Origin of the sequence: Mycobacterium sp. 050134 (assembly GCF_036409085.1) — a bacterium.
Classification (GTDB): domain Bacteria; phylum Actinomycetota; class Actinomycetes; order Mycobacteriales; family Mycobacteriaceae; genus Mycobacterium.
Genome location: NZ_JAZGLV010000022.1, coordinates 1 through 90,730, shown reverse-complemented (window position 1 = coordinate 90,730; position 90,730 = coordinate 1). Strand labels below are relative to the sequence as shown.

Genomic DNA, 90,730 nt, shown 5'->3' with positions numbered 1-90,730 from the left:
GTTCGGTGTTGGCATCGGGTCAGCCGGTGCAGCCGGCGAGCTTGTCGCCGGAGATCCCGGCGCAGCCTGCCCAGCCGGTGCAGCCTGGGGTGCCGACGGGTTCGGTGTTGGCGTCGGGTCAGCCGGTGCAGCCGGCGAGCTTTACGCCCGGGGTGCCATCACAGCCCGGGGTGTCGTCGCAGCCGGCGCAAATGGATACCGGCGCGCTCCCCGCCACCCCGACGACGGCCGCACCCCTAACGCCCGGTGGCGTCGGCAACCTCCTGGCCGGCGCCGCGTCGGCGGCCGCGCCGGGCGCGTCTTCGATGAATATCGACTCTCTCGTCCAGTTGGCCGAAGGCCTGACCGAACCGGTGGGTGAGGGCGTCAGCGCCGCCATGCAAGCGATCCAGTCCGGTTCGAAGCCGAGCAACCCGACCGACCCGGGGCATCCGGTCGATCCGGCGAAATAGCTTCTGAACGTTCGTATTCGGGGGGACAGCGGACGTGAGGATGCCGGATGGGCATTGAGATCCCTCCCGGCCTGCAGTGGGTTGCGTATCTGGCCGGCGAGGCGTGGCCCAAGGGTGACGAGACCGCGATGTTCCAGCTTGGCAACGACTGGATCGCCTCGTCCCAACAGATGTCGGCGCTGGTCCCGAAGTTGCAGCAGGTCCAGACTCAGGTGCTGTCGACGATCTCCGGGCAGACGGCGAGCGCCGTTGCGGCGCAATTTCAATCGCTGCTGTCCGGCGATTCGTCCGTTCAGAATCTGGCCGACCAGATGTCGTCACTGGGCAGTCTCGGTCGACAGACCGGCACCGAAATCCAATACACCAAGCTGCAGATCCTGAGCACCCTGGCGATCGCCGCCGCGGAGATCGCCTACGCCCTCGCGTCGATCGACTGGACGTTCGGGGCGTCGCTGGCGTGGATTCCGCCCATCGAGGCCATCACCATAGCGGCGGTGCGCGCGCTGGTGACGCAGCTGCTGCGCCGCATTGCGACCTCCGTGGCCGAGGCGTTGACCAAGAAGGGTTTGCAAGAGCTTGCCAAGAAGGCGGCGGTTCAGGTGATCAAGCTGGCCCCCGAGATGCTCAAGGGTGCGGCGGTCGGGGCGGCCATCGGCGTGGTGCAGGACGTCGCCATCCAGGAGTGGCAGATCCAGCACGGGTTCCGCGACGGCGGACTCGATCTGGGCCAGGTCTTTGAAATCGCCGTCGGTGCCGTGGTCGGTGGCGCCCTGAGTCCCATTGCGCACGGCGCGATCGCGAAAGTGCTTGGCGAGTCTAATGATATCGCCTCGAAGCTCGTCGAAGGGGCGATCAACCACTTCGGCACAGGAGTGGTGGGAAATGTGGGCGGCGCGGTGGCCACGGGCGGTGGGCTCGACGCCGCGGACGTCTTCGGCGGCGCCGGTGGGGGCGCCATCTCCGGAGGGATTCGTGGCGGTACCGAACACCCGCACGACGAGCCACACCCGGGCGACGGCGAATCGAGCGGTGGCAAGGGCGGATCCCCGGACACGAACGGCGGACCGCACAGCGACGACGTCAAACTCGCGCCGATCAACACCGGACCGCTTGGGCTGTCGGGTGACTCGCTTTTCAACTCGACGGCCGACCCAACCGACGCGAGAAGCGATCCGCCGCCTCCCGGCGGGCCCCCGCAGCCAGGCACCGACGGCCGCTCGTTGCCCAACGACGGGAATGGCTCGTTCGCGAGGGCACCTGACTCCGGTGCGCAGGAATCGGCGCGGCAAGACTCCACCAGTCAGGGGGAGCCGGTATCCAGGGCGACCGCTTCTCCGCCGAGCGGTGCAGCATCTTCCGGCGGGGGAGCTCTGGCATCGCCTGACGGCAGTCGGTCTGGCGGCTCGGAAACCGATAACGGGTCGGGGCAGGCCGCGCCGTCAACCCGCGTCGCGTCCGGCGATTCCCGAGACACCGTCCAGCTGCCGTCGACCTCGACCGGCGGAACCTCTTCCGCACTCCACCAGAGCGGTGTGTCGGGCGGAGGACACCCGGATCCGACGAGAACACCCGGACCGGCGACGACCGCGCCGACTACGGGTGCGGCCGACACCAGATCCGGTCAACGTCCTCCTGCCACGGACGGTTCCGGCGGCGCCTCCCGCGCGACAGCCGTCGGGCCGTCGTCGCCATCGAAGCCGTCGGTGGTCGCCCGGACCACGGAAAACGTTGCGCCGCAACCGTCCAGGCAATCCGCAGCAAGCACCGGTTCGTCCCCGAGCCAACCGGGTCGGGACAACGAATCGCTCGGCGCGGGCGACGAGTCGGGCGCGGGGGTGGCGTCGACGTCGGTCCCCGGAAACTCGGCGGCGCCGCATGACGCACCAGCCGATCTAGGCGCTAAATCCCTGTCGGACAACTCTTCTGTGGGCGCCGACGCTCCATCACCAGCCCGTGCCAATGACGGCCGCGAACGGGGTGCGCATGAAGCGGTCGAGAGCCCTCCCTCATCGGAGTCGGTGGTGTTCGGGGGTTCGCCGGCGGGTGGCGACGTCGTAGAGCCGGGCGGCGACGCCGTCGTTCGGAATGTCGAGCCTGCCGCGGATACGGCCGCGCCGGCGCTGGCGCCGGCCCGTGATACCTCGGCTGCCTCGACCAGCGCCTCCGCCGGTCCGGCGGAAAGCTCTGGGCCGAAATCGGAGGCCCTCGCGCGGAACCGCGACGAGCCCGGGGCGCAGCAGACGAAGGATGACGGCGCCGGAGTGGCCGATCGCCCGACTGCTAAGCCGCAGGACGGCGGGGTCGGCAATCAGAGGCCGTCGACACAGCCATCACCATCGCGTAGCCGGCTGCGGGGGATTCCCGACGAGACAGCGCCACCCGGACGCCCCCGCTCGGGCGCGGGCGCCGACGAACGACGCACTTCTCTGTTCCCGGCCACTGCGGCGCGCAATGGCGAGTCGGTCGATTCCGCACCGGAAGCAGGGAGACCCGAGCGGTCGGCGTCGGGGCGACCGTTGCCGGAGCCGCCTGATGACCGGCCGCTGCTGGCGGCGATTCCCCACTCAACGAGCACGATCGACGAGGTCCGGGACTGGATCGGCGACGTCATCGACAGAAGCAAAGGACGGGTGCCGCCGACGGGCGATCGGCTGACCAACTGCGGCCCCGCGACCATGGTGGTGTTCGACAGGCTCTCGGGGACGGCGGGTTTCGCGCGGGCGCACAACGCGGTGTTGACACCGGACGATCTGGGCGCGGCGACGGGTCTGCCGTTGGTTCCGGGTCCACCGGACGGCATCGGTGAGCGACTGATCAAGGCGGGCAAGGGCGCCCACACCGTGGTGGCCGTCAGGTTCGCCAACGGCGAGCAGCACAGCTTCAACGCGTTCTTCGACGGTGAGAACGTTTACGCCCTGGACGGCCAGGACGGAACCGTCAGGTCATGGCCGCCGAATTTGAATCGTGCTCGCAACCCGGTGACGCACTGGTTCGTGGGGACACCGTTTCACGGCGACCGGTCGATCTTCGATCTTCCCGGCGAGACACCGCATTCCACCCACACGGATGTTCCCTCGCCGCACCGAAACGGCGGCCGCTCCGGCGTCACCCGGTCGGTCCTGCACGCCGAAAACTTTGCCCCGGGCCCCTCCCGTCACGGCGCCGACGATGGTGAGTACGGTGCCGACCATCCGCAGCCCCAGCCCGCCTCCGCCGGACCTAGGACCCTACGTCACTCGCGTCCCCGCCCGGCATCCGCTCACTCGTCAGACTCTTCGATCTCGAGCTTCGGGGGCGAGCCGGTCTCAAGGTTCGGGGCCGACCATGTCAACGAGCTCGATCGCAATCCGCTCGACGATGCCGGCGAGAACGGACCCCGACCGCTTCTTCACCTCTCACCCGACCAGCGTGACGCATGGAACGCCGAACTCGACCGACACGGTACCCAACTCAGCGCCAGGGCGCGGGCGAGGTTCCGGCCCGGCGCCCCCACGACCATGGCGGAGGCGTGGGAGAGGTTCGCCGCGGCGTACAACGCCCACGAGGCGGCCGCGTCGGACCCCTCCGGCGCGCGGGGCCTAACTCGCGCCCACCTGGCGGTGGCACAGCATGACCTGCGGCGCTGGGGGCTTGATCCCGACGAGTTGGTCACGCGGTTCCGCGACCATGCCGACGGGTCACCGGCCGAGCCGACTTCGGCGCCCGGAGGGCCACGCGACACCCCAGGCGGGGACGCGACCGACGAACCGCACGACGTGCTGAGGAGCGGTGACGGCCACGTGATGGGCGCCGACGGCGAAATCTATTGGGGCCTGTATGGCGGCGCGGGGCTGCTGCTGCGGGCGAGACGCCCCGACGGTTCGGTGGCGGTACTGCTGCAGCATCGAGCGGAGTGGACCGACCACGGCGGCACGTGGGCGCTGCCCGGTGGCGCTCGAGACCTCGGGGAGACGGCCCAGCAGGCGGCGCTCAGGGAGGCGCACGAGGAAGCCGGTTTGGCCGCCGACCTCGTTAACGTCCGCGCACCGATCGTGACCGCACGGGCCCCGGGCATCGACTGGACCTTCACGACCGTATTGGCCGACGCCCCTTACGCATTGGAGACGACATCGAGCGACGAAGGCTCGCTCCGATGGGTGCCCGAGGACGAGGTGAGCGGCCTACCGCTGCATCCGGGGTTCGCCGCCAGCTGGGACGGGTTGCGTACCCAGATGGCCGACAACCCGCTACCAGCGCCCCGACCCAGCGCCCAGCTTGACCCCCACGTCGACCCACTCGACGCTGTCGGCGTGTTCAGCAACTTGCGAAGCGGCGCCACGTTCTTCCGCACTGACGACGACCTGCTGTTCCGCTACGACACCCGACCGCCCGACGTCATCTTCGATCAGGGGTTCGCTTCGCGTGGATCGGTCGTGCCGGGCCTCGTCGAGCCCCCGAATTTGGTCTCGACCGCCCGGCATCCGAACATCGTCGTCAATTTCCTGAGGCGCGATGGGACCCAGGTTTTTCTCTACCTCATCGACGCGCCCGGCGGCCTTGACCTGAACAGAACCGAGGGCCTTAACCCCGGCGCCTACCAGCAGGAGATCGCGTTCCTCGGGGGCATCAGGCGCGAGAACATTGTCGGAGTTCAGCCGGTTCTGCGGTTGCCGGCCGAGTCCGGGGACCCGGACGTTCCCATCCCCGCCGAGCTCGGAGAATTCGAGGCCAATCCCCACTTTCATCCGGAGCTGCCGAGCGCGGCGCCCCACGCCCCGTTGGGTGCCGTGCACGACTCCAGCGTGCCGCCGTCACCGGACAGCGGTGGGTCCGTTTCGTTTGTGCCGTACTCAAGCGAGGTCTACGCGCGGCGATTCGATGATTTCGATGACTTTGTCTCCGGCTCGGACTCACCGCCCCACCCATCGCGAAGTGCGTTGGGCGCGTTGCCCACTGATGGCTCGGCGGGGTTGTCGCCCGTCGGAGAAAGCGCCCGCATCTTCGACGAGCGCGGCGAACCCATCGTCCCGACCGGCCCGCTGCCGGGAACGACCAGCACGGAGCCCCCCGTCTTCTCCGCCCACCGGCCGAGCGCCCAATTCCACCCTGACGTGCGGGTATCGGACATCACGGGCGGATCCGCGACGCAATCGAACTCATCGCACAGCGCGCCGAGTGGCTTGCGGCCCGACACGGAGCCGCACGATGCGCCGGCGCAAGCGGAATCGTCCGTGGACGCCCCGCCACCACCGCCGCTCGACGAACGTGAGGATCTGACGAATAGTGACGTCGCCGCGTACAACCGCGTCGTTCGAGATTGGCTGGACCGTATCGGCGGCCAGCAATGGCCTGATGTTTCACGCGGGAGAGCGGTCACGTTGAACGAAGTGGTTCCGACGGGTCAGCGGTGGAGGTTGTACATCGACCCTATGGACCACGCGGCGGCGGCTGAGCGTGCCGACCCGGGCTCTCTGTACGACCACCAGCAATCCCCCGGGTATCAGCAAGCCATGGCCAGGTCCTACGAGATTTTCCTTGACGATCCGAACGTGCTGCAGCGACGGGTCGACTGGACCGAGTACTCCGAGATGCACTGGCGGGCAACCCGAAGCGTGGCCGGCGACTTCGAGCTCGCCGATGTCGAGGAAAGGCATAATTTCCATCCGATAGTCGCGGACGGACCGGCCGACGACCTGCTTGCCGAGCGGGTCGCCGGGCGTCCGTTGGTGACGATGGCCCCACCGGAGCTGGGTAAGTACGACCCCCTGCCGGAGAACCTGCGCGACCACGCGATAGTCACGGTGTCTTCATCGTGGGGTGATATCCCAGCAATCCGAACGGAACTCGCCGAGCATCGCGTGCCGCGCATGGTAGATGCGGCCTTGGCTCAGTACTACGACGAGATGGCTGGGGCGCACACCGAACGCGATCAGTTGCGTGCCATCGGGCGGGTGGTGCGCACCCTGCACGTGATGCATCCGCACAATGACGGGAACGGCCGCCTCAACATCAACCTGCTGCTGCCAAGGCTGCTGCTGGCCAACGGATTCTCGCCCGTGATCACCCACTCGATGTCCGACTTGTTCTCGGGAGGGTTCTCGCTCGACCAGATCGCCACCGCGCTGCGGTGGGGCCAGGACCGCGACCTGACCCGTGGGTTGGACGACTTGCGGCCCCCGCCCGAACGGAGCGCGTCGGATGCGACCGCACCGGATACCGGGACTGATTCCGCCGCGGAAGGTGTTGTTTCGTTCCGGGATACGCTTCCCGACGGGGTCGACCTCGATCACGAGTACGGGCCCTTGGTCGGGGCAAAGAAGGTCAAACCGGAGGAGACCGCGGCGGACGGGACTCCGCGCGTCAACCCGGCGTTCTATCAACTTCCGGACCTCCCGCCACTGGTCCTCCTGTCGCATACAAAGGCAAAGTGGCACTACACCGTGGACGCCGAGGGTGGCATCCGGATCGGCAGCGAAGAGCTGGGTGAGCTGTTATCGGAAAAGGAGCTCACCGAGCACTACCGCGCCTATCACGGCCAGCCGCCGGAGTCCGGCGGGCAGCTGGAAGAGTTCCGGAATCTCATCAAAGGCCAGGGCCATCCAACGATCGCCGTGGAGTTCGACGACACCGGTGCGGTTGCGAACCCGATCCCACGGTCGCGAGTCAGTGGTGAGATCAGGTGGAACGACGAGGCGCAGCAGTGGGAGGTCAACGACAAGTCCGGTCGCTACATGAGTGAGAAGGTTCGCATTCCTCTGCCGGACCCGACGGACATGCAGCGGTGGGTCGATAACGTGGCGGCCCGGCTTTCGTCGCATCTCGGTGAGCCGGTGCAGGGCAGGCTGGACAAGCATGCCGACGCCCAGGGGCCGACGACGCAGCAGCCCCCTGCCAGGCCCGAGGCGCCGCCGCCCGCACCCGAAGATCACCGCGCCGCCGATATCCCGACGGTCCAGGTCGACCGGCCGCCGGTCGACGCGCGCCCGGAACCCGCTGTTGCCGATGGCGTCCCGACCGGCGCGCACCCCGTACTCCCAGAACCGGATGCCGGTGTGGCCGACGCACCGCAGTTCTCGTCGCATCCGCCGCAAAGTCTCCTACAGGGCTTTCCCGCGGATCCTCCTGTTGGTGCTGTGGCCGACGACCGCGCCGACGTCACAGCCCCGACGGACGATGCCGGCGACCAAGTGCACCAGCCTGATTCGCCACGGACCCCTGCCGCCGGGGGCGACGGCACAACTGAGTCGACATCGCGGAGTCGGCAGTCATCGGTCGCATCCGGTGACGCTGTCGGTGATGTTGCCTCGCAAGGCGATTCAGAGTCCTCTCGAGAATCGAGCGAGGACGATTACGGCGCCAACCCGGTGTCATGGTTCGACCACGACCTCGACGATGCATCGGTCGACTCGTTCGTCGAGACGGCCTTCGCGAACGAGGGCGTGCGCGTCTGGCTGCAGAGCATCGGGCGAACCGACTGGCCCGACGTGGCACAGGCGGGGCCCGTCTTGCTCAGGGATGTGCTACCGCCGCAAGACCGGTTTCGGATGTACCTGAGCGCCGATGATCACGCCACCGCGCTGGAAGAGCGTCCGGACAATCCGGGGAGCCTCTACGACACCGACGAATCGCCCGGCTTCCAAGCGGATATGGAGTCCGCCTACCGATCCGTGCTCGACGACCCGGACGTCCTGGCACGGCCGATGGACTGGTCGGAATACCACCGCATGCACACGCTGGTAACCGGGCACGCCCGCGACGCCGATCCCGGCCAGGATTTCCGAATCACCGGAACCGATTTCGACCGCGGCATGGACCATTACGTCGCTACCCTGCAGATAGCTCCGGATCTCCTGGCCGAGCGGCTCGGCGGGCAGCCGCTGATCACCGAAGGCCGGCTGCGCGACGTCCCCCTGCTCAGGCGCATGGATGTGATCGTCACCCTGACCCGAGACGACGAGCACCACCTGGAGCTGACGACCGCATACCGGGCCAATCGGGTGCCCGCGCTGGTTAACGCGGCATTCGATCAGTATCACCAGGATCTCGCGGCGGCTCGTTCGGAGCATGAGCGGTTGCGCGCGATCGGACGGGTGGTGCGCACGCTACACGTGATGCACCCGTTCAACGAGGGCAACGGTAGGGTAAACATCTATCTGTTGTTGCCAAGGTTGCTGCAGGCCAACGGGTTTCGTCCGGTAATCGCGCCATCCATGGGGCACCTGTTCTCGGGCGGGTTCTCGTTGGACGACATCGCCACCGCCTTGCGGTGGGGCCAGGACCGTGACCTGTCGATCGGTTTGGACGACATGCGTGGGTCGGCGCCGTGGCAGCTTGCCGGCGATGACACCGGCTTGTTTCCCGCGCTGCCGGACTCCGAGCCGAGCTCGGAGTCGACATCTGAGTCCGGGGCGAGCCGACCGTCCCCACCAAGGCCATATCCTGCCCGCAGCGTGCTGGGTGGCTTGCCCCCCGAGGACCCGGTCCCCACAGATGACGCCCCGGTTCAAGCGGGTTCGGACAAGCCTGCCAGCGCAACGCATCCCAGCCACGAAACGCAGACGGCGGAGCCGTCCCGGGATGCCGCCACGCCGGTCGACGTGGACAATGCCCCAGCTTCGCAGTCGCCGCCGCGCGAACCGGCACCCGCCTTCCCCGGCGAGCAGCCTCCCCGCCCCTCGCTGCGGCTCGACACCCGGCTTGGCGAACCGGAAGCGGCGCGGCCGCACGAAACACTAACCGCGGCGCCGGTCGAGGTCACCACGGCAACCGATTTGGCGGCCAGGCCGCCGAAGGACGACACCCGTCAGCCGGATGACGCGCCACCCCCCATCGACCCTGATCCCGGACCGCGGCCGCCCACGCGGTTCGGGGACAGGCTCGTTCTCGGCGGCACGGACGTGCTCGAGCGGTTCAGCTCGGACGACGAAGGGCTCCGTCACATCGAGCGAGAGGTTCGTCGCCTGGGCGGTGACGGGGCGTGGGAGGCGAACCGCGAGCAGATCACGGCGGTGTTCTCCGACGACGGGCTGCGCCCCGAGGCGCCCGGCATTCTGCGCGGCGGTCGCCCGCCCCGACTCGTCATCAAACTCGGGCTCGGGCGCACCTTGACGATCGAGCTCCGGTTGGACGGCGCATCGCCGCACTCGGAACTGCACTTCGAAGAAGAGATCGACAAGTACGAGTTCGAGCACACCTCCGACGCCACCAGCACCTCGGGCTCCAGCGACGAGCGCCGAACCGTCGTTTACGGGGCGGTCCAGGGAAACATCACCCACCCCGAGGTCAGCGAAACGGCCGCCCTGATCGGCTCCCGGGAGCACGTCCGGTCGTTGACCGAGCAACGGGCGGACCGCCAGATCAGCGGCGGGCAGACGGCCGAGGCCGCCACCCGTTTCGGCGGCAACGTCCGGGCCGTCATCACGCACATGCTCAGCAGCGCACCCGACGAGGTCCACGCCCATGATCTTGACTACCGCATCCGGGTGGTGGTCCCCACCCGTGACGTGGACGACCGCGGCGGGGACGACGACGCCGAGGCGCGCGACACGCTGGGTCCGCTGCCCGGGGAGTCTGCGCGACACGCGCAGACAGACCCGCCGCGGGTCCGTTCCACCCGTGCGCTCAGCGGCTCCGACATCGTCACCAACCTGTGGCTGATGCCCGACGACGCGCCGTCCGCTGATGGCGGCGCAGACCGGGTTCCCGCCGGGCCCCGGCCGCAGGACATCGCCGCGTTCCTCGAGGGCGATCCCATGCGGGAAGCGTTCACCAAGGCCTACGGCGCGCTGGCCGATCAGGCGATCGCCGAGACCCAAAACTGGCTCACCCTCGAGCAATTGCAGGCGACCATCCACGGCGCCACCAACAAGCAGCCCCTCTTCCTGAATTTCGAAGGGATCCCCGGCGCGTACCTGGCGGTGCACGCGTTCCTGGAGCCCCTGGGCACGCCGTCGGCGGTCCGCTCGGGCGAGGACGCCGCACACCACGATCTGCCGCCGATGATGCGGCAAACCGGGAAGACCAAGGAGACCGAATTCCACTTCGGCACGGAGACCGACACCTCGCGGGTGCACCAGGATGCGGTGACGTGGTCGGCTCAGTTCCCGCTGCCGGGCCGGTTGCGCGGTCAGGGCGGCAACGACCACGGCGAGGTCGAGGGCGGCCTGGACGGCACGGCCACCCGCGGAACGACGCGGAATGAAACCGAAAGCCGCCAGTTCCGCGTCCGCAACACCCTGAAAAATCCAGCCCCCGGCCAGGGCTGGCACGGGCAGGCCCGGCTTCGGTTCGAGATGCACGCCCCCGGCGCCATCTCACCGGCCCACCTCGGCGCGCCGTTCAAGGGAGCAGTCCACGAGACACGCGCCCGCTTCGACGTCCTCATGGAGCAGTACGAGACGCAACCCACAGAGGACTACGCGGGCAAGGAGGTGTGGGCGCCTCCACTGCGGATCTGGGGCGATGGCCCGCCCATGGAGCGCAATTCAGTCGCGCGCTCATCCTGGTGGCGATTGGGCCGCGGGCATCGCAGCGTCACCGATTCGCGGGCCGGCGGCCAATCGCGGCCCGCATTTGAACCGGCGCGGGCGAGGGTTCCGCGCGGCGCAGGCACCACCGCCCCGCTGCGTGGCCTGGGCAGCATGGACCGCGTCACCAACCTCGACCTGAGTGGTTTTCACGGCATGCTCGACTCAATGGGGCACCGTGCGTTCGGTGGCGATTGGGCGAAGGTGCGCGCTGGCGTCTCATCGCGATATCCCCTCAACCGCATCCGCGCCGCGGTGCCCGCGATGACCCAGCACAGCCCATTGACCGAGACCCACCTGTCGGGACCCGGTTCGAAGGACAAGTTCGCGCTGACCGCCGACATCGAGCGGCTCACGTTCCGCCGGGTGATCAACACGTTGTCCAGCCCGAGCGCCGAGGTGACGCACGGATCGGCCGTCACGACCGACCGCAGCCAGCAGATATCGGTGCAGGGCGCGTTCGGAGGACGCTTCGGACACCTTGCGGGCAGCACGGCGCTGGGCGAGGTCATCGGCGGCGGCACGCGCAACATTCGCGACGGTGAGCGCGTACGTAACCAGCAACGCGTCGCCGTGGCAACCAAATTCGACCAGCCCATGGCCGTCTTCGACGGCTGGCTGCGGCTCGACGGCACGATGACGGGCCCCAAGGCGACCGTGCACGAGTCCGGCCTCTTCCCGGTGGAGATCGCCATCCCGCTCAGCGATCTGCACGGCAGCATCGAGGCTTCCCGCTGGCAATCCGCCCTGCCGCCGACCTTCACCCGGGACGTGCCGACCGGGTTCGTCGACCAGCCGCGGCCCAAGCCGGGGCCTGACCCGGTCGACCGGGCTCCCCAGCCCCGAAATCCCTTCGCGCCGAAGTCGATCGAGCACCGGGGCGAACCGCCGGGGCCCGGCCGGCACACCGCGCCCGCGCCGGAGGCCCCGCCGTCGTCGTCCGGTCCCGAGCGCCGCGCCCGCAACACCAGTTTCGTCGTCGACCAGGAAGTCCGCGACAACCCCGACGCGTACCCGCTGATCGACAGCCCGAAGTCGGAGACCGCACAGCATCAGTGGCCGCCCGTGCGCCGCGGGACGGCCGACAGCGGCCCCTCGCGCGAACAGACGATGGACAGCGGGCCTTCCCGGCAGGAGACGACGGACAGCACCACGCCGTTGATCCGGAATCGTCAGGGGACGGTGGACAGCGCTCCCGGCCGTCGCGACACCGTCGACGCCGGGCTCACCGATGCCGCCGACGGCACAGCACCGCCGCGCCCGGCCGAGCCGAGGCCCGAGGAACTGCAGTGGACACCGCCGCGTGCCGCCGAGGAGCCGCGCCCGCCGGACCACGCATTCCGCGAGGCCTGGCACCCGTCCGACATGCTGCTCGGCGTCGACCCGGCCTCTGGCCTGATCGAAGCCATCGCCGACGATTTGGGCCCGGTCCTCGGCAGCTCCCTGGACGACGCGAAGGCCGGCATGGCGGGCCAGTTCGGCCCGCAGGTCTTGGTCGCGCGGCTCACCCACGAATCCGGCCAGCAGTGGAGTCACGACATACCCGTTCCGGGCGGCAAGATCACGGTCAAGGTCCGGCCCGTTCGCGGGCAGAACCCCGAGGAGGTCCGCTACGTCGGCTCGTCGAAGAAGTTCGAGACCGACCTGTCCGTCGAATCGCAGTCCTCGACGGGACGCATCTACGGCGACGCGGTGCGGCGGGTGGCGGGCGGCCGCATCCAGATCCCCGTGCCGCACGGCTCCGTCAGCGCGCAGGTCACCCACACCGCGTCATTGCACGCCAGGCAAGACATCACGGGCCGGGCCGACCAGGGCGTCGGACCGCTGAGCAACGTCGATTTCCCGAACCTGACCGGTGAGGTCGAGCACCGGATCCCGACCCGGGTGCGGACCGTCGAGGAGCACGACTTGTTCCGCCAGCCGATCCGTTTCGACATCAGCTACGAGCAGCACGTCAAGGGGCGGGTCATAACGGGCCTTCCGAAGGCCCCGGAGCCGGTGCGGCTCAACGGTGTCTTCTCCTACCCCAAGCGCACCCTCACCCCTGGCGAGCGCGTAAACCCACGGATCGAGGCCGACCAGACCGTCGTCAAGATCCGGCCGCGCATCGCCCTGGACGTGGTCCCGTCCGACGCCGACCAGCGCACGCCGCGCGAGGACCTGGTGGCGACACACATCCTCGATTCGATGGCCGCCCAGGGCGTCACGGTGTTCGGCGCCAAGTGGCCCGCGGTGCGCGCCGAGTTGGCGGGCCACGTCAGGACCATGGCGATCCAGCGGAGCCTCGGCGATTACAGCCGCGGCCACGCGGACACAATCCGCCTCAAGTCGGTGCGCGGCGCCACGGTGTTACTCACCGGCTACGTCGACTCCATGAACCGGGCCGACGCGAAATCCACCACCGAGTTCTACAGCGGCGGCCAGCAATCCATGAGCGCAGGGGTCTCCACCCCCAGGACCCGCAACTGGCAAGGCTACGTCCAGGCGCAGGTCGACGCCTTGCCCACCGGCGACGCCGTGAACCTCTCGGTGTTGGGTCGCATCTCGGGCGGGGCCGGCAGCGAGACGATCGACACGCGCACCAGGAGCTCGGCCACCGGCACGCTGTTCCGCAAGAAGATCGACACGTTGACGCACGTCGGCACCGCAACCATCAGGGCCGACATGCATTCGCCGGGCGGCTTGTTCGGCATCGGCGGCACCCCCGTGCACCGCTACGGCACCGCGCACGTCGACTTCATCACCCACGAGTCCCCGACGGACAAACAGGAGCACCCCCTCTACGTCCCGCGGGACGGCATCATCCCCGGCGCCGAAGGGACCGCGCCGCAGCGCGATCCGGAGCTGCCCGCGCGCGGGCTGAGCCGTGACACCATCATCCGCCGGATCACCGACGGCGCCGATTTCCGGACGCGGACGCTTCAGAGCCTGCACGCGTTGGGCATTCGCAATATCGACCAGCACGTGCACAGCTACCTCAACGACACCCGCCTGGCCAGCAGGATCGGCGCCATGTCCCGCGTCGCGCGCGGGGGTGAGGGCGTGGAGCTGCTCCGGCAGGGCGCCCTGCGGATCACCGGACGCGCCGAATTCCGCGACCTGAACTTCAAAGAGATCGAACACAAGGGTGGCAACGCCTACGTGCTCAACGACGTCAACCGGAGCCGGCTGCATCACCCGATCAAGACGCGGGAGAGCGGCATCCGAGCGCTGCTCGGACCGCACGGACGCTTCGCCGGCATCCAGGGCAGCCTTCTCGGCGGCGGCGGCCGCAATGTGCGCCAACGGTCCGGGGTCATCTCCAGCCAGGCCGCCAGGCTGGCCGCCAACGCCAAATTCGCGCGTTCTCATGCCGTCTTCGACGGAACCACCAGCATCATCCTGACCGTGCACCGCGGCGGCGTCGACCACGAACTGCCCCCCGTCGACGTCCACGGGCCGATCCTGATCCCCGAATCCGAGACCCGACCGGTCGACCCGCCACCCCCCGTGCGGGCACCCTCCGAGGAGGGCCCCGTAGCTGGGCCCTCGATGCTACCGAAAACTACTGGCGGACGGCATGAGTCCGGAGAGGCGGCTCCCCCCGTAGAGTCGGATGCCGCCGGCCCGTCGGGCGCGCGTATCGACGAAACCCCGGACCCGGCCGAGCGGCCGCAATCGGCGCCGGTCGCGCCGGTGCGTTCCGACGCCCCGCCCGTCGAGGTAGCCGCGAACACCTCCACCACGCCACATGTCGACGCCGCTGTCGAGGGTGCGCCCAGCCCCGGGCCGAAAGTTGACGCTCCGCCCGGTCGGAAGCCAAGTACGACGCGGCCTTCCGACGCCGCACAGCCGCCGCGTAGCACGCAACACGGGTTGCCGTCGGCCGACGAGCCACCGGCACGTACGGTCGCGGAGCGCTCCGCGAACGAGCGACGTCCGATATCGGCCGACAGCGATCCCGCACCGTCGCGGCTCGACTCGCGTCGCGTACCCGAAGGTGTCGAACCGGCTCACGGCGGCCACGTAGTCGATTCGGAAGTGGCCGTTACCGTTCCACACGATTCGGACGCGTCGCGTCACGAGAGCCGCGCCGGGTCGATCGGGGCGCTGAAGGGGTCGCCAACCGGCAAGGTGTCCTCATCGGCGCGACGCTCCGCCGAGGCGGACCGTCGCGCCGATGTGGATCGTCTGGCAGCGCAGGATGCCTCCGGGGGAGATCCGCGGGCTGGGCGCGCCGGGTCGGCTTCAAGGAGCGACGGGCGCCAGAGCCTGCCGCGCGACGCGGTGGCCGACCGGACGGCGGAGACGGCCGGTCCTCGCGCGGAAGACCCAGACGACAACAGCGATCCTTCAGAACCCGAGAACCTGGCCGAAGATCCCGCAGCGGTGCCCCAGAGCGGTCCGGTATCTGCCGACGTGCAAGGGATTGTCGGTTCGCGTACGCCCGGCGAATTCGACCCCGACGACCGAAATGAGCGGGACCGTCGAACAGGCGAAACGGGCATGGAGGCGCCGAGAGGGACGCCACGATTGTCCGGGGACGACCGGACGACTCACCAGACGTTGCCGGGCGGGACCACACCCTTCGACGACTGGCGCCGGTTCGAGGCCGCCGAACCGCAGCGCGCCGCCGACGTCTTGGCCGACGCGTCTGCGAAATTGGATCGAGCCGGAATAAGCGATGCCGGGGAATGGGCGCAACGCGCCTACCGGGAGATTCCGGACTACCAGCGCCGTCTCGATTCCCGGGCGCTCGCTCAGGTTCTCTTCCACCGGGTGACGACCGGCCAGTCGTATCCGGGAGGTAAGGGCGGGGCGCGCGGCGGCTACAGCGCCCAGTTGGAAGAGGCCTTGCGGTATGTGGAGAGCCAGGCCGACGAGCGAACCGGGCTATCCGCGGATCAAGCTGCCGTGCTCAGCGTGAGCTTGCAAGACGTTCACTCGATCAGCGAAGGGCAATCCCGTCGCCTGACGGCTCTGGGTTTCCCGCTGCCACGGGACGTCGAGGTCGGCGGCAGGCGAGGCGGCCCTTCTCGGCTCCCTGAGCAGCCGGGTCCGGCGACCGCGCGGGCTGGCGACGCCCAGTCGGAAGCCGAGTCCGAGCTATCTGACTTGACCGGCAGCGACGACCACGGCGACACATCGGAAGAGGAACCGCCTCAACCGAAGCGGCCGACTACGGGCAACCAACCGGTGAGTCATTCGAAGCGCCGGCGGGTAATCATTTCGGACAGCGAGTCGTCCGAGGACGAGTCGTCCCACGACGAGCAACCCGGCAAGGGTAAGCAGCCCGCGGGACGCGCGAGGAAGCGTCAGCGAGTCGTTCTATCGGAGAGCGACGAGTCGGCAGACGGCGAAGGCCACCCCGAAGCGACGCATCCCGATGCGCTGCCACCGAGACAACCCGACAGGGGTACGCAGCGGGGAAGCGTCCGCCTGCGTGGGCGAGTGATTCTGTCGGATGACGAGTCTGCGGGTGGCGATGGTCGACGTGACGAACCGGACGCTGACGCACCGCCGCCAAACCCGCAGGACAAGGGTAAGCAGCGGGCTGAACGTCGCTCGGCGCCCGTCGCGACCGCTCCATCGGCCCCCGGTCGAGGGATGGTGATGACGGCTGAGCAGGTGGAGAAGATGCTCAGACGGTTAAAGGACGAGGAGACCAAACCGACCGGCAAGAATGGCAAACCTCTGTCGGCGCATCAGATCTCCCACCAATTCCCCGGCTCCGCCGAGGCGAACAGGCGTTATCTGAGCGCGACCGGCTGGCGGGACAGAGGGCTGGCTGATCGGTTGAGCCGCATGGCGGACTACCCGCAATACCGCTCGGCCATTCAGGAATTGGTCAAACATCTGGGGATTCATGAGGAGCTGCCGGAGCCGCAGCAGGGCAACTATCGCCGCTTCACCGCCGAAGACCTGCTTGCTGTGTTGCAGGCGCTGGAACGGCGGAACGCTTCTGCGGCAGATAGAAAGCACAGCGCATTCAAGTTTGTCGAGAGGGAAACGGGAATCCGCGTCGATGCGTTGAAACAGCACATTCTGGGCGACGGTAGGCTCAGGGCGCCAGGGAATCTCAATAATCTGCCCGAATACCCGCATTTCCGTAAGCAGCTCATCGAAGCTCTGAAGCGGCTCGGCCATACCGATATGTCGGAACAATTGCCGATGGCCGAACCGGTCAAGCGTTCGGGTGGCAAAGCGTCTTTGTCGGTGCGCGCGCCGATCGGGGATGCTGCCGGTTTGCCCGTCGCGCGCTCGCTGGATCGAGCAGAGGCGCCTTCGGTCCGGCCGGACCCCTCGGGTGCGTCCTCTGGCAGCCGGCCCGCGGACCATGCGTCTTCATCCGGCCAACAGACGCAACATCACGACCGGGGCCCTGCCGCCCCCGACCAGACGTCCGTGGCGGCCGGGGGTCACAGGCATGTCATGACCGCTCGGCAGGTCGAGGCGATGCTCCGCGCGCTCGCGCGGGATAACGCGAGGCCTTCGGAAGAGCGGCGCAATCATGCAGACATCGTCGAGGACTTCCCCGGGGATCGGACGAGCAACGCGCGATGGCTGAGCGCCTCGACTTGGCGGCTAAACGATCAGCTGGCCCAAGGGTTGAGCCGCATGCCGGACTACCCGGAGCACAGCGACGCCATCCAAGGTCTGGTTCGCCAGCTGGACATTTACGGAGACCTTCCGGAACCGCAGAAATCGCGTCAAGTCCTAACCGCTAGCCGATTGGCTTCCGCATTGGAAGCGCTCAAGGAGTTCAACGACCTCCCGCGTTCCCAGCGCCGCGGCGGAGCCTTTGACTATATGGCGAAGAAAGCGGGTTTGCGCTCTGAAACAGCAGATTCCGATCTGTTGAAGAGGTGGCTTTACTCCGACGGCCGGCTGAAGACGCCGGTGAAGCAACTGAATACCTTGGAAGGCTATGCGGCCGAGCGGCAGCGACTCCACGACGCTTGGCAGAACGTTGGGCGGGGCGACATGGCGCACCAACTTCCGGCGCCAAGCGCCCGCCATGTCAATGAGATGACCGCCCACACCCTGGACGCCGCATTGCGGCGACTGGTGGTCGCGCCGGATACCCCGATGCCCGAGCTCGCCCGGGACCTCGGCGTCGACGTCGGTCTGCTGTCCCGCTATGTCGGCCCGCGCACGCAAGGGCTTCGCCGACACGGCGATGCGCTGGCGGAATTGCGCGGCTATGCGGAGCGGCGCGAGGCGATCGCCGGCTCGCTGCGGAGAATGGACCAAGATAGACAAGCCGACAGCCTGCCGCCGCCGATCGTGATGCGCGCCTTGGATTTCCTCACAGAGTTGCGCACCCATCGTCGCGAGATCGGTGCAGCGATCCGGCTGATGAGAGACAACTCCGCGCTGTCACCGCGAGACGCGGCGGAGGCGGTCGGCATGCCTTCGGAAGCGTTCTCGCTGGCCGCTGAGGCCGGTCCGAGAATTCGCGATCGGCGTGACGTCGAGGCTCAATTGGCAAACCGCGCGGAGTATTTGCACGGTGGCCTCGACGAGGAGTTCTCACGCCTGACCGCCCAGGCACGCGGCGAGCGTGTCGATGACACCGTCAGGTTGACGGAGGTGGACGTCAGCAGGGGTGCGGTCCGCCAGCGGTTCCTGGTCGAAACCGCGGACGGACCTCGAGGGTCCTCGAGGGCAACCAGAATAGAACGCCTCTACGAACACAACCCGGGACAGGTGCAAGGCCCGCGATCGTATGCGCCCGACCGCGCGAGACAGCTCATGCGATGGATGTCCACCGTCTTGCTTGGTGACGATCGGCGTGGGGTGGAGGTGCAGACCTACTTTGACCGCGAGCGCCAGACACTCTATGTGTCGTCGAACACCGTCAGAAACAACAGACTGATTCGCGAACTGCTGGGGGGAGAGAATGGCCTGGAGCGGCTGGCGAACGCCAGCGACGGTGGTGCCGCGGAGAGCCGGGAGAGTCGCCACCGGGACAACCTGAGAACCAAACTGGCCCAGTCCGCGGAGGCGGACGACGAACCGTTGATCAGGGAGATCTTGAGCGCGATTCGGCAGGGCCGATTTGTCGTTCCGGTCGACCGATTCGTCGACGGCGACGGCAACGATATCGACCTGCATGCCGAACGGCGCATTCAACAGGCGCTCAGAGCGGCCGGACACGGTGAAATCGATCTCGACCTACTCGCGGGTACCAGGCGAGCATGTGGCTTCTGTGCTACCGCACTGGGTTTCGAGGACGAGCGGAGGCGCGGACCATTCTGGGTCACCCGTAACGCATCGTCCTTCCTCGACGGTGACAAAATCCTTGCAGACAACAAGAAGAAGTCGATCAAGACGTATGTCACGCGGACGCGGGATGGTGCGATCGACGTCGATTACAACACCGACAGCGAGCCGGAGACTGACGCGGTTTCGTCTGCGCCGGAGACATCACGGCGGTCCGGCGAGCCGTCCACGGTGACGGCACACCCTGGTGGTGGCCTGGATTCCGAGGTAGACATCCCGATGTCGATGTCGATGTCGATGTCGGCGGCCGAAGACCACGGCGACGATGACATGTACGAGACCTGGGACGAATACCACGCCCGCATAGACCGCACCGGTGCTGGACGCGAGTCACCGGATGTGACGATGGCTGACCCTCCGGCGTCTGCGGCCGACGATATCGAGATGGCGGACGCTGAGCCGGGATCGTCGCAGGGTGGCCGCACGAGCGCCCAAAGGGACTCCGGCGCAAGTGATTCGGATGGCGAGGCGGGTGAGCGGGGCGAAGGGCCGCCTGAGCACGATGCTGGGGTGCTCCGGTTGCGGGGTGGGGCCGGTGAGGAGGACTTCGCCGGCGGCGATTTCGGTTTGCCGAGTGCTCAATTGGACCCTTCGGTCGACCCGTGGAATGTCACCGGTTTGCCCGACGGGGCTACGGTTCATTTCCGGACCGACGACGACCCGCTGTTTCGCGACGATTCCCGCGACCCCTTTGAGGTCTTCGAGTTGGGTTTTGAGCCGCTGGACCCGTCCAGTGCAAACCTGGAGAGCTTCGGTCGCGGCCGTCCGGCTGCGTTCGTGTCGACGACCCGTGACCCGGAGCTGAACCATCTCGGACCGCCAACGGAGGCTCGTCCCAGGGTCTTTCGTTATCGCATCCAGGCGCCGGGTGGCATTGACATCAGTGCGACGCTGTCCCATCACCAGGATGTGCACGAACGCGAGATCGTGTTCCCCGGTGGGATCCGGCGGGAGAACATCGTGGGCGCCGAGGAAGTTCTCTCCGGTGGTCCTGGGGCACTTCGCCTCGGGCGCTTTATCGACAATCCGTACTTCGATCCGGCCGCGCCGAATCCGCTCTTCCCGGTGACAGCTCACCGGGAAGAGCCGCACCTGTCCGACTCAGACTCCGACGACGACCCCACCCCTACGAACACTCCTCGGGCGCGGACCGTCGACCTTGACCCGGCACCGGCGTTCGACGACGTCGACGCGCCGCCCGAACGCGCTGCCTCGAGCGACGTCACGGGCCGCTCCCGCGTTGGTCTCCTGGGCGGGTCGTCCGAGCGCCGCCCGCCGACCCGGGCGGAACTCGAGTCGACGTTGGCCCAGCTGGAAGCGCTGCCACACGACGAGGAGGTAGGCGACCTCGCGCCCGATGCCCGGCGCTGGATCGATCGCATCAACAGGGGCGAGGTGGATCCGCCCGCGGATCTGGCTGGCCGCTTCGTGGCGCAAGGAGTGCGGGTGGTGTCCTACGTGCCGCCCACGCGGGGGCACGTCCACGCGGAGGCCGGACCCTCCGGGCATCGCGGTGGCGACGGCCACCACGCGGATACCGTAGAGCCACCGGAGCATTCGGGTGGCTCAGATGTGCGGCCGGCTTCCCCCAGATCGTGGCGCTCGCCCGAAATGCACAGCGAGGACGACCTCGTGCCGGCAGACCAACACCTGGAGGCCTATCTCAGCGTCGCCCCAGCGCTGTCCGACGTCGTCATGCGTCGCGTCGTGCCGACGGCGGAGCACCTACCGGCCGAATCGTTCTTGTTCGACCACCGCCGAACCACAAGTGGCGCCCTGTCCCGGACAGCGATCGTGCACTACTTGGCGGGGAGGGCCGAGGCATTCCTGCGGACGACCACGGCGCTGCAGGAGCGAGCGGGAGTCTCGGTCGAAGGGCTCACCGACGACGAACTGATCGATGTCCTCGACGACGACCCGCGATACTTGCGGGCCTACCCAGAGCTCGACGCCTATCTGGCTCGCGCGGACCGGACCACCGACGCCGACACCAATGCCGCCGCCGGCATGGCAGTCGAAAACGTCATCGATCGCGGCACATCCGTTGAGTTTCACTATTCCCCGTACGACCCGACGGCAGAGGCGCGTCGGGACCTCGTGCTGGACGCATTGGACACGTTGCGCGCGGGTGGCGTTCCGGTACCCACTGGCCCTCTCGAGGTTCACCTGCCTCCCTACCACCGAACGGTGCGGGTGCGGGCGGCGACGGATCCGGAGGGGCAGCCTGGGTTGCACATCGACGCGAGCAAAATCGCCTCCTTCGAAGATGGGTACGCGGCCGGGTTCACCCCTCCCAACCGGCTGCTCTTGACGTCTCTGGTGTCCGTGCCTCCGCGGGCGTTCGGCTCCGAGCGCGCCCATTGGGCGGTCGCGGACGACCTGGACAACACGGGTTTGGGTGTCACGTTGCACGAGCTGATGCACTGGCTTCACTGGGAGAACGATCCGGCTCGTTTCGTCGATCTGGAGTGGACGGCGCTGCGTGAGGTTCACCAGGGGATGGCCGCTGCAGTGAGCGAGTATGCCCTCGCCACCCCGCGAGAGTTCGTCGCAGAGTACGGAGTCGGGCGATTGCTGGGCCGTCCACACGGGAACGCGGCGACGGAAGCCCACTTGGAGCAGCTCTACGAGGCGTTGGGCGGACCGCTACCCCCCGAGGGGTCCCGGCCGTCGCCGGCGCCGAGGTTGACGCTCCGGCAAATCGAGGACCTGGTTGGGTTGTTCCGCCAGGGCGTTACGCGCTTTGACCTCTCCCACCTGGAATGGGCGCACGCACAGCTCGGTCCCTTCGACCGCTGGCGCAACATGCCGGACCTGGCGCAGCTGATGCTCGGCTTGCTCAGCGCACCGCGGGACGAGGTGGAGTCGAGCTCATCTGGCTCGTCGGCCGCACAGGTTCGTCGGCCCGGGAGCTATAGCCCATACGGCGGATCGGAAGCGCGGCAATCGCTCGACTCGCTGAGGGTCCTGGCCGGATCGCCGACGGCGTGGGCTGAGCGCTCGGAGGACTCGGGTCATTCCCGTGCCGATGTCCGAGCCGAGTCGCCGGACGGCCGGGACGGCTTGGTGGGATCGGTCGACGGTCAAGCGTCGCGGTCACCGGGAGTGCCGCAGCACGCCGGGGCGGAGCCACCCGACCGGGGGGCGTCCGACCGGCCGCCGCCCCCGCCAGGTGGCACCGGTGGGCGCTCAACACTGCGCCAGCGGGCGTCTCGGGCCTGGAACCTGGCGCGCAGCCGGTTCGGTGAGGCGCCGTCCGAAACCGGTCGGCCCTTATTGCCCAGTGGTCATACCGCCGAGTCGTTGACACGGCGGTACCCGTACCTCGCCGGGGTGAACGAGGGACGAGACGAGGGCGGCGTCGGAACCAACTGCGTCATGTCCGCGTTCGCATTCGTCATCTCCGAGCGGGAGGGCATTGCCTTCGAGGCGCCGCAGACAGAATCGTTGCCCGGTGCGGATCTGCTGAATTTCCACCGGCAGTCGTTGGATTTGGACGGCGACGAGCATCGCGCTTTCACGGTTCCCGACTTCGACACCGCCGCGCGCGTTCTGGCGGCGGCCGGTGACGGAGAAATGACCCTGGTGGCGATCCCCGGCGATGACGGACCGGTCATCAACCACGTGCTGGTCGGCGTCGTCGACGAGGCCGGGGTGAGCTTCGTTGACCCCCAGCGTGGCGGGCTCGCAGTCGACCCGGGCGACACTGCCAATTTGGTGATCCTTCCGCTCACCCACGGGGTTTTGCCGCTCCATGGTGCGAGGATGCTGACCGAGGAGGAGGTGAGGCCTCAAGCGCGGCGGGGTGACGATTCGCCGCCCGAGCACGGCAAATCGCTTGCCGGCCACAATGCCCAATTGGAAGCAGCGCCGCGGTCGGTGGCAATGGAGGTCGACCCGGAGACCGGTCTCTCGGCGGACCAATCCACCGTCCTCGATGGCCGCGGCAACGCCAGCCAACGGCACTGGGACTTCGACGGAATCACCGCACCGCGCAGCACGATTGACGCGGCCGGGCAGGCTCCCCGCGCATCGTTGTCGGTGTCCACGGGGGCGCGGGCCGCGGGCCCCGTCGGGCTTCCCGTTGCCCGGGGCGGAGCCGAGGACGGGGGAAGCGCCCGTTCCTTGGCAGCGGACGCCACGGGCGGGACGGAAGCTTGGCACGGGTTGGTCGCCGCCGACCCGGCGCGCGCCGGCGCGATCTTTGATCGAACCTCAGCAATGTTGTCGCACAGCGGGATTGGGGACATCGAGGATGTGGCGATCCAGCGGGCTTTTGGGCGGCTGAACCCGGACGAGCGTGCCCGCAACAGCGTGGATGTGGCGCACATAATGACTCACCAAGTGCTGGAGGGCCGGTCCTACGTGGGGCCGCGCGGAGGTAGTGGCAGGGGCGAACGGATTGCCCTGCCGGACGAGCGCGAGCTGACCACCACCGTGACAAGGCTGGAGCGGCGGCCGGACGGTCGAGAGACCGAAGGCCTCGGCCCCGATGACCTTCGGGTGATCGACATGATCCAAAGCGGTCATGTCGTCCCACCACAACACTTGGCCGAAAGGTATGTCGCCCAGGGAATCCAGGTGCGCTCGCACGCTACGGGATCTCGCGGGCAGGTGAACGCCGAGGCGGGGCCTTCCAGGCCATCGCGCCGCAGTGCCGTCGCCCCCGAGGAAGGGAGCGACGCCCACCAGCCGCGAACGGGTTCGGCGAAGCGGGCGGCGGGGGATAACGGCGAAGAGACCCGGCGGCGCGGGCGGCCGCCCAAGCGACTGAAACTAGCTGCCGAGGCCACCGGATCGCCGGAATCGGCTCAGGCCGAAAGATTCGCGAAGGTCACTCAAGCGGCACAAGTCTTGCGGCTGCTCACCGACCTCGCCGCGGAACGCGCCAAGCCCGAACGGGAGCGCGCGGTGGCTGCCGACATTGCCCGTCGGCACCTAGCCGGTGAACCGACGCGCGGGATCCACGAATCGACCGCCTCGTGGATGAGGGCATCGGCCTGGGCGGACAAGGGCAAGAAGCTGCCCGCTCGATTGCGTGCCATGGAAGACTACGGCGATCACCGGGATGCTATCGAAAACCTCCTACGGGACTTGGGCTTACACGATCAGGCGCTTCCCGACCAAGAGACACCGAGCATGACGGCCAAGAATCTGGTCGACGCCCTGCAGGTGCTGGTCGAGAGAAAAGACAAGGGAAGCCAACGCAAACGTGGAGAAAGCGTCCGGGACGAGATGGCGAAGCGGGCCGGCGTCAAGCGCACCGACCTGCAGAACTGGATCACGGCCGACGGCGCACTCAGAAAGACTCCGCGGGAACTCGGCAAGCTACACGGTTTCGTCACCCACCGCGAGCAACTGCAGAAGTCGTTCCGGACCATCGGTTTCGACACCACCGCGGACAATCTTCCCGAGGTGGGTCATGTGGCCGGCGACGGTGGAATGACGGCCGACCACCTGGCCGATGCCCTGGCGAGGCTGGCGAGCGATCCGAGGGAGACACTGCAATCCATTGCCAGTCAGCTGGGAATCAGCGCAGGGCTACTCCGGTTGTATGTCGGCACCGGCGCCCAGGGACTTCGCATGGAGGTCGAAGCGGTGGTGAGGCTCGCCAACTACACCGAGCGGCGCGACTCGATTTTCGCCTCCCTCCATGCGATGGGCCAGCACGAGCAGGCCGAGGCGCTGCCGCCCGCGGCGGTCGGCGCCGCGGATTTCGTCCGGGCGTTCCGCGACGCCTTCCGTGACGGCGGTGGACGGGTCGCGGACGCGGTTTGGCGGATGCGCGAGGACCCGGGCCTGTCCGTGCGGGAGGTCGCGGCCGCCGCCGGCGTGCCCTGGGAGGCCTTTGCGATGGCAATCGAAGCGGGCGGTACGGTGCGCAGCCGCGTCGAGGCCCAATTGCAAAACATGGCACCACACCTGGAAAACGGGCTCACTGAAACGTTCGACCGGCTCGACCGCCTCGCGCGTGGCGAACAGATCGTGGTCGCGCCGACGGGCGTGAGCCGAGTGACGCTTCGGGGCGCCGCCTACGCAGCGGACCGCATCTTCCTCGTCGAGGAGGCGGCCGGTGGGGAAGGCCTCGGGCGGGGGGAATCCCAGCTGACGAGGCTGTACGCGCACAACCCCGGACTGGTGCGGGATCCGCGGTCCTATGCCAACGACCGGCCAGCACAGCTGCTGCGCTGGATGTCGACGGTGTTGAAGGAAAAATTCCCGGAGGGGACAGAGGTGCAGTCGTACTACAACACGGAGGACAAGACGATCTATGTGTCGTCGAACGATCCGGTGACCAACGACCGCATTGCCGAGCTGCTCAACGGATCCGGCTTGCGCGACTTGGTGGAAAACCGCACGAGCGGTGGGCAGGACACCCGCGAGACGCGGCACCGGCACAAAATCAGAGACTGGCTTTCGGGCGCGAGGGATTCCGGGGATGAGTTGGTCGGCGAGATCCGCGCGGCGATCGAACAGAACCGCTTCCGGGTTCCTCGACGCAGGGTCTTTGACGCGGGTAGCCCCGTGAAGGTGCATGCCGAACGCCGCATCAAGGACGAGCTGGCAGCGGGCGGCCACCATGTCATGGACCTCAACTTGCTCGCGGGTACCATGCGGGCCTGCGGGTTCTGTGCCGGCGCTTTGGAATTCGACGACGAGCGGCCGCGCGGACCCTTCTGGCAGACGAAAGCCTCCAGCTATGAACTCGACGCGGAGGGGATCATCCAACGCAACATGACGACATCCGTCGGCACCCGAGTAACCCGGACGCGTGATGGCAGAATCACCACCGATTACAACACGGACAGTGACTCGGACGCGTAGCCGGCGTCAGCGGACCTCGTAGGGCCAGGCCATCCGGGAGAACTTCTCCGACACCGCACCGGCCAGTTCCAGGTAGGCACGCGCGGTCGCGGGCTTGAGCGCGGCGAAGTCGAAGTCGGCGCCCTCGGCCAGGTGCGGTTCGAACGGGACGATGTGGATGGACTTGCACCGCGCTTCGAAATGTTCGACGACCTTGTCCAGCTTCAACGCGGCCGAACCGGGCTTCGACGCGCTAAACACCACGTGGGCGTCGCGCACCAAGGCCCCGTGCCCGTGCTGACTCAACCAGTCCAGCGTCGCCGACGCGCTGCGGGCGGCGTCGATGGCGGGCGAGCTCACCAGCACGATGGCGTTCGCCAGGTCCAGCACTCCGGCCATCGCCGAATGCATGATGCCGGTACCGCAATCGGTGAGGATGATGTTGTAGTAATGCCGCAGGATATCCATCGTCTGCCGATAGTCGGTCTCGCCGAAAACCTCTGCCACCGCTGGATCTTGCTCGCTTGCCAGCACCTCCAGCCGGCTCGGCGCCATCCGGGTGTGGTTGCGGACGTCTGCGTATCGCCTGATGTCCGGATCCCGCAGCAGGTCGCGCACCGTCGATGACGTCGACGTGTCGAGGACCCGTTCGGCCAGCGTGCCGCGGTCCGGGTTGGCGTCGACGGCGATGACGCGGTCGGTGCGCACCATCGCCAGCGCCGAGCCCAACCCCAGTGTGGTGGTGGTCTTTCCGACCCCACCCTTGATGGACAGCACCGCAATCCGGAAATCGCCGGTGATGGGTTGCCGAATCTGCTCGAACAATTCCGCGCGTTCGCGTTCCCTGCGGGAGATGCCGGGGTTGACCCGTCCGCCGGTGACGCGGTAAAGCGCCCGCCGCCAACCCGATTCGGGCGCGTGCGGATCGCGGCTCAGGACTTCGGCCTCGTCGAGCGACGGCGGCGTCCGATACCCCTGGAAAGCCGTGGATCCTTCGCGGCGGTGCCGCGGCCCGGCGGGTGCCGGTAGAGGCTGGGAGCCGTCGAGCCCCGGCTCGTCAGGCGGGAGCCGGTCGGGTGCTGGCATCCAGGGCGGAACACCGGGCCATCCGGGCGACGGCGGCGGCAGGGTCGGGGGCCAGCCCGGAGGGGGTGCGTGCCAACCGGGCTCGGGCAACGGCAGGCCGGGGGGCCATCCCGGCGGCAGCGCGTCGAGGAATGGCGGGCTCGCCGCCTGCTCGTCATGTTCGGTCCCGGGCGAGCGAACTTCCGAAAACCCGCCGTCCATCTCGAGTTCCGGGTCGAAGTCGCTGCCGATCGGGGGTGGTGACGTCTGCCATGGCGGCCGTGCCATGCGTCGCAAGGGGCGAGGCCGCTCCTCAGGAGGGGCACCGTTCCCGAGCTCGTCGGGGTCGGCATCGTCGGGCTCCGGGATCGGACCGTCGGATGGTTCACCGGTCGTTTCGGCTTCCGGCGCGGTGGCGAACGGTTCCTCGTCCAGCTCCGCGCGCATCTCCGGGACGAGTTCGATTCGCGGCTCTTGGCGTTGCGCGCGTTGGGCGGCCATCTGAGCCAGCAATTGGGCTGCCCTGCCCTCGATTTCGTCGAATTCAGATGACGGCTCGGCGTCCGGACGCTCGTGGTAGGGATGCATGTCAGTCTCACACCTCGACTCTCGGGAGGACTCTCGGGTCGACGCTCACCTGGCGCGGCGCCGCGATCACTGTGGTTTCCGGGCGGTCCCGCGGGTGACGACAACGGTGACCACCGCCATCGCCGCGCACGTCGCCAGGACGACGAGCACGATGTCACGGGTGCGACGGCTCGTCGGATCACGCTGTCGCGGAACGTTGATCGCATGGCCGGCGAAGGGGTCGCGCCTATCGGCGGCGGCCGGCAGTTCGGCGGTCAGCGCGGCGACTGGGTCCACGACGCCGTAGCCGGTGGCAGGGTTCGGCCCGGCGTCCGGCATCCGCGCGGTGCGCTCGATCCGTTCCATCACCTCACCGGCCGACATGCCGGGGAACCGCGACCGGACCAGGGCGACGACGCCCGAAACGAAGGGGGCGGCGAAGCTGGTGCCGTTGACCGCGACGGCGCCGTGCTGGGGGTCCTGCCAGGCGTTCATCAAACCGGGACCGTTGGGGCTCAACGACGTCAGCTGCTCACCGGGCGCGGCCAGGCTCACCCAGGGGCCATGCAACGAGAACTCGCTCGGCTTCGCGTCCGGTGCCACCGCACCGACGGTGAGGACGTAGTCGCGAAACCACGCCGGGCTGGCGACAGTGGTCACCGAACGCCACGCGTCGGCAAGGGGGAGGTTCGGGTCGCGCACCTCGTTCTGTGCGCTGCACAACCCCTGCGGGCTGAGGTTACCCGCCGCCGCCACCACCACGACGTTGCGCTCGAAGGCATATCGAACGGCCTGCCCCACCGCACCGTCGTCCGGGGCCGCACCCACCGGCGCGCAGGCGGCCTCGGACAGGTTGATCACCGTCGCCCCCATGTCCACGGCGTGCACGATGGCCAGCGCCAGTGTGTGGGTGTTGCCGTAACCCGGCGACACCGCGTTCGGGTCATTCTGTGCCGACCCCGGTCCGTGCGCGGCATACAGGTCGCTGTTCTGTCGGATCGACAGGATCGCCGCGTCCGGTGCGACGCCCGCGAAGGCGTCGTCAGGGCCGGGCGCCGCGGCAATCAAACCGGCGACCAGGGTGCCGTGGGCGTCACAGTCGACCAGGCCGTCCGACGACGAGACGTAGTCGCCGCCCGCTTCGAGCGCGCGGAGCCTCGGATTGGGCGCCACCCCGGTGTCGATCACCGCGACCTTCTGCCCGGCGCCTCGCGAAAAAGCCCAGGCGGCCGAATAATTGAGCATGATGTCGGCGGCGGGGCGCTGCTGGAAGCGGCTGCCGGGAAACACGGTGCCGATCCCGCATGCGGTCCGTTGTTCGGTGGGGTCCGGCGGCGCGACGGGCCCGGTCGGGGGGTCGCCCGGCGGTACCGCCGGCGGCTCGATGGCCTGCGCCATTGCGGGGGCCAGCAACGCGAATGCGAAGGCGATCGCGGCGGCCAGCGCCGCTGCCCGGCGCGTCACGCGATGCCCAATCGCACGTAAGCGCCGGTTGCCCACAGCGCCAACGGGATCAACGCCGCGGTGCTCAGGTAAGCGCCATACGCCGCGGCCGTCGCGAGTCGTCCGCGCACGCGGGCCGGGCCGGCCACGGCAACCGCGGCGGTGGTCGCCAGCAGCAGCCCGAATGCCGTCAGGCGCAACGGCTGGCTGCCGGCCTGGGCCAGCGCACAGCTCGTCACCGCGAGGGCCGCGGCGGGCACGGACAGCGCGGCGCGCTCGGCCGCGTTGCTCGACTGGAGCGCGTAGAGTCCCAGCGTCGCAGCACAGCCCGCCGCGAAGGCGAGTCCGGGCCACTGGACCGGCAGCGCCGGCTGCACCGGACCGTGCGGTCGGAGGACGGCCAGCGCTCCGAGTGCGGCACTGGACGCCAGGCCGGCGCGCCACGCCGCGCGAGCCACCTCGTCCGAGCGCCTGCGGGCCCAGAGGTCTTCCGCGGCGGCGTGATCGGGACGGCCGTCGGGTTCGGTGAGGTGCCGGGGGCCGCGGCGCGTGAACCGCGCCGCCGGGGCCGCGCCGCATCCCACCGTGGCGATCACGGCCAGGCCCGCCCCCACCACCGGGGTCGGGATCCCCGCGGTGTGCGCCGCCAGCGCGAGCCCCGCGAGGATGGCGACCACCGCGGCGGTCAGATAACCCCAGAGTCCCGTGCCGATGCAAAAATACAAGGCGGCCGAAATCGCGGCCACCGCGCCACATCCGGCGGCCAGCGCGTAGCCGCCCCACGCGTGCAGCGTCGCCCAGGCGATCGCGGTCGCCACGGGAAGCACCGACCATCCCAGCGCCGCGCCGACGTCGGACCGGCCATGGGAGCGCTGGGCCATCGCCGCCACCCCCGCGAGCCCGAGCGCCGCAACTGCGGACAACCCCAGCAGCGCAGGGCGATTCGCGCTGAACGCGGGCGCCAGCAGGAAGTACACCCAGATTGCCGCCGCGCCGTACACCCCGGCGAATGCCATCCAACGGGCCGCGCCGCTGTCCCACCCCGCGTAGCCTGCCTTGTTGAGGCGCGCGGCGGCATCGACCACGTCATCGAAGAGCGTCGGCGCCGACAGCGCGGGTTGCGCGGTCAGCCGCAGCAACTCGCCCTCGGTGACGCCGGTCTCGCGTAGCGTGGCGTCGGGCGCGAGCGGCGTGGCGCCGCCGTGCCGGCTCAGCACCCACACGGTGCCGTTGTGCTCGTTCGACGGCTCCTCCACTGAGTGCGCGTCCGCCGCCTCACGAACCCCCGCCAGTTTCACCAGCTCGGGGGTCAACCATGCGAGCGGCACATCGAGCGGCAGCGACACGTCCACCTGAGTCCGGCTGGTCAGGAACGACAATCGCACCTGTGGCGGGACCGGCGAGACGCGTGCGGTCTCTTCCGTTTCGCGGGTTTCGGTCACAGGTCCGGCATCCGCGACAGCTGGATGACGTCGCTTCTGATCGTGCGCGACAGCAGCATCCCCCGCCCCGGGGGCATCGGCTGAGCCTTATAGCCGAAAAGCGCGCCTTCCTCCTTGGTGCCGCTCATCACCAGGGCGTTGCAGGACAAATCCTTCATCCGCCCCACGATCGGATCCATCATGGCCCGCGCGGCCCCGCCGATCCGCCGGGCGACGACCACGCGCAAACCGATGTCCCTTGCCTGCGGCAGGTATTCGACGATCGGACCCAGGGGATGATTGAGCGAGCCACCGGGAATGAGGTCGTAGTCGTCGATGAGCAGGTACACGTCCGGCCCGTTCCACCACGAGCGGTCTTTGAGCTGTTGCTGGGTGATGTCGGCCGGGGGCAGCCGGTCCTTCATCGACGCCGCCAGCGCCGCCATCAGCTCGGCGCACGACTGGGCGGACGTCGCGTATCCGCCGAGGTGGTCGTTGTCGACGACCCCGAGCAGTGTGCGCCGGAAATCGACCAGGACGATCTTGCAATCGCGCGGCGAGGCGTTCGCCATCAACCCCTCGGCGATGTTGCGCAGCAAACTCGTCTTGCCGCACTCGCCGTCGCCGAGGGCGACCAGGTGCGGTTGGGCGTCGAAATCGAGCACGACCGGCGCCAACTCCGTTTCGTTGATACCGATGGCGACCTTGGCCTTCCCGTCCAGGGCGCCCGCGCGGCGCGCGGCATCGACGACAGCACCGCGATCGACGCTGTGGGGCAGCATGCGCACCCGCGGCGCCTGCCTTTCGCCGTAGGCTTGGCGCACCTCGGCGCAGGCGCCGGCAACGCCGGTGGCCAAGTCGTCGACGTCCGAACTGGAGTCGAGGCGCGGCAACCCGATCAGGATGTGCAGCCGCTCCGGGCTCATTCCGCGGCCGGGACGGCCGACGGGAACGAGTTCCGCCCATTTCCGGCCGATATCGCTGTCGACCGGGTCGCCCATCCGCAGCTCGACGCGGGTGCCCAGCATGTCCTTGACCGCCGGCCGGATCTCCATCCAGCGGCTGGCGGTGACAGCCAGGTGAATGCCGTACGAAAGCCCCTGGATCGCAATAGCCTGCAACGCTGGTTCCAACATTTCGAAGTCGCTCTTGATGGTGGCCCAACCATCGACCACAAGAACCACGTCACCGAACTTGTCCTGGTTCAACGGGTCCCGGGCCGCCGCGTCCGGCGGCATCCCGGCCAGCTGCGCTTTGCGCTGCCGGAAGTCGCGCATCGACTCGATCCCGAGGTCCCGGAAGCGCAGCTCGCGTTCGCGCAGCAGCCCGCTGACCTCGGCCACGGTACGGCGGATCCGGTCGGCGTCCATCCGGCCGGCGACGCTGCCGACGTGCGGCAGATTAGCGAGGCTGCCCAGGGTCCCCCCGCCGAAGTCGAGGCAGTAGAACTGCAATTGCTCGGGCGTGTGGGTGGCGGCGGCGGCCATGATGATGGTGCGGATCGCCGTCGACTTGCCCGACTGCGGCCCCCCGACGACCGCGACGTTGCCCTGCGCGCCCGACAGGTCGATCACCAGGGCGTCGCGGCGCTGGTCGTAGGGGCGATCCACCAGTCCGATCGGAAGCCAGAGCCGTCCGTTGCGGTTCGTCGGATCGCTCCACTTCGGATTGGGCAGCAGCACGTTGATCGCCGGACTGGCCTCCAGTGGGGGCAGCCACACCTCGTGCGCGGGACGGCCATGCCCGCGCAGCCTGCCCACCACGACGTCGAGCAGGGTGGTCTTGGTGGGCCCGGAAGAGGTTTCCGCATCGGCGGCGCCGCTGACGTCCTCGATCGGCGCGGCCGGCACGGGATCCTTTTCGACGGGCGTCGCGGTGAACAGCTTCGGCGCCCGGGCGCCCAGCAACGACGTCCGCCCGGTCCGGTACGTCAGCCGGGGGCTGACGTACTCACCCGAGACGTAGGACGCATTGAAGCGGATCGGTTCGTCGGCGTCGCATTTGAGGAACGCGGAACCGGGAACGCTCGGCAAATGGTAGGCGTCCGGCACACCGAGCACACTGCGTGACTCGCCGGCCGAGAAGGTTTTCAGGCCGATCCGGTAGGACAGGTGCGAGTCCAGCCCACGGAGCTTGCCCTCCTCGAGGCGTTGCGACGCCAGCAGCAAATGAATGTGCAACGACCGGCCGAGTCTGCCGATCATGACAAACAGCTCGGCGAAATCGGGCTTCTGCGAAAGCAGTTCGGAGAACTCGTCGACCACGATGAACAGCGCCGGCAGGGGGTCCAGCTCGGCACCGTTGGCCCTCGCCCGTTGGTATTCGGTGACGTTGGGGAAGTTGCCCGCCGAGCGCAGCAGCTCCTGGCGGCGGTTCATCTCACCGGCCAAGGCGTCGCGCATCCGGTCGACCATCGTGAGCTCGTCTTCGAGGTTGGTGATGATCGCGGCGATGTGCGGCACGCCGTCGAGCCCGAGAAACGTTGCCCCGCCTTTAAAGTCGACCAAAACTAGATTCAACACCTCCGGCGAATGTGAGGTGATCATGGCCAGCACCAGGGTGCGCAGGAATTCGGACTTGCCCGAGCCCGTGGCGCCGATGCACAGGCCGTGCGGGCCCATGCCGCCCTCGGCGGACTCCTTGATGTCCAACTCGAGCGGCTGACCGGCCGGTGTGTAGCCGACGGGCACCCGGAGGCGGTTGCGCGGGCTGGGCTGGCGCCACACCTCTTCGGGGTCGATCGTCGCGGCGTCGGGAATGTTCAGCAACGCCATCAGGCCGGGATCGGTGGCTCGGGCATCCGACTCCAGGTTGACGATGTGGGCGGCCCCGCCCAGCTGGTATCGGCTGAACGCGCGCGCGGTGGCCTCGGCCTCGGCGAGCGAGATCCGGTCCGGGGTGGCAAAGCGCTCCGTGCCCGCCGCGGTGCGCGCGCCGACGTCGTCGTCTTCGACCACCAACTGCAACCCGCGCCGCGTGGCCGCGCCCGCACGCGGGCCATTGAGGTCCAGCACCGTGACGCTGTCCAGGCCGGCGTCGGTGACCAACCTCTCGTCACCGGTGACACGACCGTCGTCGATGACGACGACCAACTGACGAACACCCGGACCCGGCAGGGCATTCCGGGTGAAGCGGCCCCGCTCCGCCAGATCCGGCGCCAGTGAGCTCTCCAGCAGTTCCAGCGACGGGAAGAGCAGCCGCATGCTGCCGCAGCCGTCGCGCGCCGTTGCATGCTGCGCCTGCGGCAACCACTTCACCCAGCTCCAGCAGGCATTGTCCGGGTCGGCGGTCACCACCGCGACCTGCAGGTGGTCCGGACCGTGAAAGGCGGACAATTCCAGGATCATCGAACGCACCAGCTGGCGGCCCAGGTCCCGGTCGCCCTGCAGGGTGACCGTGGGAAACGCGCGCAGCGACACCGCGGTGGGCAGCGAATGCACCACCGAATGGGTGCTGACAAACCGTCGCAGGGCGTTGGTGGACACCGGCTCCAAGTCCTCCGGCGGACCGGTTTCCGGTGCCGTCAGCCGGGTGGCGAGCCGGTGGGTGCCCACTCCGACGCGGACGTGACAAAAGTCGTTGTCAGTGGGCCGGCGCTCCCACATGCGACGTGTGCCGGCGATGTCGATGAGGGTCCGCGGATCGGGGTGACTCCACTCCAGCGCGGCCCGCTGGGCGTCGCCGGTTGTTTCGGCGTCCTCACGCAGGCCGGCCAGATAGGTGAAGAAATCCTTGCGCTCCTCGTCGAGTTCGGCCGCGGCCTTACCCGCTCGGCCGGCGCCACCGCCGCCCATGAACATGCCCGCCATCGACATCACCATCATCATGGGAAAGATCAGGAACGTCGGGTTGCGGGTGACGTCCCGACCGCCCACCGTGATCATCAGCGCGATCATGCCGACGCTGGCGACGACCATCATCAGCGGCATCAGTTTGGTCAGCAGATTGCCCGGGATGACGCGCGGCACTTCCGGCGGCGACTGAAGGGCAACCTCCCCGCCCGGCATCCGCGGCGGTGCGACCCGCAGGCGGCGGACGAAACCTTGCCTAGCCAAGCTGCCTCCCGTGCCGACCCCGGACCGGCGTCACGAGCCCCAGGTAGTGTTTCCACCATGTCTCACATGGCAGGCCGCGCGCGATGGCGGTAGCGCTGCCGCTGGCCGAGCCGGACCCCGCGTTCGAAGACGAGCAAGGGTTGAGCAGGATCACCGTTGTGGTCGGCCGGCTGCTGTTGGACGTGGGTGCGCCCGACAACGCCAGCGTCGCGGAAATCACCGGTGACGTCATCCGGATGGCCAACGACCACCTTACCGGTCAGACGGATCCGGGCGCCAAATTCGATGAGGGCGAAAGGAAATGGACGTTGTCACGCCTCACCGGCGAGGCTCTGGACCCCGACCGGTCGTTGCGGGACGCCGGCGTTTGCGACGGCGATCTGCTGCTCGTCCGGCAAACCGGCCGCCCCGCGCCGACCCCCTTGGTCGACGACGTGGAAGGCACGCCGGATGCCGCCGGCGACCGGTGGGCGGTCAAGCACGGCCGGACGGCGACCCGCTTGGGGCTCGGCGCGGCGATGGCCGCCGCCACCGTGCTGGTGCTTCGATTGGGCGTCGGCGCGCCGTCGGTGTTCGGCATGCCGATACCGGCGCTGGCGGTGCTCGCCACCGGATTGGGCTGCGCGGCCGTCGCTTTCCTCGCCTCGAGGCGTCCCGGGGACGCCGAAGCCAGGGCGTGGCTCGCCGGCATCGCGCTGCTGCTGGTATTCGGCGGGTCCTGGGCTGTGGTCCCGGACGCGCACGGCATCGACGCGCTGCCCGTGGCCCTGGCGATCACGGCCCTGGTCGCGTTGGTGGGGCTGCTGACCTCGCGGCCAGGCCGGCCGCTGTACAGCGCTGTCGTCACGCTCGGGTTCCTGGGCACGCCAGCCGCACTGGCGGAGCTGCTCTTTCGCCCGGCTCCACGCTCGGTGGGGGCACTGCTGGCCACGGCGGCCGTCATCGTCGTGTACCTCGCCCCGCGGGCGACGATCCTGCTGTCCAGGCTCCCCGTGCCGCGCGTTCCGACCGCCGGTGAGCCGCTCGACGACATCGAAACCCAGGGCGGAACGGCGGTTGACGGTGTCAGCGCCATCGGCAAGCAGGTCATCCCGACCGAGGAAGGTGTCGCAGAGCAGGTTCGGCGCGCCAGGGACCACCTGACTGGAATCGTGACGGCTGCCGCGATGTTGGCCGTCGTCGGTTGTTCCTGTGCACTGGGCGTCGGCCGTGAATTCTCCTGGCAAGGGACGCTGTTCGGCGTTACCGTTGCGGCGGTGCTCTGTTTGCGGGGGCGCAGCCACCACGATTTGGCGCAGTCCGCCATGTTGATCGGCGGCGGACTGGTGGTCGCGCTCGCGGTCATCGTCCAGACCGCCACCTTCGTCGACGGGTGGCAAGTCAACGCCGCTGTCGCGCTGCTCGCCCTGACCGTCCTGATGGTGCTGTGTGGTTTGGTGGCGCCACAGCGTGAGTTCTCACCGGTGCTGCGGCGCTGGGTCGAGATCCAGGAGTACGTCGCGATCGCGGCGATCTTCCCGCTGGCCTGCTCGATCATCCGGCTGTACACCTTCTTCCGCGAGCTGCGGATCTGAGGTCAGCCCCTCGGCGGTGTGATCTTGGACCCCTCGGCGTCGCCGGCTATTCCGTCGTGGGCGATCAACGCCGCCTGCGGTGAGAGCTCGGGTCCCGGCGGCAGTAGCCCCAGCACGCTCCACGGCGCGGGCCGCGGCTGTTGGTCGGCGCCGGCGGCGGCCTTGCCCCCCTCCATCCCGAGGGCTGCCGCGGCGGCCGTGTCCGCGACATGGAAGCGCACCCCCACGTCGTCGACGTAGAACAACGGCCCCATCTCCTGGCCGCCGGGCCCGTCGCCGGTGGCACGCACGTATTCACCGGTCCCGGGCCTGAGGTAGACGGTGTCCAGCGCCGGACCCCCACCGTCCGCGGTGGCCAGGCGCACCGGTTGCGCGCCGTCGGGCAGGGGGAGGCGATCGCCGACCAGCATGTGAGTGATGGCGCCGGACGCGGAAGCGTTGCGCTGCCAGGACATACACACCACCCGGTCGGGATCGGCGTGGATGAAGCGCGTCGGGGTCGCCGGGTAGCGGTCCACCCGCAAGGCGTGGACGACGGGTGCCCCGCTGACCAGCGCCGGGGAGACCGAGATCGGTGCGGCAGCGGCGGGGGATTCCCGGTTGCCGTATCGGATGATGTCCGCGGCGGCCGCGGAGATCGGCTGCAGTCCCTCGCGCAGCGCCACGTAGAGCTGCTCGCCGCGCGAATCGACCGCGGTGAGGATGGCCCCCACCCGGTAGCCGTCGGGTAGGTATCCGGCCTGCTCGCCCTCCCCGGGGATCTCGATCGGCACGATCGGATCGACCAGCGGGAACGCGTCGAGCAATCCCGGTGAGACATCTCGAATTTCGCTGTCGTTCAAGTGCAGCGCGTTGTGCAGGGTCGGGTCGGCCGGGTCGATGGCGGCCCGTACTCCGTTGTATACAAGGTATGTGGAGCCCCCCGACTTGGTGAGAAACATCTGCTCGGGCGACGCCGGGCGGATGCGATCACCTAGCACAGGCTCGCTCGCCAGCACCGTGGTCTCGACCGCGGGGGCGTGGGGTTGGTCGGCGGCGGAGCCCAGTTGTGTGGAATCACACACCGTCCACGACGCAACGGCCGGGTCCGCCGCACCGTGGATACTGCTGGGCGCCCCGACGATCCCAACCGCCGGGCCTAACGGAACGGTGTTAAGGAACTTGTCGTCGACTTGCTTTGGGGAATCGCTCTTTCCGACGATCAGCCGGGCCGACGCGAGATTGAGGACCGGATGCAGCCGATCACCGATGCGTACGAACAGTGTGCCGTTGGACTTGCTGAGCATGATGGTCGAATCCCCGAAGTTGGGGGCCGGCCTGAAGAATGCCAGCACCCCGGCACCGCCGCAGATGAGGACGGCGAGGATCAGGCCGACCAGCAGCGCGCGTATCTGTCCGCGCATCGGGTCGTGGATCATCCGCGAATCGGCGCGGATCAGCGCGTGTTCCAGCCTGCGGATCAGCAGCCGATACCCGTTGACCTGCGCGCGCGTCGTCACCTGCGCCGGCATTGCGGGCCCCCATCAGGTTTCGAGGACGGACAAGAAGTCCAGACCAGCGTACTCCGCCACGACAGGCGCTGCCGCCGAACCCATTTCGTTTTCCGCGCGGAAAGGGGGAAGTGAGTGACCATTCGTGACGCCACGCGCGCCGGCCGGGGTCGAGAGGATGAGCCCCCGCCGCTGTCGGCGAGCACGGCGATCATCCCGCAGCGCGTCATACCGATGGCGATCCTGCTGGCGGCCCAAACCCTCGTCGCGCTCGGAATCATCGGTGCGGTCCCGCTGCACCGGCCGGGGTGGTCCGGCGCCGCAATGGGTTTGGCGGTTGCCCTGATCGTGATGCTTCCCGTCCGCGGAGGGTCGTTGTCGCACCGCGCGGCGCAGCGGCTCGTCTTCCGGTACGACAGCCGCCGACGCGGGCAGCGGCGATCCGACGCGTTCGACACCCAACTGCCCGGGAGCGCCGCGATGGGCTTCCACTGGGACCGACAACTGTTGATGTCAGTGATCCGAATCGATCAGGATGCGTCCGCGATGACGATCATGGAGCCCGCCGCCGTGGTATCGGGACAGACCATCCCGCTGCGTCTGCTCGCCGAATGCCTGCGCCAATTCGATGTTTCGCTGGATTCCGTCGATGTGATCGGCCGGGGAGTCCGGTTACCGGGCCGCAACCCCATCCAGGCCGCGTACGACGCCGTACTGGGTCCGCTGCCGGCGATCGCCGCGCGCACGGTGTGCGTGGTGATCCGCGTGGATCCGGATCGGTGCCCCGACGCCGTGCGCCGCCGGGGCGGCGGGTGGGAAGGGGTGCTCCGCACCGCAGCGACCGCGACCAGCAGGGTCGCCAACCGGCTGGTCGAGGCGGGACTGCGTTGCCGCGTCCTCGGCAAAGCCGAGATCGCCGAGCTCGCAGACGAATTGTCCGCCGGGCTCGACCCTCAGGAGGTCCAGGAGAGGTGGGCCGCCTGCCATCAGGGCCGGTTCGAACTGCGCACCTTTTTCCTCAAGCCGTCGATGTTCACCGAGGCGGGGTTGGGTCAATTGTGGACCGTGCCGACTCAGGCGACGACGGTTTGCCTCTCGCTGCGCCGCGAAGACCGTTCCGACGGCGTCAAGCTTCGTGGCCTGGTTCGTTTCGAGACGTACGGACGCGTCCGGGCCCGGCTGGACGGCCTCGGGGAGTTGCCCGGCAGGCAGCGCGCCGCGTGGATGTCCACGTTGCCGGTGCCGCCGCCACGACGTCCGCTGCGGCACTGGGTGTTTGGCCGAGGGCTCGATTCGCTCGTGGACCTCGCGGTGCCGGCCTCCGGTTGCGGCCAGCTGATCGGGGCCGACGAACTCGGGCGGGCCGTTGCCCTGCCGCTCTTCGGACCGGGAGTGCGACGCGTCGAGATGTGCGGCACGTTGCATCTGGCCCAGCAGGTGGTGCTGCGCTCCGTGGCTCTCGGTGCCCGGGTCCGGGTGAACACCAGCCGGCCGGCCGCGTGGCACGCGATGTCCGAGCAAATCGCCGACCACGACTTACTGGATGTCAACGGCCACCACGTGGAACCCGCCGCGAGCGACCAGCCATCCCATTATGGGGTAGAGCTGTTCGACGGGGTGGCCGAGCGAAGGATCCCGGATACCATGACAATGGTGGTGGTCAGACCGTGGCACGCCCAGCCCACCGAGAATGCCGATGTGACATTGCGATTGCTCGACAACGATCGGGACCTGGTGCGAGTGGACACCCATTCGGGATCGGCTGTCGTGACCATGGTGGCCACCGACGACGAGATGCGATACATCGGGTCGTCATTCGCCATGGCCGGCTGACGTGACGAGAGGGGCTTCGATGGCCGACCGGGGACGACAGGACCGGGTCACCCGCGGCCTGTGGATCGCCGTCGCGATCGTGGGGCCGGTGACCTTGGCGGTCAGCGTCGGCTCGCCGGTCGCGTTCGATTTCCCGGTGCGGCTCGGCGTGCCCGCCGCGGTCGTGGCGGCGGTGGGCCTCGTGCCCCGTCAGCCCAGCCGTGGCTGGCTCGTCGTCGTTCTGGCCGCCACCGGATTCTCCGACGCGCTGTTGGCGTGGACCCGAGCCGGGCATCCGCATTGGGCGCTGACCGTGGTGATGGCGCTCAACGGACTGCAGGCCGTGGCGGCGATGGGTGCGCTGATGCGTGAGGCCAGGGTGGTCACGCCGGCCGGAACCGCTGTCCCGCCGGACTATTCCGCGTATGTCCGCATGCTCCAGACGTATCAGGCGTATGCGGCGCAGTATCAGCCGGCGCCGTCCGATGCCCATTCCGCCGCGCGGCAAGGCGCGGCACACGGACGGGCCGGTGCCGATGCCGGGGCCACGGCGGCGGGCGATTCCTATGCGGAGCTGCACGCCAGGTACGCGCAGCACGATGTGGGCGCCGCGGCCCAGCGGCGGCGCGGCTCGGGCGGCGAGCGGCCCGCGGGGCCGGGGATCGATCCGGGCATGCCGGGCGCGAACCGCGGCGCCCCCGGAAGCGACCCGTACCGGGCGTACCGGCAGCACCCCGGCGACAACACCGTTCAGCCGCCGGGCCCCTAGCCGGCTGCGCTGCACAAGGCTTGGCCAATCGATCCGCCGCTACGGGTGCGCCTTGGAGGCGAACCCGTCGGCCACCGAGGCGGCCAGTTCCAGGTATTCCAGACGGGTCTTGCGTTTCATCAGTTCCAACGAGATCTCCCCGCCCTCGCCGAGGTGCTGATCGTAGGAGATGACAAACAGGGAGCGCACGCGCGAGCGGAAATGCTGGGTCAGCTTGTCCAGATCGATCGGCATCACACCGGGGCGGGCCGAACTCAAAACCACCCTGGCATCGGGCACCAAATGGGCGTAGCCGTGGTGCTGCAGCCAATCCAGTGTCGCCAGCGCGCTTCGGGCGGAGTCGATCGCCGGTGAGGCGACCACGATGAGCGCGTCGGCGGTGTCGAGGACACCGCGCATGGCCGAATGCGTCATGCCCGTGCCGCAGTCGGTGAGGATGATGTTGTAGAAGCGGTCCAGGATCCGGTGCACCGCCCGATAGTCGCCCTCGGAGAATGCTTCGGAGACAGCGGGATCGCGCTCGGAGGCCAGGAATTCCAGTCGGCTGGGGCTTTGCGAGGTGTGCCGCCGCATGTCCGGGTAGCGAAGCAGTTCCCCGTCGGTGAGCAGGTCGCGCACCGTCGAGGGGGTCTCGTTCGGGCCCCGCTGGGCGAGGGTGCCGAAGTCGGGGTTGGCGTCGACCGCGATCACCCGGTCGCCCCGCAACGACGCGAAGGTCGCGCCCAATCCGACGGTTGTCGTGGTCTTGCCGACGCCACCTTTGAGCGAGAGCACCGCGATGCTGTACGAACCCCGCACCGGCTGATTGGCGCGATCGGCCAAGAGCCGGAACCGCTCTTCGGCCGAGGATTCACCAACGTTGACCGTTCCGGCGGTCATGCGATGCAGCGCTTTTCGCCAGCCGCCCCGCGGCGCGGGCTTCGTCGGGCGAATCAGGCCGAGTTCGTCGGCGGCCGGGCCGGTCATGGCTCGGTGCCGGGACGGGTCGTCGGGCGTGGCGCTGGTGAAGTGCGTCGTGAGCGGCGGACCGACGGGCCCAGCGGTCGCTGATCGACCGGTCACAGCGGCCCCGTCGGTGTGGTCACGGTATGTCACACGGTCTCCAGCGGTCGCTAGTTCAAATTGAGCGTCTGCAGAATGCCGGCCAGCGCCGCTTTCACGTCGCTTCCTTCGATGCGCACCAGGTCGTCCTCGTCCAGGCCGGCCAGCCCCGAGTCGAGCCCCTCGGTGAGCCGGTAGGCGCGCTCCTCCTCGGCCATCTCGATCACGTTGCGCACGAAGCGTCCATTGCCGGCCAAATCGATGCTCTTGCGCACGTTTCCGTCATGGTCGGTGGACTGCTCGGCGCAGAGCCGTGTGCACACGTTCACCAGCTCGTCGTAGGCGTCCGGCGACAGCTCGGAGTCGCGCGACTTGGCGATCAGGCGACCGATGTCACCCAGTTCGGTCGGGCTGTACGACGGGAACCGAATCCGCTTGGTGAATCGCGACGAAAGGCCCTCGTTGGACGCGAGGAAGCGGTCGATCTCCGCGTCGTAACCGGCGATGATCACCACCAGGCGGTCACGGTCGTTTTCCATCCGCGCCAGCAGCGTATCGACCGCCTCGCGCCCGAAGGCGTCACCGCCCGACAGGCCGGTTTGAATCAGCGTGTACGCCTCGTCGATGAAAAGAACCCCGCCCATGGCGGTGTCGATCAACGCGCTGGTCTTGATCGCCGTGCTGCCCAGGTGTTGACCGACGAAGTCCTGCCGCTTCGCCTCGACGACGTTGAGCGATTCCAGCAGCCCGAGGCCGCAGTAGGTCTTGGCCACCACCCGCGCGATCGTCGTCTTACCGGTTCCCGGCGGCCCGGTGAACGCCAAGTGCAGGCTGCGCGAGCCGGTGCTGAGGCCTTTGTCCTCACGCATCTTCGCCAGGCGGGCCGCGGAACGCAGCTTCGCGACCTGTAGTTTGACGTCGGTGAGGCCGACCTGGCGGTCGAGTTCCTGCTGCGCGGCCCGCAGGTGTTCGTTACCGCGTTCGGTCAGGCTTTCGGCGTCCATGTCGGCCGACGTCGGTGAGCTGTCCGGATCCCATCGGTTGGTCCGTGCATTGATCGCCTCGTTGGTCGTGATGACAAGTCGGTACTTGGGATCTTTGAGGGCCGCGTAATTGGCCTCGAAGCCTGGCTCTTCGCTGTAGGTCCGCTCGAAGATCTTCCGCGCCTCGGCCTCGTTGCCCATTTCCCGCAGCGTGAGGCCCTTGCAGAATTCGGCGGCCCGGCGAGCGGCCGGGATCGGGCCCTCGAGGGCCTGATCGAGCCGCCGGAGCCCCTCGCCGAACAGTCCCATCTGCGCGCACGCCGATCCCACCATCAGGTGTGCGCCCGCGGCCAGGTACTCGTCGACGAAGGCCGTGGAATGAGCCAGTGCCGCCAGCACATCGGGCCACCGCTGGGTGGTGAAGTGCAGGATGCCGCGCATGTAGGCGCGCACCTCGTCGGTGGCCGGGTCGGGCATCGCCGCTCGCGCCGCCGCGAGGTCGTCGAGGATGTCCTCGGCCTCGTCGTAATCCTTGCCTTGGATGAGGCTGGCCACGTAAGCCAGTTTGACCTCGGTGGCCGAGCTCAACGTGTAGTCCACGTAAAGACCCGTCTCGAAGCGCCCGCACAACGCCCGTGGCGCCAGACCCAGCCGGCGTTGCTCGCGGCCCAACGACGCGACGGTGCGGTGCAGGTGATGAATCACCTCCGGGGTGGTTTCGCCGGCGGCCGCGCGTCCCAGCCACGCGTCACACATGTCCGGGTCGTATTCGGTTGCCCGTTGGAATGCCTTGGCCGCGTATCCGATATCGCGCTCCACCTCCAACCCGTCGATTTGAATCCCGAGTGAGAGCACCCCCGCGTCGAACACACGCTGCGCGTTTCTGTTGTCACCACTCATCAGTGGCCCCTAACTCCCGGCCAACGGAACCGGGTTCGTGCAACGGCCGACACGTGAGCGACCGCGTTTGCGGGACAGCCGGATACTGCCGGGTCGTCTGCGATTGTACTAAGCTGTGGGCCAGAGGTTTTCATGAGTTCGCGCTATCGTTCGGCGAAGGTGGTCACATGGAGGGGGCATCGGTCGCGCGCAACGGAGGGCTTGAAGTCCGTACCACCGAGCGTGGCGTGCCGACTGCGCTCAAGATCGATAAGCGTGAGTTATCGAAGTCCCCAGCGCAATTGGCGAACGACATCCTTTTGCTGTGTCGGCTGTCGGCGGTGCGCACGCAGGTCGCGCGCCGGCGCGCCCTGGTGGCTCGGGGGGTGAGTCCGGCCGTGCTCCGCCGGCTGCAGCTGTCCACGGAGGACGAACTGGCCCGCGCCGAGGCGGCGCTGGGGCGCGATCCGGATGCGCGGACCGATACCTGGTTGACACCAATATGACCGGCGGACTTGCCGATTCGTTGCTGGCCCGGATCAAGAGGCAGCGTGACCTGCTCAATGCCATGGATGAGCATTGCCGGAACATCTCGGTGCGCGTCACCAGCGGCGACAGGTCGGTGAGTGTCGAGGTCGACGGGTCGGGGCAGATGACGGGCTTGTGGCTGGCGGATTTCGCGTACCGGCGGGGGGCCGACGCGTTGGCGAAGCTCATCACCGACACGGCCCGCGTCGCGGCGGCCCACGCCGCCGACCGGCAGAGCCACCTGCTAACCGAGTTCACCGAGCAAATGTCCGCGCTGCGGCGGGCGCCGCTCACCGGCCGCAACGGCGCGAGTTTCCAACCGGGCACCGGCTGGGAATGATTCGGCGCCAGTGCCCCAGGGCATTTGGCGCTCGCTCAGCGCCGGCTGAGTCGAAACGGACACGTTTGTGTCACGTCGGGACGTGGCGACCGGAAATCCCGTCATGCCGCCACTAGCCTCGCGCCATGACCACTTCCCCCCTCATCGACGACGAACGCGCCATCGAGGGGGCGCACAATGCCGACTGGCAGGCCGGCGCCCGCGCCGCGCGACGGCTGGCCTGGATCTGCCTGACCGTAGTGCTCGTCGAGGGTGTGATCGGCCTGTGGCAGGGCCTGGCGGTCGGGTCCGTCGCGCTGACCGGATGGGCGCTCGGCGGTGCGTCCGAGGCCCTCGCCAGCGGGATGGTGGTCTGGCGCTTCAGCGGCGCCCGGACGTCGTCGCCCGTCGCGGAGCGGCGGGCGCAACGCGGCGTCGCGGTGTCGTTCTGGCTGACCGCCCCGTACATCGCCGCGGAGTCCCTGCACGACCTCGCCGGCGCCCACCACGCCGGGACGTCGGTGATCGGCATGGCGCTGACGGTGGGCGGGTTGCTGCTCATGCCGGTTCTCGGCCGGGCCAACCGTCAACTGGGCGAGCGATTGGGTTCGGGAGCCACCGAGGCCGAGGGAATCCAGAACTACCTGTGCGGCGCGCAGGCCGCCGGTGTGGTGATAACCCTTGCGCTGACCGGGTTTTGGCCGGGCGGTTGGTGGGTGGATCCGGCCGTGGGGCTGGGCATCGCCGGCGTCGCGGCCTGGGAGGGCGTCCGCGCCTGGCGCGGCCACGATTGCGGCTGCTGAGGGGTCAGCCCGAGGCGGGCATCGTCGGCAGGGGTGGGCCGGCCCCGTCGTCGGGCAGTGCGGCCAGGCCCCGCGCCGCGGCGGCGGTGCGGCCGCGAGCCGACGGCCAAGCGGCCTCGCGTCGATCGTTGTCCGTTATTGCTGAGTCAACGTCTTGAACAGTTCCGCGGCGACGGCTTTCATCCCTTCCCGGTTCGGGTGGAACGAACTCGCCACGCGGTAGAGAGGTTGCATCGGCTGGATCCACGTGTCTCGGCTGCCGAGTTCGTGTCCGCGGCCGAGTTGAGATGCCCGAAGGACTTCGGCTCCGGTTCGCTCGGCGGCGCCGGTGAACACGTCGGTAAGTTGGTCGTGAATGGTCGCAAGCGCGACGATGACGGACCTGTCGAACGGGACGTCGGCGAAAGGGGTTGTGGCGGCGCCCACCATGGGCAGGTAGTCAACCAGGATTATCCGCGCCTGTGGTGCGCGCGAGCGTGATTCGGTCACGATGCGCGCCAACCCGGCTGTGGCGGTTTCTCGTTGCTCCGCGGTCACACGCGGAATGTTCTCCGGTCTCCAGCGCCGCAGCAGCCCGCCCGTGGCTCGGGCGAGTCGGAAATAGACACCCAGTTTTACCGCTGAGCCCAGGTATTCGAGATCGTTGCCGGCGGCGGTTACCAGGACTATGTCGGTGTCCGCGGGTAGCGATGTGATCTGGGGTGCGAACTTCGTTAGACCGACGCGCTGAGTGGTATCGAGAATTGTCGCCGTCGTCGCTCCCGAGACCGTGAGGTCGGTGAGATCCGCGCCGAGCGCGCGGGCCAGGAAGTTCGCGTAATTGTCGCTGGATCGCATCGCAGCGCGGTTCACGACGGGTTTGATGCCCGGGCCGGCGGCGTATGAGCTGCCCAGCGCGGCAATCTTATGGTAATTGGTCATTTCGTGGTGACTCCTCCACATCGATATCGTTGTGGCAGTCGGTGATTGGTTGAGTGCGCCGGGCGCATCAGCGGGGTGCCGCGCGATGGGCTGCCACCTCGAACCCGACGTCGGATACCGACACTGCGTCAACTCCGGTGCCTTCGCTGAGCCGGGTCAGGACATGGCCGGGTGGCATCTCGATTGCATGGGTGACCCCCAGTTCCGGCAGGATCTCCGCGATGGTCCTCCATTGCACCGGCTGCGAGACGGATTCGACCAAGTCGCTCAACACCGCTTTGCCGGTGCGTACTCGACGCCCCCGGGTGTTGGTCAGGTAATCGGCGGACAGGGGCCGATCGGGAACGGCGCGAAGATGGTCAGCCAAGGCGTCGCGGACTGGTCCCTGCAGGGGGCAGTGCGAGGCCACGGCGACATCGAGCACCTGTACTTTCTCAGCGCCCGCGTGCTCGGCCGCCGGCATCAGCCGGCGAATGGCGTTCCGGGTGCCGCTGAAGACGACCTGGCGGCGGCTGTTGTCATTGGCGAGCCACAGTGGGTCGTCCGGCGTGCCCACCTGAAGCGCAAGCTGGCCGGCGCTGCGGGCGTCAATGCCGAGGACCGCCGCCATACCCCAATGCCCGTGCGCGCAAATGCGTTCCATCATTGTGGCCCTCAAGGCCACCGTCTGAAGGGCCTCGGTGAAGGTGAGTGCACCGCAGATCACCGCTGCGGCGAAGGCGCCGACGGAATGGCCCGCCACGACGGTGGGTCCGGGCACACGCCAGGCGTGAATTAGCGATCGCGCAGCCGCGACTCCCACGATCAGCAGTGCCAGCTGTGCGTTGGCCGTGCACCCGAGGCTTTCCGCCGTATCCAGGTCGCCCAGGCTGGGCCCGTCGGGTTCCGCGTTCAGGAACTGTCCGGCCTCTTCCAGGCTCGCCTGGCACAGCCCTGGGAAGGCCAGCATTCCGCTGTGCTGTGATCCCTGACCGGGGAAGAGGAAGGCTGTCATCGCCCTGCCACAAGCGATTTGGTGGACACGAGGAAGATTCCGGTCGGCGTCTTGACCAGCACTTCACGCGCGCCGCAGAACACTTCCGCGAGCGCCACCGCCCCGATCTCGAGATCGAGCTGGGCGTCGACGCGGGCGGGAAGGTCGTCGAGGACGTTTGGCAGGCGGTCGAATAGATGCTGTGGGGGGCGGCCACGGATCACGATGTCGAGGTCACTGTCGGGCCCCAGAGTTGCGAGTCCCGTCGCGAGTTCGAACCCGGCGCTGCCCGTTGGTCCCCACTGCAGCGGCAGGTTCCGCAGCCGTCGCCGGAGCTCAACGAGCGCGCGCGCCGCGGGTACCTGCGATCGGATCCGGTCGACCCGGTCTACGAGCTGTTCGGGTGTGAGCAGCTCAACGACATTCGTCGCCGCCGTCGTCGTACCCCAACGTTTTCCACGCGTGCAGCCCCTGACGCCGACAGCTATATGGTCATTGGGAGCGACGGCCCGGCGCACCACGGCCCACGGTGCTCGCACCAGCGACTGTCGCGCCCAGGGCGGGGCGTCGCCCGCGAGTTGGTCCGGACGCTTCAACCGCAGCAGGTCATGGGCCCGCACGGTGTGAGTCGCACCGGCTATGTCCATTGGCGGGCCAGTCTCTCGCGCACCTCGATCGAGGCCGCCCTACTGACTACCGCTGCGCTGCTGGTCATCCGGTTGGACAGATCGGTGGGACTCGTCCTGGCCCGGTCGATCGCCCCAGTGATCGCTTCTGACACGACTTTTCGGTCGGCTTCGGTGGGCGCGTCCGCGTCGGAGACCGTCAGTAATCCGTCGCAGAAGCCCAGCTCGGCCCAATCGCGAACCGCGTAGCTGAGCGGCTTGACGGTCTTGGCGAGTTCATCGAGCTCCTCCACGGTGCGCTGGGTGATACGAGCCGCCGCGGGTTTGTGCATCGCGTGGATCTCCACGCCCGGATCGTCAAGGGCGAGTATCTGATTAGCCTGTAGCCCGTGCGCGAGGAAGCCTCCGGACAGTGCCCTGCCGACGACTAGGGCGATAACTGGGTGCCCGGCGACGCGGGCAGCGTGATATGCGTCGACCGCTGCGGCGATCGCCTGATGGAGGCCGGCCATTTCTTCGATCCGTCCGTATGCCTGGCTTGGGAGGTCGACGATCGCGACGATGGCCCGTTTGTCCGAGGCGGGCTGGTCGTCGTCTGCGCCGCAGACCGCCCGTACCGCCTGTGCCAGCGCCAGTGACTCCGTGAGTCCGAGCTGTCCCTCTCGGGCGCGGTGGAAGGGGTTGTGCGGGTCCGGGACGACGGCGAGATACGTCGCGTCCGCCGTGTCGGCGCGCAGAACCGACGGGATGAGTGCCGTGGGTTCGCCCCCCAGCAGCCGCAGCCATGTTGCTCCTCGGCTGACCGCGGGTTCGGCGGGCGCGGGCCTGGCGAACCGCCGGCCGGATACCGGCTCGTAGGTTGCTCCCCAGATGGTCCGGAGGTCGTGTGGCTGGGGCGGATCTGACGGATCGATCACCGCAAGTCGGCTGCTCAGCACGTCCAGGCGTTCGCTGCGGTGCGTTGCCGGTCGGGCGCTGGGCGCGGCGACCGCGGCGCTGACGGCGGCACGGATTTCCGCGGCGTCGTCGAGCACCAGTTTGTCGGCCAGTCCGGTGCTGAAGCGTTGCTCTCCACCGTCGATCGCCCAGATCAGTGCCTTGTCGCTGGAGTCGAATTCCTCCACCCCGCCTTCCTGCTCGATAACAGCAGGGCCGTTGAGGCCGATGCGTGCTTCCGGGGTCACTATCAACTGACTGCACAGGCCGGCCGCGATGCTGACTCCGCCAAACGAGCCGACCGTACCTGCCACTACGCCTATCACAGGCGCTAACCGGCGCAAATCGAGTACCGCTGAGCAGATTTCGGCGACGGCGTTGAGCCCCAGGTTGGCTTCTTGCAGCCGTACACCGCCCGTCTCGAAGAGAATCACGGCAGCAGTGCGGGTGCCTCGGCGTGATTCTTCGGCGGCGAGCGTCAGTGCCTGGCTGATCTTGGCCCCGGACACCTCTCCGGTTGCACCGCCCTGGAATCTCTGCTCGATGGACGCGATCACGGCGGGGCGGGAGTCGATCATGCCTCTGGCAATGATGACTCCGTCATCGGACTGCGGGACGATCCCCTGCAAAGGCAGCCATGGCGATTCGAGTCGATCGAAGGGACCCAGCAGGACCCTCATCGAGCCGGGATCCAGCAGCGCCTGCGCACGGGCCAGGGCGTCACGCTCCACGAAGCTATCGCGGCCCATAATCTGTTGCCAATCCGTGGCGGCGAAGTACTGGGGCTCCTGCAGCGGCTGGCTCACTGTGATTCTCCGCGGGTCGCTGCCTCGGCGGCTTGCTGCAGTCGGAGGCTCACGACCGCCGGTGTTGCGCCGAAGTCATTGATCTCCCAACGCCCCATCAGGCGCTCCCGCGAAAAGAAGCGGCGTAGGACCTTCTCCCACGCCGCGTCGAATCCGTCGACGCTGGTGCGCACCCGGACGCGTGCCGCATTGCCGTGCGGCTCAGAGTCGACGAGAATTTCCAGATCGCCGGACGCCACCACACCGACGTGTGCGGATCGTCGCAGTGCCGTGTCCGCCTCGAAGTTGTAATTCAGTGTTCGCATCAGATCTCCGTCATTTCAGGGGCATTCGCTCAGAGTCGGGTGAGTTCGTCGAGGAACATTGCCGCGGCGAGCAGATCGCCGCTGCCGCCCGGGGAAAGTCGCCCGCGGCGGGCTTGACGATCCATCTTTGCCAACGCTCGAGCGCCGCGCGGCGTGTTCGGCCCGCCTTCGGCCAGCACCGCGCGCGCCGCCTGCTGCATGGCGGTGAGACCGGCTATGCCACCCCGGTATAACAGGCAAGTGTCGTCGAGCCGGGCGATCAACTCGATCAGCGCTTGGAGCCTTGCCTGTACCGGGGCGAGCCCAGCCATCCTTGCGTCGCGCAGGACGTTTAGTGCCAGCCGTACGTGAGGAAAGCCGCTCTGGGCTTCACCGCGTGCCCCCGAGACGTGGTATCGCCGTTCGGCCACCGCACCATGCGAATGCTCGCGGGGCGCAGTCAACATCGGGTCCGGCAATCTGGCCAACTCTGCGCCGTATTCGGTGATCCCGTCCGCCCCATCAGCATTGACTGCGCCGCAGATCAGCAGACCGAGCGCCCACAGCGCGCCCCGATGAGTGTTCACACCGCGGGTGGCTGCCAGCATTTGCTGTTCACCACGTCTACCCGCCGCACCGACGTCGGCCCGAAGCCGCAAATCAGGAGCCCTGGCCTGGGCCATCTCGGCGAGTTCAGCGAAGATTGGCCCCAGCGCACGGGCTGACGCGTTCAGGGTGTCCATGTCCATATCGTCGTGCGCAGACATAGCGCGCGGGTCAACCAATCCGGGCTTCGGCGCCAAAGCCGCTTCATCGATGAGAGCAGCGACGGCCCCGCCGGCGAGGCTCAGCGGTGTTGAGGTGACGTGCACGAGATCGCCGGGGTTCCCGATCGCCGTCATCGCGCTCACCAATCCCGGAATCTGGCGGGCGGGTTGTAAAGGCCCCCGGACCAGGCCACCAGGTCGCCGATACTCTTGGCGGCCAGCAATGATCGGTTTGCCGCCGATACGTCCACACCCAGATCCGTCGGGTAGGCCACCAGCCCGTCTCTGCGCAGATTCGCAATGGCACGCGCGTCTACCCGTTCGCCGATCCGAGTGACGCCCGCGATGGCGGCGATCGCGTCGCGGCGCTCCTCCACGCTGTCCGTCTTGTACAGATAAGCCACGCCCTCTTCGGTCACGATGTGAGTCACGTCGTCCCCGTAGATCATCACCGGCGGGATCGGCAGCCCCGCTTTCCGGCCGACCTCGACCGCATCAAGGGATTCGACGAATGTCGGGATGCCGCCGGCGTGGAAGGTCTGAACCATCTGCACGACCAGCTTGCGGCCGCGTATCCCAGCTCCCTCACCGTGCTGCAACGCCAACCATGCCGGCGACGAGTGGCGGCGGCCGTGCGGATCGTGGCCCATGTTGGGTGCTCCGCCAAATCCGGACAATCTGCCGTCGGTCACAGTGGAGGAGTTGCCATCCCGGTCGATCTGCAGCGACGAACCGATGAACATGTCGATGGCATACTGCCCGGCGAGCTGGCACAACACCCGGTTAGAGCGCAACGAACCGTCCCTGCCGGTGAAGAAGACATCGGGGCGTGCCGCCGTGTAGTGCTCCATGCCCGACTCTCCTCCGAAGGAGTGAATCGACTCAACCCAGCCGGATTCGATCGCCGGGATGAGCGTCGGATGGGGATTGAGCGCCCAATGTTTGGCAATCTTGCCCCTCAAGCCCAGCGACTCGCCGTAGGTGGGTAGGATGAGTTCGATTGCGGCAGTGTCGAAACCGACACCGTGGTTGAGCGAAACCACTTGATGGCGCTCGTAGATGCCGCGGATGGCCAGCATCGCCTTGAGGATTTCCACGTCGCCGATCTGTCGGGGGTCTCTGGTGAACAGCGGCTCGATGGCAAACGGCCGGTCAGCTTCCACGACCAGGTCTACCCAGTCACCCGGGATGTCGATACGGGGCAGCTGCTCGGTGTTGTCCACGATCTTGTCGACCTGCACGACCACGACTCCGTCGCGGAATGCCGTCGCCTCGGCAATGGTGGGGGTGTCCTCGGTGTTCGGACCGGTGTAGAGGTTGCCGTGGCGGTCGGCTTGCGCCCCGACGAGCAATGCCACGTCGGGAGAGAGATCGATCAGCATGCGCGCATAGAGCTCCACGTAGGTGTGGATCGCCCCGATCGAGACGGTTCCGTCCTCGACAAGCTGCGCGATCCGCACGCTCTGCGGCCCGGCGTACGCAAGGTCCAGCTTGTTTGCGATGCCCTTCTCGAACAGATCCAGGTGCTCCTGGCGTGACACAGACGAGATCAGCATGTGCAGGGAGTTGATCTCGGCAGGATCGACATCTGCCAGCGTCCGGGACAAGAAGTCTGCCTGTTTCTGGTTATCGCCCTCCAGGGCGACCTTGTCGCCGCACCGCAGCAGCGCCGTCAGTGCTTGCCTCAGCTGTGCCGCCGCGATGACTTTGCCGTCGACGAACGACTCCGCAGACCGCAGTCTCTCGGCCTTCGCCAACCGTCGCGAATTCCAAATACCTGTTCTCACAAGCAGTTTCTCCTGATCGGCCGCTCGCACCCCACTGGAGCTGGAATCAGCGTCGTTGAATCTGTGCTCGCCCGGCCCAGACGGTGGAACGGGATCGACGAGACCATCGCGGCCTGAGCTCGTTGCTCAAGCTCGTGATAGGGCCTCGTGATAAGGCATAGCCGATGTCGACACCGCGCCGCCAAGACCTTCGAAGGTCTCGTTCGGGAAACCCCCTGGATCATCGTAGCCTCGGCTATCTTGCGGCACCAAGATGGTGTTTGTCACCGTGCGTCTGTGCAGAATCGGGTCATCGACCGCGTCCGCACGTTCAAGGCTGTCGCCTACGGTTGCTGTCGCCGCCGGCTTATCGCACGGTCGCGGGTCCCGCCGCTCAAGATAGCCGCAGCGGTCGCGGCCGGGCGTATTTCGCGACCCTGGCGGCAAATTCGACGCGCGCCGCGGCGGGCCAATGCCGCACGGCCGCTAGGGGATGGGCAGGTCCGGGCAAGCCGGGATGTAGTCGATGTCGGGCGAAACCCACACGCGCCATTGCTCTTTGCTCATGTTGGTGGTCAATATGGCGCACAGCGCGTCGGCCGGGTTCGAGGGCCGGTCCTCGGGCACGTCGGAGGCGGACCACAGCCGCGCGGTGCCGTCCTGGCTGGCCGAGGCCAGGCGCCGGCCGTCCGGGCTGAACGCCACGCCGTGCACCGCGTCGGCGTGCCCGCGCAGCGTTTCGCAGGCGGCCCCCGCCCAGATGCGCACCGTGCCGTCGTAGCTGGCGGTGGCCAGGCGCTGCCCGTCGGCACTGAACGACATATCGCACACCACGCCGGTGTGCCCGGTGAGCGGGTCCCCGAGCGGCTCGCCGGTGAGCGGATCCCAGAAGCGCACCGTCTGGTCGCGGCTCCCGCTTGCCAGCCGGCCGTCGGGGCTGAACGCCACCACCCACACCGTGTCGGCGTGCCCGGTCAGGGGCCTGCCGAAGGCGGTCCCGGTGGCCGGGTCCCAGAGCCGCACCGCCTTGTCGGCACCGCCGCTGGCCAGCATCCGCCCGTCCGGGCTGAATGCGACGCTGTAGGCGACGCCGGTGTGGCCCGTCATCGGCTTGCCGACCGGTTCACCGGTCGCCACGTCCCAGGCCCGCACGGTCAAGTCGTCGCCGGCGCTGGCCACCCAGCGCCCGTCGGGGCTGAATTCGACGCTGTTGACGACGCCGGTGTGGCCGGTCAGCGGCTTGCCGACCGGCTCGCCGGTTTCCGCGTCCCACAGTCGCACCGTCCGGTCCCCGCCCGCGCTGGCCAGCCGCCGCCCGTCCGGGCTGTACGCCACATGGCGCACCCGCACGTCGTGGCCGGCCAGTGGCCGGCCGATCGGCTGACCGGTTTCCGCGTCCCAGATCCATACCAGTTTGTCCTCGCCGGCGGCGGCGATGCGCAGCCCGTCGGGCCGGATCGCCATCCCCAGCAATGGCTTACGGGCATCCATGATCTTCAGCGTTCGGGGCCGCAGCGCCAACGCCTCGGCGATCGGCCCGTCATCGGGCTCCGCGGCGATGGCGCGGGCGGCGAGCAGCTGCTGGAAGGCGCCCACATCGCCGCCCGGGATGGTCTGCGCCATCATCGCTTTCGCCTCGACGACGAGCCGGCGCGCGACCGCGTCGTAGTGGCGGCGTCGCTCGATCTCAAGCTTGTCCTCCTCGCGTTGCCGGGAGGCGGCGAGGTACTCGGCCGCGGAAGCGAGCCGTTCGGCGAAACCCGGTCTGGCGGCCACCATTTCCGCCGCCGCGAGCCGTGACCCGCCGAGTAGCCAGGATTCGTCGCGTCCGTGCCTGTCCCATGCGGCGGCCGAACGTTCGAGATCGGTTGCGGCCGCAAGATTCTGACGCTCGTCCTCCAGCCAGTGGGACAACTCGTCCCACTGGCGTAGCAGGCTTTCCAGCGCGACCTCCACAACCACCTCGCTGCCCCGGCGGTCGCGCACCAGCAGCCGCTTCTCCACGAAGGCGTCGATCAGGGAACGGCTTTCGGCGGGCAGCTCGGATTCCAGCGCCACCCGGCGCAGCGCTTTATCGTTGTCGGGGTTGATGGAGGCGAGCCAGGGGATGAACGCCGCCCGTAGCAATTCCAGAGCGGTGTCGCGATCGCGGGGGTCGGCCGAGAGGATCTCCTCGATCTGGTTGTTGACGACGTTGGGCATCCCGCCCATCGCCTGGTAATGGTCGGAGGTGATCTCCTCGGCGGTGCCGTAATCGGTGTAGAGCCGCTGCAGGGTGAGGGCCAGCAGGGGCAACGTGTCGGCGCCCCCGCCGGCATCGGTCACCAGCCGATCGACCAGGTCATCGGCGATGACGAGCCGATCGCCCGCCTCGGAGGCGCGGGCGGCGGGACCCCGGATGACGCCCGGAAAGTGGTGCTGCGGCATCGTTTTGAGGTCGTTGAACAGCTCGGTGCCGATGCCGTCGAGGACCGGATGGCTCTGCATCGCCTCGTAGCGGTCGGTGCGGATGGTGGCAGCGACGACGAGCCGTGCGTCGTCGGCGTTGATGCGGGCGATCACGGCGGCCACCAGCTCAAGGAAGCCGGCCGCCTCCTGGGCGGCCTGGGCGGACACGGATTCGGCCGAGAAGAGTTCCTCGGCCTGGTCCAGCGGCAGCACCAGCGTCGGCGCCTGACGCTTGGCGTTGGCGTTGTAGGCCAGCCGCGCGGCGGCGGCGTCGCGCACCTCGAGCAACAGCTCGCAGACCCGATCCGCGTCCGACTCCCGGCAGATCGTCTTGAGCTCGCCGAACGTCGGGGAGCCGGGCAGGCCCAGCGCGCGGCGCGCCGTGTGAATCGCCGCGGCGAGGCCGCTCTCACCGGTGATCGCGCTGCGCTGCGGGCGCACGATGCCCAGCACCGCGAAGTTGCGGTCGTCACGCTGCAGGCGGGGGATCAGCCCGGCGCGCAGGAATGACGACTTGCCGCTGCCCGAGGGGCCCAGGACGACGAAGAACGACTTGACCCCGGCGAAGCGGATCTTGCGCAGCTCGTCGGTGCCGCGCATGATCGCGGCGTTGCGGCCAAAGAAGACGCCGGCGTCGATGTCCTCGAAGGGCTCCCAGCCGCGATAGGGGGCGCGGTCGGGGTCGGTGTGCGGGGGCCAGACGAAGTTCTCCGGACCGATCCCGGTGCCCTCGATCGCCTTCTTGAGCTGGTCGAGCGACGCGGCGTTGAACCGCACCGAAGCGCCCGACGCCGTCGTGATCTCGGTTGCCGGGCCGGGGGCGAACAGGTCACAGCGCTGCCACTCGGCGGTGATGTCGGAGTCGCCGGTGTCCTCGAGCCGCGCGACGAGGATCTGCTTGCCCAGGGTCTCGGCGGTGCGGTATTCGGTCTTGCATTCGGGCGAGCTGCCCCAGGACTGGGACACCAGGCAGATGACGGCCTCGCAGCGCTCGTTGGCCTGGCGCAGCGCGTCCTTCCACCGATGGCCCGGCGCCAGTCCGGTGTCTTCGGCGATGTCGAGGAAGATCTCGCTCACCAGCTCGGGCCGCTGGTCGATCAGCCACTGGCGTAGCGCCGCCGCTTCGGCGTTGTCCTTGCTGGAGTGGCTCAGGAAGATCCGCGGCATGCTGGTCAATCCCTAACGGTGGGCACGCGACGTGGGCTTGGAGGTCAGTCTAATCCAGCCGGTAGCGAATCAACCGTGAGCTGTTGGCCACCACCGCCACCGACGACGCGTTGTGCAGGATCGCGGCCAGCACGGGGGACAGCGCGCCGCCCGCGCCGATCAGCAGCCCGGCGGCGTTGACGGCGATGGACATGCCGTAGTTCTCACGGATGACGTCGACGGCGCGGGCGCCCAGGTCGCGCACGTCGAGCAGGCGGTGCAGGTCGTCGTTGGCCAGCGCCACGTCCGCGGTCTCGACGGCGACGTCGGTCCCGGCCAGGCCCATAGCGATCCCGATGTCCGCGGCGGCCAGCGCCGGGGCGTCGTTGATGCCGTCGCCGACCATGCCGACCACGAAGCCCTCGCCCTGCAGCTCGCGCACCACCTCGAGCTTGTCCTCCGGCATCACCTCGGCGCGCCACTCGTCGATGCCGAGCTCGGCGGCCACCACCTCGGCGATCTCGGGGTGGTCGCCGGTGAGCATCACGATCCGCCGAATCCCGTTGGCGCGCAATTCGTTCAGCACTTCGGCCGCCTCGGGCCGCACCTCGTCGCGCAGGCTGATCAGCCCCACCAGCTTGCCGTCCACGGCCAGCAGCAGCGGTGTCTCGGCCTGGCGCCGCAGCCTGTGCACCCACTCCTGCGCCCTCTTGGAGACCCTGACCTTCTCGGCGCGCAGCAGCGACGGGCTGCCCAGCAGCAGGGTGCGCCCGTCGGCCCAGGTGCGCATCCCCAGACCCACCAGCACCTCGCACTCCTCGTGTGGAGGGATGCTGATGTGGCGCTCCTCGGTCGATCGGATGACCGCCTCGGCCAGCGGATGGCGGGAGTGGATCTCGGAGCTGGCCGCGTACGCGAGCACCTGCTCGGGTTCCCAATCCTTGTGCATCGCAACGATGTTGGTGACCACCGGACGGCCGACGGTCAGCGTCCTGGTCTTGTCGAACACGATCGCGTCCACCTGGCCCGCCTGCTCGAGGTGTGAACCGCCCTTGATCAGGATGCCGCGGCGCGCGCCGTTGCCGATCGCGGCGCTGATTGCCGTCGGGGTGGCCAGGCCCACCGCGCACGGACAGGCGATCAGCAGCATGGTCATCGCGCGGCGGACGTCCCCGGTGACCAGCAGGGTGAGTGCCGAGACGACGAAAGAGGTGGGAACGAACCGCCGGGAGAAGTTTTCACCGACCGTCTGAATGGGTGCCCGGTCGTGCTGCGCTTCTTCGACGCGGCTGATGATGCGCCCGATTGTGGTCTGGTTGCCGACGGCCTGGGCGCGCACCACCAGGCGCCCACGCACGACGACAGACCCGGCGTGCACGCGCGATCCGACGGCGATGCTGACCGGCAGGTTCTCGCCGGTGATCGCCGACTGGTCGACGATCGCCTCGCCGTCGACCACCTCCCCGTCCACCGGTATCGCGACGTGATCGTGGATGATCACCTCGTCGCCGATCTCGACGCTGTCGATGGGGATCTGAATTTCGCTGTCCTGCAAGCGGATCCAGGCGGTGTCCTGGTTGCCGCGCAGCAGCTCGGAAATGGCCCGCCGGGTCCGCCGCAGGGTCAGGTCCTGCAGGTACTCGCCGATGTTCAGCAGCCACAGCACGGTCAGGGCGACCACGTTCTCGCGCAACACCAGGCTCGCCACGGTCGCGGCCGAGACCAGCGCATCGGTACCGGCACGGCCGGAGCGCAAAGACCGCAGCGCCCCCCGCAGGAACGGGTAGCCGGTGAAGACCGTGACACCGGTGGCGAAGAGCCGGCCGCTCGGCCCGAGCAGCGGCGGCCGCGCGAACACGTAGCGCCGCACGCCGAGCAGGGCCAGCGCCGCACCGCCGACCACCATGCGCAGCACGTCGGTGTTGCGGATCTCGGCGGAATGCGGCGCGCGCGCCGGGATCAGCTCGGCCGCGACGTGGGCGGCGGCGCCGATGGCGTCGAGCACCTTGGTTCGGTCGCACCGCCGGGGCGAGTACCAGACCACGACCGAGCCGGTGCGCGGGTAGGCGTGCACGGCGCGCACACCGGCCTGCTTGGCGACGGCTTCTTCGACCGCCACGGCGCGGCGGGAGTCGCCGCGAACCCACGCGACGCAAACGCGCATGCGCCCGGCCGCGTCCGACACGACCTGGTCGGGGGACACGCCCACCCGATCAGTGCTCGTGGTCGTGAACCGGGGTGACCGACGGCGTGGGTGCTTCTTCGCCGATGCGCTCGCGGGCCTCCGCCATCACGTCGGCGATCCGCAGCCGCGCCGATTCGGCGGCCTCTTCGGCCTTGCGGGTTCCGCGGAGCCCGAGCTCGGCCGCCGACACTGCGGTCTGGTGCAGCGGCGCCTTGCCCACGGCCTTGCGCAGGATTTCGTAGGCCGTCACCCCGGCCAGCCCGGTGACCACCGTCGTCGCCGCCTTGCCCAGGAGCCCGTACGCCGCCATTTCTCGCCCTCCCGCTCGGTCGTGTTTGCCCGACGTTAACATCGAAATATTGCGATATCAATATGTATTGGCGGCCAACGCGGCTCAGAGAACCCGGGTGACCTTCTCGATCTGGATCCGGCGCTGCAGCGCCCCGGGGTCTGGATTAGCCACCTGCACCAGCGACGCGCCGACCGCCATGATCGACAGCAGGCCGTCCACCAGCTCGCCGGGCCGATCCCACGACGCACTGGAGAGCACCCGGTCGGCCGATGTCAGACCCTTTGCCGCGGCCGAGGTTCGACACTCGGCCAGCACCTGGTCGACCGAACGGCCGGCAAGCGCGGGCCCCGCCCGCCGCTCGGGCACGATCTGGTCGCCGTGCACCCGGACCGCGGTCGCGTAGTCGGTCACCCCGATCGGCAGGTCGGGGACCGGGCGGCCGAACGGGTCCAGCGACAGCACCGCCACCTCGCCGCCGGCCGCGTCGGCCTCGTCGAGCCGCTCGGCCGTGCACAGCGCCAAGTCGGCCGGCTCCGGCCCGAGGACGACCTCGGCGCCGATCCACCACACGCCGAACAGGACCGCCGCCGTCTGCCAATGCGCCGGCAGCAGGATGGCCACCCGGCTGGCCGCGCCGGCGCCCAACTCGTCGCGCAGCAGGTTGCCCGTCTTGGCGGCCCAATTGGCCAGTGTGACGGCCGACAGCTCGATGCGCTCGCCGGTCGCGTCGTCGTAGTAGGTGATGCGGGGCCCGACCGGGTCCGCCCGCAGCATCGGATCGAGGATGGCCCCGGACAGCGTGCTCAGTTGATGCACTCCGGCTTGTCGGAGCCGGCGGTCAGGATCGGCGAGGGCGGCGGAACGTTCGGGTCGGCGCCCGATCCGGGGTTCGACGCCCGGGCGGCCGCCACGGTGCCGCCGCCGGACAGGCCCGAGCCCGGGCCGGTGTAGTCGTTGGCGAGCACCACGCGCACCGCACCCGCCGCGAGCGACGGGTCGGCGACGACGGGCAGCCCGCCCAGTTCCTTGGCGACCTGCTGGGCGCCCATGTCGTCGGTCTTGGCGGCGCGCACCTGGCTGCCCTTCACGTGCCCGCCCTCGTTGTTGCCCACGGTGCCGGCGCCGAAGCCCTTGGCGGTCAACACCTCTGACACGGCCGTCGCCAGGCCGTTGATGTCGGTGTCGTTCGCGACGCTGGCGATGGTCTTGGCCGGCGCGTAGGCCAGCTGCTCGGTCTTGCCCTGATCCTGGTCGTGCAGGAGGCCGGCCACCCAGTCCTGGACCTGGTGCGGGTCCACCCGGACCACGCTCTGCATGCCGTCGTCGCTCCAGCCGGCCCCGTCCAGCACTGGGATGGTGGCGAACGCGACGTTGCCGCCGGCCAGCTTCTGCATCTGCTGCACGAAATCCATCACGTCCCAGCCGGACGAGATCACGACCGAGCGCTGCACGGCCGCCTCCAGCCGCTTGACCATGGTGGGGCTCGACAATGTCTTGCCCGAGATGACGCGGTGGGCGAGCGATGCCATCACCACCTGCTGGCGGACCACCCGGTCGAGGTCGCCGCGGGGGAGCTCGTGGCGCTGCCGGACGAAGCTGAGCGCCTCCGGGCCGTCGAGGCGTTGCGGCCCCGCCGGGAAGTCGGCGCCGGAAAGCGGCTCGAACACCGGTTCTTTCAGGCAGACGTCCACGCCGCCGAGCGCGTCGGTGATCAGCGAGAAGCCGAGCAGGCCGATCTCGGCGTAGTGGTCGACGGTGACACCGGTGAGGTCGGCGACGGTCTTGATCAGCGCCTCGCGCCCGGCCTCGGTGCCCTCGGCCGCGGCGTGCTCGGCGGAGTCACCGGCCTTGACCAGGTTGACGCGCTTGGCCTCGCGGGTCTGGCCGTAGACGCCGTTGATCTTGGTCTTGCCCAGGCCGGGCGCGGAGACATAGGAATCGCGCGGGATCGAGATCGCGGTCGCCGACTTTCCGTTGTTGGGGATCCGGATGAGGATGATCGTGTCGGTGTTGGTCGCTTCCTCGTCGCCGGCGCGCAGCGTCGCCAGCTCCTCGGCCGACAGCGGGTTGCCGTGCGCGTCGGTGCGGCTGTCCAGGCCCACCAGCAGAATGTCGATCGCGCCGTCGTCGCCGCCCTTGCCCAGCGATGGCGCGGACATGTGGAAGATGCCGTCCTCGAACGACCGGACGTTGCTCCACGCCAGCCCGGTGCCGAGCACGATCGCGAGCGTCAGCGCAGTGGCAACCACACGAACCACACGTTGCACAGGCATCCCAATAGGTTACTTGCGGCACATGCGCTTCGCGGGTAGCGAGGTCCGGCGTGCCCCGGCCATGCCACACTCTCACCATGTCGGCCAGGATCGTGATCACGGGCGCGGGCGGTCAGCTGGGCGGACGCCTCGCGGAGCTGACCGCCGAGCAGGGGCGGGATGCGCGAACGTTCACTTCGTCGCAGTGGGACATCACCGACCAGGCCGCCGCGGAGCGGCTGATCGAGCGCGGTGACGTGGTGATCAACTGCGCGGCCTACACGAACGTCGACGCCGCCGAGAGCGACCAGTCGGCCGCGTACGCCGTCAACGCCACCGGGCCCGAACACCTCGCCAAGGCGTGCGACCGCGTCGGGGCCCGGCTGATCCACGTCTCCACCGACTTCGTGTTCAGCGGCGCCGGCGCCGAGCCCCGCCCCTTCGAACCGAGCGACGACACCGACGCTCGCGGCGTGTACGCGCAGAGCAAGCTCGCCGGCGAACGGGCCGTCGTGGAGGCGTCACCCGAGGCGGTCGTGGTGCGCACGGCCTGGGTCTACACCGGCGGCACCGGGCGGGACTTCGTCGCCATCATGCGCCGCCTGGCCGCGGGGGACGGGCCGGTCGACGTCGTGGACGACCAGGTCGGGTCGCCCACCTACGTCGGCGACCTGGCCGTCGCGTTGCTGCAGGCCGCCGACGCGAACGTGCCGGGTCCGATCCTGCATGCCGCCAACGAGGGGGCGGTGTCCCGCTTCGACCTGGCCCGCGCGGTCTTCGAGCAGTGCGGCGCCGACCCGGCGCGGGTGCGCCCGGTGAGCACCGCGCAATTCCCGCGGCCGGCGCCGCGGCCGACCTATTCCGCGCTGGGCAGCCGCGAGTCGGCGGCGGCCGGCCTGACGCCGCTGAGGGACTGGCGCACCGCGCTTACCGCCGCGCTGACCGAGACTCACGCCATCTGACGTCAACGTCGCATCCAACCGACCGTTACCCTCAACGCGTGACTGACGTCCTGCCGGTCGTGACGGTGACCTACTCGCCGGGCCCACACCTGGAGCGGTTCCTGGCGTCGCTGTCGCTGGCCACCGACCGCTCGGTGAGCGTGCTGCTCGCCGACAACGGGTCCACCGACGGGACGCCGCAGGCGGCGGTCGAGCGGTATCCCAACGTGCGTCTCTTCGAGACGGGATCCAACCTTGGATACGGCACCGCGGTGAACCGTGCGGTGGAGCAGCTCGACCAGGGCCTGGAAGACGGGGGGGACTGGGTGATCGTCGCCAACCCGGACGTGCAATGGGGCCCCGGCAGCATTGATGCACTGCTGGACGCGGCCGGCCGCTGGCCGCGCGCCGGCGCGCTGGGCCCCCTCATCCGCGACCCCGACGGGTCGGTGTACCCGTCGGCACGCCAGCTGCCGAGCCTGGTCCGCGGCGGCATGCACGCCATCCTCGGGCCGGTCTGGAAGCGCAACCCGTGGACCGCGGCATACCGACAGGAGCGGCTCGAGCCGACCGAGCGGCCGGTGGGCTGGCTGTCCGGGTCGTGCCTGCTGGTGCGCCGGTCGGCCTTCGCCCAGATCGGCGGCTTCGACGAGCGCTACTTCATGTATATGGAGGACGTCGACCTCGGTGACCGGCTCGGCCGGGCCGGCTGGCAGAACGTCTACGTGCCGTCGGCGGAGGTATTGCACCACAAGGGGCACTCCACCGGAGACGACCCGGCCAGCCACCTGGCCGCCCACCACCGGAGCACCTATCTCTTTCTCGCCGACCGGCACACCGGGTGGTGGCGGGCCCCGCTGCGCTGGACGCTGCGGGGCTCGCTGGCGGCACGGTCCCGCCTGATGGTGCGCAGCGCACTGCGCGCGTCGGAAAGGCAGAAACTGGCAGAAGGGCGGCACTGAGTTGGCAACCGACCAAGTCGATGCGGTGATCCTGGTCGGCGGCAAGGGCACCAGGCTGCGGCCGCTGACGCTGTCGGCGCCCAAGCCGATGCTGCCCACGGCCGGCCTGCCGTTCCTCACCCACCTGCTGTCGCGGATCGCCGCGGCCGGCATCGAGCACGTCGTCCTGAGCACCTCGTACCAGGCCCAGGTGTTCGAGGCCGAGTTCGGCGACGGGTCGAAGCTGGGCCTGCAGATCGAATACGTCACCGAGGAGCGCCCGCTGGGCACCGGCGGCGGCATCGCCAACGTGGCCGACCACCTGCGCCACGACACCGTGATGGTGTTCAACGGCGACGTGCTCTCCGGCGCCGACCTGGGCCAGCTGCTGGACTTCCACCGGGACCATCGGGCCGATGTCACGCTGCACCTCGTGCGCGTGGGCGACCCGCGGGCCTTCGGCTGCGTGCCCACCGACGAAGACGGCCGCGTCACCGCCTTCCTGGAGAAGACGCAGGACCCGCCGACCGACCAGATCAACGCCGGCTGCTACGTCTTCCAGCGCGAGATCATCGACCGCATCCCGTGCGGCCGCGAGGTGTCGGTCGAGCGCGAGGTCTTCCCGGCCCTGCTGTCCGACCCCGACGTCAAGATCTGCGGCTACGTCGACGCCACGTACTGGCGCGACATGGGCACGCCGGAGGACTTCGTGCGCGGATCGGCCGACCTGGTCCGCGGGATCGCCCCGTCGCCCGCCCTGCACGGCCACCGCGGCGAACAGCTGGTGCACGACGGCGCGGCGGTGGCGCCCGGGGCGGTGCTGATCGGCGGGACGGTCGTCGGGCGCGGCGCCGAGATCGGGCCCGGCGTCCGGCTGGACGGCGCGGTGATCTTCGATGGCGTCAAGGTCGAGGCGGGCAGCGTGATCGAGCGCTCGATCATCGGCTTCGGCGTCCGCATCGGCCCGCGGGCGCTGATCCGGGACGGCGTGATCGGCGACGGCGCCGATATCGGCGCCCGCTGCGAGCTGCTCCGCGGCGCCCGCGTGTGGCCGGGCGTGTCCATTCCCGACGGTGGCATCCGCTACTCGAGCGACGTGTAGGGTCTGGCGCCTTCGCCCTTCTGGCGCTTTACGCCCTTCTGGCGCCGAGATCGACGCCACCGCGACGCCCACTCGCACTTTCCCGCGCTGCCGTCGATTTCGGTGACCATGTCGGTGGCGCGGCTCAGTATCTCCGCATGGGTGAGATCTTGATAGGCAGCGAAGCGATCGCGGCCGGCGTACTGAGCGAATACGAGCTGCGCCGGTGGTACCGAAAGGTCTTCCGCGACGTGTACACCCGAAAGTTCGAAGAGCCGTCGCTCGACGACCGCATCCGCGGTGCCTGGCTGTGGGCGAGGAGAGGGGCGGTAATCGCGGGCCTTGCGGCTTCCGCATTGCATGGCGCGCGATGGGTCGACGCCGACGCGACCGTCGAACTCGTCGCGAAAAGCGCCCGACCGCAGCGCGGGCTGCTCGTCCGCAACGAAACGCTGGACGCAGACGAAATCGCCTCTACCAGCGGGCTACCCGTGACATCGGTGGCGCGCACCGCGTTCGACCTCGGCCGCCACCAGCCGCGCGGCCAGGCGTTGGCGCGGCTCGACGCGCTCATGCGGGCAACGCCATTCTCGTTCGAGGACGTTGCGCTACTGGCGAAGCGGCACCGCGGTGCGCGGGGTGTGCGTCGGCTCGCGGAGGTGCTGCCGTTGGTGGACGGCGGCGCAGCGTCACCGAAGGAAAGCTGGCTGCGCCTGCTGCTCATCGACGCCGGTCTGCCGAGACCGGTGACGCAGATATCGGTCAACGATGGGTGGCGAACCATCGGTGTCCTCGACTTGGGTTGGGAGGACTACCAGGTCGCCCTCGAGTACGACGGTGACCAACACCGCACCGACCGAAGGCAGTTCGTCAAAGATATCGGCCGGCTGGGGAAGCTGGAGGACCTCGGGTGGGTCGTGATCCGGGTGGTCGCCGAGCACCGACCCGACGGCATCATCCGACGCGCCGAACAGGCCCTCGCCCGCCGCGGCTACCGCCGAGATCTGCGTTAGCGCGTGACCCACTCGCACTTTTCCGCGCTGCCGTCGATTTCGGCGCCTAACGACGCGTCGCCCGGCCCACCAGATACTCCAGCGCGTGATCGGTGCCGGGCGGCAGCGCGCCGGCCGGCCACCACCGCAGGTCGTCCGACTCGTCGCTGATCGCGATCCGCGCCCCGGCCGGCGCGTGCGCCACGAATTGCAGGTCCAGGTGGCGGGTCGGCACGCCCAGCGAGCAGGTGACGGGGTGCACGTGCACGGCAGCCAATCCCGGGTCGATCCGCAGGCCGTCGATCCCCGACTCCTCGGTGCCCTCGCGCAGCGCGGTGGCGACGATGTCGCGGTCCCCGTCATCGCAGTGCCCACCGAGTTGCACCCAGCGGCCCACGCGTGGATGCAGAGTCAGCAGCACCCGGGTGCCGGTGTGGTCGAGGACGAGCGTCGACGCGGTGACGTGGCCGGGCACGCAGTCTCGGCGGCAGGCATCGGGGCGCGCATGCACGAAGGCCAGGACGGCGTGCCGCAACGAATCTTGCGCCGGGCCCGGGGCGGCCCAGCCGGTGAGGAGCGAGATCGCCGAGTCACGGACGCTCACCGGGCGCGCCTCCTTTTCGGGCGACCCCGCGGCGCGTGCCGCGCCAGCCGGTGGAAGCCGTCGCTTCGCCCGCGAACGCCGTCATGCCTATTTCCGGATCAGCAGTTCGGTGGGGCCGGCCGGGTCGCGGGGGCCCGCCGGTTCGGCGGCGTAACCGATGGCGATGGCGCCCAACGGCTCCCAATCGGCGGGCAGTCCGAGCTCCGCGCGCACCAGGTCGGCGGCGAAGATCGTCGAGCCGATCCAGCAGCTGCCCACCCCGCGCACCGCCAGGGCGACCAACAGGGCCTGCACGGCGGCTCCTACCGCGACGGTGAACATCGTGTGTTCGGCGGCGGTGCGCGCCGGGTCGGGATAGGCGTGGGCGCCGTCGGGCACGAGGAACGGGATGACGACCTCGGGCGCGTCGTAGAGGATCTGGCCGCGCGCCACCCGCCGTTCCACGGCGTCGGCGGGACGGCCGTCGCCGGCGAGGTCGGCGCGCCACTTGTCCTTCATGCGGTCCAGCAGCCGGGCGCGGGTCGCGGGGTTTTGCAGCCAGACGAACCGGACGGGCCGGGTGTGGTGGGGCGCCGGCGCCGTCAGGGCCTCGGCGACCGCGCCCGTGATGAGCTCAGGCGGGACCGGCTCGTCGCCGAACCGGCGCACCGAACGGCGCAACAGCTGGGCCTGCCGGCGGCCCAGGTCGACCGCCTCGGCGGTGCCGAGCCAGAACAGGTCCTCGGAGCCGGGTCGCGACAAGTGCCGGGCCGTGGTGCCGTCGTCGGTCACGGCGAGGCCGCGCACCACGGCCACCGGCACGCCCGTCAACTTCCCCTTCACCAGGTCGGCGGCCGCCGCGATCTCGTCTGCGATCGCCACTTCGGTGACGAGCAGTTCGTTGCCGTGCCGGTCCACGGTCCCCGAATAGCCGTGCAGCACAGCCAAACCGGCGGCGCCGACTGCGGCGTCGATCTGACCGTTGCGCCACGCCCGGCCCATCGTGTCGGTGACGACTACGGCCACCTGCACGCCCAGCCGTTCACGTAGCCCATCGCGCAGCGCCGCGGCGCTCGCATCGGGATCGACCGGCAGCAGCGCCAGCTCGTCGCGGTCCACGTTCGATCCGTCCACGCCGGCGGCGGCCTGGATCAGCCCCAGCCGGTTCTCGGTGATCAGGGTCTTACCCTTGCGGGCCAACACCCGCACCGCCTCATCGGCGACCAGCTTGCGCCGCAGGGCGTCCCGCTCCTCGGCGTCGCGCGGCGCCCGGACCAGCCGGCCCTCGCACTTGGACACCACCTTGCTGGTCACCACCACGACATCCCCGTCGCGCAGCCACGGCACGGCCTCGGCGAGGGCCGCGCCCAGGTCGTCACCGGGCCGGAATTCGGGCAGCCCAGGCACGGGCAGGATCTCGATCGCCGCGGCGGTACCGTGTTCGCTGCCCGGCGCTGTCGTCGGACCGGTCACGCCGTCACTCCGGCAAGGTCGAGCCCGGCGCTGACCATCTCGGCCGTCGCCTTGGGGTCGGTCATCAGCAACGGCACCGCGCGAACGGCGACGCCCTCGATCTCGGCGTGGTCGCCCTCGTGCACCAACCAGCAGTCCAGGATCCCGGTGACGCGGCGCGCGCCGTAGTGCCGGCCAACCGCCTCCGCGGTGGACTCGACGCCGATGACCGTGAGGCACTCATCGGCCATGCCACGCAACGGCTTTCCGCCGATGATGGGGGAGTAGCCCACGATTGGGGCGGCGGCGGCGCGCAGCGCGCCGCGGATCCCGGGGACCGCGAGGATGGCCCCGACGCTCACCACCGGGTTCGACGGGGCCAGCATGATCACATCGGCTTCGGCGATGGCGGTCAGCGCTTCGGTTGTGGCCCTGGCCTTTTCGGCGCCAACGAACGCGAAGCTATGAGTCGGCACCTGCGCGCGGTAGCGCACCCACCACTCCTGGAAGTGGATCGCCCGCCGGCCGCCGTCGGCCGGGTCAGTGATCACTACGTGCGTCTCGCAGCGGTCGTCGCTTGCCGGCAGCAACCGTGCGCCCGGCTGCCAGCGGTCGCAGAGCGCTGCGGTGATCTGCGACAGCGGATAGCCGGCGTTGAGCATCTGCGTGCGCACCAGGTGGGTGCCGAGGTCGCGGTCGCCCAACTGGAACCAATCCGGCTGTACACCATAGCGCACCAATTCCTCTTTGGCGTGCCAGGTTTCGTCACAGTGCCCCCACCCTCGCTGTGGATCGACACCTCCACCTAAGGTGTACATGCAGGTGTCCAGATCCGGGCAGACCCGCAGCCCGTGTATCCAGGCGTCGTCGCCGATGTTGACGATTGCTGTCAGCTCGTGGTCGTGGGCTACCGTGTCTGGACCCTGCTGCTCGGCGAACTGCCCCAGTCCGAGCAGCTGTTGAACACCCAGCAGGAAACGGGCGCCGCCGACGCCGCCGACCAGAACAGTGACCTTCACACCGGATGAGAGTACCGTTCGCCACCGCTCGGCCACACCGAGCGGTGGGCCGTTCCGGCAACGTCGCGAGGGCACGCGGCCGGTGTGAGGGACACGCCGAAGTTGTAAAACAACGGAAACGCCGAAAATCGATCACGAGATGATATGGAAATGCGCTGAAGAGCTTGACCCGGCAGGTCAACCCGTGTCTAATCACAGCAGTGTCATTTCCCGGTTGGCCGGCCGATTCCGGTGTCGCAGGCCGAGATTCGATCACTTGTTCGAATTGTCTGTACATCAGAACAGAGCGACTCAACTCACTCTCTCCACCCACCTGAGGAGGCGGACGACCGCATGTCTTACGAGCACCTTCGGGGTGTGATGGCAAACACACCCCTGACGACCATGGGCCCAGCGCCCGTCGCGCTTTCTCGACCGCACTTGACGGTGGTCCCTGATGTCCCAGCCGATTTCGAGCCCGAGCTGGAGTCGGTACCCGCCGACCAATGGCAGGACCGCGCCCTGTGCGCGCAAACAGATCCCGAGGCTTTCTTTCCCGAGAAGGGCGGGTCCACCCGCGAGGCCAAGAAGATTTGCCTGGGCTGCGAGGTGCGCCACGAATGCCTCGAGTACGCCCTCGAGCACGACGAGCGCTTCGGCATCTGGGGCGGGCTCTCCGAGCGCGAGCGTCGGCGCCTCAAGCGCGGCATCATCTGACACGCGCCCGCGGAAGAGCGTTCAGTCGTCGTCGATCGTTGGGTCGATGACCGAAGGGTCGACGTCCAGGTAAATGGCCACCTGCGCCACCAATATCTCGTGCAGCAAGTCGCCGAGTTCGACGGTGTCCTTAGCCCGCCGCTCGATTGGCTTGCGGAACAACACAATTCGTGCCCGGGTGGAGTTCCCTCGGACATCAACGCCCGCCGGGATCAGCCGCGCCAGGGCGATCGGCCCGTCGGCGACGACCTCGGGCGGCCACTGCACGCTATTGGGATCCTTCGCCGCGATCCGCGGGATCTCATCCACCGCCACGTCGAGTTCGGTCAGCCGGTCCCGCCAATCGCGCTCGATGGGTTCGTAGGCTTCGAGCACCGCCATGTCGAAACGCTCCGCGCGGCTGCGCCATCCCGGCACGGTCGGCGGAAGCAGTGGGCCGCGCATCTCTCGGCGCCTCCGGGACGACCTGAACTCCGCCGGCCGGCCGAAGGCCGATCGATCCCCCCGGGGAGAGCTGCGCGAATCGCCCACGCGCCGATGGTAACGGTTGCACATCGCCGGTCGAACAGATGCGCGTGTCCGGCGCTTCGGCGGCGTTTGCGCACGATAGCCTTTCGGCGTGAACGTTCCTCGTCGCTGTTGCCGGCCCGGGTGTCCGCACTACGCCGTGGCGACCTTGACGTTCGTCTACTCGGACTCGACGGCGGTCGTGGGCCCACTCGCCACCGCGCGCGAGCCCCATTCGTGGGACCTGTGCGTCGGCCACGCCGGCCGGATCACCGCTCCCCGAGGGTGGGATCTGGTGCGGCACGCCGGCCCGCTGCCGATCCCCAGCAATCCCGACGAGGACGACCTCGTCGCGCTGGCGGACGCGGTGCGCGAAGGCGCCCCCGTCGAACGGGCCGTTGCCCATGGCGGCACGGGCTCGCCGCTCAAAAGTTTCGAAGGCTTCGCCGATCCACGCCTGCACGCCACCGGCGCCCACGCCGCCGCGCCGAGCGGCGGCGTGCTCGCGCCGCCCGAGCACCGCTCGGGACGCCGCCGCGGGCATCTGCGCGTGCTGCCCGATCCTGCCGACTGACGCTCCGCGTGTTTTCCGCGGGCCGATAGGCTGACTGCCAAGAGATTAAGGATCCCAGGCGTCAGGAGGCCCCACGTATGTCTCGGCCCGCCGCGATCGTCCACCGTGTCGTCAAGGCGTATGACGTGCGCGGGCTGGTCGGCGCAGAGCTCGACGAGCCGCTCGTCACCGACCTGGGCGCCGCGTTCGCCAAGCTGATGCGCGGCGAGGGCGCCGCGCAGGTGGTGATCGGCCACGACATGCGCGACAGCTCGCCGACGCTGGCCGCCGCGTTCGCCGCCGGGGTGACAAGACAGGGCCTCGACGTCGTGCGGATCGGGCTGGCGTCCACCGACGAGCTGTACTTCGCGTCGGGGTTGCTGGGCTGCCCGGGCGCGATGTTCACCGCGAGCCACAACCCGGCGGCCTACAACGGGATCAAGCTGTGCCGGGCCGGGGCCAAGCCCGTCGGCGCCGAGAGCGGCCTGCGCACCATCAGTGACGACGTGATCGCCGGGGTCGAGCAATATCGGGGAGAACCGGGGACCGTCACCGACCGCGATGTGCTCGACGACTACGGCGCGTTCCTGCGTTCGCTGGTCGACACGTCCGGTCTGCGCGCGCTGCGGGTGGCCGTCGACGCCGGCAATGGGATGGCCGGCCACACCGCGCCCGCGGTGCTCGGGCCGATCGGCGCGATCACCCTGTTGCCGTTGTTCTTCGAACTCGACGGCTCCTTCCCCAACCACGAAGCCAACCCGCTGGAGCCGGCCAACCTCGTGGACCTGCAGAAGTACGTCCGCGACACCGGTGCCGACATCGGCCTGGCCTTCGACGGCGACGCCGACCGGTGCTTCGTGGTCGACGAACGAGGCCGGCCCGTGTCGCCATCGACGGTGACCAGCCTGGTGGCCGCCCGCGAACTGGGCCGCGAGATCGGCGCCACGATCATCCACAACGTGATTACGTCGCGTGCGGTGCCCGAACTGGTTGCCGAGCGGGGCGGCACACCGCTGCGATCCCGGGTAGGGCACTCCTATATCAAGGCGCTGATGGCCGAGACCGGCGCGATCTTCGGCGGGGAGCATTCGGCGCACTACTACTTCCGCGACTTCTGGGGCGCCGACTCCGGGATGCTGGCCGCACTTCATGTTCTGGCCGCCCTCGGCGAGCAGGAGCGGCCGCTTTCCGAGCTGACCGCCGACTACCAGCGTTACGAGTCGTCAGGCGAGATCAATTTCACGGTGGCGGATGCACCGGGGTGCGTGGACGCGGTGCTGAGGTCCTTCGGTGGCCGGGTGCACTCCATCGACCACATCGACGGGGTGACGGCCGACCTCGGCGACGGCAGCTGGTTCAACCTGCGCAGCTCCAACACCGAGCCGCTCCTGCGGCTCAACGTCGAGGCCCGCACCGCCGAGGACGTCGAGGCGCTGGTCGCCGAGATCAGCGGCGAGATCGCCGCGCAGACGGCCCACGCGGAAGCGGCACCATGAGCGCCACGCGGTCGATCGACCTGGAAGACGCCGAGGGCCTGCTGGCCGCCGACCGGGAGGGACTGCTGCGGGCGGCGTCGTCGGCGGGTGCGCAAGTGCGCGCGATCGCCGCCGCGGTCGAGGAGGGCGCGCTCGAGTCGCTGCGGAGCGACGACCGCCCCCGCAGCGTGATCTGGGTGGCCGGGCGGGGCACCGCCGAGACGGCCGGGGCCATCCTGGCCGCGACGTCGGGTGGCGCGGCCTCGCAGCCCATCGCGCTCCTCGCCGAGGCGCCGCCCTGGATCGGCCCGCTGGACGTGCTGGTCGTCGCCGGCGACGACCCCGGTGACCCGGCCCTGGTGAGCGCGGCCGCGACCGGGGTGCGACGCGGTGCCCGCGTGGTGATCGTGGCTCCCTATGAGGGGCCGCTGCGGGATTCCACGGCCGGCCGCGTGGCGGTCCTGGCCCCGCGGCTGAGGATTTCCGACGAATTCGGGTTGTGCCGTTACCTGGCCGCCGGGCTGGCGACGTTGCAGGCCGTCGACCCGCGGCCGACCGTGGACCTGCCCTCCCTCGCCGACGGGCTGGACGCCGAGGCGCTGAGCAACAGCGCGGGCCGCGACCTGTTCACCAACCCGGCCAAGACGATGGCGGCGCGGATGACCGGCCGCCGGGTGGCGCTGGCCGGCGACGGCGCCGCGACGCTGGCGCTGGCGCGCCACGGCAGCTCGGTGTTGCTGCGAATCGCGCACGAAGTGGTCGCCGCCTCCGGGCTCGCGGACGCCGCGATGGCGCTGCGGGGGGCGGCCGCCGGTTCTTCGGTCGACGCGCTGTTCCACGACGAGGAGATCGACGGCCCGCTGCCGGAGCGGCTGCGCGTGCTGGTGCTGACGCTGGCCGACGAGCGCACGGTGGTCGCCGCCCGCGTCGCCGGACTCGACGACGCCCACCTGATCGCCGCGCAGGACGAGACCGACGGGCCGGGGGGCTCGACCGGAGCCGAGCTCTCACCGGCGCCGGGGGGCCCTATCAGCGCGGAGCAGCAACTGGCAATATTGGCCGTTCGGGTGGAGATGGCCGCTGTTTACATGCGACTGGTGCGGGGATAGACATTCACAGTGGAACTGCTTCGCGGGGCCTTGAGGACGTACGCATGGGGATCGCGCACCGCGATCGCCGAGTTCACCGGGCGGCCGGTGCCGGCGGCGCACCCGGAGGCTGAACTCTGGTTCGGCGCCCACCCCGGCGACCCCGCCTGGCTGGAGACCGACGAGGGCGAGATTTCGTTGCTGGAGGCGCTGGTCGCCGACCCCGAAGGGCAACTGGGTCCCGGCTCGCGCACCCGGTTCGGTGATGTGCTGCCGTTCCTGCTCAAGGTGCTGGCGGCCGACGAACCGCTGTCGTTGCAGGCGCATCCGAGTGCCGAGCAGGCGCTCGAGGGTTACCTCCGGGAGGAGCGGCTCGGCATCCCGGTGAACTCGCCGATCCGCAACTACCGCGACACGTCGCACAAGCCGGAATTGCTGGTGGCGCTGCAGCCGTTCGAGGCGCTCGCCGGCTTCCGGCAGGCGGCGCGGACCACGGAGCTGCTGCGGTCGCTGGCTGTCTCCGACCTCGATCCCTTCATCGAGCTGCTCGGCGACCAGTCCGACGCCGACGGGCTGCGCGCCCTGTTCACCACCTGGATCACCGCGCCGCAGCCCGACATCGACGTCCTGGTGTCCGCGGTGCTCGACGGCGCGATCCACTACATCACCTCCGGGGCAACCGAATTCGCCGCCGAGGCCAAGACCGTGCTCGAACTGGGCGAGCGGTATCCCGGCGACGCCGGGGTGCTGGCCGCCCTGCTGCTCAACCGCATCACCCTGGAACCCGGCGAGGCGATCTTCGTGCCGGCCGGCAACCTGCACACCTACCTGCGCGGGTTCGCCGTCGAGGTGATGGCCAACTCGGACAACGTGTTACGCGGCGGGCTGACGCCCAAGCACGTCGACGTGCCCGAGCTGCTGCGGGTGCTCGACTTCAACCCGAGCGCCGAGGCGCAACTGCGGCCGCATGTGCGCCGGGAGGGATTCGCCCTGATCTACGAGACCCCCGCCGAGGAGTTCGCCGTCGCGCTGCTCGCGCTCGACGGCGACTACCTCGGCCACGAGGTCGACGCGTCGTGCAGCCACGAGGGCCCGCAGATCCTGCTGTGCACCCAGGGTGGCACGACGGTTCACGGGAAGTCCGGCTCGCTCACCCTGGAACGGGGGATGGCCGCCTGGGTGGGCGCCGACGACGGCCCGATCCGGCTGGTCGCGCACGAGCCCACCAAGCTGTTCAGGGCGACGGTCGGGCTGTAGCTACTCGGCGACCGCCATGACCCGCCGGTCTCGGGTGGCCTCCCGGCGCTCGCGCAGCCACGCGCGCATGTTGTGGCCCATGGCGCGGCCGACGATTCCCGGCGGCGGGACCATGTAGAGGCTGTCGAGCAGCGAGAACCGGCGCAGAAACCATTCGGCCAGGACGGGTTCCGTCTCGGCCGCCCCGAGGAACTGGTCGAACAGCGTGGCCGACGGCCGCCACCACCACGGCACGGGCGCCTTGGTGCCGGCGTGGTGGAAGTTGACGTCGGCGATGCCGTTCATCATCCACACCGGGTAGGTGGTCCTGGCGGTCGCGCCGTTCAGCGCCGCGGCCAGCTGGTCGTCCGGGAACCGCAGCGCCCACTTCAGGTGGCCGGCCTGCAGCGAGGTCATCGTCATGCCCTGCCCGAAGGTGGGGTTGAAGCTGGCGACGGCGTCGCCGAAGGGGACGATGCCCGCGGGGAATTGCCTCAGCTTGTGGTAGCGGCGCCACCTGCTGGCCGGGAACGCGTGATACGCCGGCTTGCCGATGGCTTCGGCTCGCGCCAGCGCGGCCGTGAAGTGGTCGGGCAGCAGCTCCCCGGCCAGCGCCAGCATCTCGGGAAACGTCCTGGGCGGCTTGGCGTTCGCCACCCCGAACGTCGTCAGCACCCAGGTGCCATCCTCGTAGAACAGCATGCCCAAGCCGAGGGACTGGTCGTGGGAGGCCCCGGCGACCACCACTTTCTCCGCGATCAAGCCCTCGGGCATGCGGAACCGGTGGGTGGCGTAGTGGATGCCGATGTCGATGGTCTCCTCGGCGGGCCGCTCGAACCCCCACTGCTCCAGCCAGACCGGCAGCCGGGTGCCCCGGCCCGCCGCGTCCACGACGAGGTCGGCCGGCACGAACTCCGGCCCGCCGCCCTCCGGCGGGTCCAACAAAACCCCGGTCACCCGCCGGCGCGCGGCGTCGTAACGCGGCTCGGAGACGGGTCGCCGCACGATGTCGACGTTGTCGATCTGTTGCACCCGCGTGCGTAGCTGCCATTCCAGATACGGCCGACTGGGCACGTAGGCGGTGAACTCGTCGCGCAGCGTGTGCCCAGTGCCGAGGACGTGGCCGGCGGCGCCCAGGTAAATGCAGTCCGGCCGGTTCTCCAGCATCGGCACGCCCGCGGCCACCATGTCCTTCAGCAGACCGGGGAACAGGCCGTCGAACTCTGCTGCTCCGCGGGCCATCAGCATGTGCAAGTGTTGGTCCTGGGGCACCGCGGCCCGGTTCGTCGGGGTGGCCGGCAACTGGTCGCGTTCGTAGATCGTCACCCGGGAGAAAGTGTCCGACAAGACCCGAGCAGCGCACAGCCCGGCGATGCTCCCCCCGATGACCACGGCGTGGTCCCTCGTGTTCTCTTTGCTGGACGGCATCTCCGCAGAGTACCCAGTACGGTGCGGTCTGCTACGGATTAAGGTGGTGGGCCGCATGGCCAATCGATGGCGCACAAAGTCGGTCGAGCAGTCGATCGCCGATACCGACGAGCCCGACACCCGCCTCCGCAAGGAGCTGACCTGGCGCGACCTCGTCGTGTTCGGGGTTTCGGTGGTGATCGGTGCCGGTATCTTCACCGTCACCGCGTCGACGGCCGGCGACATCACCGGCCCGGCCATCTGGATCTCCTTCGTGATCGCCGCTGTGACCTGCGCGCTGGCGGCGTTGTGTTACGCCGAGTTCGCCTCGACGCTCCCGGTGGCCGGCAGCGCCTACACCTTCTCCTATGCAACCTTCGGCGAGTTCCTCGCCTGGATCATCGGCTGGAACCTGCTGCTGGAATTGGTCATCGGCGCCGCCGTCGTCGCCAAGGGCTGGTCGAGTTACCTCGGCTCGGTGTTCGGGTTCGCCGGCGGCACGCTGAGGTTCGGGTCCGCCCAGTTGGACTGGGGCGCTCTGCTGATCGTCGCGGCGGTGGCGACGCTGATCGCCCAGGGCACCAAGCTGTCGTCGAGGTTCTCGGCCGTGGTCACCGGCATCAAGGTGTCGGTGGTGTTGCTCGTCGTCATCGTCGGCGCGTTCTACATCAAGGGCTCCAATTACTCTCCATTCATCCCGCCACCCGAGGCCGGGAACGAGGCATCGGGCATCAATCAGTCAGTCCTGTCGCTGTTGACCGGTGCGCACAGCAGCCACTACGGCTGGTACGGCGTGCTGGCGGGGGCGTCGATCGTCTTCTTCGCGTTCATCGGCTTCGACATCGTCGCCACCATGGCCGAGGAGACCAAGCGCCCGCAGCGTGACGTCCCGCGCGGGATTCTGCTGTCGCTGACCGTCGTGACCGTGCTCTACGTGGCGGTCTCGGTGGTGCTGTCCGGGATGGTGTCCTACACGAAGCTCAAGACGGAGCCAGGGCGCGGCCACGCGAACCTGGCGACCGCGTTCCGGGACAACGGGATCGGGTGGGCCAGCGAGATCATCTCGGTCGGCGCGCTGGCCGGGCTGACGACGGTGGTGATGGTGTTGATGCTGGGGCAGTGCCGCATTCTGTTCGCGATGGCGCGCGACGGCCTGCTGCCGCGACGGCTGGCCAAGACCGGTTCGCGCGGCACTCCCGTGCGCATCACCGTGCTCGTCGCGGTGCTGGTGGGGGCCACGGCATCGGTGTTTCCGATCGACAAGCTCGAGGAGATGGTGAACGTCGGGACGCTGTTCGCCTTCATCCTGGTCTCGGCCGGAGTCATGGTTCTGCGCCGCACCCGCCCGGACCTGGAGCGCGGTTTCCGGGCCCCCTGGGTGCCGGTGCTCCCCATCGCCTCGATCTGCGCGTGCCTGTGGCTGATGGTGAACCTGACCGCGCTGACCTGGGTCCGATTCGCCATCTGGCTGGTGATCGGCACCGCGATCTACGTCGGCTACGGCTACCGGCACTCGGTGCAGGGCCGCCGGGAGGCGGGCCTGATTTCCGCCAGCCCCGCCGAACCGGCGCCGTAACGCGTCTTTACAAAATGACCTGCCGTGTCTAGACACGAGACGCAAACGGCAGTAATGTCCAACCACCAACGTGGTGTGACTCACAAGGAGGTTTGGCATATGACCACATTGAAGCCCCAGCCGACCGAGGCGCCGGTCTGGCGAGACAAGAAACGGCATCTGTGGCTCATGGGGCTCATCGCCCCGACGGCGTTGTTCGTGATGCTGCCGGTGATCTGGGGGCTCAACCGTCTCGGCTGGCACGCGGCGGCGCAGGCGCCCCTATGGATCGGACCAATCCTGGTCTACGTCCTGTTGCCGATCCTGGACCTGCGTTTCGGCCCCGACGGGCAGAACCCGCCCGACGAGGTGATGGAGCGGCTGGAAAACGACAAGTACTACCGGTACTGCACCTACGTCTACATCCCGTTCCAGTACCTGAGCGTCGTGCTTGGGGCCTACCTGTTCACCGCCGCCCATCTGGGCTGGCTCGGGTTCGACGGCGGGCTGAGCTGGGTGGGCAAGCTCGGGTTGGCGCTATCGGTCGGCGTTCTCGGCGGAGTCGGCATCAACACCGCGCACGAGATGGGCCACAAGAAGGACTCGCTGGAGCGGTGGCTGTCCAAGATCACGCTCGCGCAGACCTGCTACGGGCACTTCTACATCGAGCACAACCGCGGCCACCACGTGCGGGTGTCCACGCCGGAAGACCCGGCTTCGGCCCGCTTCGGGGAGACCTTCTGGGAATTCCTGCCGCGCAGCGTGTTCGGCAGCCTACGCAGCGCGCTGCGGCTCGAGGCGCAGCGGGTGCGCAGGCTGGGCAAGAGCCCATGGAACCCGACCACCTACCTGTCCAACGACGTGCTTAACGCGTGGGCGATGTCGGTCGTCCTGTGGGGCGTGCTGATCGCGGTCTTCGGCCCCGGCCTGATCCCATTCGTCGTCGTCCAGGCGGTCTTCGGCTTCTCCCTCCTGGAGGCCGTCAACTACCTCGAGCACTACGGGCTGCTGCGGCAGAAGCTCGACTCGCCTTCCGGGAAAGCGCGCTACGAGCGTTGCGCTCCGGTGCACAGCTGGAACTCCGACCATCTGGTCACCAACCTGTTCCTCTACCACCTGCAGCGGCACAGCGACCACCACGCCAACCCCACCCGCCGCTACCAGACGCTGCGCAGCATGGAAGGCGCGCCGAACCTGCCGAGCGGGTACGCGTCGATGATCTCGCTGACCTACTTCCCGCCGCTGTGGCGCAGGGTGATGGATCACCGGGTGCTCGAGCACTACGACGGCGACATCACCAAGGTCAACGTGCAGCCCCGGCTGCGCGGCAAGATACTGGCCAAGTACGGGGTGCCGGCATGACCGCCTACCGCTGCCCCGGCTGCGACTACACCTACGACGAATCGCGAGGCGCCCCCCGGGAAGGCTTTCCCCCGGGTACGGCCTTCGCGGACATCCCCGACGATTGGTGCTGCCCCGATTGCGCGGTGCGTGAAAAGGTCGACTTCCAGGAGACGTCCCGCGATGGTTCGGCCGCGCAAGCGGGTGATATCCGGACCATTGGACGTCCGGCGACGATGCAGAGCGAAGCGATGAGGAGAAGCCGGACCATTGGACGTCCGGCGACGATGCAGAGCGAAGCGATGAGGGAGAAGCCGGACCATTGGACGTCCGGCGACGATGCAGAGCGAAGCGATGAGGAGAAGCCGGACCATTGGATAGGAATGAATCAATGAGCGACTACCGGCTCTTCGTGTGTGTTCAGTGCGGCTTCGAGTACGACGAGGCCAAGGGCTGGCCCGAGGACGGCATCGCGCCCGGCACCCGCTGGGACGACATCCCCGACGATTGGAGCTGCCCGGACTGCGGTGCGGCGAAGTCCGACTTCGAGATGGTGGAGGTGGCGCGGCCGTGATCGCGGCCGCGCCGCGGTGAGCAACGCCCGCACGCCGAGAAACGCTATCGTCGCGCCTATGAAGCGGATGCCGTACGCCGAGGCGTCGCGGGCCCTGCTCCGCGACTCCGTGCTGGACGCGATGCGGGAGCTACTGGGCAGCCGCGACTGGTCGGCCATCACGCTGTCGGACGTCGCGCGTGTCGCGGGCGTCAGCCGGCAGACCATCTACAACGAGTTCGGCTCGCGGCAGGGCCTGGCGCAGGGGTACGCCCTGCGCCTGGCCGATCGCCTGGTCGACACCGTACATGCCGCCCTGGACGCGAACGTGGGGGACATCTACCAGGCGTTCCTGCAGGGTTTTCGCGACTTCTTCGCAGAATCGGCGGCCGACCCGCTGGTCATCTCGCTGCTGACCGGGGTGGCCAAGCCGGACCTGCTGCAGCTCATCACCACCGACAGCGGACCGCTCATCACGCGTGCCTCGGTCAGGCTCTCGTCGGCGTTGACCCAGACGTGGGTGGCCACCAGCGACGAAGACGCCGGTGTGCTCGCGCGCGCCATCGTGCGGTTGTGCCTGAGCTACGTGTCGATGCCACCGGAGGCCGATCATGACGTCGCGGCGGATCTGGCACGATTGATGACGCCGTTCGCCGAGCGACATGGCGTCGCCGACGTCTCCTGAGCGTTCCCGACGCCCGGGGCGCGCGGACCGGCGACTACAGTGGCGCAGAACATACCTAAGCTAAGTACCGCACGATCCGGTGAGCCCTGAAAAGGATGAAACACGCATGACGACGACCGAACAATCGCTGACACCCGACGTCCGCAACGGCATCGACTTCAAGGTCGCCGACCTGTCGCTGGCGGACTACGGTCGCCGGGACATCGAGCTCTCCGAGCAGGAGATGCCGGGCCTGATGTCCCTGCGCCGCGAATACGCCGAGGTGCAGCCCCTGAAGGGCGCCCGGATCTCCGGCTCGCTGCACATGACGGTGCAGACCGCGGTGCTCATCGAGACCCTCGTCTCGCTGGGCGCCCAGGTCCGTTGGGCGTCCTGCAACATCTTCTCCACCCAGGACCACGCCGCCGCCGCGGTGGTCGTCGGCCCGCACGGCACCCCCGAGGAGCCCAAGGGAGTCCCGGTGTTCGCCTGGAAGGGCGAGACGCTGGAGGAGTACTGGTGGGCCGCCGAGCAGATGCTCACGTGGCCGGACGAGCCGGCGAACATGATCCTCGACGACGGTGGCGACGCGACCATGCTGGTGTTGCGCGGCGCGCAGTACGAGAAGGCCGGCGTCGTGCCCCCGGCCGAGGACGAAGACCCCACGGAGTGGAAGGTCTTCCTGGAGCTGCTGCGCAAGCGCTTCGAGACCGACAAGGACAAGTGGACCAAGATCGCGGAATCGGTCAAGGGCGTCACTGAGGAGACCACCACCGGCGTGCTGCGGCTCTACCAGTTCGCCGCGGCCGGTGACCTGGCCTTCCCGGCCATCAACGTCAACGACTCGGTCACCAAGTCTAAGTTCGACAACAAGTACGGCTGCCGCCACTCGCTCATCGACGGCATCAACCGCGGCACCGACGTGCTGATCGGCGGCAAGAAGGTGCTGGTCTGCGGCTACGGCGACGTGGGTAAGGGCTGCGCCGAGTCGGTGAAGGGCCAGGGTGCGCGCGTCGTCGTGACCGAGATCGACCCGATTAACGCGCTGCAGGCCCTGATGGAGGGGTTCGACGTCGAGACCGTCGAGGACGCGATCGGCGAGGCGGACATCGTCATCACCGCCACCGGCAACAAGGACATCATCACGCTCGAGCACATGAAGGCGATGAAGGACTACGCCGTCCTGGGCAACATCGGGCACTTCGACAATGAGATCCAGGTCGCCGCGCTGGAGCGCTCCGGTGCCACCAAGACGAACATCCGGCCGCAGGTCGACGTGTGGACGTTCAAAGACAGCGGCAAGTCGATCATCCTGCTGTCGGAGGGCCGGCTGCTGAACCTGGGCAACGCCACCGGCCACCCGTCGTTCGTGATGAGCAACAGCTTCTCCAACCAGGTGATCGCCCAGATCGAGCTGTGGACCAAGAACGACGAGTACGACAACGAGGTGTACCGGCTGCCCAAGCACCTCGACGAGAAGGTGGCCCGCATCCACGTGGAGGCGCTCGGCGGCAAGCTGACCAAGCTCACCAAGGAGCAGGCCGAGTACATCGGCGTCGACGTCGACGGCCCTTTCAAGGCCGACCACTACCGCTACTGAGTTGGGTTTGTGCCGAACGCCCGGCCAGCCGGGCGCTCGGCACCGAGCGCCCGGCCAGCCGGGCGCTCGACGACGGGCTAGGCTTCGCGCCGTGCTGATCGCGATCGAAGGGGTCGACGGAGCGGGCAAGCGGACGCTGTCCGAAGGCCTGCGCTCGGCGTTTGACGGGGCCGGGAAGTCGGTGGCCACGCTGGCCTTCCCGCGCTACGGGCGCTCGGTGACGGCCGACGTCGCCGCCGAGGCCCTGCACGGTGCGCACGGCGACCTCGCGTCGTCGGTGTATGCGATGGCGCTGCTCTTCGCGCTCGACCGCGCCGCCGCGGTCGGGGAGATCGAGGAATTGAGCCGCACCCACGACGTCGTGATCCTGGATCGCTACGTCGCCTCCAACGCGGCATACAGTGCCGCACGTCTGCACGAGGACGCGGCCGGGCCGGCCGTCGACTGGATCGGCCACCTCGAGTTCGAGCGGCTCGGGCTGCCGCGGCCCGACTTCCAGGTGCTGCTGGCGGTGCCGGCCGAGCTGGCCGGCCAACGGGCCCGCCATCGCGCCGAGACCGAGCCCGACCGGGCCCGCGACAGCTACGAACGCGACGACGGGCTGCAGCGGCGGACCGGCGCGGTGTATGCCGGGCTGGCCGCCGAGGGCTGGGGCGGACGGTGGCTGGTGGCCGACGCGGACGTCGACCCGGCCCGGCTGGCGGCCACCTTGACGGCCCCGAAGGGGGCATTTTGACCCAGATTCGGCCCTTGTGGCAAGAAACGCCCGTGTGGTGTCGGAGTTTTATCCCGATCTGGTGACACCATGGACGCCATGAGGCAAAGGATTCTGGTCGTCGATGACGACGCTTCGCTGGCCGAGATGCTCACCATCGTGCTGCGTGGGGAGGGTTTCGACACCGCAGTCATCGGGGACGGCACCCAGGCCCTGACCGCGGTGCGCGAGCTGCGCCCCGACTTGGTGCTGCTGGACCTGATGCTGCCCGGCATGAACGGCATCGACGTCTGCCGCGTGCTGCGCTCCGACTCCGGCGTTCCGATCGTCATGCTGACGGCCAAGACCGACACCGTGGACGTGGTGCTCGGCCTGGAGTCCGGCGCCGACGACTACATCATGAAGCCGTTCAAGCCGAAGGAGCTGGTCGCCCGGGTCCGGGCCCGGCTGCGGCGCAACGACGACGAGCCCGCCGAGATGCTGTCGATCGCCGACGTGGAGATCGACGTGCCGGCGCACAAAGTCACCCGCAACGGGGAGCAGATCTCGCTGACGCCGCTGGAGTTCGACCTCCTCGTCGCGTTGGCGCGCAAACCGCGGCAGGTGTTTACTCGTGATGTGCTGCTCGAACAGGTGTGGGGATACCGTCACCCCGCCGACACCCGTTTGGTGAACGTGCATGTCCAGCGCCTGCGGGCCAAGGTCGAGAAGGACCCGGAGAACCCGACAGTGGTGTTGACCGTTCGAGGAGTGGGATACAAGGCCGGACCCCCGTGACCGGACGGTGTAGGTGACCGCCGGCAACGATGCAGCGCGCAGCGATGCTGAGGTGGGGCGGCATTGATCTGGGGCTCGCGGCAACGTACTAGGAGTCGCTGGGGGCGCTCGGGTCCCATGACTCGCGGCATGGGTGCGGTGAGTCGCGTCGTGGGCACGGCCTGGCGGCGCTCGTTGCAGCTGCGAGTCGTCGCACTCACCCTCGGGCTGTCGCTCGCGGTGATCCTCGCGCTCGGCTTCGTGCTGACCAGCCAGGTCACCAACCGCGTGCTGGACGTCAAGGTCAAGGCCGCAATCGAGCAGATCGAGCGGGCGCGCACCACCGTCGGCGGCATCGTCAACGGCGAGGAGACCCGCTCGCTGGACAGCAGTCTCCAGCTGGCCCGCAACACGCTGACGTCCAAGACCGACCCGGCCTCGGGGGCGGGGCTGGCGGGCGCTTTCGACGCGGTGCTGATGGTGCCGGGCGACGGGCCGCGCGCCGCGACCACGGCCGGGCCCGTCGACCAGGTGCCCAACTCGCTGCGCGGCTTCATCAAGGCGGGTCAGGCGGCCTACCAGTACGCCGCCGTGCACACCGACGGGTTCTCGGGCCCAGCGCTGATCATCGGCACGCCGGCATCCGCGCAGGTCGCCAACCTGGAGCTGTACCTGATCTTCCCGCTGAAGAACGAGCAGGCGACCATCACGCTGGTGCGTGGCACGATGATCACCGGCGGCGCCGTGCTGCTCGTGCTGCTCGCCGGGATCGCGTTGCTGGTGTCGCGCCAGGTGGTGGTGCCGGTGCGCTCGGCGTCCCGGATCGCCGAGCGGTTCGCCGAGGGGCACCTGTCCGAACGCATGCCGGTGCGCGGGGAGGACGACATGGCTCGGCTCGCGGTGTCGTTCAACGACATGGCCGAGAGCCTGTCCCGGCAGATCACCCAGCTCGAAGAGTTCGGTAACCTGCAGCGCCGCTTCACCTCTGACGTCAGCCACGAGCTGCGCACGCCGTTGACCACGGTGCGGATGGCGGCCGACCTGATCTATGACCACAGCGAGGACCTCGACCCCACCCTGCGCCGGTCCACCGAGCTGATGGTCAACGAGCTGGACCGCTTCGAGACCCTGCTCAACGACCTGCTGGAAATCTCCCGGCATGACGCCGGTGTGGCCGAGCTGTCCGTCGAGGCGGTGGACCTGCGCACCACCGTGCAGAGCGCGCTCGGCAACGTCGGCCACCTGGCCGAGGAGGCCGGCATCGAGCTGCAGGTCGACATGCCCGGGCACGAGGTGATCGCCGAGGTCGACGCGCGCCGGGTCGAGCGGATCCTGCGCAACCTGATCGCCAACGCCATCGACCACGCCGAGCACAAGCCCGTGGACATCCGGATGGGCGCCGACGAGGACACCGTCGCAGTCACCGTCCGGGACTACGGCGTGGGGCTGCGGCCTGGCGAGGAGAAGCTGGTGTTCAGCCGGTTCTGGCGGTCGGACCCGTCCCGGGTGCGGCGCTCGGGCGGCACCGGGCTGGGTTTGGCGATCAGCATCGAGGACGCCCGCCTGCACCAGGGGCGGCTGGAGGCGTGGGGCGAGCCCGGCCAGGGGGCGTGCTTCCGGCTGACCCTTCCGCTGGTCCGTGGCCACAAGGTCACCACCAGCCCGCTACCGCTCAAGCCGGTTCTGCAGCCGCCGGCGGCGCCCCCGGCCGCGCCGCAACACGGCAAGGAACGGCAGCGTCCGCGTGAGCACGCCGAGAGGAGCGGGTAGCGTGCGGCGACTGCTGAGCCTGCTGTTGCTCGCCGTCGTGCTGGCCGGCTGCGCGGGTGTGCCCAATTCTTCCGCCCCGCAAGCGATCGGCACCGTCGAGCGACCGGCCCCGTCGAACCTGCCCAAGCCAACCCCCGGCATGGACCCCGATGTGTTGCTGCGCGAATTCCTCAAGGCCACGGCCGATCCGGCGAACCGCCACCTGGCGGCGCGGCAGTTCCTCACCCAGTCGGCGTCCAATTCCTGGGATGACGCCGGCAGCGCGTTGCTCATCGACCACGTCGTGTTCGTGGAAACCCGTGGCTCCGAAAGGGTTTCGGCGACCATGCGTGCGGACATCCTCGGCTCGCTGTCCGACGTGGGCGTGTTCGAGACCGCCGAGGGCGTGTTGCCCGACCCGGGCCCGATCGAACTGGTCAAGACCTCCGGAGGCTGGCGCATCGACCGGCTGCCCAACGGGGTGTTCCTGGACTGGCAACAGTTCCAGGCGACATACAAGCGCAACACGCTGTACTTCGCCGATCCGACCGGCAAGACGGTGGTTCCCGACCCGCGCTACGTCGCGGTGCCCGACCACGACCAGCTGGCCACCGAGCTGATCTCCAAGCTGATCGCCGGCCCCCGGCCCGAGATGGCCCACACGGTGCGCAACCTGCTCGCCCCGCCGCTACGGCTGCGCGGGCCGGTGACGCGGGCCGACGGTGGCAAGAACGGGATCGGGCGCGGGTACGGCGGCGCACGGGTCGAGCTGGAGAAGCTGTCCACCACCGACCCGCACAGCCGGGCTTTGGTTGCGGCGCAGATCATTTGGACGCTGGCACGTGCCGACATCCGCGGCCCGTACGTGATCAACGCTGACGGCGCTCCGCTGGACGACAGGTTCGCCGACGGGTGGACGACGTCCGATGTCGCCGCCACCGACCCCGGCGCGGCCGACGGCGCCGGCGCCGGGCTGCACGCCCTCGTCAACGGGTCACTGGTCGGACTGGACGGGCAGCGCATCACCACGGTGCCGGGGGCCTTCGGCCGGATGGGCGATCAGACGGGCGCCGCCCTGTCCCGAAGCGGACGGCAGGTGGCGTCCGTCGTGACCCTGCGCCGCGGCGCCCCGGACCAGGCGGCGTCGCTATGGATCGGGGACCTGGGCGGCGAGGCGATCCAGTCGGCCGACGGGCACAGCCTGACGCGGCCGAGTTGGTCGCTGGACGACGCCGTCTGGACGGTGGTGGACGGCAACAACGTCCTGCGCGCCATTCAGGAACCAGCGTCGGGGCAACCCGCGCGCATCCCGGTGGATTCCGTGGCGGTGGCCAGCCGGTTCCCCGGTGCGATCACCGACCTGCAGCTGTCCCGTGACAGCACCCGCGCCGCAATGGTGATCAACGGCCAGGTGATCCTCGCCAGCGTCGAACAGACCCAGGCCGGGCAGTACGCCCTGACCTATCCGCGGCGGCTGGGCTTCGGGCTCGGCACGTCCGTGGTGTCGTTGTCCTGGCGGACCGGTGACGACATCGTGGTGACCCGGACCGACGGCGGTCACCCGGTGTCGTATGTCAACCTCGACGGGGTCAACTCCGACGCACCCTCGCACGGCGTGCAGCTGCCGGTGTCGACGGTTGCGGCGAACCCGTCGACCATCTACGTCACGGCGCCGCAGGGCGTGGTGCAGTACTCGGCGTCGGCGGCCGAGGGCCAGGGGTGGGCGGAGGTTACCGGGCTGACGATGCCCGGTGCGGCGCCGGTGCTCCCGGGCTGAGAGCGCCCGCCGTGCGCAATTCGGCTAGGGCGGCGCGCGGCTCGGCTAGATCGTCGCGGCCGGCATGCATAGCTTTAGCGGTGTGCGCAGCCCGACAAGCCCGAGCGGAACCGGTTTCCCGGACCATGTGGCGCAACGCCATTCGGAATCCGCGCGGTACGCCGCGTCGGGACGCGGCGACGTCTGCGCCACCCTGATCACCAAAGCGGTGGCGGTGCCGGCCGAGCGTGACCAGCCGCCGGCCCGGATGAGGGGGCCGGACTCTGCCGGTGGGGGCGGCGCTGGGTGCGGCGTGTGAGCGGATTGGGGGCGGGCGGCTTGTAACGGGTGACTCCCGACCGCCATCCACGTGACCGCATGGTCGCACCCTCAGGAAGGAACCCCATGCCGCGCACCCGCTACGGCTCGCTCGCCGCCACCGGCCTCAATTGGGACAGCTTGCCGCTCAGGTTGTTCGCCGGGGGCAATGCGAAAAGTTGGAATCGCGCAGAGGGCCGGCTCGGGGACGAAATGTTCCTCACGCAGTTCGCCTACGAGGAGGCCAAGCACACCCAGCGGTTCCGCCGGTGGCTCGATGCCGTCGGCGTCACCGACGACCTGCACGGCTACGTCGACGAAACGCCAAGCTATAACCGCATTTTCAACGAACAGCTACCGGACTCACTCGGCGTGTTGGCGGTCGATGCCGCACCGGCGAACCAAGTTCGCGCTTCGGTGACATACAACCACGTCGTCGAGGGCATGTTGGCGCTGACCGGCTACCATGCCTGGAACAGCATCTGCGTTCGCCACGGGATCCTGCCCGGCATGCAGAAACTGATCCGCTGCATCGGCGACGACGCGCGCCGCCACATGGCTTGGGGCGCCTTCACGTGTCGCCGCAACGTCGCCGCCGATGATGCCAACGGGGCGGGGCCTTCGGCGGTTCGGCACGATATCGAGCGCCAGGGGGCGGCCCGTCGGGAAAATCGACATCGACCACTCGCCCTGCAACTCGAGGATGCTTTCGCCGACGAGGACGTCCGCGCCCTGGCCGGTTGCGCGCAGCTCGCGATCGCCGAATGCGGCGCGGAACCGATTGCCCACACCGAAAGGACGGAATGAGCGTGGCAGAACAGGTCGAGTTCGACGCCGAGGGGGTCAAGCTGCGCGGGCTGTTTTTCCCGGCGTCGGATAGCCCAGCCGCGGCGGTCGTCATGGCACACGGGCTTGGCGGTGAGGTGGCGCACTTCATCACCGAATATGCCGAAGTGCTTGCCGCCGAAGGTATTTCCGCGCTGGTGTACGACCACCGCAACTGGGGTCTGTCCGATACAGCGCCCGGGGCGCCGCGAAACGAAAGCGAACCATTCCAGCAGATCAGGGACTACCAGCACGCGGTGACGTATGTGCAGAACCGCCCGGACGTGTACGCCGAGCGGGTAGGGGCCTGGGGTACCAGCCTGTCCGCCGGTCACGTCTACGTCCTGGGAGCGATCGACCGGCGCGTGAAGGCCGTTGTGGGGCAGTCACCGTTCGTCAGCGGCAGCCGTACGTTCGGTGACTTGACCCGGGTCGACATGCGCGACTCGGTGCACGCGCTGTTCGCGGCCGATCGGCGCGCCAGGGCGCTCGGTGAAGAACCGACGTACCTGCCGATCGTCGACAAGGATCCCCTGGCGACGTCGACGTTCCCCAATCCCGACGCCTACCAATACTTCATGGGTCCAGGCGGGGTGGCCGAAAGAGACTCGTCCTTTACCAACCGCATCACCGCGCGGAGCATCGAGAACTGCTTCGGCTACGAGCCGGGCTGGTATCTGCCGCACATCGCCCCCACGCCGGTCCTGATGGTCGTGGCCCTGCGGGACAGCCTGACGGACCCGGCGCTCGCGCTGGCGGCCTACGAGCGCGCCGCCCAGCCCAAACAGCTGGTGACCATCGACTGCGGGCACTTCGGGGTCTACTCGGGTCCGGACAGCGAAGTGGCCAAGGCCGCGGCCCGCGACTTCTTCGTCTTGCACCTGGGCGCGTCGAAATGACGTTGCGGGAACTTGCTTTTGAGTTGAAGGGCTCGGGGCCCGGTTTGGTGTTGATCCACGGGACCGGCAGCACACCGGCCGGAACGTGGGGTTCGTGCGTGGATGAACTGGCGAAATCGCACACGGTCGTCCTGCCGTATTTACCCGGTTCGGGAGACAGTCCGTTGCCCGCTGGACCGCTTGCGGCCGATGCTGTGGCCGAGCAGATCGTCGCGGTCACGGCGCGCGCCGGCTTGCCCCGCTTCGCCGTTGCCGGCGCATCGCTGGGCGGCCCGATCGCGATGAAGGTCGCGGCGACGTACCCCGACCGCGTCACCCATCTGGTGTCGGTGTGCGGGTACGCCAAGGCGCGCGCGAGCCTGCGGATCCGCGAGCAGGTCTTCGAAGCGGTCTTGGGCCTGGACGCCACCACCATCGGCCGGCTGCTGCTCATCTTCGGCCTGACTGAGACAACCTTGTCGACCCTCCCCGGCGACGCGCTGACCGGCCTCGCCGCGCGGCTCGGATCGAACCTGGCCCCCGGCACGCGCGAACAGATCGTCCTCGCCTACACGATCGACGTGGAGAAGGACCTCGAGTCGATAACCGCCCCGACCCTGCTCATCGCGGGCGGCGACGACAACTTCGTCGCCCCGTCACATTCCGAGCGGGCCGCGCAACGGATTGCCGGCGCGACCCTGCGGCCGATGGATGGCGGTCACGGGCTGCAACTGGAGAGCAGCGCGCAAGTCGTGGCCGCGATCACGGCGTTCCTCGCACACCATTGAGCCGGTGAATCACGAGCGTTTGGTGGCTTTGAGCGCGTAGATGATCGGGAACCGGGGCTCACTCGCCGGCATCACCCACCAACCGCCGTCGGTTCGCCCCATTTGCGGCCGCCGCTGCCACGGCAATTCGTCTGTCTCGGTGAGCCTTTCGACGGACATTTCGGCCCGAGCGACGGCGGTCACCACCTCACCCAGCCCGTGCGGCCACTCGTAGTGCAAGGTGTCGCCGGCCAGCGCCGGGCCACCGGTGTAGCTGTGCGTGCGGAACCGCCATGCCGTCGCTTTGCGGAGGCCGCGCGGGCGGACAAACAGCCTTTTCGATATCCATCGGAGCGCCGGGAAATAACGCCGGATAGGTTAACGCCGGTAATGCGCAGGCGGTGACATCGGGCGTTGTCTACGCGTAATCCACGCAATCTATCATCGCGCCCACACCGTCCGCGGAGAGAGTGAAAGACATTGGTGCAGTTGGCATTACATGGCGATTACACATTACCTGTGAGTGGATGGTGACACGCCCGCCACCGAGGTTAATCTCCGGGTAACACGCGAAATTTACTGTTGGCGACGCACATTGGCATCGCATCGAATTCCATCAACCGAAAAGACGGCTGGATCAGTCGCATCCGTACGCTCGCCGGTTGGATCTTGCGGTGTCACCACCGGACGGGTCGGTGCGGACCGCGGGACCCCAGACGGAGCGGTCGCCCAGGGTCAAATCGAAACGGAGGACCATAGTGACTGCTCACACGGACACATTGGACGGCGCGGCCGCGGCGATCGCGCCGGCCATCGCGCGCAGCCGCTGGCTTCAGCTCGGGCTCGGTCTGGTGTGCATGATGACGATATCGAGTCCGCAGTACGTGTGGACGCTGATGACCAAGCCGCTCGCCGCCAAGCTGGGCATCGCCCTGCCGGAATTGCAGGTCACCTTCTCGATCCTCGTCGTGTTGCAGGCCTTCTTGTCGCCCTTCCAGGGTGCGCTGATCGACCGCTTCGGGCCGCGCCGGTTGATCTCGTTTGGCACGCTGCTGGCGGGCGCGAGCTGGGCGCTGGCCGCCCACGCGCACAGCGTGCCGGCGCTGTACCTCACCTATGGCGGCGTCGGCGGCGTCGGCACGGGGATCGTCTACGTCGGCGTCGTCGGCCTCATGGTCCAGTGGTTTCCCGACCGGCGGGGTTTCGCCGCCGGCGTGGTGGCGGCCGGGTACGGCATGGGCGCAATCCTGACGACCTTTCCGATTGCTTCGTCGCTTGCCGCCCGCGGGGTGGAGTCGACGCTGTGGCTGTTCGGGTTGGTCTTCGGCGCCGTCGGATTCGCGGCCGCGCAGGGGCTACGGATGCCGCCGCCGGATTTCGCGCGGAGCGTTCCCGGCGCCCGCGCGCACGGCACCCGGCGAGATTATCGGCCGTCCGAGATGCTCAAGCGGCCCGTGTTCTGGCTGATGTTCCTGATGATGACGATGATGGCCACCTCGGGCCTCATGGTCACCTCCCAGATGGCGACGTTCGCGGCGGACTTCGGCGTAAGCAAGGTGTTGGTGTTCGGCCTCGCGGCCGTGCCGCTGGCGCTGACGATCGACCGATTCACGAACGGCCTGACGCGACCCTTGTTCGGTTGGGTATCGGATCGATTGGGCCGGGAGAACACCATGGGTTTCGCCTTCGCGCTGGAGGGCATAGCGATGACGCTCTGGTTGCTGACCCGCGCCGACGCCGCGCTGTTCGTCCTCTTGTCCGGCCTGGTGTTCTTCGGCTGGGGCGAGATCTTCTCCCTGTTTCCCTCCACGTTGACCGATACCTTCGGGACCCGTTACGCCACAGCGAACTACGGTTGGCTGTACATCTCGTTCGGGATCGGGTCGATCTTCGGCGGTCCGCTCGCCGCGCTGCTGCATCAGCGGGCGGGCAGCTGGATCCCAGTGTTCGGGTGCGCCATTGCGTTCGATCTGCTGACCGCGGCGCTGGCCGTGTTCGTGTTGAAGCCCACGCGGGCGCGTTTCGTCGCCGCCGCACCCGGTGCGAAACCGGTCGAGACGATGGCGTCGGCCGCGTAGATCCGAATTCGCGGCCCCCGTCGGACGCTGGCCCCGCGCCTCGGAGAAGTCCCGCAAGTCCTAGCCTTCGCAACGAGGAAACCCGCGACGAGCCGGTCGACCGGGGCCTGCCAATCGAAGCCGATGCCCAAGCGGATCGGACGGGTAGGCACCATGGGCAGACGACCGGCCGTCGTCCGGGGTTCACCCCGCGGCGCTGTCGGTCCCGGCCGCCACACTGGGCCTGTGCTCGACCTCATCCTGCCCCTCGAATGCGGCGGCTGCGGGGCACCGGCCACCCGCTGGTGCCAAGCGTGTGCCCGGGAATTGTCGGTGGCCGCCGACGCCCCGCACGTGGTCGACCCCCGCGTCGATCCCGGCGTGCCGGTGTTTGCGCTGGGCCGCTACGCCGGCGCGCGGCGCGCGGCGATCCTGGCGATGAAGGAGCGTGGTCGCGGCGACCTGCTCGGGCCGCTCGCGCACGCGCTGGCCGTCGGGATGCACCGGCTGCTGACCTGGGGCCTCGTCGACGCCCCGCTGACCGTCGTTCCCGCGCCGACACGCCGATCGGCCGCGCGCCGGCGCGGCGGCGACCCCGTCACCCGGCTGGCGCGCGCCGCGGTGGAACGACATCCGGACATCGTCGTCGTGCAGGCCTTGCGGATGCGGGCGCTGGCCCGCGACTCGGTGGGTCTGGGGACCGCCGCCCGCGAGCGCAACATCGCCGGCCGTGTGGTGCTGCGTGGTCCCCGGCCGGACGGCGAAGTGGTGGTGGTCGACGACGTCGTCACCACGGGGGCCACGGCCCGCGAGTCGGTCCGGGTCCTGCGCGCCGCGGGGGTCGGGGTCGGCGCCGTCCTGGCGGTCGCGTCGGCATGACCGGGCGGGGCCGCCAGAGTCGGCTTCTTGTCGAAAAAATGACCTGATCGGTACGACAACTCGACGTTCGCGGGCTAGGGCATGTCTGACAAACGTCGGGTCCAGGCGACGATGGCGTTGAGAACGGCTGCGCCGCGGTAGACGATGGCGAGTTTGTCGTAGCGGGTAG

At 68.9% G+C, this 90,730-nt stretch carries 52 protein-coding genes and 8 pseudogenes; 35 read left to right on the top strand and 25 right to left on the bottom strand.

The window, feature by feature from the left end:
- Positions 1 to 452, top strand: a pseudogene (locus SKC42_RS22505) (hypothetical protein); the annotation flags it as partial.
- 47 nt (positions 453 to 499) lie between these two features.
- On the top strand, positions 500 to 26,047 hold the full coding sequence (locus tag SKC42_RS22500) for a scabin-related ADP-ribosyltransferase (RefSeq protein WP_330966463.1): 25,548 nt from the start codon (positions 500 to 502) through the stop codon (positions 26,045 to 26,047).
- A 6-nt stretch (positions 26,048 to 26,053) separates the two neighbouring features.
- Here the strand turns inward: SKC42_RS22500 and SKC42_RS22495 are convergent.
- The 4 genes and pseudogenes from SKC42_RS22495 to eccCa form a co-directional block, all read right to left on the bottom strand.
- A pseudogene (locus SKC42_RS22495) lies at positions 26,054 to 27,367 on the bottom strand (AAA family ATPase); the annotation flags it as partial.
- A gap of 378 nt (positions 27,368 to 27,745) precedes the next feature.
- Entirely contained in the window at positions 27,746 to 29,122 is a 1,377-nt protein-coding gene (mycP, locus tag SKC42_RS22490) for a type VII secretion-associated serine protease mycosin (protein ID WP_442932227.1), read from the bottom strand.
- The gene (eccD, locus tag SKC42_RS22485) at positions 29,119 to 30,543 is read right to left on the bottom strand and encodes a type VII secretion integral membrane protein EccD (RefSeq protein ID WP_330966462.1); all 1,425 of its coding nucleotides are present in this window, start codon (positions 30,541 to 30,543) and stop codon (positions 29,119 to 29,121) included. Before eccD (SKC42_RS22485) ends, mycP begins: the two co-directional genes overlap by 4 nt.
- Positions 30,540 to 34,577: a type VII secretion protein EccCa gene (eccCa, locus tag SKC42_RS22480; protein WP_330966461.1), complete on the bottom strand. Its 4,038-nt coding sequence runs from the start codon at positions 34,575 to 34,577 to the stop codon at positions 30,540 to 30,542. Before eccCa ends, eccD (SKC42_RS22485) begins: the two co-directional genes overlap by 4 nt.
- Positions 34,578 to 34,660: 83 nt before the next feature.
- On the opposite strand from eccCa, the gene eccD (SKC42_RS22475) reads away from it, so the two are divergent.
- Complete coding sequence (eccD, locus tag SKC42_RS22475) at positions 34,661 to 36,151, top strand: type VII secretion integral membrane protein EccD (RefSeq protein WP_330966460.1); 1,491 nt, start codon at positions 34,661 to 34,663, stop codon at positions 36,149 to 36,151.
- A gap of 2 nt (positions 36,152 to 36,153) precedes the next feature.
- Here eccD (SKC42_RS22475) and eccB read toward each other — a convergent pair whose 3' ends face one another.
- Entirely contained in the window at positions 36,154 to 37,662 is a 1,509-nt protein-coding gene (eccB, locus tag SKC42_RS22470) for a type VII secretion protein EccB (RefSeq protein ID WP_330966459.1), read from the bottom strand.
- 114 nt (positions 37,663 to 37,776) lie between these two features.
- Between eccB and eccE the strand changes: the two genes are divergently transcribed.
- A complete protein-coding gene (eccE, locus tag SKC42_RS22465; protein ID WP_330966458.1) occupies positions 37,777 to 39,474 on the top strand; it encodes a type VII secretion protein EccE in 1,698 nt (565 codons plus the stop codon).
- Between the two features lie 19 nt (positions 39,475 to 39,493).
- Positions 39,494 to 40,222 carry a DUF5336 domain-containing protein gene (locus tag SKC42_RS22460; RefSeq protein ID WP_330966457.1) on the top strand — a complete coding sequence of 243 codons (729 nt, stop codon included), beginning with the start codon at positions 39,494 to 39,496 and terminating at the stop codon, positions 40,220 to 40,222.
- 39 nt (positions 40,223 to 40,261) lie between these two features.
- Here SKC42_RS22460 and SKC42_RS22455 read toward each other — a convergent pair.
- A pseudogene (locus SKC42_RS22455) lies at positions 40,262 to 41,245 on the bottom strand (MinD/ParA family ATP-binding protein); the annotation flags it as partial.
- A gap of 89 nt (positions 41,246 to 41,334) precedes the next feature.
- Positions 41,335 to 43,146: a type VII secretion AAA-ATPase EccA gene (gene eccA, locus SKC42_RS22450; protein WP_330966456.1), complete on the bottom strand. Its 1,812-nt coding sequence runs from the start codon at positions 43,144 to 43,146 to the stop codon at positions 41,335 to 41,337.
- A 167-nt stretch (positions 43,147 to 43,313) separates the two neighbouring features.
- Here eccA and SKC42_RS22445 point away from each other — a divergent pair, with 167 nt between their 5' ends.
- From SKC42_RS22445 to SKC42_RS22435, 3 genes are all read left to right on the top strand, one after another.
- Positions 43,314 to 43,631 (top strand): hypothetical protein, encoded by a 318-nt coding sequence (locus SKC42_RS22445; RefSeq protein WP_330966455.1) that lies wholly within the window; start codon positions 43,314 to 43,316, stop codon positions 43,629 to 43,631.
- On the top strand, positions 43,628 to 43,993 hold the full coding sequence (locus SKC42_RS22440) for a YbaB/EbfC family nucleoid-associated protein (RefSeq protein ID WP_330966454.1): 366 nt from the start codon (positions 43,628 to 43,630) through the stop codon (positions 43,991 to 43,993). The genes SKC42_RS22445 and SKC42_RS22440 overlap by 4 nt, the downstream gene beginning before the upstream one ends.
- 125 nt (positions 43,994 to 44,118) lie before the next feature.
- Positions 44,119 to 44,775, top strand: a complete 657-nt coding sequence (locus tag SKC42_RS22435; protein WP_330966453.1) for a cation transporter — start codon at positions 44,119 to 44,121, stop codon at positions 44,773 to 44,775.
- A 135-nt stretch (positions 44,776 to 44,910) separates the two neighbouring features.
- Here the strand turns inward: SKC42_RS22435 and SKC42_RS22430 are convergent, their stop codons facing one another.
- From SKC42_RS22430 to SKC42_RS22375, 12 genes are all read right to left on the bottom strand, one after another.
- Positions 44,911 to 45,696: an SGNH/GDSL hydrolase family protein gene (locus SKC42_RS22430; RefSeq protein WP_330966452.1), complete on the bottom strand. Its 786-nt coding sequence runs from the start codon at positions 45,694 to 45,696 to the stop codon at positions 44,911 to 44,913.
- 67 nt (positions 45,697 to 45,763) lie between these two features.
- Entirely contained in the window at positions 45,764 to 46,690 is a 927-nt protein-coding gene (locus SKC42_RS22425; RefSeq protein ID WP_330966451.1) for an ACP S-malonyltransferase, read from the bottom strand.
- Positions 46,687 to 47,316, bottom strand: a complete 630-nt coding sequence (locus SKC42_RS22420; protein WP_330966450.1) for a malonate decarboxylase holo-ACP synthase — start codon at positions 47,314 to 47,316, stop codon at positions 46,687 to 46,689. Before SKC42_RS22420 ends, SKC42_RS22425 begins: the two co-directional genes overlap by 4 nt.
- Positions 47,307 to 49,037 carry a biotin-independent malonate decarboxylase subunit beta gene (gene mdcD / locus SKC42_RS22415; protein ID WP_330966449.1) on the bottom strand — a complete coding sequence of 577 codons (1,731 nt, stop codon included), beginning with the start codon at positions 49,035 to 49,037 and terminating at the stop codon, positions 47,307 to 47,309. Before mdcD ends, SKC42_RS22420 begins: the two co-directional genes overlap by 10 nt.
- Complete coding sequence (gene mdcC, locus SKC42_RS22410; protein WP_330966448.1) at positions 49,034 to 49,342, bottom strand: malonate decarboxylase acyl carrier protein; 309 nt, start codon at positions 49,340 to 49,342, stop codon at positions 49,034 to 49,036. The genes mdcD and mdcC overlap by 4 nt, the downstream gene beginning before the upstream one ends.
- A 29-nt stretch (positions 49,343 to 49,371) precedes the next feature.
- Complete coding sequence (locus tag SKC42_RS22405; RefSeq protein WP_330966447.1) at positions 49,372 to 50,223, bottom strand: triphosphoribosyl-dephospho-CoA synthase; 852 nt, start codon at positions 50,221 to 50,223, stop codon at positions 49,372 to 49,374.
- A gap of 5 nt (positions 50,224 to 50,228) precedes the next feature.
- Positions 50,229 to 51,875 carry a malonate decarboxylase subunit alpha gene (gene mdcA, locus SKC42_RS22400; RefSeq protein ID WP_330966446.1) on the bottom strand — a complete coding sequence of 549 codons (1,647 nt, stop codon included), beginning with the start codon at positions 51,873 to 51,875 and terminating at the stop codon, positions 50,229 to 50,231.
- Positions 51,876 to 52,340: 465 nt separating this feature from the next.
- A complete protein-coding gene (locus SKC42_RS22395; protein ID WP_330966467.1) occupies positions 52,341 to 55,469 on the bottom strand; it encodes an nSTAND1 domain-containing NTPase in 3,129 nt (1,042 codons plus the stop codon).
- Between the two features lie 49 nt (positions 55,470 to 55,518).
- On the bottom strand, positions 55,519 to 57,612 hold the full coding sequence (ctpC, locus tag SKC42_RS22390) for a manganese-exporting P-type ATPase CtpC (RefSeq protein WP_330966466.1): 2,094 nt from the start codon (positions 57,610 to 57,612) through the stop codon (positions 55,519 to 55,521).
- A gap of 49 nt (positions 57,613 to 57,661) precedes the next feature.
- On the bottom strand, positions 57,662 to 57,943 hold the full coding sequence (locus SKC42_RS22385; protein WP_330966445.1) for a DUF1490 family protein: 282 nt from the start codon (positions 57,941 to 57,943) through the stop codon (positions 57,662 to 57,664).
- Positions 57,944 to 58,027: 84 nt separating this feature from the next.
- Positions 58,028 to 58,741: a TIGR03089 family protein gene (locus SKC42_RS22380; RefSeq protein WP_330966444.1), complete on the bottom strand. Its 714-nt coding sequence runs from the start codon at positions 58,739 to 58,741 to the stop codon at positions 58,028 to 58,030.
- A complete protein-coding gene (locus SKC42_RS22375) occupies positions 58,729 to 60,198 on the bottom strand; it encodes an LCP family protein (protein WP_330966443.1) in 1,470 nt (489 codons plus the stop codon). The genes SKC42_RS22380 and SKC42_RS22375 overlap by 13 nt, the downstream gene beginning before the upstream one ends.
- Positions 60,199 to 60,275: 77 nt before the next feature.
- On the opposite strand from SKC42_RS22375, the pseudogene rfbD reads away from it, so the two are divergent.
- From rfbD to SKC42_RS22355, 4 genes and pseudogenes are all read left to right on the top strand, one after another.
- Positions 60,276 to 61,185 (top strand): annotated as a pseudogene (rfbD, locus tag SKC42_RS22370) (dTDP-4-dehydrorhamnose reductase).
- A complete protein-coding gene (locus tag SKC42_RS22365; protein ID WP_330966442.1) occupies positions 61,178 to 62,080 on the top strand; it encodes a glycosyltransferase family 2 protein in 903 nt (300 codons plus the stop codon). Before rfbD ends, SKC42_RS22365 begins: the two are co-directional and overlap by 8 nt.
- 1 nt (position 62,081) lies before the next feature.
- On the top strand, positions 62,082 to 63,161 hold the full coding sequence (locus tag SKC42_RS22360; protein WP_330966441.1) for an NDP-sugar synthase: 1,080 nt from the start codon (positions 62,082 to 62,084) through the stop codon (positions 63,159 to 63,161).
- 137 nt (positions 63,162 to 63,298) lie between these two features.
- A complete protein-coding gene (locus SKC42_RS22355; RefSeq protein ID WP_330966440.1) occupies positions 63,299 to 64,153 on the top strand; it encodes a hypothetical protein in 855 nt (284 codons plus the stop codon).
- A gap of 46 nt (positions 64,154 to 64,199) precedes the next feature.
- On the opposite strand, the gene SKC42_RS22350 is transcribed toward SKC42_RS22355, so the two are convergent.
- The 3 genes from SKC42_RS22350 to cofD all read right to left on the bottom strand — a co-directional run bounded on the left by SKC42_RS22350 (position 64,200) and on the right by cofD (position 67,186).
- Positions 64,200 to 64,736 carry an NUDIX hydrolase gene (locus SKC42_RS22350; protein WP_330966439.1) on the bottom strand — a complete coding sequence of 179 codons (537 nt, stop codon included), beginning with the start codon at positions 64,734 to 64,736 and terminating at the stop codon, positions 64,200 to 64,202.
- Positions 64,737 to 64,823: 87 nt separating this feature from the next.
- Positions 64,824 to 66,188 (bottom strand): coenzyme F420-0:L-glutamate ligase, encoded by a 1,365-nt coding sequence (locus tag SKC42_RS22345; RefSeq protein WP_330966438.1) that lies wholly within the window; start codon positions 66,186 to 66,188, stop codon positions 64,824 to 64,826.
- Positions 66,185 to 67,186 carry a 2-phospho-L-lactate transferase gene (gene cofD / locus SKC42_RS22340; protein WP_330966437.1) on the bottom strand — a complete coding sequence of 334 codons (1,002 nt, stop codon included), beginning with the start codon at positions 67,184 to 67,186 and terminating at the stop codon, positions 66,185 to 66,187. Before cofD ends, SKC42_RS22345 begins: the two co-directional genes overlap by 4 nt.
- 360 nt (positions 67,187 to 67,546) lie before the next feature.
- On the opposite strand from cofD, the gene SKC42_RS22335 reads away from it, so the two are divergent.
- Complete coding sequence (locus SKC42_RS22335; RefSeq protein ID WP_330966436.1) at positions 67,547 to 67,882, top strand: WhiB family transcriptional regulator; 336 nt, start codon at positions 67,547 to 67,549, stop codon at positions 67,880 to 67,882.
- 21 nt (positions 67,883 to 67,903) lie between these two features.
- Here the strand turns inward: SKC42_RS22335 and SKC42_RS22330 are convergent, their stop codons facing one another.
- A complete protein-coding gene (locus SKC42_RS22330) occupies positions 67,904 to 68,326 on the bottom strand; it encodes a metallopeptidase family protein (protein WP_330966435.1) in 423 nt (140 codons plus the stop codon).
- A 175-nt stretch (positions 68,327 to 68,501) separates the two neighbouring features.
- On the opposite strand from SKC42_RS22330, the gene SKC42_RS22325 reads away from it, so the two are divergent.
- From SKC42_RS22325 to manA, 4 genes are all read left to right on the top strand, one after another.
- A complete protein-coding gene (locus tag SKC42_RS22325; protein ID WP_330966434.1) occupies positions 68,502 to 68,963 on the top strand; it encodes a DUF3499 domain-containing protein in 462 nt (153 codons plus the stop codon).
- Between the two features lie 77 nt (positions 68,964 to 69,040).
- Positions 69,041 to 70,438, top strand: a complete 1,398-nt coding sequence (locus SKC42_RS22320) for a phosphomannomutase/phosphoglucomutase (RefSeq protein ID WP_330966433.1) — start codon at positions 69,041 to 69,043, stop codon at positions 70,436 to 70,438.
- Positions 70,435 to 71,526: a TobH protein gene (locus tag SKC42_RS22315; protein WP_330966432.1), complete on the top strand. Its 1,092-nt coding sequence runs from the start codon at positions 70,435 to 70,437 to the stop codon at positions 71,524 to 71,526. The genes SKC42_RS22320 and SKC42_RS22315 overlap by 4 nt, the downstream gene beginning before the upstream one ends.
- Before the next feature lie 9 nt (positions 71,527 to 71,535).
- Positions 71,536 to 72,762, top strand: coding sequence for a mannose-6-phosphate isomerase, class I (manA, locus tag SKC42_RS22310; protein ID WP_330966431.1), 1,227 nt, complete (start codon positions 71,536 to 71,538; stop codon positions 72,760 to 72,762).
- Here manA and SKC42_RS22305 read toward each other — a convergent pair whose 3' ends face one another.
- On the bottom strand, positions 72,763 to 74,133 hold the full coding sequence (locus tag SKC42_RS22305; protein WP_330966465.1) for an FAD-dependent oxidoreductase: 1,371 nt from the start codon (positions 74,131 to 74,133) through the stop codon (positions 72,763 to 72,765). It abuts the gene before it with no gap.
- A gap of 91 nt (positions 74,134 to 74,224) precedes the next feature.
- Here SKC42_RS22305 and SKC42_RS22300 point away from each other — a divergent pair, with 91 nt between their 5' ends.
- The 16 genes and pseudogenes from SKC42_RS22300 to SKC42_RS22235 all read left to right on the top strand — a co-directional run bounded on the left by SKC42_RS22300 (position 74,225) and on the right by SKC42_RS22235 (position 87,646).
- Positions 74,225 to 75,724, top strand: a complete 1,500-nt coding sequence (locus SKC42_RS22300; RefSeq protein WP_330966430.1) for an APC family permease — start codon at positions 74,225 to 74,227, stop codon at positions 75,722 to 75,724.
- A 99-nt stretch (positions 75,725 to 75,823) separates the two neighbouring features.
- Positions 75,824 to 77,065: an alkane 1-monooxygenase gene (locus SKC42_RS22295; protein WP_330966429.1), complete on the top strand. Its 1,242-nt coding sequence runs from the start codon at positions 75,824 to 75,826 to the stop codon at positions 77,063 to 77,065.
- Positions 77,062 to 77,214, top strand: a pseudogene (locus tag SKC42_RS22290) (rubredoxin); the annotation flags it as partial. The gene SKC42_RS22295 and the pseudogene SKC42_RS22290, both read left to right, overlap by 4 nt.
- 221 nt (positions 77,215 to 77,435) lie before the next feature.
- The gene (locus SKC42_RS22285; protein WP_330966428.1) at positions 77,436 to 77,618 is read left to right on the top strand and encodes a rubredoxin; all 183 of its coding nucleotides are present in this window, start codon (positions 77,436 to 77,438) and stop codon (positions 77,616 to 77,618) included.
- 58 nt (positions 77,619 to 77,676) lie between these two features.
- Complete coding sequence (gene alkX, locus SKC42_RS22280) at positions 77,677 to 78,282, top strand: TetR family transcriptional regulator AlkX (protein ID WP_330966427.1); 606 nt, start codon at positions 77,677 to 77,679, stop codon at positions 78,280 to 78,282.
- Between the two features lie 106 nt (positions 78,283 to 78,388).
- Positions 78,389 to 79,861 (top strand): adenosylhomocysteinase, encoded by a 1,473-nt coding sequence (gene ahcY, locus SKC42_RS22275; RefSeq protein WP_330966426.1) that lies wholly within the window; start codon positions 78,389 to 78,391, stop codon positions 79,859 to 79,861.
- 91 nt (positions 79,862 to 79,952) lie between these two features.
- Positions 79,953 to 80,597 (top strand): dTMP kinase, encoded by a 645-nt coding sequence (locus tag SKC42_RS22270; protein WP_330966425.1) that lies wholly within the window; start codon positions 79,953 to 79,955, stop codon positions 80,595 to 80,597.
- A 69-nt stretch (positions 80,598 to 80,666) separates the two neighbouring features.
- Positions 80,667 to 81,353: a two-component system response regulator MtrA gene (gene mtrA / locus SKC42_RS22265; protein WP_330966424.1), complete on the top strand. Its 687-nt coding sequence runs from the start codon at positions 80,667 to 80,669 to the stop codon at positions 81,351 to 81,353.
- Between the two features lie 63 nt (positions 81,354 to 81,416).
- On the top strand, positions 81,417 to 83,102 hold the full coding sequence (mtrB, locus tag SKC42_RS22260; RefSeq protein WP_330966423.1) for an MtrAB system histidine kinase MtrB: 1,686 nt from the start codon (positions 81,417 to 81,419) through the stop codon (positions 83,100 to 83,102).
- 1 nt (position 83,103) lies between these two features.
- Entirely contained in the window at positions 83,104 to 84,858 is a 1,755-nt protein-coding gene (gene lpqB / locus SKC42_RS22255) for an MtrAB system accessory lipoprotein LpqB (RefSeq protein WP_442932226.1), read from the top strand.
- 82 nt (positions 84,859 to 84,940) lie between these two features.
- Positions 84,941 to 85,156: a hypothetical protein gene (locus SKC42_RS22250; protein ID WP_330966422.1), complete on the top strand. Its 216-nt coding sequence runs from the start codon at positions 84,941 to 84,943 to the stop codon at positions 85,154 to 85,156.
- An 86-nt stretch (positions 85,157 to 85,242) separates the two neighbouring features.
- A pseudogene (locus SKC42_RS27840) lies at positions 85,243 to 85,332 on the top strand (hypothetical protein); the annotation flags it as partial.
- 9 nt (positions 85,333 to 85,341) lie between these two features.
- A pseudogene (locus SKC42_RS27835) lies at positions 85,342 to 85,761 on the top strand (R2-like ligand-binding oxidase); the annotation flags it as partial.
- 10 nt (positions 85,762 to 85,771) lie between these two features.
- Positions 85,772 to 85,962: pseudogene (locus SKC42_RS27830) on the top strand (hypothetical protein); the annotation flags it as partial.
- Positions 85,963 to 85,964: 2 nt separating this feature from the next.
- On the top strand, positions 85,965 to 86,879 hold the full coding sequence (locus SKC42_RS22240) for an alpha/beta hydrolase (RefSeq protein ID WP_330966421.1): 915 nt from the start codon (positions 85,965 to 85,967) through the stop codon (positions 86,877 to 86,879).
- A complete protein-coding gene (locus SKC42_RS22235; RefSeq protein ID WP_330966420.1) occupies positions 86,876 to 87,646 on the top strand; it encodes an alpha/beta fold hydrolase in 771 nt (256 codons plus the stop codon). The genes SKC42_RS22240 and SKC42_RS22235 overlap by 4 nt, the downstream gene beginning before the upstream one ends.
- 9 nt (positions 87,647 to 87,655) lie before the next feature.
- On the opposite strand, the gene SKC42_RS22230 is transcribed toward SKC42_RS22235, so the two are convergent.
- Positions 87,656 to 87,829, bottom strand: coding sequence for a hypothetical protein (locus SKC42_RS22230; RefSeq protein WP_330966419.1), 174 nt, complete (start codon positions 87,827 to 87,829; stop codon positions 87,656 to 87,658).
- Positions 87,830 to 88,383: 554 nt separating this feature from the next.
- On the opposite strand from SKC42_RS22230, the gene oxlT reads away from it, so the two are divergent.
- The gene (oxlT, locus tag SKC42_RS22225; RefSeq protein WP_330966418.1) at positions 88,384 to 89,703 is read left to right on the top strand and encodes an oxalate/formate MFS antiporter; all 1,320 of its coding nucleotides are present in this window, start codon (positions 88,384 to 88,386) and stop codon (positions 89,701 to 89,703) included.
- Positions 89,704 to 89,928: 225 nt separating this feature from the next.
- A complete protein-coding gene (locus SKC42_RS22220; protein ID WP_330966417.1) occupies positions 89,929 to 90,561 on the top strand; it encodes a ComF family protein in 633 nt (210 codons plus the stop codon).
- Positions 90,562 to 90,730: the final 169 nt, after the last annotated feature.

Excerpts from the sequence above, each read along its gene's own strand:
- SKC42_RS22500 (WP_330966463.1), top strand. The coding sequence starts at position 500 with ATGGGCATTGAGATCCCTCCCGGCCTGCAGTGGGTTGCGTATCTGGCC.
- eccD (WP_330966460.1), top strand. The coding sequence starts at position 34,661 with ATGGCGGTAGCGCTGCCGCTGGCCGAGCCGGACCCCGCGTTCGAAGAC.
- eccB (WP_330966459.1), bottom strand. The coding sequence starts at position 37,662 with ATGCCGGCGCAGGTGACGACGCGCGCGCAGGTCAACGGGTATCGGCTG.
- SKC42_RS22460 (WP_330966457.1), top strand. The coding sequence starts at position 39,494 with ATGGCCGACCGGGGACGACAGGACCGGGTCACCCGCGGCCTGTGGATC.
- eccA (WP_330966456.1), bottom strand. The coding sequence starts at position 43,146 with ATGAGTGGTGACAACAGAAACGCGCAGCGTGTGTTCGACGCGGGGGTG.
- SKC42_RS22445 (WP_330966455.1), top strand. The coding sequence starts at position 43,314 with ATGGAGGGGGCATCGGTCGCGCGCAACGGAGGGCTTGAAGTCCGTACC.
- SKC42_RS22440 (WP_330966454.1), top strand. The coding sequence starts at position 43,628 with ATGACCGGCGGACTTGCCGATTCGTTGCTGGCCCGGATCAAGAGGCAG.
- SKC42_RS22435 (WP_330966453.1), top strand. The coding sequence starts at position 44,119 with ATGACCACTTCCCCCCTCATCGACGACGAACGCGCCATCGAGGGGGCG.
- SKC42_RS22430 (WP_330966452.1), bottom strand. The coding sequence starts at position 45,696 with ATGACCAATTACCATAAGATTGCCGCGCTGGGCAGCTCATACGCCGCC.
- SKC42_RS22425 (WP_330966451.1), bottom strand. The coding sequence starts at position 46,690 with ATGACAGCCTTCCTCTTCCCCGGTCAGGGATCACAGCACAGCGGAATG.
- SKC42_RS22420 (WP_330966450.1), bottom strand. The coding sequence starts at position 47,316 with ATGGACATAGCCGGTGCGACTCACACCGTGCGGGCCCATGACCTGCTG.
- mdcC (WP_330966448.1), bottom strand. The coding sequence starts at position 49,342 with ATGCGAACACTGAATTACAACTTCGAGGCGGACACGGCACTGCGACGA.
- SKC42_RS22405 (WP_330966447.1), bottom strand. The coding sequence starts at position 50,223 with ATGACGGCGATCGGGAACCCCGGCGATCTCGTGCACGTCACCTCAACA.
- SKC42_RS22395 (WP_330966467.1), bottom strand. The coding sequence starts at position 55,469 with ATGCCGCGGATCTTCCTGAGCCACTCCAGCAAGGACAACGCCGAAGCG.
- ctpC (WP_330966466.1), bottom strand. The coding sequence starts at position 57,612 with ATGCGCGTTTGCGTCGCGTGGGTTCGCGGCGACTCCCGCCGCGCCGTG.
- SKC42_RS22385 (WP_330966445.1), bottom strand. The coding sequence starts at position 57,943 with ATGGCGGCGTACGGGCTCCTGGGCAAGGCGGCGACGACGGTGGTCACC.
- SKC42_RS22375 (WP_330966443.1), bottom strand. The coding sequence starts at position 60,198 with ATGCCTGTGCAACGTGTGGTTCGTGTGGTTGCCACTGCGCTGACGCTC.
- SKC42_RS22355 (WP_330966440.1), top strand. The coding sequence starts at position 63,299 with ATGGGTGAGATCTTGATAGGCAGCGAAGCGATCGCGGCCGGCGTACTG.
- SKC42_RS22335 (WP_330966436.1), top strand. The coding sequence starts at position 67,547 with ATGGCAAACACACCCCTGACGACCATGGGCCCAGCGCCCGTCGCGCTT.
- SKC42_RS22330 (WP_330966435.1), bottom strand. The coding sequence starts at position 68,326 with ATGCGCGGCCCACTGCTTCCGCCGACCGTGCCGGGATGGCGCAGCCGC.
- SKC42_RS22320 (WP_330966433.1), top strand. The coding sequence starts at position 69,041 with ATGTCTCGGCCCGCCGCGATCGTCCACCGTGTCGTCAAGGCGTATGAC.
- SKC42_RS22315 (WP_330966432.1), top strand. The coding sequence starts at position 70,435 with ATGAGCGCCACGCGGTCGATCGACCTGGAAGACGCCGAGGGCCTGCTG.
- SKC42_RS22300 (WP_330966430.1), top strand. The coding sequence starts at position 74,225 with ATGGCCAATCGATGGCGCACAAAGTCGGTCGAGCAGTCGATCGCCGAT.
- SKC42_RS22295 (WP_330966429.1), top strand. The coding sequence starts at position 75,824 with ATGACCACATTGAAGCCCCAGCCGACCGAGGCGCCGGTCTGGCGAGAC.
- SKC42_RS22285 (WP_330966428.1), top strand. The coding sequence starts at position 77,436 with ATGAGCGACTACCGGCTCTTCGTGTGTGTTCAGTGCGGCTTCGAGTAC.
- alkX (WP_330966427.1), top strand. The coding sequence starts at position 77,677 with ATGAAGCGGATGCCGTACGCCGAGGCGTCGCGGGCCCTGCTCCGCGAC.
- ahcY (WP_330966426.1), top strand. The coding sequence starts at position 78,389 with ATGACGACGACCGAACAATCGCTGACACCCGACGTCCGCAACGGCATC.
- mtrA (WP_330966424.1), top strand. The coding sequence starts at position 80,667 with ATGGACGCCATGAGGCAAAGGATTCTGGTCGTCGATGACGACGCTTCG.
- SKC42_RS22235 (WP_330966420.1), top strand. The coding sequence starts at position 86,876 with ATGACGTTGCGGGAACTTGCTTTTGAGTTGAAGGGCTCGGGGCCCGGT.